The organism is Alloprevotella tannerae ATCC 51259, from assembly GCF_000159995.1.
Taxonomy (GTDB): domain Bacteria; phylum Bacteroidota; class Bacteroidia; order Bacteroidales; family Bacteroidaceae; genus Alloprevotella; species Alloprevotella tannerae.
Map to the genome: position 1 here is coordinate 326,305 of NZ_GG700643.1, position 115,343 is coordinate 441,647.

General features: G+C 45.6%; 96 protein-coding genes, 1 other RNA gene and 1 pseudogene (2 of these 98 only partly in view). 51 read left to right on the plus strand and 47 right to left on the minus strand.

The annotated features are described in order from the left end of the window. The 6 genes in view from GCWU000325_RS07380 to GCWU000325_RS07405 are tightly spaced (at most 17 nt apart) and all read right to left on the minus strand, a layout consistent with a single transcriptional unit that may run on beyond the window. Positions 1-1,233: the 5' portion of an ABC transporter permease gene (locus GCWU000325_RS07380; protein WP_006255724.1), read on the minus strand. It extends 12 nt beyond the left edge of the window; 1,233 of the gene's 1,245 nt are visible here — the first part of the coding sequence; it begins with the start codon at positions 1,231-1,233; the stop codon falls past the left edge of the window. A gap of 9 nt (positions 1,234-1,242) precedes the next feature. Next, positions 1,243-2,502, minus strand: a complete 1,260-nt coding sequence (locus GCWU000325_RS07385; protein WP_006255725.1) for an ABC transporter permease — start codon at positions 2,500-2,502, stop codon at positions 1,243-1,245. Between the two features lie 17 nt (positions 2,503-2,519). Beyond that, a complete protein-coding gene (locus GCWU000325_RS07390; RefSeq protein ID WP_006255726.1) occupies positions 2,520-3,224 on the minus strand; it encodes an ABC transporter ATP-binding protein in 705 nt (234 codons plus the stop codon). A gap of 3 nt (positions 3,225-3,227) precedes the next feature. Beyond that, positions 3,228-3,590 carry a GntR family transcriptional regulator gene (locus GCWU000325_RS07395; protein WP_006255727.1) on the minus strand — a complete coding sequence of 121 codons (363 nt, stop codon included), beginning with the start codon at positions 3,588-3,590 and terminating at the stop codon, positions 3,228-3,230. 13 nt (positions 3,591-3,603) lie between these two features. After that, entirely contained in the window at positions 3,604-4,410 is an 807-nt protein-coding gene (locus GCWU000325_RS07400) for a hypothetical protein (protein ID WP_006255728.1), read from the minus strand. Further along, on the minus strand, positions 4,407-5,240 hold the full coding sequence (locus tag GCWU000325_RS07405) for an ABC transporter ATP-binding protein (protein ID WP_006255729.1): 834 nt from the start codon (positions 5,238-5,240) through the stop codon (positions 4,407-4,409). The genes GCWU000325_RS07400 and GCWU000325_RS07405 overlap by 4 nt, the downstream gene beginning before the upstream one ends. Positions 5,241-5,802: 562 nt before the next feature. On the opposite strand from GCWU000325_RS07405, the gene GCWU000325_RS07415 reads away from it, so the two are divergent. Further along, positions 5,803-6,420 carry a DNA alkylation repair protein gene (locus GCWU000325_RS07415; protein WP_040599495.1) on the plus strand — a complete coding sequence of 206 codons (618 nt, stop codon included), beginning with the start codon at positions 5,803-5,805 and terminating at the stop codon, positions 6,418-6,420. A 108-nt stretch (positions 6,421-6,528) separates the two neighbouring features. Here GCWU000325_RS07415 and GCWU000325_RS07420 read toward each other — a convergent pair whose 3' ends face one another. Beyond that, entirely contained in the window at positions 6,529-7,671 is a 1,143-nt protein-coding gene (locus GCWU000325_RS07420) for a porin (protein WP_006255732.1), read from the minus strand. A 196-nt stretch (positions 7,672-7,867) separates the two neighbouring features. On the opposite strand from GCWU000325_RS07420, the gene GCWU000325_RS07425 reads away from it, so the two are divergent. Both GCWU000325_RS07425 and GCWU000325_RS07430 read left to right on the plus strand, forming a co-directional pair. Then, positions 7,868-8,884, plus strand: coding sequence for a PCMD domain-containing protein (locus GCWU000325_RS07425; RefSeq protein WP_244832886.1), 1,017 nt, complete (start codon positions 7,868-7,870; stop codon positions 8,882-8,884). Positions 8,885-8,899: 15 nt separating this feature from the next. After that, positions 8,900-9,799, plus strand: coding sequence for a patatin-like phospholipase family protein (locus GCWU000325_RS07430; RefSeq protein WP_006255734.1), 900 nt, complete (start codon positions 8,900-8,902; stop codon positions 9,797-9,799). Between the two features lie 72 nt (positions 9,800-9,871). Here the strand turns inward: GCWU000325_RS07430 and dnaG are convergent, their stop codons facing one another. Then, on the minus strand, positions 9,872-11,806 hold the full coding sequence (dnaG, locus tag GCWU000325_RS07435; protein ID WP_006255735.1) for a DNA primase: 1,935 nt from the start codon (positions 11,804-11,806) through the stop codon (positions 9,872-9,874). Between the two features lie 516 nt (positions 11,807-12,322). On the opposite strand from dnaG, the gene GCWU000325_RS07440 reads away from it, so the two are divergent. The 3 genes from GCWU000325_RS07440 to GCWU000325_RS07450 all read left to right on the plus strand — a co-directional run bounded on the left by GCWU000325_RS07440 (position 12,323) and on the right by GCWU000325_RS07450 (position 16,223). Then, on the plus strand, positions 12,323-13,243 hold the full coding sequence (locus GCWU000325_RS07440; RefSeq protein WP_006255738.1) for a glucosaminidase domain-containing protein: 921 nt from the start codon (positions 12,323-12,325) through the stop codon (positions 13,241-13,243). Between the two features lie 219 nt (positions 13,244-13,462). Next, positions 13,463-14,548, plus strand: coding sequence for a hypothetical protein (locus GCWU000325_RS07445; RefSeq protein WP_006255739.1), 1,086 nt, complete (start codon positions 13,463-13,465; stop codon positions 14,546-14,548). Between the two features lie 85 nt (positions 14,549-14,633). After that, a complete protein-coding gene (locus GCWU000325_RS07450) occupies positions 14,634-16,223 on the plus strand; it encodes an OmpP1/FadL family transporter (RefSeq protein ID WP_050756628.1) in 1,590 nt (529 codons plus the stop codon). 77 nt (positions 16,224-16,300) lie between these two features. Here GCWU000325_RS07450 and prmA read toward each other — a convergent pair whose 3' ends face one another. The 5 genes from prmA to porE form a co-directional block, all read right to left on the minus strand. Beyond that, positions 16,301-17,158: a 50S ribosomal protein L11 methyltransferase gene (gene prmA / locus GCWU000325_RS07455; protein WP_006255741.1), complete on the minus strand. Its 858-nt coding sequence runs from the start codon at positions 17,156-17,158 to the stop codon at positions 16,301-16,303. Positions 17,159-17,209: 51 nt separating this feature from the next. Further along, on the minus strand, positions 17,210-18,559 hold the full coding sequence (locus tag GCWU000325_RS07460; protein WP_006255742.1) for a methyltransferase RsmF C-terminal domain-like protein: 1,350 nt from the start codon (positions 18,557-18,559) through the stop codon (positions 17,210-17,212). 58 nt (positions 18,560-18,617) lie between these two features. Further along, entirely contained in the window at positions 18,618-19,433 is an 816-nt protein-coding gene (locus tag GCWU000325_RS07465) for a DUF5715 family protein (RefSeq protein WP_006255743.1), read from the minus strand. 704 nt (positions 19,434-20,137) lie between these two features. Further along, positions 20,138-21,043, minus strand: a complete 906-nt coding sequence (locus tag GCWU000325_RS07470) for a TraB/GumN family protein (protein WP_006255745.1) — start codon at positions 21,041-21,043, stop codon at positions 20,138-20,140. Between the two features lie 31 nt (positions 21,044-21,074). Next, positions 21,075-23,150 carry a PorE family type IX secretion system protein gene (gene porE / locus GCWU000325_RS07475; RefSeq protein ID WP_006255746.1) on the minus strand — a complete coding sequence of 692 codons (2,076 nt, stop codon included), beginning with the start codon at positions 23,148-23,150 and terminating at the stop codon, positions 21,075-21,077. A gap of 126 nt (positions 23,151-23,276) precedes the next feature. On the opposite strand from porE, the gene GCWU000325_RS07480 reads away from it, so the two are divergent. The 9 genes from GCWU000325_RS07480 to GCWU000325_RS07520 all read left to right on the plus strand — a co-directional run bounded on the left by GCWU000325_RS07480 (position 23,277) and on the right by GCWU000325_RS07520 (position 31,556). Further along, a complete protein-coding gene (locus GCWU000325_RS07480; protein ID WP_006255747.1) occupies positions 23,277-23,828 on the plus strand; it encodes a DUF5063 domain-containing protein in 552 nt (183 codons plus the stop codon). After that, positions 23,825-24,430 carry a 3'-5' exonuclease gene (locus GCWU000325_RS07485; protein WP_006255748.1) on the plus strand — a complete coding sequence of 202 codons (606 nt, stop codon included), beginning with the start codon at positions 23,825-23,827 and terminating at the stop codon, positions 24,428-24,430. The genes GCWU000325_RS07480 and GCWU000325_RS07485 overlap by 4 nt, the downstream gene beginning before the upstream one ends. Before the next feature lie 14 nt (positions 24,431-24,444). Then, positions 24,445-25,629 (plus strand): class I SAM-dependent rRNA methyltransferase, encoded by a 1,185-nt coding sequence (locus GCWU000325_RS07490; protein WP_006255749.1) that lies wholly within the window; start codon positions 24,445-24,447, stop codon positions 25,627-25,629. A 137-nt stretch (positions 25,630-25,766) separates the two neighbouring features. Continuing rightward, on the plus strand, positions 25,767-26,582 hold the full coding sequence (locus tag GCWU000325_RS07495; RefSeq protein WP_006255750.1) for a DUF4348 domain-containing protein: 816 nt from the start codon (positions 25,767-25,769) through the stop codon (positions 26,580-26,582). Positions 26,583-26,593: 11 nt separating this feature from the next. After that, the gene (gene murB / locus GCWU000325_RS07500) at positions 26,594-27,616 is read left to right on the plus strand and encodes a UDP-N-acetylmuramate dehydrogenase (RefSeq protein WP_006255751.1); all 1,023 of its coding nucleotides are present in this window, start codon (positions 26,594-26,596) and stop codon (positions 27,614-27,616) included. A gap of 52 nt (positions 27,617-27,668) precedes the next feature. Continuing rightward, positions 27,669-28,433 (plus strand): MBL fold metallo-hydrolase, encoded by a 765-nt coding sequence (locus GCWU000325_RS07505; RefSeq protein WP_040599500.1) that lies wholly within the window; start codon positions 27,669-27,671, stop codon positions 28,431-28,433. A gap of 500 nt (positions 28,434-28,933) precedes the next feature. Continuing rightward, complete coding sequence (locus tag GCWU000325_RS07510; RefSeq protein WP_006255754.1) at positions 28,934-29,122, plus strand: hypothetical protein; 189 nt, start codon at positions 28,934-28,936, stop codon at positions 29,120-29,122. A gap of 40 nt (positions 29,123-29,162) precedes the next feature. Then, the gene (locus GCWU000325_RS07515; RefSeq protein ID WP_006255755.1) at positions 29,163-30,860 is read left to right on the plus strand and encodes a hypothetical protein; all 1,698 of its coding nucleotides are present in this window, start codon (positions 29,163-29,165) and stop codon (positions 30,858-30,860) included. A gap of 270 nt (positions 30,861-31,130) precedes the next feature. After that, positions 31,131-31,556, plus strand: a complete 426-nt coding sequence (locus GCWU000325_RS07520; RefSeq protein WP_006255756.1) for an HU family DNA-binding protein — start codon at positions 31,131-31,133, stop codon at positions 31,554-31,556. Positions 31,557-31,918: 362 nt separating this feature from the next. Here GCWU000325_RS07520 and GCWU000325_RS07525 read toward each other — a convergent pair whose 3' ends face one another. Together GCWU000325_RS07525 and uvrB are read right to left on the minus strand one after the other, a co-directional pair. Further along, positions 31,919-32,875, minus strand: a complete 957-nt coding sequence (locus GCWU000325_RS07525; RefSeq protein WP_006255759.1) for a hypothetical protein — start codon at positions 32,873-32,875, stop codon at positions 31,919-31,921. After that, positions 32,865-34,898 (minus strand): excinuclease ABC subunit UvrB, encoded by a 2,034-nt coding sequence (gene uvrB, locus GCWU000325_RS07530; protein ID WP_006255760.1) that lies wholly within the window; start codon positions 34,896-34,898, stop codon positions 32,865-32,867. Before uvrB ends, GCWU000325_RS07525 begins: the two co-directional genes overlap by 11 nt. Positions 34,899-34,967: 69 nt before the next feature. On the opposite strand from uvrB, the gene GCWU000325_RS07535 reads away from it, so the two are divergent. The 4 genes and pseudogenes from GCWU000325_RS07535 (at position 34,968) to GCWU000325_RS12410 (ending at position 38,984) form a co-directional block, all read left to right on the plus strand. Further along, positions 34,968-36,146, plus strand: a complete 1,179-nt coding sequence (locus GCWU000325_RS07535; protein ID WP_040599501.1) for an iron-containing alcohol dehydrogenase — start codon at positions 34,968-34,970, stop codon at positions 36,144-36,146. Positions 36,147-36,296: 150 nt separating this feature from the next. Then, complete coding sequence (locus tag GCWU000325_RS07540; protein ID WP_083788011.1) at positions 36,297-36,983, plus strand: glutathione peroxidase; 687 nt, start codon at positions 36,297-36,299, stop codon at positions 36,981-36,983. 760 nt (positions 36,984-37,743) lie between these two features. Beyond that, a pseudogene (locus GCWU000325_RS07545) lies at positions 37,744-38,831 on the plus strand (IS5 family transposase). Between the two features lie 24 nt (positions 38,832-38,855). Next, positions 38,856-38,984, plus strand: a complete 129-nt coding sequence (locus tag GCWU000325_RS12410) for a DNA methylase (RefSeq protein ID WP_083787998.1) — start codon at positions 38,856-38,858, stop codon at positions 38,982-38,984. 191 nt (positions 38,985-39,175) lie between these two features. Here GCWU000325_RS12410 and purL read toward each other — a convergent pair whose 3' ends face one another. Then, entirely contained in the window at positions 39,176-42,880 is a 3,705-nt protein-coding gene (gene purL / locus GCWU000325_RS07550; RefSeq protein WP_006255767.1) for a phosphoribosylformylglycinamidine synthase, read from the minus strand. A 174-nt stretch (positions 42,881-43,054) separates the two neighbouring features. Between purL and rnpB the strand changes: the two genes are divergently transcribed. Further along, an RNA gene (gene rnpB / locus GCWU000325_RS11060) (RNase P RNA component class A) lies at positions 43,055-43,423 on the plus strand. Positions 43,424-43,640: 217 nt separating this feature from the next. Here rnpB and GCWU000325_RS07555 read toward each other — a convergent pair. From GCWU000325_RS07555 to GCWU000325_RS07620, 15 genes are all read right to left on the minus strand, one after another. Then, positions 43,641-43,895, minus strand: a complete 255-nt coding sequence (locus GCWU000325_RS07555; RefSeq protein WP_006255768.1) for a type B 50S ribosomal protein L31 — start codon at positions 43,893-43,895, stop codon at positions 43,641-43,643. A 449-nt stretch (positions 43,896-44,344) separates the two neighbouring features. After that, positions 44,345-44,521 (minus strand): hypothetical protein, encoded by a 177-nt coding sequence (locus GCWU000325_RS12190; RefSeq protein ID WP_169303830.1) that lies wholly within the window; start codon positions 44,519-44,521, stop codon positions 44,345-44,347. A 20-nt stretch (positions 44,522-44,541) separates the two neighbouring features. Continuing rightward, positions 44,542-45,666, minus strand: coding sequence for a hypothetical protein (locus GCWU000325_RS07560; protein WP_006255770.1), 1,125 nt, complete (start codon positions 45,664-45,666; stop codon positions 44,542-44,544). Between the two features lie 115 nt (positions 45,667-45,781). Next, positions 45,782-46,888: a radical SAM family heme chaperone HemW gene (hemW, locus tag GCWU000325_RS07565; RefSeq protein WP_006255771.1), complete on the minus strand. Its 1,107-nt coding sequence runs from the start codon at positions 46,886-46,888 to the stop codon at positions 45,782-45,784. A gap of 54 nt (positions 46,889-46,942) precedes the next feature. After that, positions 46,943-48,748, minus strand: coding sequence for a S41 family peptidase (locus GCWU000325_RS07570; protein ID WP_006255772.1), 1,806 nt, complete (start codon positions 48,746-48,748; stop codon positions 46,943-46,945). Beyond that, positions 48,735-49,172, minus strand: a complete 438-nt coding sequence (locus GCWU000325_RS07575) for a deoxycytidylate deaminase (protein ID WP_006255773.1) — start codon at positions 49,170-49,172, stop codon at positions 48,735-48,737. Before GCWU000325_RS07575 ends, GCWU000325_RS07570 begins: the two co-directional genes overlap by 14 nt. A gap of 6 nt (positions 49,173-49,178) precedes the next feature. Further along, a complete protein-coding gene (locus GCWU000325_RS07580) occupies positions 49,179-51,200 on the minus strand; it encodes a M3 family metallopeptidase (RefSeq protein WP_006255774.1) in 2,022 nt (673 codons plus the stop codon). Positions 51,201-51,870: 670 nt separating this feature from the next. Further along, positions 51,871-53,016, minus strand: coding sequence for a DUF4421 domain-containing protein (locus GCWU000325_RS07585; RefSeq protein WP_006255776.1), 1,146 nt, complete (start codon positions 53,014-53,016; stop codon positions 51,871-51,873). Positions 53,017-53,022: 6 nt separating this feature from the next. Continuing rightward, positions 53,023-54,006: a Gfo/Idh/MocA family protein gene (locus GCWU000325_RS07590; RefSeq protein ID WP_006255777.1), complete on the minus strand. Its 984-nt coding sequence runs from the start codon at positions 54,004-54,006 to the stop codon at positions 53,023-53,025. Between the two features lie 171 nt (positions 54,007-54,177). After that, entirely contained in the window at positions 54,178-54,750 is a 573-nt protein-coding gene (locus GCWU000325_RS07595; protein ID WP_006255778.1) for a uracil-DNA glycosylase family protein, read from the minus strand. Next, a complete protein-coding gene (locus GCWU000325_RS07600) occupies positions 54,747-55,277 on the minus strand; it encodes a C40 family peptidase (RefSeq protein ID WP_006255779.1) in 531 nt (176 codons plus the stop codon). The genes GCWU000325_RS07595 and GCWU000325_RS07600 overlap by 4 nt, the downstream gene beginning before the upstream one ends. After that, a complete protein-coding gene (gene trxB, locus GCWU000325_RS07605) occupies positions 55,277-56,215 on the minus strand; it encodes a thioredoxin-disulfide reductase (RefSeq protein WP_006255780.1) in 939 nt (312 codons plus the stop codon). Before trxB ends, GCWU000325_RS07600 begins: the two co-directional genes overlap by 1 nt. A gap of 5 nt (positions 56,216-56,220) precedes the next feature. Beyond that, positions 56,221-56,847, minus strand: a complete 627-nt coding sequence (locus GCWU000325_RS07610; protein WP_006255781.1) for a LolA-like putative outer membrane lipoprotein chaperone — start codon at positions 56,845-56,847, stop codon at positions 56,221-56,223. A 31-nt stretch (positions 56,848-56,878) separates the two neighbouring features. After that, positions 56,879-59,347 (minus strand): FtsK/SpoIIIE family DNA translocase, encoded by a 2,469-nt coding sequence (locus GCWU000325_RS07615; protein WP_006255782.1) that lies wholly within the window; start codon positions 59,345-59,347, stop codon positions 56,879-56,881. Continuing rightward, the gene (locus GCWU000325_RS07620; RefSeq protein WP_006255783.1) at positions 59,334-60,623 is read right to left on the minus strand and encodes a M64 family metallopeptidase; all 1,290 of its coding nucleotides are present in this window, start codon (positions 60,621-60,623) and stop codon (positions 59,334-59,336) included. Before GCWU000325_RS07620 ends, GCWU000325_RS07615 begins: the two co-directional genes overlap by 14 nt. Before the next feature lie 118 nt (positions 60,624-60,741). Between GCWU000325_RS07620 and GCWU000325_RS07625 the strand changes: the two genes are divergently transcribed. The 3 genes from GCWU000325_RS07625 (at position 60,742) to GCWU000325_RS07635 (ending at position 63,986) form a co-directional block, all read left to right on the plus strand. Then, on the plus strand, positions 60,742-61,983 hold the full coding sequence (locus tag GCWU000325_RS07625) for a YhjD/YihY/BrkB family envelope integrity protein (RefSeq protein ID WP_006255784.1): 1,242 nt from the start codon (positions 60,742-60,744) through the stop codon (positions 61,981-61,983). 9 nt (positions 61,984-61,992) lie between these two features. Continuing rightward, positions 61,993-62,847, plus strand: a complete 855-nt coding sequence (locus GCWU000325_RS07630) for a hypothetical protein (RefSeq protein ID WP_006255785.1) — start codon at positions 61,993-61,995, stop codon at positions 62,845-62,847. A 710-nt stretch (positions 62,848-63,557) separates the two neighbouring features. Further along, on the plus strand, positions 63,558-63,986 hold the full coding sequence (locus GCWU000325_RS07635) for a Fur family transcriptional regulator (RefSeq protein ID WP_006255788.1): 429 nt from the start codon (positions 63,558-63,560) through the stop codon (positions 63,984-63,986). Positions 63,987-64,160: 174 nt separating this feature from the next. Here GCWU000325_RS07635 and GCWU000325_RS07640 read toward each other — a convergent pair whose 3' ends face one another. The 7 genes from GCWU000325_RS07640 to GCWU000325_RS07670 form a co-directional block, all read right to left on the minus strand. Beyond that, complete coding sequence (locus GCWU000325_RS07640) at positions 64,161-65,096, minus strand: ribose-phosphate pyrophosphokinase (protein ID WP_006255789.1); 936 nt, start codon at positions 65,094-65,096, stop codon at positions 64,161-64,163. Positions 65,097-65,115: 19 nt separating this feature from the next. After that, entirely contained in the window at positions 65,116-65,721 is a 606-nt protein-coding gene (locus GCWU000325_RS07645) for a thiamine phosphate synthase (RefSeq protein WP_006255790.1), read from the minus strand. 159 nt (positions 65,722-65,880) lie between these two features. Beyond that, positions 65,881-66,984, minus strand: coding sequence for an Mrp/NBP35 family ATP-binding protein (locus tag GCWU000325_RS07650; RefSeq protein WP_006255791.1), 1,104 nt, complete (start codon positions 66,982-66,984; stop codon positions 65,881-65,883). A gap of 22 nt (positions 66,985-67,006) precedes the next feature. Then, positions 67,007-67,816 (minus strand): tRNA (guanosine(46)-N7)-methyltransferase TrmB, encoded by an 810-nt coding sequence (trmB, locus tag GCWU000325_RS07655; protein WP_006255792.1) that lies wholly within the window; start codon positions 67,814-67,816, stop codon positions 67,007-67,009. Then, positions 67,803-68,003 carry an exodeoxyribonuclease VII small subunit gene (gene xseB, locus GCWU000325_RS07660; RefSeq protein ID WP_006255793.1) on the minus strand — a complete coding sequence of 67 codons (201 nt, stop codon included), beginning with the start codon at positions 68,001-68,003 and terminating at the stop codon, positions 67,803-67,805. Before xseB ends, trmB begins: the two co-directional genes overlap by 14 nt. Next, the gene (xseA, locus tag GCWU000325_RS07665) at positions 68,000-69,304 is read right to left on the minus strand and encodes an exodeoxyribonuclease VII large subunit (protein ID WP_006255794.1); all 1,305 of its coding nucleotides are present in this window, start codon (positions 69,302-69,304) and stop codon (positions 68,000-68,002) included. Before xseA ends, xseB begins: the two co-directional genes overlap by 4 nt. Positions 69,305-69,341: 37 nt before the next feature. Next, complete coding sequence (locus tag GCWU000325_RS07670) at positions 69,342-70,745, minus strand: S8 family serine peptidase (protein ID WP_006255795.1); 1,404 nt, start codon at positions 70,743-70,745, stop codon at positions 69,342-69,344. 1,000 nt (positions 70,746-71,745) lie between these two features. Here GCWU000325_RS07670 and GCWU000325_RS07675 point away from each other — a divergent pair. After that, positions 71,746-74,397 (plus strand): 4-alpha-glucanotransferase, encoded by a 2,652-nt coding sequence (locus GCWU000325_RS07675; protein WP_040599505.1) that lies wholly within the window; start codon positions 71,746-71,748, stop codon positions 74,395-74,397. 39 nt (positions 74,398-74,436) lie between these two features. On the opposite strand, the gene GCWU000325_RS07680 is transcribed toward GCWU000325_RS07675, so the two are convergent. The 4 genes from GCWU000325_RS07680 to GCWU000325_RS07695 all read right to left on the minus strand — a co-directional run bounded on the left by GCWU000325_RS07680 (position 74,437) and on the right by GCWU000325_RS07695 (position 78,650). Continuing rightward, positions 74,437-75,060 carry a trimeric intracellular cation channel family protein gene (locus GCWU000325_RS07680; RefSeq protein WP_006255799.1) on the minus strand — a complete coding sequence of 208 codons (624 nt, stop codon included), beginning with the start codon at positions 75,058-75,060 and terminating at the stop codon, positions 74,437-74,439. Position 75,061: 1 nt separating this feature from the next. Then, positions 75,062-76,012, minus strand: a complete 951-nt coding sequence (locus tag GCWU000325_RS07685) for a D-2-hydroxyacid dehydrogenase (protein ID WP_006255800.1) — start codon at positions 76,010-76,012, stop codon at positions 75,062-75,064. Between the two features lie 42 nt (positions 76,013-76,054). Continuing rightward, positions 76,055-77,290, minus strand: coding sequence for a type IX secretion system plug protein (locus GCWU000325_RS07690; protein WP_006255801.1), 1,236 nt, complete (start codon positions 77,288-77,290; stop codon positions 76,055-76,057). 73 nt (positions 77,291-77,363) lie between these two features. Next, a complete protein-coding gene (locus tag GCWU000325_RS07695; protein ID WP_040599507.1) occupies positions 77,364-78,650 on the minus strand; it encodes an alpha-L-fucosidase in 1,287 nt (428 codons plus the stop codon). Between the two features lie 745 nt (positions 78,651-79,395). Here GCWU000325_RS07695 and GCWU000325_RS07700 point away from each other — a divergent pair. Beyond that, a complete protein-coding gene (locus GCWU000325_RS07700; protein WP_040599512.1) occupies positions 79,396-80,631 on the plus strand; it encodes a site-specific integrase in 1,236 nt (411 codons plus the stop codon). A 12-nt stretch (positions 80,632-80,643) separates the two neighbouring features. Next, positions 80,644-81,006 carry a hypothetical protein gene (locus GCWU000325_RS07705; protein ID WP_004348477.1) on the plus strand — a complete coding sequence of 121 codons (363 nt, stop codon included), beginning with the start codon at positions 80,644-80,646 and terminating at the stop codon, positions 81,004-81,006. A gap of 80 nt (positions 81,007-81,086) precedes the next feature. On the opposite strand, the gene GCWU000325_RS07710 is transcribed toward GCWU000325_RS07705, so the two are convergent. Together GCWU000325_RS07710 and GCWU000325_RS07715 are read right to left on the minus strand one after the other, a co-directional pair. Then, positions 81,087-81,392: a helix-turn-helix domain-containing protein gene (locus tag GCWU000325_RS07710; RefSeq protein ID WP_004310576.1), complete on the minus strand. Its 306-nt coding sequence runs from the start codon at positions 81,390-81,392 to the stop codon at positions 81,087-81,089. A gap of 31 nt (positions 81,393-81,423) precedes the next feature. After that, positions 81,424-81,723 carry a helix-turn-helix domain-containing protein gene (locus GCWU000325_RS07715; RefSeq protein ID WP_006255804.1) on the minus strand — a complete coding sequence of 100 codons (300 nt, stop codon included), beginning with the start codon at positions 81,721-81,723 and terminating at the stop codon, positions 81,424-81,426. A gap of 202 nt (positions 81,724-81,925) precedes the next feature. On the opposite strand from GCWU000325_RS07715, the gene GCWU000325_RS07720 reads away from it, so the two are divergent. From GCWU000325_RS07720 to GCWU000325_RS11575, 12 genes are all read left to right on the plus strand, one after another. After that, positions 81,926-82,282 carry a helix-turn-helix domain-containing protein gene (locus tag GCWU000325_RS07720; RefSeq protein WP_040599516.1) on the plus strand — a complete coding sequence of 119 codons (357 nt, stop codon included), beginning with the start codon at positions 81,926-81,928 and terminating at the stop codon, positions 82,280-82,282. A gap of 3 nt (positions 82,283-82,285) precedes the next feature. Continuing rightward, positions 82,286-82,636 carry a helix-turn-helix domain-containing protein gene (locus GCWU000325_RS07725; protein ID WP_004291454.1) on the plus strand — a complete coding sequence of 117 codons (351 nt, stop codon included), beginning with the start codon at positions 82,286-82,288 and terminating at the stop codon, positions 82,634-82,636. 20 nt (positions 82,637-82,656) lie between these two features. Next, complete coding sequence (locus GCWU000325_RS07730; protein ID WP_006255806.1) at positions 82,657-84,219, plus strand: DUF3945 domain-containing protein; 1,563 nt, start codon at positions 82,657-82,659, stop codon at positions 84,217-84,219. A gap of 60 nt (positions 84,220-84,279) precedes the next feature. After that, positions 84,280-86,370, plus strand: coding sequence for a type IA DNA topoisomerase (locus tag GCWU000325_RS07735; RefSeq protein WP_006255807.1), 2,091 nt, complete (start codon positions 84,280-84,282; stop codon positions 86,368-86,370). Positions 86,371-86,534: 164 nt separating this feature from the next. Beyond that, entirely contained in the window at positions 86,535-86,987 is a 453-nt protein-coding gene (locus GCWU000325_RS07740; RefSeq protein WP_005796950.1) for a DUF1896 domain-containing protein, read from the plus strand. Continuing rightward, on the plus strand, positions 86,977-92,817 hold the full coding sequence (locus GCWU000325_RS07745; RefSeq protein WP_006255808.1) for an N-6 DNA methylase: 5,841 nt from the start codon (positions 86,977-86,979) through the stop codon (positions 92,815-92,817). The genes GCWU000325_RS07740 and GCWU000325_RS07745 overlap by 11 nt, the downstream gene beginning before the upstream one ends. A gap of 656 nt (positions 92,818-93,473) precedes the next feature. Continuing rightward, the gene (gene tet(Q), locus GCWU000325_RS07750) at positions 93,474-95,399 is read left to right on the plus strand and encodes a tetracycline resistance ribosomal protection protein Tet(Q) (protein ID WP_006255810.1); all 1,926 of its coding nucleotides are present in this window, start codon (positions 93,474-93,476) and stop codon (positions 95,397-95,399) included. Beyond that, positions 95,399-97,717, plus strand: coding sequence for a hybrid sensor histidine kinase/response regulator (locus tag GCWU000325_RS07755; RefSeq protein WP_006255811.1), 2,319 nt, complete (start codon positions 95,399-95,401; stop codon positions 97,715-97,717). The genes tet(Q) and GCWU000325_RS07755 overlap by 1 nt, the downstream gene beginning before the upstream one ends. Beyond that, positions 97,710-99,032 carry a sigma-54-dependent transcriptional regulator gene (locus GCWU000325_RS07760; protein ID WP_006255812.1) on the plus strand — a complete coding sequence of 441 codons (1,323 nt, stop codon included), beginning with the start codon at positions 97,710-97,712 and terminating at the stop codon, positions 99,030-99,032. Before GCWU000325_RS07755 ends, GCWU000325_RS07760 begins: the two co-directional genes overlap by 8 nt. A 282-nt stretch (positions 99,033-99,314) precedes the next feature. Next, positions 99,315-99,737, plus strand: a complete 423-nt coding sequence (locus GCWU000325_RS07765; protein ID WP_006255814.1) for a dihydrofolate reductase family protein — start codon at positions 99,315-99,317, stop codon at positions 99,735-99,737. Positions 99,738-99,976: 239 nt separating this feature from the next. Then, positions 99,977-100,582, plus strand: a complete 606-nt coding sequence (locus GCWU000325_RS07770; RefSeq protein WP_040599728.1) for an RteC domain-containing protein — start codon at positions 99,977-99,979, stop codon at positions 100,580-100,582. 76 nt (positions 100,583-100,658) lie between these two features. Next, positions 100,659-101,804, plus strand: a complete 1,146-nt coding sequence (locus GCWU000325_RS11575) for a GNAT family N-acetyltransferase (protein ID WP_006255818.1) — start codon at positions 100,659-100,661, stop codon at positions 101,802-101,804. Between the two features lie 51 nt (positions 101,805-101,855). Here GCWU000325_RS11575 and mobC read toward each other — a convergent pair whose 3' ends face one another. From mobC to mobA, 3 genes are read right to left on the minus strand one after another with little or no spacing between them, the layout of a single operon-like run. After that, positions 101,856-103,862, minus strand: a complete 2,007-nt coding sequence (gene mobC, locus GCWU000325_RS07780) for a conjugal transfer protein MobC (RefSeq protein WP_006255819.1) — start codon at positions 103,860-103,862, stop codon at positions 101,856-101,858. A 30-nt stretch (positions 103,863-103,892) separates the two neighbouring features. Beyond that, a complete protein-coding gene (mobB, locus tag GCWU000325_RS07785; protein ID WP_006255822.1) occupies positions 103,893-105,140 on the minus strand; it encodes a conjugal transfer protein MobB in 1,248 nt (415 codons plus the stop codon). Beyond that, a complete protein-coding gene (gene mobA / locus GCWU000325_RS07790; protein ID WP_004312006.1) occupies positions 105,119-105,547 on the minus strand; it encodes a conjugal transfer protein MobA in 429 nt (142 codons plus the stop codon). Before mobA ends, mobB begins: the two co-directional genes overlap by 22 nt. A gap of 421 nt (positions 105,548-105,968) precedes the next feature. On the opposite strand from mobA, the gene GCWU000325_RS07795 reads away from it, so the two are divergent. From GCWU000325_RS07795 to traM, 13 genes are all read left to right on the plus strand, one after another. Beyond that, positions 105,969-107,018, plus strand: coding sequence for a ParA family protein (locus GCWU000325_RS07795; RefSeq protein WP_083788001.1), 1,050 nt, complete (start codon positions 105,969-105,971; stop codon positions 107,016-107,018). A 2-nt stretch (positions 107,019-107,020) separates the two neighbouring features. Then, the gene (locus tag GCWU000325_RS07800) at positions 107,021-107,461 is read left to right on the plus strand and encodes a DUF3408 domain-containing protein (RefSeq protein WP_004371718.1); all 441 of its coding nucleotides are present in this window, start codon (positions 107,021-107,023) and stop codon (positions 107,459-107,461) included. A 2-nt stretch (positions 107,462-107,463) separates the two neighbouring features. Continuing rightward, positions 107,464-107,817: a DUF3408 domain-containing protein gene (locus tag GCWU000325_RS07805; RefSeq protein WP_004371719.1), complete on the plus strand. Its 354-nt coding sequence runs from the start codon at positions 107,464-107,466 to the stop codon at positions 107,815-107,817. Between the two features lie 16 nt (positions 107,818-107,833). Continuing rightward, positions 107,834-108,562 carry a hypothetical protein gene (locus GCWU000325_RS07810; protein WP_006255825.1) on the plus strand — a complete coding sequence of 243 codons (729 nt, stop codon included), beginning with the start codon at positions 107,834-107,836 and terminating at the stop codon, positions 108,560-108,562. A gap of 200 nt (positions 108,563-108,762) precedes the next feature. Next, positions 108,763-109,080: a DUF4134 domain-containing protein gene (locus tag GCWU000325_RS07815; RefSeq protein ID WP_004371721.1), complete on the plus strand. Its 318-nt coding sequence runs from the start codon at positions 108,763-108,765 to the stop codon at positions 109,078-109,080. Positions 109,081-109,091: 11 nt separating this feature from the next. Further along, complete coding sequence (locus tag GCWU000325_RS07820) at positions 109,092-109,424, plus strand: DUF4133 domain-containing protein (protein ID WP_006255827.1); 333 nt, start codon at positions 109,092-109,094, stop codon at positions 109,422-109,424. After that, the gene (locus tag GCWU000325_RS07825) at positions 109,421-111,925 is read left to right on the plus strand and encodes a TraG family conjugative transposon ATPase (RefSeq protein ID WP_006255829.1); all 2,505 of its coding nucleotides are present in this window, start codon (positions 109,421-109,423) and stop codon (positions 111,923-111,925) included. The genes GCWU000325_RS07820 and GCWU000325_RS07825 overlap by 4 nt, the downstream gene beginning before the upstream one ends. A gap of 38 nt (positions 111,926-111,963) precedes the next feature. Next, the gene (locus GCWU000325_RS07830; protein ID WP_006255830.1) at positions 111,964-112,344 is read left to right on the plus strand and encodes a DUF3876 domain-containing protein; all 381 of its coding nucleotides are present in this window, start codon (positions 111,964-111,966) and stop codon (positions 112,342-112,344) included. Positions 112,345-112,367: 23 nt separating this feature from the next. Then, positions 112,368-112,997 carry a DUF4141 domain-containing protein gene (locus tag GCWU000325_RS07835; protein WP_002560978.1) on the plus strand — a complete coding sequence of 210 codons (630 nt, stop codon included), beginning with the start codon at positions 112,368-112,370 and terminating at the stop codon, positions 112,995-112,997. Between the two features lie 4 nt (positions 112,998-113,001). After that, positions 113,002-114,006, plus strand: coding sequence for a conjugative transposon protein TraJ (gene traJ, locus GCWU000325_RS07840; RefSeq protein ID WP_005796925.1), 1,005 nt, complete (start codon positions 113,002-113,004; stop codon positions 114,004-114,006). A 31-nt stretch (positions 114,007-114,037) separates the two neighbouring features. Then, positions 114,038-114,661, plus strand: coding sequence for a conjugative transposon protein TraK (gene traK, locus GCWU000325_RS07845; protein ID WP_005796923.1), 624 nt, complete (start codon positions 114,038-114,040; stop codon positions 114,659-114,661). A 39-nt stretch (positions 114,662-114,700) separates the two neighbouring features. Continuing rightward, positions 114,701-114,988 (plus strand): TraL conjugative transposon family protein, encoded by a 288-nt coding sequence (locus tag GCWU000325_RS07850; protein ID WP_040599732.1) that lies wholly within the window; start codon positions 114,701-114,703, stop codon positions 114,986-114,988. Further along, on the plus strand, positions 114,969-115,343 hold the 5' portion of the coding sequence (traM, locus tag GCWU000325_RS07855) for a conjugative transposon protein TraM (protein WP_006255834.1). 972 nt of this gene lie beyond the right edge of the window; the window shows 375 of its 1,347 coding nt (coding positions 1-375); it begins with the start codon at positions 114,969-114,971; the stop codon falls past the right edge of the window. The genes GCWU000325_RS07850 and traM overlap by 20 nt, the downstream gene beginning before the upstream one ends.

Consider the following 115,343-nt stretch of genomic DNA (forward strand, 5'->3'; position numbering starts at 1 on the left):
GATTGCATCTATGGGCTTTATGGATAAAGCTCGCAATGAAGGGGCCATTCCGGCTAATCCTCCTAAGATGGCGAGTGCTAAAGAAGCAACGAGAGCAAGCGTAAAAGATATTTGGAAATTAATGTCTAAACCGGTTCTGCTGACAATCATTTCTACTCCATTTAATAATAGGACGGCGAAGAAAATTCCACTGATTCCTGCTAAAATAGTCAAGATTATACTTTCCGCCATAATTTGTCTTACTATGTCAGAGGGCTTTGCACCGATCGCTCTCCTTATTCCGATTTCTATCGTCCTTTCTCTTATGGTTACCATCATTATATTGCTAACACCAATGGCGCCGGATATTAAAGTGCCAATACCAATCATCCACACCAAGAAGCTCATTCCATCAAATAAGCTTTCGACCATTTGAAACATCAATTCTATATTGAATAAGAATACGGCCTGTTTATCGTTGGGAGCAATCAAGTGGGCTTCCTTAATTATATCGCCTACCTCATCTTGAGTTTCAGCAACAGTATAACCTTTCTTAACCGTGAATGTTAAGAAGCTAATATTATCCCCCAAGTGATAGATTTCTTGCATTGTTGTAAAAGGAATGAACGCTGTTTCTGACGTATTTCCTCCTCCGCCAACATTGGTATTTGACTTAGAGACCCCAACAATACGATAGTAGATGCTATCTAATTTTATATAACGTCCGCATGGGTTTTCAATATCAGGGAACAATTCTTCCTTAATTCTTTTTCCGATAACGCAAACTTTCCGCTTTTGGATGATATCTGTCTCATTGATAAATCGTCCGTAGCCTATTTTGGGGTTCTCAATGTTGATGTAGTCCGATCTGACGCCTCGCATTGTGCCATTAGCTTTCTTACTATCGTATTGAAAAGTCTTTGACCACTGCTGTATAATTGGGGTTACAGTCTCTAAACGCGATACTTTTTTCTTAAGCCGTTCGACATCGTTGATATCCAATTGCCAAGTGCGTTGACTTTGCATGCCTTTATAGGCTATAGTTGTTTCGCCTGGAAAAACGTAGCAGGAATTTTGCGCAGCGCCTTCAAAGGTTCTACTCATTAAGCGCTGAAATCCTTGACCGCCTCCCATCAAAAATATCAACATAAAGATACCCCAGAAGATGCCGAATGCTGTTAGGAAGCTTCGTGCTTTATTTCTTGAAAGACTTTCATAAGTCTCTGACCATCTATCTAAATCAAAGAGTCGCATAAGGGTAGGTTATTCATTTGCACGAAGTGCTTCAATGGGTTTTACTTTAACGGCTTTAGATGCAGGCACAAAGCCGGCGATCAGTCCGGAAATAATTAGTACAGACAGTGCTTGAAATGCAATTTGTAAATCAATGGTTGGATTCATAAAAGTATAAATCGGTTGATCTCCAACCATCATCGTCACCTTTCCCAAAGAGTAATTGAGATATTCAGTCCCGATTACGCCAAGCACCAAGCCGCAATAGCCGAAAAATCCGGTAATAATCACACTCTCGATGAGCACACTACGCAAGATGGGCCAAGGTTTAGCGCCAAGAGCTTTTCGTATACCAAATTCGTGCGTGCGTTCTTTGATAGTAATGAGCATAATGTTGCTGATGCCAACTATGCCCGAGAGCAAGGTAAGACTACCAATCACCCACATAGCTACGCGCAGATAATGGGCAGCTTGGTCTCTTTCTCTTGCTCCGTTTGCTGGGTTATCTATCCATACGGCACTCTCGTCTTTGGGACTAAAATTGTGGGGTACGGAGAACACACTATAAAGATCTTTACGAAAGACTGAGTCAGCCTCTTCCGTATCTGTGCCATTCGTGCGTAAGATTAATTCCTCAATATTCTGGCCTTTACGATACAAAAGTTGCATGCTCGTATAGGGAATATCGCCTTCAAAACCACCCATAATGCCTTTGTTGGAGACAATACCTACAACATGATACACGATGCTATCAATACGCAGCGGTTTATTGAGCGCATTGATTGCCGTAGTAAAAAACTCTTCAGCTGATCGTTCACTAATGACGATCACCTTGCGCTGGTTGTCCAAGTCTGATTGGCTCAAATAGCGTCCATACAATACCTTGATTTTGTCAATTTCAATATTGTCGGGATAGCAACCATTTAGTGTGCCGCTAAGCATCTTGTTGCCGTAAGAGGCTTTCACGCCCGACTGTTGATTCTTAGCCGTTACGCTATGAACACGCTCGGGGAAAGCTCTGTTTATCAGTTGTGGATCGCGACTATCAAATTTGATCTCGCGACCTTTTTCTAACCCATTATACGGCTCAGAAGTTACACCCGGCCATACTTTGATGGCATCTAAAGCAACTGAACCCATATTGGCATCGAAGGCATTTATCAAACCGTTGCCCGCACCCAATAATATAATGAGTAGGAAAATACCCACCGAAACGCTTAATCCCGTTAGGGAAGTGCGCATTTTGTTTATACTGAGATGTACAAAAATCTCTCGTAAATCGTCAATCATAAGGCAAACCTGTTGCTTTATTTCATATAAGGTTGATCTTGTAGAGCCTTGTTCTCTTCTATCTCACCAATCAGTCCGTCTTTGATGTGGATGATCTTATGCGTGCGATAGGCCACGCCGCTTTCGTGCGTAACGACGATGATCGTCATTCCGTCCTGTTCATTTAAGTCACGCAGTAGCGTCATTACTTCCTCGCTGGTTTTGCTATCCAACGCCCCGGTTGGCTCATCCGCCAGAATAATTTGCGGCTGTGTGATTAAGGCACGCGCTATGGCAACTCGCTGCTTTTGTCCTCCACTCAGTTCGTTGGGGAAATGATGCGCCCAGTCTTTTAAACCCAATTTTTCCAAATAAGTTAGCGCCAGCATATTTCTTTTTTTGCGACTTACGCCTTGATAATAGAGTGGTAGGGCTACATTTTCGAGCGCATTCTTATAGGAAATCAAGTTGAAAGACTGGAAGATAAAGCCGATCTTCTTGTTTCTAAATTCTGCCGCACGAGCTTCTTTCAAATTCTTTACCAATGTTCCATCCAGCCAATACTCTCCCTCGTCATAGGAGTCGAGAATGCCGAGGATATTGAGCAGCGTACTCTTGCCGGAGCCGCTTGCGCCCATAATGGAGACAAACTCTCCTTTTTTGATGTCCAAGGTGATACCTTTCAAGACGTGGAGCGGCGCCCCGGCATTGTATGTCTTATGTATATTTTCTAAGTGAATCATAACTTAATCTAAAGAAAGAGATGAGAAAGCTTCTTTTAAGTCGTCGAAAGTAAGGTTTAGCGCTTTCATCTGTCGGGCTAAGTCCGGCAAATATTCTTCTCTAAACTCTTTTCGCCTCAATTCTAAAATGAGTGCAGGCGCATTTTGGGCAACAAAGTAGCCTAATCCGCGCTTATTATAAATGTATCCGTTTTGTGCCAACCAATCATAGGCTTTTACAGTCGTATTTACGTTGACCTCTACTATCGCACTGTATTCCCTGACGCTCGGCACGCGCCCATCCACGCCATATTTGCCGGCCAGAATTTCGTCTGTCAGGCGTCGGGCTATTTGCTGGTAAATGGGCAATCCTGATTTAAAAATCATAGTCTGCAGGTTTTTACTTTTTTAATCTAAGATGGCAAAAGTTGCGGTAGCTAAATGTATAGAGTAGGGCTATGATGATGAGCTGTAATACGTTTAAGAAAACAAGGCTGCCTATAGTTCGATCATCATAACCTATAAATGGAACAGCAGAATTTGCGTCCATCATCTGTCTAATTACTAAGCCGACTATTACGAACAGTGAAAAATGACATGACAATGCAATGGGAGTGGCCCATTTCCTAACACTGTTTGCTACAAACAAACTGATAGCATGTAAAACCCAAAGTTGGAGAAGTGAAGATACGAACGACAATATTTCTATAGCGTCACCATTTAGAATGTAGTTAAAGAAATTGTCCACAGAATGAGGAAAAAGAACGCGGAATGGAGGAATATTCCAACCAAAGAGCGCAAGTAGACCCGCGCGCAACTCATCTGCCAATATGATCAATATAAAGCTGACGATAGGAAGTAAGAATGCGTAGATGAGATATTTGGAAATAAACTTTTCTAAGTTGGATGCCGGTACGAGCAATTCCCTAATTCTGACTTGCTTTCGTCTTAGATCTTCGTTCATTTTTGAAGGAGCCAAGCAAACAAGGCCTAAAAAAGCGAAGAGGAAGTACATTCCAATCATAGCTTTGACTTCGTATAGCGAAGGAGAATTGTTGGATGCTTTAATCGTAAAATAAGATGCCAGCAGTGTAAATACTAGTGTTATAACGAAAACGATTAGCATGTGCCGGACCAACTTCGACCGGTGCTGATAGAGGTGGCGTTTGGTATAGCGTAGCCAGCGCTTTGTGTTGAAGTTGTTCATAATTTTCCCGCTATAAGTTGTGGATTTGACGTAACAGCATTGAAGAACAATTCTACGTTGACTTGGGTTTCTTCTGCCGTATCATTAGATAGCATCACAGCATTTCCGCCTATTGTAGGTTGTACAAAAAGCGCATCATCGACGGGCTCGTCTGATGGCCGATGGGTAAAGCAAAAATGATTTTGGATAGTTGAAATATCCGTGTTAACAACGATTTTATGGCGGTCTACGACGATAATTGCGTCCAGCAAAATATCAATATCTCTGATCTGATGTGTAGAAATGATGACCGTCTGACTCTCGTCTAAGTGTTGCGTAATGACTTTTCGAAACTGACTTTTTGAAGGGATATCGAGACCATTGGTCGGCTCATCCATTAAGATGTGTTTGGTGCGCGTGGCCAATGCAAAACTCAAGTAAAACTTCTTCTGTTGCCCCATCGAGAGTTGGTCCAGCCGCCTGTCTGTATCCATTTCAAAGGCCGTAAGGCAAGATTCAAGTATGTCCCGACTGAAATTGGGATAAAATGGAGCGTTTAATGCGATGTAACTTTCCGCCTTTATAGCAGGCAATGCTATTTCTTCGGGTACGAGAAACAGATTCTGCAGAAACGTCGTTGTACGTTTAGACGGCAACTCCTCATCTATGCTCAGGCTGCCTTTATTGGGTTTCAACAGGCCTGCAATCAGATATAGTAATGTGCTTTTTCCGCAGCCGTTCTTACCCAATAGTCCGTAAATCTTACCGGAAACTGCTTGCAGAGAGAGATCTTCCAGTAAGCATTCTCTTTGTTTCCTATACTTGAAGTCAAGATGTGTGATGTCTATCATAGAGAAGTTTTTATGTAATAGTGTAGTAGAACACCGCAAAAGTAAGGATTCGCTTGTTTTCCTCAAAATAAAAAGAGCAAAAACTTTATCTTCTTCTCTTCATTTTTTAGATTTTGCCTTAAGACAACTTGATGATAGTTTCCCTCTCTCTACTTTCAGGTCTCCTAATCCGGCCGATACTGTGGGTGAGTTCGCTTCTTTTTAAGCAAGGTTTAATGGCGCATCAGCATGATGAGATTGTCGTAAATAAAGTCTGAAAAATCGCAGCAAAGCGCGTGGAGCTTAACAGCAAAGTCTTTCCCGTGGCTTTTTTCATCGTGATGAAAAAGATGTACGCTCGTGAAGGTATGTTTGTGTTATCACGAGCGTAAGATCGTACGCTCGTGAGGGTACTTTCATAAAGCTTAAGTCGCGTATAGCTTTCTTTGATGCTGTGGTAATAAAACTGTAGGGAAAGGATGAAAAAATATAATTTGGAAAGGTTGTAAAAGGCAATTAGCGCGTACTATCTCTGTGATTGCCGAATCTATTTTATAATTTTGCCGCTATTAAAAAACTCGTTATGGATACAAATGAAGAGTTGCGACAGATAAAAAAGGCGCTTCGCACGATGATGAATGGACCTGTGAGTGCTTTGATGCGTCGCAATGGCTTACAATATAAGGTCAATTTTGGCGTAGAACTTCCCCGCTTGGAAGATTTTGCCAAGGAGTTGCCGCATACGTACAATTTGGCGGCAACTTTATGGAAAGAGGATATTCGCGAATGTAGACTTCTGGCGTGCATGTTAATGCCTTTTGAGGTGTTTTCACGCGACTTGGCCGATATTTGGTTGGAGCAAGTGCGTTTTGCAGAAGAGGCAGATGCGCTGGCTATGTACCTTTTAAGTCATCTTCCCTATGCTTCAGAATTGGCTTTCGAATGCATCGCAGGCGAAAATCGGATGAGGCGATACATAGGTTACCAACTTTTGGGCCGTTTGTTCTTACAAAGGTGTAAGCCTTCGTTTCGTGATAGTCAGGAATTCTTAGATCAGGTTGCGTCGGATTTGACTTCAACAGATCAGCGCGTGAGCTTGGCGGCTTATAAAGCCTTAATGCGCTATATGGATTTGGGGTTGGTGGAAGAGCGAATGGGAAATCGCATCTTGAATAAGGCTATGCCGGTAGAAAACGAATAGCAAGTTGTAGCCGGATTTAATCTGAAATGAATAATGGTGGGTACCTCCGCTTGGAGAGCCCACCATTATTATAGCTATTATAAAGTGCTTATCTGTCTGCCGTGGTTGTTAAAATTTGGCAGTCACTTGGAAATCGATCGTATTGTAGTAGTGATCTTTCGCCATTCGGTTGTTGGTGAAATTGTAGTTGAGTTGGAAAATAAAATTCTTTGTGAAGCAATAATTGGCAGAAAGCCCATAGTTGGCCACTAAGGAGTTCCAATGTTTGTTGTGGCGATAACAATCCCAGCGCCCAAACAGTTTGAAGTTCTTAAAGAGAGGTGCACCGACAGCAGCGTACCATGCATCAGCGCGATCGGGAGCTGTAGCATCCGTAACAACACCGCCGACAGACGACATATACTCAGAGCGCACAACCCACTCATCTTCATAATCAACACCTACGCCCCAACGATTGCGCAGCGCATACTTTAGGTCACCGGCTCCTTTGTAAGATTCATTTGTATACTTACCATTCCACCCAAAACCGCCGATTCTCAAGTTTTTGATCGGACTCACCCAGATGCCCCCAATGAGATCTTTGTGGTGATCGCGTTCTGCACGGTTGATACCTTGCCCATTGAAGATGCCCACTTGATAATGGAGCCATCTATGTCCGTCGGCCGCAGGGAAAAAATCGCCCTGCAACTGAATACCTAAGTCGCGACCGGAGGTTCCTTCGTCACCGATGCGGTCACTAATGGAGGCTAACTTGTTTGTAGCTTGAGAAAAAGCGCCAAAACCCATTACCAAGGGGCTCATAGGATTCTCAAAACCGAAGCTACGCTTGAATTCACCAATCTTAATACGGGCTTCAGCGAAGCGCTGCCACTCTATAAAGGCATCTAAAACACGAGGTCCTTTATAGGTGCCGGGCTTTCCTTGCAATTCGATTTGAAGTTTGTAAGCAAAATCTTTGAAGATGCTACCGCTGGCATAGAGGCGGACGAAGCGGAGGCTGAAAGCGCTGTTGGAGTTTAAGTAGCGCTGATCCGTAAGGTCGTATTTGGTCATAATATATCCGCCGAACTTCACCTTAAAATCAACTTTTTCCGCCAAATCTTTGACTTCGGCGAGGGTGTTGCGAGACGTTTGGGAAGCAATTTCTTTCTTGCTCGTGGAGTCTGTGGGCTGATGATCAGAAAGGTTAGTTGCTAAAGCGGCGTTACCCATAAAAAGTAGCCCTACTATTAAAGCGTAAAATTTCTTCATAGATGATTTGGTTTATTATTAAGAGATTTCTCGACAAAAGTACGGAAAGTTGTGCGAAACACTCCTCATCTGCGTCTCTTTTCTTACATATTTATCCACCAATCTAAAGTATTTTTCGTGTATAAAAACGTATTTAAGTTTTGAGTTTTGGGCTGTTTCGGCTAATTTTGCAGAGATAAATTTAAAACTTTAAGAGATGCAATTGATCAGACTTTTACTCTTGCTCGTATTTAGTTGTGGCTGGTTGACAACAGATGCACTTCCGTTGCGTCCGGATTTAATGTCACCAATTTCTGATGGCTTGCAGCAGTCGGGTAATCGGGTAGAATATATCAATTTTGGAAAGTTGGATCAGTGGGTCACGCGCAACATAAAAGAAAGCGGTATTATTGGTGGTAAAACTAAAGTTATCTACGCTATAGGTCCGACGCAGACGATAAATGGCAATGTTGCATACCTCGGATTAGGAGGTTCGCCGTGGGCTACTTCAAATGTATACGCTCACGTAGCAGGTATTCATAAAGCAAATCTTTCGGTTTGGAAACAACAACGCCCCGGACAAGGCTATTGCGCCAAACTTTATACGCACTTAGAGGAATGTAAGGTGTTGGGGATTGTAAATATTAAAGTTTTGGCCGCAGGTTCTATCTTCTTAGGCCAAATGATGGAGCCTATTTCCGGAGTATCCAACCCGATGTCTAAGCTTAATTGTGGCGTACGTTTTAATAAAAAGCCCTCAGCTATTCGTTTCGATTACGCTGTTAAACTTTCAGGACAGCCCAATCGTATTAAGCAAACCGGATTTGGGGGTGCAAAAACTATAGCTGGTAAAGACGTAGCCGATTGTATCGTTTATTTGCAAAAAAGATGGGAAGATGCAAAGGGGAATGTCTATGCAAAGAGAATCGGAACAATGGTAACGCGCTTTTCACACAATACCGGATGGGTTAATAATGCAGATTTTACGATCCATTATGGCGACATCACGCATCAACCTTTTTATCAAAGTTATATGGGCTTGACTTCGGGCGATGGCCGTCGGTATGCAAAGAACAGCAAAGGAAAGATGGTTCCCATACAAGAAGTCGGATGGGGCAGCGCAACGGATGTGCCGACGCATTTGATTGTACAATTTGACTCCAGTAGCGGCGGCGCATTCATCGGATCAGTCGGCAATACGCTTTGGATTGACAATATTCGCTTAGTTTACTAATTAGGGCGATAAAAGATGGAGCCAGTTGCGAAGAAGCCAACAATAGCTTTAGTGCTTTCCTCCGGTGGTGCAAGAGGATACGCCCACATTGGCGCAATAGAAGAACTACAGTCTCGTGGATACCATATTTCTTCTATTGCAGGCTGTTCTATGGGCGCATTAGTTGGAGGACTCTATGCTTTAGGTAAGTTAGACGTCTTTCATCGCTGGTTGTTGGGGCTCAATATGAAGAAAATCTTTGGTCTAACCGACTTCTCCGTCTCTTTAAGTCATTGGATTAAGGGAGAAAAGATTATCAATGCTTTAGCAGAGTTTGCTCCGGATTGTAAAATCGAAGATTTGGCGCTCCCATATTGCGCAATCGCGACAGACTTAAAGGCTCAGCGCGAAGTAGTATTTGATAAGGGTAGTTTATATGCCGCTATTCGCGCTTCTATTGCAATGCCTACCTATTTTAGTCCACTCCGGACGAAATCAATGCTCTTGGTTGATGGCGGTATTTCAAACCCGCTTCCTTTAAATCGCGTAAAAAGAACGCCCGGAGACTTATTGGTCGCGATCAATGCCAGTGCGCCTTTCGACGAGTCTTATGAACGGCGGAGAAAGAAGGCTCTCAATCAAAAGAGTGCGCAGAACGGATTACTGAATCTTCGAGAGTCGTTAGGTTTTGGTGCATCTAATGATGCAGAACATTCAGATCGCTCCAATTACGTCTCTTTGATTGCTGATTCAATTCATACTTTGATACAGCAACATTCGAGTTTACAGATGAAATTAACTCCTCCCGACGTCCTTGTTTCCATTCCGATGAATCGCTTTGTCGGGTTTTCTTATGATAAGCCACGAAAGATTATTCATTATGGTAGGAGGTTGATGAAAAAGGCTTTGGACGACTATGAGGCTAAAGCGAAATAAAATATACGCGGCTCGAATCAGTTCGAGCCGCGTATATTTTGTGTGTATGAACGCCAAGAATCGCGCCGCCAATTAAAAAGGTTGAATCACGATACCTCCAACGGCGTTTCCCAACGATTTTAGAATCTCGGCGTATATCTTGTGTTGCTCCATCAAACTTCTGCAATTCTCATAATCCTTCGCTTGCATTAGCTTTGTCATTTCCTCTTCTATTTTCTTCAATTCGTTTTTGAAGAATCTGTATTTGTATTCCAATAAGATGTGCACTACGGTTTCTTGCAAGCCTTTCTCATGCTCGATTTCTGCTTTCGTAAGTTTTTCCGATGCAGTGGTGAGTTGCATAGCCAAAGCATTGATGTCAGCATCCGGATGATTGATAAAATAGTCGCGCGCTACGAAGTCTTTCTGCTCAACCTCCTTTTGCGCCTCGTCAATAATCTTTTGGTGCAAAGGGTTTTGGAGTTTGATATTATCAGCTGCCAAATCTTCGGCAATAAACGTTATAATGCTTTTTTCTTTAGTCTCTCCGTGCTTGTTAGCGAAGCGCAATTTTTGTTCGCCAACGCAAATAATTTCGCGTATCAAGGCACGTTCCTGTTCTTCGCCGGCTTTTAGCGTCAGCGTATTTATACTTTCTGCAATGCTTGTTGTCTTTTGAGGGTTCCCGGCGTTGTTTTGCGGTCGATCAGCCCCCTTTATGCGCTCCTCTTTCCTGAATTTAGCGGCCTCACTCAAGATCAGCTGCTCGTCAATGTCCATCAATTTAGCACACTCTCGCGCATAAGTTTGCCGAGTTATCCCATTGGGTACGATTGCTATCGAACGAATAATGTCGCTGACCGATTCTGATCTCTTTATCGGGTCATCGGCAGTTTCTTTGATAAGCATAGCGGCCTTAAAGCGTATAAAATCAACCGCCTCAGCTTGCAGATAAGCTCTAAAAGTTTCGGCAGAATGCTTCCGCGCAAAGCTATCAGGGTCTTCACCATTTGGAAGTGTAAGCACTTTGATGTTTAATCCCTCTTTTAGCAATAGATCAATGCCTCGCAAACTTGCATGAATCCCCGCCGCATCGCCATCATATAATACGACAATGTTGGACGTGAAGCGATGAAGCAAACGAATCTGCCCCTCAGTGAGCGATGTGCCACTCGAAGCTACGACATTTTCTATGCCGCTTTGGTGCATAGCGATCACGTCCATATAGCCTTCGACCAAGTAGCACGCATCTTCTTTGACGATGGCCTTCTTTGCAAAATACAAGCCATAGAGTTCGCGGCTCTTGTCGTAGATAACAGACTCGGGCGAATTGATATATTTCCCGACATTCTTATTCTGCTGCATGATGCGCCCGCCAAAGCCGATAACCCTTCCTGATACGGAATGGATAGGGAAGATGATTCTATCGTGATATCTGTCGCGTAGTTGATGATTGTCGGTCTCAAAGCACAAACCGGTTTGTACAAGCAGATCTTTGCTGTAACCTTTATTGAGGGCCGTTTGCGCTAAAGCATCTCTGCTTGGAGAACTATAGCCTAAATGAAACTTTTTGATGATATCATCTCGCAATCCACGTTGTCGAAGATAGGATAGACCGATGGTTTGTCCGTCTTTACTCTCGTGTAAGAGGTTAGAAAAATAGCTGCAAGCCCACTCGTTGAGGACCAGCATGCTTTCTCGCATCGAAATGCTCTTTTGCTCCTCTGCGCTAAGCTCTTTTTCTTTAACCTCTATGCCATATTTTTTAGCTAAAGTCTTGATTGCTTCAGGATAAGTTAGCTGTTCGATCTCCATAAGGAAGTGAACCGCGTTTCCTCCTTTTCCGCAACCGAAACATTTACATAACTGTTTGGTCGGGGAAACTACAAAACTCGGCGTCTTCTCATTATGAAAAGGGCATAAACCTTTTAAATTGACGCCTGCTTTACGCAGTGTAACGTAATCTTTGACTACATCTACGATGTCGGCAGCGTCCATCACGCGCTGAATGGTTTGTCTATCAATCATAGCCTTGCAAAGATACGTAATTTATTGCGGTTTAATCCGGAACTTGCCGGTGAATAGGAGAGGGCGGTTGTCGCTTTTGAGTTGTTATGGCCTCATTGCGAACAATTTTATCTGGAAAAGTTTGTGATGAAAACAGATTTTGATCGGTGGAAAATCTCGCTTTTTCTTTAGCAATGCCGGATGTGTTTTCGTTTGCTGGTGCCAAACTATCGTTTGCCGGCGGAAAACTATGGTTTGCTGGGACCAAACTATGGTTTGGTGGGAGCAAACCAAAATTAGTGCAGGTTGCCTGTTTCAAATCAGATACTGCCGTGTTTATGAAGCGACTTCTCAGCTTATAATTTCCCCTTTTCCGCTTTGTATGATAAGAATAATGCGCATAATTATCAAAGGAAATTGCTGAAATCGTGGGGATTGTGTATCTTTGCCACGAAGGCAGTTGCCATATCTTTATATATAATGTGATGCTTTTGCCTACTTTATTTGGAAAAGAATCAGTAGAAGAAAAAGAAAAGAATGAAACGCTTGGTGTTAAGTTTGATTGTCGCGACTTTGTTTGGTATTACGTCTGCACAACGTACGATTTACGAACAGTATATTGATAAATATAAGCACGCAGCCGTAGAGCAGATGCATAAATATGGGATACCTGCCAGTATCACATTGGCGCAAGGATTGCTAGAAAGCGGGGCCGGCACAAGCATGTTGGCCGTTAGTGGCAATAATCATTTTGGTATTAAGGCTGGAAATACGTGGACGGGACCTTATTTATTGAAGGACGATGATCTGCCTCAAGAGCGCTTCCGTAAATATAACTCTGCAAGTGAGTCGTATGAGGACCATTCGCTCTTCTTAACCACACGTCCGAGATATGCTTCTTTGTTTAAGTTGCCGCCTACTGATTACCGCTCTTGGGCCTATGGACTTAAAAAAGCAGGCTATGCGACAAATCCAAGATATGCAGAGAGTTTGATTGGCTTGATCGAGACCTACAACTTGCAGCAGTATGACAAAAAGCATGAGAAAAAAGGCCTGTTGCAAGATTTTAAAGACTTCCTGCATAAGATTGTACCCGTAGACGTGACCCAAACGGGTCTGCCGATAAAGCGATGCAATGAAAACTATTATTTAGTGGCGCGCTCGGGCGACTCATACGCGTCGATTGCACAGGCAATCGGGATTAAAGAAAAAAAGTTGCGGAAGTATAATGAGGTTGATTCAGATATGCCGCTGTCAGTTGGCGATATTGTTTTCTTGGAAAAGAAGAAAACTCACGTTTATTCTCAATTAAGAGGCAAATATCATACAATTGCTGCCGGCGAATCGATGCACAGCATAGCGCAATCGTATGGCGTAAAATTAAGTGCGCTATATAAGGCGAATAATCTGCCTTCCGGCTATCTCCCACGCGTAGGTGAGCGCTTGCTGCTGGATTAACGTAGGTCGAAAATATGTGTGGCGTAGCGTTCTTTTGAGAAAAAATGCCTTAGGAAACATAATTTTTTGATAAGATTTCCGTTATATGGCTAACGAAGTTCGTAACTTCTGCGCGTTGGAATCGTCAGTTAATAAAGCGATGAGCAATTAAAAGCAATCAAGACTCATCCTGTGTGAGAAATAATAAAATAGATTGGTAAATATATAAGATAAAGCATTATGAAAAAGTCTCTTTTCCTGATAAGCATGTTTGCTATTGGCCTCTTAAGTGGCTATGCGCAAGATGATGTTTACTTTGTTCCTAAAAAAGGGAGCAAGGTCGTAGAAGATCAAGAGGAGCTTAGCTCTTCTTATCGCCAACTTCCTGCACAATCTTCTGAACAAGATGGATGGTATTCGAACCGTCGCGTAAATCGCGATGTGGATGCTTATAACCGTCGCAAAGCAAATACAAATGATTCTTCGAGTTTGAAGCAACAACGTCGTTACGAGGACGAAGAAGATAATGGGTATTATACCGAACGCTTGATTCGCTTCCACGCTCCCGGTGGCGTAATCGTTACTAGTCCTTATTATTGGGATTATTGCGACTATTATGTAGACCCGTTCTATTATTATGATCCATGGTATTGGAGAACGAATTGGTATATTTGGGGACGTCCTTGGGGATGGAGTAGCTGGTATACTTGGAGTCCTTGGCCTAGTTGGTACGGATATTATGGTCCTTGGTATGGATATTACAATTCTTGGTATGGTTACTATAATCCTTGGTATGATTGGGGATGGAACCGAGGCTGGAACAACTGGGGCTACCGCGAGAGTTATCGAGGCTCTTGGGGAGGAAGAGGCTCTAATGTGAATAATTCAGCTGCGAATACGAATGGTAGATCTTATGCCGGCAACTTTGGACGCTCTGGCTCGAATGGGCGCCAAACCGGTTGGTCTAATCGCACATTCCAAGGCGCAGATACATATAATAATGGTGGCCGAAGCTTCTCTGGTTCTATACGTTGGAACAATACGAACAATAGGACTTTACCAAATCGCTCTTTCAATGGCGATAATGGCTCGAGATCCAATCAAGGACAATCTGTAGATGGACGCCGTTTCGGTAATGGCTCTTCTACACGCGTTACACCAACAGGTCCGGCACGCACATTTGAAAGTCAGCCTTCCAACACAAGAACTTTCCAAGGCGGAAGCAATCGTAGTTTTGGCGGAGGCGGAACAGTTTCGAGCGGAAGTAATCGCAGCTTTGGTGGAGGCGGTACCGGCGGAGGCCGTAGCTTTGGTGGTCGTCGTTAATATAATGAGTTCAAACATCTGATTGTGTTCGGCTCAGTGTGAAAAGACGGAGCCGAGTGCTAATTTTGAAATTTACATATTCAGTATGAAACGCAAGTATTTTCTATACGCATTTGCTCTCACTGTCTTGCCTCTGCAAGCACAGGATATCTATAAGGTGGAACAGTTTTCCGGAGAAGATCTCAACGGAACAGCGCGCTTTGTCGGTATGGGTGGAGCTATGAATGCACTTGGTGCAGACTTATCAGCGATAGGTACAAACCCGGCGTCTATCGGTTTGTTTCGACGTAACGATGTCTCTTTGTCAGGTAGCGTGACTACGCAACCTAATGCGCTTAGCCTATACAATATTGATAAATCTCGCGCGAGTTTTGACCAATTGGGCTTTGTTTATTCTACACGCATTGGTGGTTCTTCTATAAAGTATCTTAACTTTGGATTCAATTATCAAAAGCGCCGTAACTTCAAGAGCTTTATTGGCCTTGATGGCGTAGATTTAGGTGGCCTCTCTCAATCTATGGAGATGGCTAACTTAGGCTCAATTTATGGTAAAGCAAAAGGCGATTTAGCTAAACGGCAAACTTATGTCTCCCCAATAGCGGAAGTTGGCTATTTAGGCTATCTTATAGATCCGGATGCTAGTGGCAATCTTAAGCCGGTAAATGCTACGAAGGCCTATTATCAAAGAGCGCAGCACGGAGGCATTCAACAGTACGATTTTAATGTATCAATGAATTATAAGGATCAAATTTTCGCGGGCTTGACCTTTGGCTTCTACAATGTAAATATGAACTCATATACCTTGTATTCTGAAGACATTTTAGATCCTGGAGGTTCTGGCCAGACGCAACCTTATAAAATGTCTAATGAGCAAGCACTTACTGGAAATGGATTTGATGTAAAGGCCGGCGTAATCTTCCGTCCGGTGGAGAATGACCCATTTAGAATAGGATTTTCTGTTTCTACGCCTATATGGTTCAGTCTTACCGGCAACAATCTCTTGCTGACGCATTCTCCATTTACTAAGCCAACGGAAAAAGATCCAGGTTATGCAACGGATGATTTTGATTATAACATTCGCACCCCTTGGAAATTCAATATCAGTCTTGGTACAACCGTTGGCAATTTCTTGGCTTTGGATGCAGAATACGAGTATAAAGACTATAGTGGCTCAAGCATTAGTTATCCAGATTACAATTCTCTCGATCCTTGGACTGGTATTTCAAACAATTATCAAGATAAGGCGTTAAAAGGAGAGATTAATCGTTACCTTAAAGGCGTGAGCACGTTCCGTCTTGGTGCGGAGGCGCGTTTTGCACCAGGCTGGTTTGCACGCTTAGGTTATAACTATGTGTCCTCTCCGTTTAGCAAAGATGCCTTTTTGAACCTTTTCCCGAATGCGGGAACTTCTTATGGCGACAGCGAATCTATTTTGTATCAAACGGGAACTGATTATGTGAATCTTGGGGATATCAATCGCTTTACTTGTGGCTTAGGATGGCATGGCAAGTCCTTCTATGTAGATCTTGCCTACCAATATCAAGCACAAAAGGGTGACCTTTATTTCTTCCAAGTGCCTGTAAATAGTACAGAGTATAGAACAAATGCATTAAAACCTCAAAAGATTGACCTGAACCGTCACAATGTTTTGCTGACATTTGGCTTCAAATTCTGATCATATATAGTATAAATAAAGCGCTCTACTTCTTCAGCAAGTAGCGCGCTTTATTTATGGCACAAATCAGGGTTTTGCTATTCGATGCGTTGAAATACAGCGCAACACCAAAGCCTTTCATCCGTGGCCGTTATAAGTTTAAGACCAAGACTTTCCGCTTTTTCTTTTATTCGTGGCAAATCATCTAAGTAAAAGCCGCTTGTCAGGAAATATCCGCTAGGATTTAGTCGTTCAATATAGTCCGGCATATCATTTAGAATCACATTCAAGTGAATATTTGCCAAGATAACGTCAAATGGGCCTTTATCTTTCAATCCCGCAGCATCACCGAGTAAAACCTCGATATTGTTAATATGATTCAGAGCCAAGTTTTCCATAGCGTTATTCACGCACCATTCATCAATATCTATTGCCATGCAATTGTCAGCTCCCTTCATGGCTGCAAGAATAGCCAACAGACCGGTGCCGCATCCCATATCTAAAACCTTTTTACCCTTTAGATCCAACGACAAGATTGCTTTAAGCATCTGCGAAGTCGTCTCATGATGTCCCGTTCCAAAGGACATTTTCGGGTTAATAATGATGTTAAATTTCGCTTGTGGGATATTCTGATGAAAAGAAGCCGCCACGACACACTGATCACCAATGACCAATGGTTCAAAGTAATTCTTTTCCCACACCTCGTTCCAATCTTTATCCTCGGCTTCTTGATATGTATAGCTTATATCAACGTCAGGTAGTGGAAAGTCTGCTATACAGTTCTTTAAGTCCGTTTCCCTAAAGTCTTTAACGGGAATATATCCCCTCATTTGTTCATCCGGTGCAGTCGACTTTAAGAAAGAATCAAAGCCAATCTCACCCAGTAAATCGATCAATACATCTTCAAAGTCCGAACTCTGAGGTGTTAGCTTAAAAGAAAACTCTAAATATCTCATAATGTTGTTGTTTAGAAGGGTAGTGTACGGAAAACCAGTGACGAATCCTTATTAGCATTGCTTACGTATGCGCCATTCCGATGGATAGAGGTTGTTCGCTCTGCTTCCGAGATTGTTGAGGAATCCTAAGTTTCTATCTTCATAGGTAGCAAGCAAATATCCTCGCTCTGTTGTGTCCAAATTCAATGCTTCGTGTCGTAGATAGGCAATGGCTTGCTCATAGTTTAATACCACTTTCGGGAAGATTTCGGGCGATACTATTGTAGACAGCGCCAAGTCTGGTTGCGGTATGAGCTTTTTGCCCTTTATTTCTGCTATGTTGATACCGGCTCTGATCGTTTTAATCTGCTTTTTGATTTGCCAAGCTATAGAAAGAAAATCCTCTTTCACACCTTGCACCATATTGTTGTCTGAAAGCAAGAAGGCTAAAGGTTCTTTAGCATCCACCCAAGCAGACAATTGGCGCGCAAGCTGCTGACTGACAAGTTCCGGACGCCCTTTTGACTTCTTTTCCGGCGCAGTTGCCGATGTCTTTCTCAATAATGCGAAGAAGATTCCTTCTCCTCGTGTGCAATGCGGGAAGAAATGATAGACGTGAAGGCTGTCTTTCGTGAGCGAACCTCTGATTTTCCACTCCTCTTTTATGGGAATTGGCAAGGTTTCAGCCCCTAATTCGCGGCATATGCGCTCAATATTGTCTTCGTTTTCCGCACGATTAAACGTGCAAGTACTATATACGAGGAAACCACCTTCGCGCAAGGCGGGCCAAACGTCCGAAATGATTTCAAATTGTCTTTGTGCACAGAAATCTACATTCTCTTTGCTCCACTCATCAATGGCTCCCGGATCTTTTCTGAACATACCTTCGCCGGAGCAGGGCACATCTGCCGCAATGACGTCGAAGCATCCGGGCAAGTGTGAAAAGGATTTGGGATAATCCTCCGTGACAATTACGTCCGGATGTCCCCATTTAGCCAGGTTTTCTGCCAAGATCATTGCACGGCGATGTATCGGCTCGTTCGCCACTAAGAGCGTCTGTTCCGGAAGTTCGGCTCTCCATAGCGTACTTTTTCCTCCGGGGGCAGCGCATAAGTCTAAGACACGACGAGGCTCCTCCGGAAGCGCCTTAATAACTTGAGACAGAAACATTGATGACGCTTCCTGCACATAATAAGCGCCGGCGTGGAAGAGTGGGTCTAAGGTAAAAGACGGCCGCTCACTCAAATAATAGCCGGTCTCGCACCAAGGCACGCTTTCTCCGCTAATAGCCGTGGCTTTGTTTGGATTTACACGAATACTTGTGGGCGCTTCCTCACTTAAAGCTTTGATTAATGCCTCAGTCTCTTCAAGCCCTAACAAGGACTTTGTTTGAGATATAAAGGCTTCCGGTAAATGAATCATATTCGGAGAGAGAGAAGGGCGGAATGAACGTGTGTTTACGAGTTATGATTAACTGTAATCAGCGAGCCGTGATATGGAAACACGATTGATGGGATTCATATTTGACATAGCAAGTGCCCATTTTTCGCTGGTCATCTAAGACTTCTGCTAAAATCGATTTCAACGTGACGCCCCATTCTGTCGGGATAGGCCGACCTTGTGGGTCGTAGACGCGCTCATATTTGTTGTAGCCAATATCAAATGTGGTGCCGTATTGATGACAACTGTTGTCGCTGGCGTTATGGTTAAAGCGGCGCAACCTTTCGACGTCTTCACGAGTGCGCAACACTGATGTTACAACCAGCCGGTGAAAGCCTACGCCCTTAGTAGCACAAGAATCTACAAAAGCACGTGCTATTTCGTTAAGCAAAACTGCCGCTCTCGGCACGAGATAAGGAATACTTTGCTGCAGTCTGTTCACATGATAAAACGGGTTGTCCCCAATATAAACCAATTCCTTCTTACGTTTCATCGCCTCCTCTCGATTTAGCGCAATCGAAGAAAGCCCATTACGCTGCGCTGTGGCCAGTTGCACATCATTTAAGTCGGGAAAAGAAGTTTGAAAGTTGGGTACACTAACCACCTTGTGCTTAATGGCTTGGCCTGATGCATCCACTAAGTTGAGAGGCGGGCGCGCTTTGAGCAGCAGAGAGTCTACATGCTTACTTTGCAGGGCTATAGAATCATTGGCGCTGATCTTATTGTCTGTACCGCCCAGCTGATTGAGGATACTCTTGAGCGTAATATCCGGAAATACACATTTGATTACAAACAAGATTCCGACGATTGTAGCAAAGGTCAATAGGAAATGTTTGCGTTTATATTTGTGTTTCATTCGACTTTGTTGAAGAAAACTTGTTGTTTATGAGCCAACAAAGATACTGAAAAAGCGGAAATGCGGCTTTCTTGTTTCGGATAGATTTTTGTCCATTTATGTTTTGTTCGCTTTGAAGTAGGAAGGCACAAATGAAGTATAATCTTCAACACACTCTGTCGGCATAGACGGGCAGTAGGTAGCAGTGCTTCTTTCTTCTGGCTATATCAGGCTTTATTGTTGTTGATTTTTAGTTGCTTAAAATCTTTTATTCGCGTATTGATATTCCCGCTTTTTGCTTTCCAAAACGCAAAATGATGAGTTCTTCTCGTGAAAGGAAGCTTGTACGCTCACGATGGTACCAATGTACGCTCGTGAAGGGACGTTCGTACGCTCACGATGGTACGAGGAAAAGTTTGTGCTTGATCAATCAAAATGTAGATCTTAGAGCGTAGATGTTAGCTTTGAAATGTTTTTGCTGAATGGCAGTCAAATAGTCTTGCCTGTGTCTTATAATAAGTTCGTCTAAAAATAGCTCAAATTGAGAGCTGCCGGATTCTCTTTGTAATGTTTTGAGGTAACTTGCGATGGGAGTTCAACGAATACTAAGACGCCTGATAGTAAACGTCCATTCGCATCAAGATAGATCAGCTGCGAATGGACGTTTGTGATGTAATTATGTTTGCAACAATACGACGCAGTATTTTTGATATTGGCTTTCAGGGTCAATTTTTTACGGCCTCTACTGTATAGCCCTTGTCTTGTAATAGCTTTAGTAAGCCATTATCGCCCACTAAGTGGCCGGCACCGACAGCAAACAGCGTGGATTTTGCTTGCATGATCGTCGGTATTTTTTCTATCCAAGCTCTATTCCTATTGTCAATCAAATCTGCTCTCTCCTCAGGTGTCATATCGCAAGCGTTATGTAGCTTTTTGTCGATGACAGCCTTTAGCCCGTTCAAGTCTTGTGCGGAATAGGCTCTTGCCATCTCGTCAGACATCTCTTCATAAAAGTCGGTATTGTCCACGAGGCACATCAATTGCGTGATTTGTCGTGGTAGTGGTGTTTTCTTAAAGAGTAAGTCCATCTGAAACTCTACTGTTTCTAATCCGTCAACTGACTTTCCCTGCTCTTTGGCTACTTTTTGGAAATATTCATCAAAGCTTTCTTGAGGATTAAATCCAGGATGCTTTGTAGTATATAAGACAACGGTAAACTGTGTGGTAAGCATAGCGGGCGTAAGTCTGCCCAACTGTTGCTTTACCATAGGATTGCTTAAATCAACGCCAATGTAAGTCGTTAAAAAAGCATTGAGGCGTTTGGTCTGATCAGCTGTTAGGACTTGATCAATTGTTTTCCCATCGGGCAAGAAAGCTGCAGCTTGCATCTTGCTCATACCTTCCGGGGTTCTCATCAAACTTGCATCTACTTCGCCACAGACCTGGTCGACTGCATTTATTGCCTGATGAATACCTGCTATGCTGTCAACGAACGTAACCGGTGCTAAGTGGAACGTACCAACGACATAAGAAGACTGCTTCAAACCGTTGCCCGAAATTTTGTATAAGAGCTGCGCATAAGAGCAGATGGAAAAGCTAATAAAGATAGCTATTGAAATAAATTTTTTCATAATCGGTCGATGAAAATGTTTATGTAAGAAGTTAATATAATATTCCGGCAGGTTCAGAATCAGATGTTTGCTCTTCTTCTCGCTTCTCTTGTGGCTTTAACAGCGAAGGGTTGAAATTGCCTTTCTCATCAAACAAGCCGTAAGTGGTTCTTAATACGCGAAATTCTGTGCGGCGGTTGAGTGCATTGCATATTTCCTGCTCCTTAGGTGGGAGTTTCATAATATATGCCGTAGTTAGCGTGTCGCCTTCTTTGAGGAAAGTATACGTTTCGGCCAACTTCTTAGAAACGATTTTAGGATTTTTCTTCCCATAACCTTTAGGCGTCAGGCGCGCAGCAGGAATGCCTTGTGAAATTAAATAATGTACGACATTTTCAGCTCGTTGTTGAGAGAGTCGATCATTGTAGGCGTCGGTACCGCGATAGTCGCAGTTGGAGGAAAGTTCGATCGTGATGTGCGGATTATCTTTCAACAAGGCTGCTAATCGGTCAAGCGCAACCTTGCTGCTGTCTGTAATCGCTGCTTTATCAAACTGATAGAAGACGTTTCTAACAAGTACGGGGATATTCATATTGGGCAAAGGAAACTGAAGCACGTATTGATGCTCCGTAGTAGAGGAGTCAGGCACTAAAGTGTTGGCTATGTTCAGATAACCATTGCACGTAGCTAAGAAAAGATACTTCGTATTTGCCTTTACCGGCGTTTCAAAGGATCCATTGGATAGGACACTGAGTTTTTTGTTTGTACCATCGTCGCCGATCATATAGACTACAGCCGCGGGAAGTTCGTAGCCATCTTGCTCATATACCCATCCCTTGACGCTCAATAGATAGTCGGGATAAGAAAACTCGTAAATCTTATCCCAACCTCGGCCTCCGGTGGCACGCGAAGAAGAGAAAAATCCCCGATTGCGTGCTCCCTCAAATGTAATGCCAAAATCATTGCCAGGAGAATTCATAGGTGCGGGTAAATGAATGACATTCCAGGAATGGTGAATGCTGTCTTCCGTAGCACGATAAAGATCTAAACCTCCAAAATTGGGTGATTGCCCATCAGAAGCAAAATATAATTCGCCATTAGGTCGGAAGGCAGGAAAGCATTCGTTGCCGGCGGTGTTGATAGATGGGCCCAAATTTTCGACCGGACCGGTTCCGTGCGAATTAAAGCTTGCTCTCCAAATATCCAAACCGCCATATCCTCCGGGCATATCTGATGCAAAATAAATGAAATCTTCGTTGGGAGAAATTGCAGGATGGGCGTAGGAGGATAGCGTGTCAGACGTAAGTTTTAGTTGTGTAGGCTTTGACCACGCAGCATCAGAACGTGTTGACTCCCAAATCTCAGCTAAACGCGGATATTGCGGATCTTCGCGACAGACGGTAAGATACATCTTCGTGCCGGATGGATTAAATGCACAAGCGCCTTCATCAAAATTCGTATTAACGCCACCTTCGAGCGGTTCGGGCAGCTTCCATTTTCCTTTTTCATCTTTTTTGGAAAAGTAAATGTCGCCGGGCTTCAACGCCGTTACGCCTGAGAGGTCTGCACCTTTAACTTGGCGTCGCGTCGTGGTGAAATAAAGTATTGAAGCATCCTTTCCAAAGAGCGCCGGACAATAGTCTGTGCGGCCAGAATTGAAGATGTTGGAAATTTTTACCGTGTAAGCAGAAGCTGTATTGTAGTTGTTTGCTGCATCCTCCGTAGTTGCGAGTTTATTTGCGGCAATGGAGTCGTTAGGGAAAAGTTGTTGATAGGTATTATAATAGGATTGGGCCGCTTTATAATCGCCATTGGTCTTGGCAATATCTCCCAAAAGCAGCCAAAGTGTGGAGTCGGTCGTTCCATATCTTTCTGCGTTTTTCAATGCGCCTAATGCTCTTGCCGTATTACCATAGCGTAAATAACACTTACCCATTTGTAGGGATAGTTGTGCCCGTCGTTCTTTGTCTTTGGGCAACAATCGTTGATAGGCATTTTTGTAAAGTCCCGCCGCTTCTGCGTATTCGCCGATGGCAAGTGCGTTGTCGCCCCGCTTAATGATATGTTCGACAGGCGTACAACCTACTAACAGAAGGCTTGAAAGCAATAGGTAAAGATAAAATCGCATATCTATAGACACGTATTCTTGGCCTTTTTATTGTATAGACAATAAGAAAATAAGTAACTTTGCATATCGAAAGAATAAAACGGATCGAAGATAGAGTCGTACTCAGAATAAACGAAGCTCAAGCCAATGACAGTACAAAATAATATAGAAGAAAACGAACCCCAACTCACTCAATCTGTGTTGGAATTGCTAACTGTTGCAACTGAATTTTGCCGTCAGGTGGAGCGTGAGGATCAAACAACTGCGCAAGATTTAATTAACGTAATGCTGATCTTGCTGCCTATGGTTTATTTGAAGACCTCTCTGGTGAATGATGCAGAACCGGTTGATGGCTTTAATGAGAATAAAGTTACAGAAGGAGATTACAACCTCGTTAGAAATAGAATAGCAGCAATTTTGGGAGATCAAGATTCGTATTTAGACGTCTTTGTGCAGGAGTTTAAGTATTCTGATCGCCCCATACTTTGTACTGTTAGCGAAGATTTGGCAGATATGTATCAAGCTCTGCGTGAATTTGTAGAATGTTATAGATGGGGTAACGAAGAAGTTAGGCAGGTAGCTCTCGCAGATTTGAAAGAGAATTTCAAACTCTATTGGGGGCAGAAGCTTCTTAATGCTTTGCGAGCCATACATGATATAAAGTATGGCGATAAAGCGTTTGATGAGGAAAGTGAATGAGAAGATTATTTGTACAGACAGAGAAAGACTTCGTTACGAATCTACCACGTTTCGTCTTTAATGGAGATGTTAAAGTAATACAAAGGATAGAGGATGTAACGCAGGCAGTAGAGCAACTTTCTTCTTCAGAAATCTTAGGGATAGATACGGAAACTCGCCCTTCTTTTCGCAAAGGAACGATACATAAGGTCGCATTATTACAAGTGGCTAATGAGGACTTGTGCTGTTTATTTCAGTTGAGTTGTTTTGGATTTGCGCCGGATTTAATTCATTTATTGTCAAACAAAGCAATAAAAAAGGTCGGGCTATCTCTCAAAGACGACTTCTTTATGCTTAGTAAAAGGCATAAATTTGATCCACAAAATTGTGTTGACTTGCAAGACTACGTAAAAGAGATGGGTATCAAAGATATGAGTCTGCAAAAGCTCTTTGCGAATGTATTCCATCAAAGAATCTCAAAGTCTGCACAGCTTTCAAATTGGGAGGCTCCTATCTACACACAATCACAAAAACTTTACGCAGCTACTGATGCTTACGCCTGTCTGAAACTATATAAAGAATTGAAACGCCTGAAAGAGACAAACGACTATTTATTACAATAAACCCGAGATAAGAAATGCCTTACAAAACAATAGTTTTAAAAAGAGGAAAAGCAGACAGTTTAAGAAGATTCCATCCATGGGTCTTTTCCGGAGCCATTCAAACTCTTCCCGATGATTTAAGAGAAGGAGAGATTGTTAGGGTAGAAGATGCCTCCTCTCAATTTTTAGCTGTAGGACATTACCAAATAGGTAGCATTGCCATTCGCATATTGAGCTTTGAGGATGTTGTTGTTGATGATGCGTTTTGGGATGAGCGTCTTTCCGAAGCTTTAATGCTTCGACGTGCTTTGAACTTGTTAAGAGCAGACAATAATATCTTTCGTTTAGTTCACGGAGAAGGAGACCGTTTGTCCGGATTAATTGTCGACATATATGGAGAAACGGCTGTTATGCAGGCGCATTCTGTTGGTATGCATTATGCTCGTCATCAAATTGCCCAATCCCTGCAACGTATATTAGGCAAAAGCGTGATGCAAGTTTATTACAAAAGTGAGACAACACTTCCTTACAAGGCAAATTTAGAAGAACTTGATGGCCCTTTGTTGGGGAATGTGTCAAATAATAATGTCGCTGTTGAAAACGATTTGCGTTTTCATATTGACTGGCTACGCGGGCAGAAGACAGGGTTCTTTATTGATCAACGAGAGAACCGACTATTGCTGCAACGCTACTCAAATAAGCGTCACGTATTAAATATGTTCTGTTATACGGGAGGCTTTTCCGTTTACGCCCTTCGAGGTGGTGCTCAGGAAGTTGTAAGTGTAGACAGCAGTGCTAAAGCTATTGATTTGACCAATGCAAATGTCGCACTCAATTATCCAAATTGTGATCATCACAAAGCTTATGCAGAAGACGCATTCAAGTTTTTAGATAAAGCTGATGATGCTTATGACCTCATCGTGTTGGATCCACCTGCCTTTGCGAAGCATAAAGAAGCCGTAAGAAATGCTTTGAAGGGTTATACTCGCTTGAATCTGCAAGCTATGCGCAAGATTAAGCGCGGCGGAATTCTTTTTACGTTCAGTTGTTCCCAAGCTATCAGTAAGGATCAGTTCCGTTTAGCTGTTTTTACAGCAGCTGCGCAGAGCGGACGTTATGTTCGTATTCTGCACCAACTGCATCAGCCTGCCGATCATCCGGTTAATATTTACCATCCTGAAGGAGAATACCTAAAAGGGTTGGTTTTAGAGATCATTTAAACACACATCATTAAGCCCATTTCTCCTTTATTGAAGACTATCGTAGAATAAGAATTGCTGCACTTGCATTTTTTAGAGTAGAAATGGCTTGAAATACGTCAATTGGTATAACTTTGTCGCATAGAATTCAAATAACGATGAAACAAACACTTGTCTCTTTGATCTTCATCTTGCTTTTAGCAGCTTGTAAGGGTAATAAAGTGGAAAATACAACGGCAGCTGTCTCGCAACAAGCGCAGGTAGCTGATTCCGATTCCTTACAGACGGAAAACGAACCGCCGGTTGCTGCAGATGGCTTCTTTGATGACTTCTTTTTCAACTTTCAAACTAATCAGGCTTTCCAGTCAAAGCGCACGACCTTCCCATTGCCTGTGCAAGAAGGAGCAACGACTCAACAACTTGAAAAGAAAGATTGGAAATTCAATTCCTTCTATTCTAAGCGAGAGATATATACTATCTTGTTTGATAAAAAGTCTGAGATCAAGACGGCTAAAGATACAGCATTGAAGGCCGTTGTAGTTGAGATGATCAATTTGAAAACGGAAAAAGTAGCTCAATATTTCTTTGAAAAGATACGCAAACAATGGATGCTGACGTCTTTAAGGCACCAAAGTTTACAAGAGAATATGAACAAAGACTTCTATCTGTTCTATCGAGATTTTGCGCAAAAGCCAAACTTCCGTCTGACCCACGTGGCCAACCCTTTTAGTTTGGTTGTTATAGATCCGGATACTTACAAACCTCTGCGCGGTGTTGCTGATGCCGGGCAATGGCCTGATTATTGTCCCGACTTACCTAAATACGAGATGACCAACATTATTTATGGTCAACGTTATAAAGATCCTCGCCATCGAGTTTTAATCGTGAGCAGTATAAACGGTGCGATGAACAGCGTGATTTCATTTGAGAAGACAAAGACTTCTTGGCAGGCTGTGAAGTTAGAGAATAATTGATCATTTCGCCAATGAAAGTTTTTCCAGACTATGATTTGAGGGCAAACAATACCTTTGGTGTGCCTGCGCGGTGTGCTTGCTTTCGAGAATATGCTTCTGAAGCAGAACTATGTGAAATAATAGCCTCACTTTCAAAGGCTTCGCCTCGTCCGTTGTTGCATATAGGAGGAGGAAGTAATTTGCTTTTCACAGGCGATTTCGCCGGCGACATATTGCATTCAGCTATCAAAGGGCGAACGTTAGTTGCTGAAGATGAAATGTCTGTTTTCATACGCGTTGGTGCTGCAGAATGCTGGGACGACATCGTAGCTTGGAGTTTGCAGGCAGGCTATTATGGTTTGGAGAACCTGTCGTTGATTCCAGGAGAAGTCGGTGCGTCTGCCGTACAAAACATTGGCGCTTATGGAAGTGAGGTCTATGATTTTATAAGTGAAGTCCGGGCCGTAGACTTACAGACCGGCCAGTCGCGAACGTTTAAAGCGCAAGAGTGTAAGCCTTCTTATCGGTCTACAATGTTTAAGTCCGAGTGGAAGGATAAGTACGCCATAACTTATGTTACTTATCATTTGCACAAGACGTTTAAACCTAATCTTTCTTATGCCGCAGTTAAAAACGAGTTAGCTGCGCGCAATGTTGATACGGACCAATTGACGGCAGCTTTACTGCGGGAAATCATTATCGAAATTCGTAGTGCAAAGTTGCCTGATCCGCAAAAAATAGGCAATGCCGGTTCGTTTTTTATGAATCCTGTCGTAACGCAGGCCCACTTTGAGCGTTTGCGAGCTGTCTATCCCTCTATACCACATTATTTATTGCCTAATGGCGTAAAAATCCCTGCAGCTTGGTTGATCGAAACTGCGGGATGGAAGGGGAAAGCTTTAGGGCAGGCGGGCGTTTATGCCCAACAAGCCCTGATTTTGGTCAACTTAGGCCATGCAAAGGGGCAAGACATTAAACATTTAGCTGAAGCTATACAGCAATCGGTCAAGGAAAAGTTTGATATTTCACTTAAGCCTGAAGTTCTTTTTATCTAAACAGAGCAGGTGTATTTCGTTTATAGTGGGTGTAATAAAGAAGCCGTAAGAAATGAATTTGACTTTTTTAGGAACCGGAACAAGTTGCGGTGTGCCGGCTTTAGGTTGCACCTGCAAGGTTTGCCAATCGACAGACTCGAGAGATAAGCGCTTACGCACTTCCGCATTATTAGAGAGCGAGGGTGGGACGCGGATTTTAATTGACTGCGGCCCCGATTTTCGCGCTCAAATGTTAAATCGTCCATTTAAGCCTTTGGATGCCGTACTACTGACGCACCTGCACTATGATCACGTTGGCGGCCTTGATGATCTGCGCCCATTCAGCTTTCGGTCTTCATTGCCGATTTACGCGAACCAAGTTACGGCGCGATCGATTTATGATCATATGCCTTACTGCTTCCAATCGCATGCGCAGTCAATAGTTCCACGTTTCAAACTTAAGGAAGTGTCCGCTTACCAGCCGTTTGCCGTCAGAGAATTAGTGATTTTGCCTCTCCTCGTAATGCACGGAAAAATGCCGATATTAGGTTTCCGCATAGGCAGCTTTGCTTATATCACGGATATGAGCTACCTTCCGGATGAGAGTTTCCAACTATTGCAAGGTGTAGAAACGTTTGTTGTCAATGCCCTACAAATAAAGAATACGCATCCTACGCATCAGAATATTCCGCAAGCACTTCAGCTAATTGCAAAGCTAAGTCCGCGCCAAACTTACTTAATCCATATGAGTCATAATGCTGGATTTCATGCAGACAGCAGCAACTTCTTGCCACCTAATGTCGCGTTTGCATATGATGGCTTAGAAATAAAATGTTAGCGAAGCATAAGCCCTTTTGGGGCTTGTTTTTCTCTGATATTTAAGCCTGTAAGATTTCCATACGTCATCTTTTTCTCGCTTGATGTTTGCCGGTTTCAATAAAAGGTCTTAACTTTGCCTCCGATTACGCCGCTTGGCGGGTGAGCGTGAAGATGATGACAAAAACAAATATAAACATATTCAATAAGGTGCTGCGGAGCAATGTGGATTCCTCTGCACTTTTTAAGGGTTTATATTTGGCCGGTTCGGAGATTTTGCTAACACACACACACACACACACACACACACACACACACACACACACACACACACACACACACACACAAGGCACCTGGCGTAACTTCATACTTATTAAACCTTTTTTACGCGCGCGCGAAGCGTGCCGTAAACCTCTGCAAACAAAGGGCTCTCGCGAGTTCCCTTTGTTCGCTTTTTCATACCCTTTTACCTCATCGGATAAAAGGGAAACAAGCACGATTTAATTCAATTAAATAAAGCATATGAAACAGAAAGAAAACAAGAAACGCACTTACGTGACGCCGCAGGCGGAGCTTATCGGTCTCGACCATAGCTCTCCACTGCTGCAGTTCTCCGGCGGACACAACGACGCAGGCAACGACAACGATCCCCTGCACGCCCCGCACTTCGACGACTTCCCCGACGAAGAGGAGGACGAAGAAAGCCTGTAGAAAGGCAGAACAACCCATAACAAACGAAAACAAGAAAACAATGAAAAGAAAGATGAAGACAAACTTTTTACCCCTGTTGTCCCTCACCGCTCTGCTCTTCACAGCCTGTGCCACCGACAATGTCGATCCGGGCAAGCAGAAGCAGGGGGAGGATTTCGACACCACAGGAATGACCGCTTTTTCCGTAAACAACGAGGCACCGCCCATAGATCCCACAACCCCCACAACCCGTACCACCGGCGAATATACCGGAACGGGTGTCAGGTTCTATTGGAACAAAGATGATCGTGGTTTTATCTTGGGGGTAGTAGAGGGGATCAATCCCGCTACACATGAGAATCTTGTCTATTTTCCCGATAAGAACGATATATCAACACAGCTTGAAGCCTCGGGAAAAGACCGCACGCCCAGAGCCACGTTTTGGTATAATCACAAATTTACCGCTCCCCAATATCCTATGCGCTATATTGGAACAGGCGGAGAATACCCTTATGGTTACAATGTCAGAATAACGAACAAGCAAAAGCAGACCAAGCCCAACGATGCCGCAGAGATTGCCCAATACGGTGACTGCGCTACGGCCACGGCGTACCGGCAAGATGACGGACATTACACTTTCATGCTTGATCATAAAGCCTCTTACATCACCTTCCTGCCCTATACCCTGCAGAAAGGCGTAGCCCGGGCCAAGATTGAACAAATCAAGGTGACGGCCGACAAGGCGGTTTGCGGAAAGTTCAACTTCGACGACAACGGCATCGATCTTGATTCCCGTCCTGCCACCACCAACGACAACGACCACATAGAACTGACCTTGGACAATTTCCCCATCCCGCTGACAAATCCCGACGCCAATGCCAATGCCGCCATTATGGTCATCGCGCCGGGCACGTACAGCAAATTCACCGTGGAATACACCCTTTACGAAGAAGACCTGCTTTCCAACCCCACTATCTATACCCGGGGTACCATCACCAAGGAGTATCACAACGTAACTTTCACCGCCGGCAAGAACAAGGTTATCAGTCAAAACCTGGCAGTACCCGAATATCCGGCCGACAGCCATTATATGTGGGATGCCCTCGAAGGGCAACACTATTGGAAGGGTTACGAATGGAATAGTTCTATCCCTGAACAGTCTCCTTCCTTCCAAGGAAACCGCACTCATTATCCCAAGGACAACACCGACCCCCGTTGGTATCGAGAGACTCCGGAAAACCCTGTGTCCTTTGCCGACATAGAGGCTAAGCGCAGTTGCAAGGATTGCCCCAATGTCAACGAACTTTGCTGGTACGTAACAAAAGGCGATGCCTACTGGGACAACTCTCTTTGGGTTTGTATGGATCATCTCTATAAAGGAGGCCACTGGATAAAGAAGCGTAGCGTCATTGCCCGTGAGAATGGCATATCCATAGCCGATATGAAGAATGCCTCCCCCGATGGTATAGATCATAGAAAAATGTACATTAGCAGCTTAGTGAGTACGATTCATTCGGATCATTTTGCCCGCAAGCCCGCCAATATCGACAACTATTTCTATCTTCCCGATCTTGGCTGGTGCAGTCTAGGAGCTCCAGATATGGGACAGGCCGGCCACTATTGGTCGAGTACACCTGTTATGGATGCCGGTCGTTCCGGTAATCAAATATACTGGCTACATCTTTATGGTACCGGCATAGATGTATGGAGAGGCTACTCAAACGCCGGATATTCAATAATGTGGCCGACAGACCGATAAGAATCAGCACCCTACGTTCCCCGGGATACAATAGCACCCTCGCCAATCAGGGAGTCCTTATAGGAGTACAAGAGGGGTCCTTATAGGAGTGCGAGAGGAGTCCTTATAGGAGTACGAGAGGAGTCCTTATAGGAGTACGAGAGGAGTCCTTATAGGAGTACGAGAGGAGTCCTTATAGGAGTACAAGAGGATACACAAAACAATGGTATTAACGGGGTGCCGCTCCAAGGCGAACGGTACCCTTTTTCATAACTTAAAACAATAAACAATATGCTGGTATTCAAAGTGATTGAAAGCATCATGCGCATAGGTCCGCGCAAGGGACAGAAGTCCTACAGCGCCGTGCCGAAGGCTCCGCTGAAGTTCTCCTCGAAATGGCTCGTGGAGCGCATCGTCAGGGAAACGTCATTGAGCGAGGGCGACGTGAGGAACGTCATCATCACGCTGCGCAACATCGTCATAGAGATTGTCACCCTCGGCGGCTCGCTCGACTTGGGCGACATCTTCTCGCTGCGCACGGCCATCCCCTCGAAGATGGAAGCGAAGGAGGTCGATGTCTGCGCCGAATCATTGAAGCGTCCGCGCATCATCGTGACGTGGAAAGAGCCCGTTCGCCAGGCCTTGAAGAAGATCGAGGTGGAGGTCGACAACCCGAAGCGGAAGAAGGCAAAGGAGAAACAGCCTCACAAGCCTTGACGTTTCCGGCCTCCGGCCGTCTCCGTGCTCACAAAAAATTCATGCTCTTTCGGAATGAAAGTGCAGCATAAAGCATCGGGGCGAAGAGATACGCATCTCTTCGCCCCGATATTTTTGTCGGGAAAGGTCAGATGAAGTCGGTCTCGGTTTGAGGCTGTCGCCATTCGATAGTGCCGGTGGCGTCGTTTACGATTCATACGACGTGAACAAAAAGAACAAACTATGGCAGCGCTGACAGTCTGCCGCTGCCGGACGACAACGGCCTTCGACAGCATGAAGCGAGAGGGGGCGAAAGCAAAGAGTGGGGCAGAGAGGCGTGGGAAAAGCCGCGGGTTCGGCCCGATCGGCGGGTAGAGAACGCGCTAATGGATCGTTCGGCCTTTTTCTTTCTCATAGAGTTGCCACGAATTATAAATGTTGTGCCAAACAGCATAGGTGGCGCCGGCCAAAGACGTGACCGGATTGAGGAAGGCAAAGCTGATCCACATTTCAAAAGCCGTGTTTTTCTGTCCCAAAGACTGACCCGCTCCTATCTTGCAATTGTATTTGCGTCCGATTTTATGACCCAATGAAAACTGGATGAGGCAGCATAGCGCGGAAACGCAGGATACGCTGATAAAATTGAAGACTGTGATGTCGCTGTGTACGATATACTTCGTGGCAAGTGTGATAGAGATACACAACGAGGCGGCCCAAAGGTAAAAAGCCAGGTCTTTCGTGCGCGTAACGCTTCGGTGGAGTCCGGGTAAATACTTCCGGGTGATGACAGCGCTGAAGAAAGGTAGGATCAGCATCGGGAATACCTGCGCCAGAATGCGACAGAACGAAGAGAAAAAGGTCGTATCTTCTTGTGGATAAATCAGGGGCAGGCCGAGCGGCAGACATAGCGCGACAGAGAGGTTGATGAGTATGCAGTAAGTCGTAAGTCCGGCTACGTCGCCGCCCAGTTTTTGCGTGATAACCGGTGCTGCCGTAGCCGTAGGCGTAATAAAGCAGAGCAAGACCGACTCCCACAAGAGCTTTTCCGGAAGTTGCGGGAAAAGACAGAGCAGCAGGATAACAGCGCCGTAAACAAGCATCTGAATGAGAAAGAGCCACAAATGCCAGACCTTGAATTTGATCTCTCGCAGATCGATCTTGCAGAATGCAATGAAGAGCATTGAAAAGATGAGGCAAGGCTGCGTAGTAGAAAGGGCGATGTAGGCAAATTTATGCGTGCTGTCTAAGAAGGGGATATTGATATAAATAAAATAACCGAGGACGCCCGTGAGCATTGCTATTAAGAGCGTCCACGATTTCAGCGTTTGTTTAATGTTCATTTTGATGTTCCTTTTCTATTGCCAATAATTCGTCGCGCAATTGTGCTGCCAAGACGAAATCCAAATGCTCTGCGGCGGCTTTCATTTGCTTCTCCAAGCGTGCGTGGCGCTCCTCGTATGTTTCTTTTTTCCCATATACGGCTTGATCTTCTGCAGCTTTGGGCGTGGATGTTTGTCGTAGGTCGTAAGTTGTCGTGCTCTTCTCGCTTTGCCGTGCTTCGGATAGCTCTGTCAGTTGGTTGGTCTTAATTTTCTTCTTGATTTGGCGGGGTTTCAAGTGGTGTTGCTCGTTGTAAGCTATCTGCTTCGCACGTCGTCGATTGGTTTCGTCGATCGTCTGTTGCATAGACGTGGTAATACGATTGGCATACATAATCACCCGCCCGTTGACATTTCGTGCAGCTCGACCGGCCGTCTGCGTCATGCTTCGCGTGCTTCTCAAAAAACCTTCTTTGTCGGCATCTAAAATAGCAACTAAGGCTACTTCCGGTAAGTCCAAACCTTCGCGTAAGAGGTTCACGCCGACTAAAACATCATATGTTCCTTTACGGAGATCTTCCATAATGCGCACGCGCTCTAAGGTATCTATGTCGCTATGGATATAAGCTGTCTTAATCCCATTCTTTAGTAGATAGTCGGTGAGTTCTTCTGACATCTTTTTTGTTAGCGTGGTTACCAAAACGCGCTCTTCTCGTTCAATGCATTGCCGGATTTCCTCCATTAAATCATCGATGGGGTAGTCGTTTGGGCGTACCTCGATCGGAGGGTCGAGTAAGCCGGTGGGACGAATGATTTGCTCAACGATGACTCCTTCGCTCTCTTGTAATTCATAGTCGTCAGGCGTAGCACTTATGTAGATAACCTGTTTGGCCATTTGATGAAATTCGTCGAAAGTAAGCGGTCGGTTATCTAATGCAGCCGGTAGGCGAAAACCATAATTGACTAAGTTGACCTTACGATGACGATCACCTCCCCACATTGCGCGAATCTGAGGCACAGTAACGTGACTCTCGTCGATTACTATTAAGAAATCTTCCGGGAAAAAGTCTAAAAGGCAGTAAGGCCTTGTGCCGGGCGATCGCCCATCAAAGTAGCGGCTGTAATTTTCGATGCCGCTGCAATGCCCCAGCTCTCTAATCATTTCTATATCGTATGAAACGCGCTCACTCAGTCGCTTGGCTTCAAGCATCTTGCCCTCTTCTTCAAATTTTTGCACTTGTTCTACTAAATCATCTTGAATAGAGCGGATGGCAAGCTCTTGTGTTTCTTTAGAAGTCAAGAATAAATTGGCCGGATAAACCTTGTATTCCTCAAACGTCGCGGTCCGATAACCCGAAAGTGCGTCAATCTCTTCTATTGTATCGACATCGTCGCCCCAAAACGTAACACGGATGATCTCTTCCGTATAGGCCAGATAAATATCTACCGTATCGCCGTTCACACGAAAGTTACCGGATTTCGGCGCTACGTCATTGCGGGTATAAAGACTGGCTATAAGCTTTTGCAAAAGTTGGGTTACGCCTATAGAAGATCCGACTTTGAGGTCTATAACATTTTCATAGAACGCCGCCGGATTGCCCATACCGTAAATACAACTGACCGAACTGACCACAATCACGTCCTTTCTGCCTGATAGGAGCGCCGAAGTTGCCGCTAATCGCAGGCGGTCGATTTCTTCGTTGATGGCCATGTCCTTTTCTATATAAAGGTCCGACGAGGGAATGTAAGCTTCCGGTTGATAATAGTCGTAGTAAGAAACGTAATACTCTACGGCGTTTTCCGGAAAGAAATCTTTGAACTCCGTATACAATTGAGCGGCCAATGTTTTATTGTGGCTCAAGACAAGTGTTGGCTTGTTCAAGTTCTTAATCACATTGGCTATTGTGAAAGTCTTGCCGGAGCCGGTTACTCCTAAAAGCACCTGCGCCGGAGTTCCGGCTTTTGCTCCTGTGGTTAAGGCTTCGATAGCCTCAGGTTGATCGCCGGTGGGCTGATATTCTGAGTGTAATTTAAAAGCAGACATTCTTTTCAATAGAAATGCAAAGATAGAGAATTTTATCCCTACCTTTGCCTAACGCTTAAACAAATGCTTATGAATAATTTTGAGTTTTACAGTCCTACGGACTTCGTTTTTGGGAAAAATACAGAAGAGCAAACGGGCCTGCTTGTGAAACGCTTTGGCGGAAAGCGCTTGCTCGTCGTCTATGGGCAAGGTCATGCAGTTAAGAGTGGCTTGATGGATCGCGTAGAAAAAGCTTTGAAAGAGGCCGAACTTTACTACGTCTTATTGGGAGGCATTCAACCTAATCCTACTGACGAGGAAGTTTATAAAGGTATTGATTTAGGCCGGCAGCATAATGTGGATATGATCTTAGCCGTTGGTGGTGGTTCGGCCATAGATGCAGCTAAGGCAATGGCGGCCGGGATTCCGGACAATGGAGATTTCTGGGATTTCTATGAAGGTACGCGCACTGTGGAGTCGGCTTTGCCGGTCGGTGTCGTGCTTACTATTCCCGCGGCAGGAAGTGAGGGATCAGGAAACTCTGTTATTACGCAAGTTGCTTCCAATAAAAAGATCAGTCTACGCACTCCGCGAGCATTGCGTCCGAAGTTTTCAATCTTAAATCCGGAGTTGACCTATTCTTTACCGCCTTACCAAACATCAGCGGGCGCTGTAGATATGATGGCACACATTATGGAGCGCTATTTTACCAATACGGAGCACACGGAGCTGACAGATAGATTGTCGGAGTCTATATTGAAGACGATTATAGAAGTTACACCGCAAGTTTTGGACAGACCTGAAGATTATGATGCCCGAGCCACACTCATGTGGTGCGGAACTCTGGCTCACACGGGTCTTTGTGGGACGGGCAATGTGGAAGATTGGTCTTCGCACGCTTTAGAACACGAGTTGTCTGCTTTTTATGGCGTCACTCACGGTGCTGGTTTGGCTGTGATTTTCCCTGCTTGGCTTACGTTTATGGTGGAGCACAATCCAAAGAAGGTTATAAAATGGGCGCATTGTGTGTGGGATGTAAATCCTTCAGGCAATGACAAGGAAGATGCACTCGAAGGTATAAGCCGCTTCAAGAAGTTCTTGCATCGGATTGGTATGCCTACGACCATTAAGGAACTGGGTATAGACAATTATGATATAGATATGCTTAACGAACATCTACATGTGATTAAAGGAGAAAAGGTTGGCAACTATGTCCCTTTAGATCATAAGATGTCTAAAGAAATTTATGAAATAGCTCAGCACGAATAGAGGATAGAATAGGCCGATAACAAACGGATGAAAGTTAGCTTTTACTCTCCTCGTATTTGTCTTTGTAAGGCTATTGTAAGTAACTACTCAAAAGGTCTGCGTTTCTCTTGGAATGCGGGCCTACTATTCTAAAAGAACAATATGAAAATTATGAAACGAATTCTATTTTGTTTGGTGTTTCTTTTGAGCGGATTGACGCTTTGCGCACAGGAAATATACGAATTTACAGTGACCAATGCCGATGGTAAGTCAGTGGCGCTGTCCAACTATCGCGGCAAAGTTTTGCTCATAGTTAATACGGCTACGCGTTGTGGTTTCACTCCACAATACAAAGAGTTAGAAGCGCTCTATGAGCAATATGCGGAACAAGGACTGGAAATTCTAGATTTTCCTTGCAATCAATTCGGGCAACAGGCGCCTGGTACAACCGCAGAGATTCGACAATTTTGTTCGACCAACTTTGATGTGCGTTTTCCGCAGTTTGATAAAATCGATGTAAATGGGCCTACAGCTGCTCCGCTCTTTACTTACTTGAAGGAGCAAAAGGGGTTTGCCGGATTCGACTTGAAAGAAAAAGCCGGCCAAGTGCTTGATAGGGTGTTGCGCAAACAAGACGCCGACTATGACAAGAAATCGGACATCAAATGGAACTTTACAAAGTTTCTTATATCGCGTGACGGACACGTATTACGTCGCTATGAGCCAACAGAGGCCATTAGCAACATAGAAAAGGACATACAGCAACAACTAGCATCCTCTTCAATGGAGCAAAAGCCAGTTGGCAGACCGAGTAACAAAGAGAAAAAACCTCGTGCTACTTCTCGCGCTAAGAAATGATACGGCATTTGATCTCGAAAACTAAAAGTTTGAGACCAAGAAAGCCAATTATTTATTAAATAGTAATAGTTTTTTAAGGCTGATTCTCTTAGTAAAACGCCACTGCATTAAGAATGTTGTGGCGTTCTTTCTTTGGAGGAAGATGTGGGGCTTTATGTGTTGTATATGAAGATATTAAATAACAGCTATTTGTCTTCTTATATGATCCGAATCGTAGGATATGGTATTGCTGTTTCCCATGTAGAGGAGGTGTTTTTCAAGTTTGAGGTTCGCTAAGTTTTGGAATGGAAAGCGACTGTTTGGAGGAGGTTTGAAAGGGTGCTTATGGAGGCGGATTATTTCTATAAATAAAATATTTCTTGCGCATAAAGCAGAGAAGCCCTTCCTAAGATTACGATTGTAGCATCAACTATTATCCCTTCCTTTCGTGAAGAAAAGCGCGTACCATCGTGATGGTACGACATTTTTTTCGTGAGCGTAAACTCGTACTATCACGATGGTACATCATCACTACTTGTTCAGCGTGCTTTTAAAGCTGACGTTGAGTGCCATTTATATGACTCTAGTTGCCCACAAATGCGTTATGTGAACGAGCAAGTAAGTTGTGATGAAATATAATCTTCCTGAAAGCAGTATAATTAGCGATACGTAAATAGAGACCTTTGCACAGCGATTGGTGTGTATTTTGTTTGTTAATTCATTGTATAATAGGAAGTTATTTCGTATATTTGAGCATTAAAAACAGCATAATACTCCTCCCATGGCATACCAATCCAAGAATACCGATGAGCATGTAACATTTGCAGACGCACTCCTTTCAAAGCGTTATCGCAAAGCACAAAACGACTTCCTCAATCAGGTTGACACGCTTATCGATTGGCGTCCGATCAGGACGCTGATCAACAAGAAATACACGAAGCGACAAAATGCCATCGGCGCACCGGCTTATGACGTGATTCTCTTATTCAAGATGTTGCTTTTGGAGACATGGTACAACCTCAGTGATTGTGCTTTGGAGGAGCGCATCAATGATTCGATCACCTTTTCCCGATTCCTGGGGCTGAAGATGGAAGAGGTATCTCCCGACCACAGCACCATCAGTCGATTTCGTTCGGCACTGACAGAGTTGGGTCTCATGGACAAACTGTTGGCGCAGTTTAACAAACAACTTTCGCGCCATCATATTTCGGTTAAGGGAAGGGGTGGCTTGTCGATGCAAGCCTTGTGGAGACGCCACATAAACCCAACGGAAGCATTACGATTGAAGTTGCAGACGACAGAGAAGACAATCGGAGCGAGGAGGAAAAAGAGGCAGAGGAGGATTATCAAAAACAGGTTGTCCGTCAACGTAAAGGGACGGATGAAGAAGCCCGTTGGGTTTACAAACAAAAGCGTTATCACTACGGATACAAAAAGCATTGTCTGACCAATGTTCAAGGCATTGTTCAAAAGGTGATAACGACTGCAGCGAACCGCAGTGACACGAAGGAGTTTATTCCGCTATTGCAGGGTGCAAACATACCTCAAGGCACAGCCGTCTTGGCGGACAAAGGATATGCTTGCGGGGAAAATCGTTCCTACCTGCAAACCCATCACCTTCAAGACGGCATTATGCACAAGGCACAACGCAACAGGGCATTGACCGAGGAAGAGAAGCAACGAAACAAAGCAATCAGTCCGATACGGAGCACCATCGAACGCACCTTTGGCAGTATTCGCCGGTGGTTTCATGGCGGACGATGTCGATACCGGGGACTTGCCAAGACCCATACTCAAAACATTCTTGAAAGCATCGCCTTTAATTTATACAGAACCCCGGGGATAATTATGTCCTCATTTGTAGGATAAGGCATAACCACCCTTGAGGAGCTCGTGCAAGCAGCTCCTCAAAGGGGGATTTACAACTACTTTCACTCCTTACTGCCACCCCTTTCACTCGCTCCTTTTATGCCAAGAACTCCTCTTTACTACACCTCCTTATTTTGCAAAGGTCTCAAATAGTCTATTCGGAGTATAAGTGAAAAGCTATCGTGTATAGGAGTGAAAAACTAAGACTAATTGGAATCGCATATAATATTGTGCTAAAGAAAACCGGTCGCTGTATGATCGTTTGTATACAAAAATCATTCTCTACCGGAATAATATCCTTGTAGAGAATGATTTGAATATGTGTTTGTGTGTCTTCTTGCCTTTTATTTTTGATGTGCTGCCACCCAATTGCGTGCATTGACAAAAGCTTGCAACCAAGGCGTGGCATCGTCATTGAGTTTGTCGGCCGGATAATAAGCATTTTGCCACGTGAAGATAGAGCGCTCCAAGTGGGGCATCATAGCTAAGTGGCGGCCATCGGCACTGCAAAGTCCGGCAACAGAATAGTCTGAGCCATTGGGCGTACCCGGGTAGGCGTCGTAAGTATATTTCAATACAATATTATACGCTTCTTCAGCCAGCGGCAGGGAGAATTTTCCCTCTCCGTGAGCTACCCAAATGCCCAATTGAGTTCCGCTCATATTACCCAATAAAACACTGTTGTTTTCTGGAATAGAAACGCCTAAAAATGCACTTTCAAACTTATGAGAATCGTTGTGCAGCATCTTTCCGTTTGCCGTATGCTCGGGGTTGATAAGATTGAGTTCCATCATTAATTGACAACCATTACATACACCCAAACTTAAGGTATCTTTTCTCGCATAAAAGCGATCCAAAGCCGCTTTGGCCTGCGGGTTATATAAGAATGCGCCGGCCCAACCCTTAGCACTGCCCAACACGTCTGAGTTGGAGAAGCCACCGCAGAAGACAATAAAGTTAATGTCGTCAAGCGTTTCGCGACCGCTAATCAGATCGGTCATCATCACATCCTTGACATCAAAGCCCGCTAAGTAGAGCGCATATGCCATTTCTCGCTCTCCGTTAGTACCTTTTTCGCGAATGATGGCTGCCCGCAAGCCGCTGGGCTCTCGGCGATCAGGATTTATATCTAAAGATTTAAACGTTCCGTCAAACTTAAGTGTAGACAGATCAAACTGCAAGGGCTGTTGGCGATAGTTTTCAAAACGTAATTTTGCGCAACCGTTCTTACTTTGTTTGCAATCTAAGAGATAAGACGTCTCATACCAAACATCACGCAAATAATCTATGCCCAATTGATAAGTGGCATTGCCTTGTTTGAGCAGGATATGGCGCTCCTCAGTCGGTACGCCGATAAGCGCATAGCCGATTCCTTCTTCATCAAGCAGCTCTTGGAAGGCTTCTTCATTTTCATTGGCCACTTGAACGACGATGCCGGGATTTTCAGCAAAGAGGATTTTGATTAAATCTCCTCCGACAAAGGCGTCGAGGTTGATTTCCAAACCTCCGTTAACGTTAGCAAAGCACATTTCGAGTAAAGTCGTGATCAGACCACCCGCAGATATATCGTGGCCGGCAAGTAATAAGTTTTGTTTCACAAGACGCTGTACGGCATTGAAGGCATCGCGGAAATAGTCAGGATTTTTTACCACCGGTACATCAGAACCTACCTTCTTCTGCGTCTGAGCGAAGGCGGAGCCGCCTAAACGTAAGTCGTCAAAGGAGAAATCTATATGATAAAGTTTTGAAGCACTGACATCTTTGAGATTGGGCGTTACTACCTGTCTTATGTTATCAACCTCTCCACCGGCAGAAACAATGACCGTTCCCGGAGAGATGATCTTTTCGCCATCAGGATATTGCTGAGAGAGTGAAAGACTATCTTTTCCTGTCGGGACATTGATATTTAAGTCGCAACAGAAGTCGCTTAGTGCTTCAACAGCTTGATAAAGGCGCGCGTCTTCGCCCTTTTGTGAGCGACAAGGCCACATCCAGTTGGCTGATAATGAAACACTATCCAGCCCTTCGCTTAAGGGAGCCCACACGATATTGGTCAAAGCTTCTGCAACAGAAAGAACACTACCGGCTTGAGGAGAAGCTAAACCGGCCTGAGGTGCGTGGCCGATGGCCGTAGCTATACCATATTTGCCGCGATAATCTAAGGCTACGACGCCGCAGTCAGCCAAAGGAAGTTGCAATTCTCCTACGCATTGCTGGCGTGCAATCTTTCCGGTCACAGAGCGGTCTACTTTATTGGTCAACCAATCCTTACAAGCCACAGCTTCTAATCGTAAAACTTGCGTTAAGTACTCTTCTAATTGGCTATTTTGATAAACGACATTCTCGTATTTGCGCTCAACCGTTTCATCTTGCATAATTGTCTTGGGCGAATGGCCAAACATTTGAGCAACATCCAAATCAAACGGTCGAACACCGTCTGCTTGTTGGAAAGCAAAGTGAGCATCTCCGGTTGTTTCGCCTACGACATACATCGGAGCGCGTTCGCGATCGGCAATCTTTTGAACGTGTGCGAGATGCTCCTCTTGGATAAGTAGGCCCATGCGTTCTTGGCTCTCATTTGTTATGATTTCCTTAGCGCTGAGCGTAGGGTCGCCGATGGGGAGCTTGTCCATCTCGATCAATCCTCCACATTCCTCGACGAGTTCTGATAAACAGTTGACGTGACCTGCCGATCCATGATCATGAATTGAAACTACGGGGTTAACTTCCTCTTCGCACAATGCGCGAACCAAGTTGTTGGCGCGCTTTTGCATTTCCGGATTGGCGCGCTGAACAGCATTCAACTCGATACCGCTGCTATATCTGCCCGTATCAACGGAAGATACAGAGCCGCCGCCCAAACCTATGCGGTAATTGTCGCCACCTACGACGACGATTTTGTTCCCTTTTGCAGGCTCACCCTTTAAGCAGTCGCGCTTTGTGCCGTATCCGACACCGCCGGCAAGCATAATAACTTTATCATAGCCGTATTTCTCTCCGTTTTCCTGGTGTTCGAAAGTGAGAACAGAGCCGCAGATCAGTGGTTGCCCGAATTTGTTGCCAAAGTCGCTTGCTCCATTAGAGGCTTTAATCAGAATTTGCTCAGGTGTTTGATAGAGCCACTTGCGCACAGGCAAAATATCTTCCCAAGGATGTCCGCCATCTAAACGCGGATAAGCTGTCATGTAGACCGCAGTTCCAGCAATGGGCCACGAGCCTGTACCTCCGGCCATACGATCTCTGATTTCGCCGCCCGTTCCTGTTGCTGCGCCATTAAAAGGCTCTACAGTCGTCGGGAAATTATGTGTCTCAGCTTTAAGAGAAATTACACTCTTTATATCCTTAATGATAAAGTAGTCGCTGGTTGAATGGTCTTGCGGAGCGAATTGCTCTATCGTGGGACCTTCAGAGAAGGCTACATTGTCTTTGTAGGCAGAAACAATTTTGTGGGGATGCTCATTGGTCGTCTTTTTTATCATAGCAAATAAGCTGGAGGGCATCTCTTTTCCATCAATGATAAAGGTTCCTCCAAAGATCTTGTGACGACAATGCTCTGAATTGATTTGTGCAAAACCGAATATTTCGGAATCTGTCAGGCGTCTGCCTTGTTGCTCTTCTACATTATGAAGGTAGGTAATTTCTGCAGCAGATAAAGCCAGTCCTTCTTCTTCATTGTAGCGTTCAATATCTTCTATAAATTGGATAGGAGTTGGTTCTCTTTTTGTTATAAATACGTTTTGGTCAAGGTTATGATAGAGGTGCTGGAGCATTGGGTCATATTCAGCCGTCTCATCCTCAACAAGGAAGAACTCTTCTATACGAGTAATTCCCTGTATATTCATATTTTGAGTGATTTCAACGGCATTGGTACTCCAGGGGGTAATCATTTCCGGACGTGGCCCAATAAACCAGCCTTCGATTGTTTGTTCATGTTTAAGTTTAGCATCACCAAAGAGCCAACAAAGCGCTTCAAGGTTCTCAGGACTCAATGTTTCGGTAGTTTCTACAACGATATAGTTATAGGCTGTATTGGAAAAGAAGAGGATCATATAGTAGAGATTGATTTATGAGGCAAAATTAGTGCTTGGCAAAAGAAAGACCAAATTTATCGAAATACTTTTCTTTTGAAATACTCCCTAAGCCTATGCATGTGGTTAAGAAAGAAGAAAAGCCTATTCATCTTTGGGCTTCTATTACTTCTGTCGTACCTTTGCAGCGAGAAAGCAGTCGGATGGTCCGTCGCGTACATCTTATAATGTAGGAGGAAAGTCCGGGCAGCATAGGGCAAATCGCTTCTTAATGGGAAGTTGTCTGTGAAGGCAAATTCGTGTAGAAGAAAATAACCGCCTTGTATTTAATTAGTATAAGGTAAGGGTGAGAAGGTGAGGTAAGAGCTTACCGGTTGTGGGGTGACTCACAAGCCGTACACATCGATTGCTGAAAGTTCATGTAAACTGGCGTTAGAGGGCGGCCCGTCCGAGTGTAGCGCGTCAGAGGGTAGAACGATACAATTTATTGGTGACAATAAATGCGGATAAATGACGGACACACAAACTTGTGTACAGAACCCGGCTTATAGTTCGGCTGCTTTCTTTTTTTCGCAACCTTTTAAAAGCAAAGCTTCCGTCTTCAGATGATTTATTTCCAATTATTTTAGCCTAAATGATTTATGTATAGTTCTGCGGAGTTTGTGTTGATGCAGATGACTTAAGAATAATCTGAATCTCTTCCAATTTTATGTATACAATGAAGCCGAGACTCTTTAAAAGAACCTCGGCTTTGTTGTATGCTTAAAAGAATCGATTATAATTACTTCTTACGAGAATTACCGTAACGATTCATAAACTTATCTACGCGACCTGCAGTATCGACGAGCTTCGTCTTGCCTGTATAGAACGGATGAGAAGAGCTGGAAATTTCCAATTTAATCAAAGGATAAGTTTCGCCTTCAAATTCGATTGTTTCATTGGTTTTGCAAGTAGAGCGAGAGAGAAAAACATCGCCGTTGCTCATATCCTTGAATACAACGGGACGATAGTTATCAGGATGGGTACCTTTTTTCATTGCTGCGATTCTTTTATTATTTCTTTTACTAATTGTCTAAACATAAGCGGTTGCAAAATTACTAAGTATTTCCCGCACAAACAAATATTTAAGCTGGAAATCTTGCTATAATTCATCTCAATCCTTTACTCAAGCGTGATCTGTTATGCGGTTTATGAGCATATAGAAGCGTATACATGAATTCATTGATGTTTGTTGGTGAGCTAAAACAAAACCACTAAATGTGATTGTTTTTCGTGAATTTATTGTTGAAACTCACCGAATCATAAGTATATAATCCTTTTTGAGTGGCTTTGTTCAAAGAAATTAGAATTGTGAGTGAATTTTCTTTTAACCTAAACAGATGCAAAAACGAGAGCCAGGTGCTATAGATCCTAGAATATAAAAGCATTCTTAAATCGAGCGGAGGCATATAACTTCTTGCTGAGGTCTTGTATAAAAAATAATTGTTATTCTATGGTGTCTTTATCAGTATCAGAATCGTTTAATTCTATGGATAATTGATGATGACTACCTTCATTCTCGTGGATCTTTAGCGGGGATGAGGCGATGAATTGGGTTGACAATTCAAGATTTATACATTCGATGCGAAGGGGTTGGTATTGCTTTTGCTTTTGGGATGACATATGGGTTGGGTATTCCTAGGTTATCGGAGAATGTATTTTTTTCCATTGATGATTTGAAGTCCTAGCTGTACATTATTCCTCTTCCTCCCTTGCAGGTCGTAAATTGAATTATTCTTCTCACGTTTGAGTTGTTGTTGGCATCTGGTTGTAATCTGAGAGAGTGGAAAACTTTTAATTCTTTTTGCGAGTTCTTCGTGAAGTGATAAATATGCTTTGTAGGCTTGAGATTCGAAAGGCTTTCCGTTGGGACTGCCATAGTAGAAACCAACGGAACCTGGTGTTTGAAGCTCATCTAATGAAAGCATATAATATCTATGTTCACTTTCTTCTTTAATCATAGCAGTTATGGTATCTCCCTTTAAAAGATTCTCAGGGTAGATTTCGCAGGTCTGTATGGGTTCCTCTAGGATGTAACTACCTTTATTTCCTTCCAAAATAAGTCCGGTCTCAGGGGGAAGTATATCACCTTCATTATATGTCTGATTGAAATACAATTGGTCATCTTTTTCTTGGATGGTATGTGCGATTAGTCCTGTTGGTAGCACTAAAGGCTTATTAAAATACAAAGTAGAGTAGCCTACGTCGCTGATAGTTTGTGTAAACGATGTAGGTGTGCCAGCAATGATTTTTATATCGTCTAACAAAAATATGTTCTTACCAGATCCTTTATTTGTGAATGCAAAACGAGTATCTTTTGTCATATCTGGTATGTACAGTTGGTAATAATAGAAATGTCCAGCTTGTTTGAATTCTACTTCTATCAAGCTATCCTTACCGGTTCTCATTATTTCAATCTGTAGTTTTTTCAATGGCTTGTTGCTCCATCTGCCAGCTCTGAGAGATAAGATGCAGGGGCCCTTATAATTCAAGCCTTTTGTGATTATGCATGCTGAAGGATATGTTATGCTCCCAAGCCTTAGGCATTTGTTGCCTTGATATAAATTTTCATGAGACTCCCATTTTGCGGAATCTAATTCTGCTGTTTTCTTTGTTCCTCCTTTTCCCCAAGATTCGCCGTTACCTCCAGATCCATTACACGTGCTGAAGTCTTCATAGAAGATAACTTGCTGTGCTGATAGATGTAGATAACAGAGCAGCGAAAGAAGTAAAGGGAGAGAAATCTTTTTTGTAAATTGTAGGTTCATCGGGTCTTTATTTGTTTTATGGGCTTAAGAATTAAGTAGAGTTCTTTATTTCATCGGCAAAAATACAAAATTCATATAATTAATTGGCGATGATCTTAATGATAAATTCATCGCTTCATCCTTTCATTAGAGAGGATATTATGTAATCAGAGATAAAAATGCCGTGTTTAGAAACGTGTAAGTTTTCTCTTAAAAAGTGTAAGTATCCTTGTTTGATGAAAGGGGAGGCTACAGAAAGTAAATAGTTCCTATCTTGTGGCTTTAATTCGTTCAAGGAAAGTCCTTCTTTAGTTCTGAGGCGTAAAAGCAACATCTCGTTGAAGTGCTCATCTTCATTTAACTGTTCAAAATCGAAAAGTGGTTGTCCTGGGTGTTGTAGATAGTAGTTTAGGTCACCTTTATTCCACCTACGCGTGTGTCCTTTATAAGAGTGGGCGCCTGGTCCAACCCCTAAATAAGGGAGTCCTAACCAATAGTTGTGATTATGTTGAGAGTGGTATGTAGGATATGCAAAATTAGAGATCTCGTAGTGTTGCATGCCGGCTTGTTCCGTTTGAAGCATGAGCATTTCGTACATAGCTCTAGTTATATCTTCTTTGACCTCTTTGATTATTTGCTTTTGTTGAAGTTGAAACAGTGGGGTTCCTTCTTCAATTGTTAACGCATAAGAAGAAAGATGCTTAATTGGAAGTTGGAGAGCTCGACGAATATCTGTTGCCCAATCAGATAATGTTTGGTTGGGTAATCCATAGATAAGATCCAAACTAACATTCTCGATAATTGTAGAGATTGTCTCTACAGCTTTGGCTGCTTCTTTTGCGGTATGTCGTCGACGTAGAAAGTGAAGACGGGCATCATCGAAAGTTTGTACGCCCAAACTAATGCGATTTATACCAAGCGACTTGAGTTGCTTGACATAGTTTTCGTTAATATCGTCCGGATTTGCCTCAAAAGTAATCTCTGCTGATGGCGAGATGTGTAGTAAGCTCTGTATTGCTGTTATTATGTGTGAGACTTCAGCTATAGACAATTGCGATGGTGTACCCCCTCCAAAATAAATTGTTTGAAAAGTGTCGTCCCATCGTCCAGCACGTGCCTTTATTTCGTCAATGAGTGCCTTAGTATATCGCTCCCTTTGCTCTGTTGTTTGGGTCGTAGAATAGAAGTCACAATAAATGCAACGTGAAGCACAAAACGGAACGTGCACATACAGACCTGCCATTATATAAATGAGTAGAGCAACTTGTTAAGTTGCATTCCTGTGTGTAAGAAACTATTAAACGAAATAGAGAAATATCTTTTTCTGTTGTTTGTCGAAGTTTTCGCCCGCAACGCCATACAATCCATCGTTTTGAAAGCATACAAAGGGCGAAAAGAAGTATGCTTTTGCCAATTGAGCATTTGCTCCATATTGCAATGAATATGACGGAGAAATAGCAGCTGTCGTATTATTCGTTTGCGATGTCGATACTTTTGGGAAAGCATTACCAGACTCAATTATTGCAATTGCGGTTTTAACTCCCGTATCAAAGCTATTTGCGTATTCTATTGAGGCTTGAACACCTAGTTGGTTGTCCAAAATTCTTGTGATGATATAGCGTTTAATCAATGAGGCAGACTCCTTAATCAGATTATTGCGTCGGCGAAGTCCATTTTGAGCTGAGAAAGTCGCAAAGTTGTTGACTAAATCTTGTTTGTGTAAATAGTTCACGACCTCACCTTCAGTCTTATACTTGCTTAGCGCCTCGTGATGAGTCGTTGTAAACACATAGGCATATTGAAACATCAATCCATTCAAATAAGCTTCCTTAAAATAAGATGTCATTCCGATTGTGTCAAGCGGAATGAATTTGTCTGGAATGATGCCGCCACCTCCATATACAATACGGCCTAAGCGCGTTTTGTACTTTTCTCCATTTGCTCTGATGCTGTCTGCGTTGTAATATTCCCCATGTTTTGCACGCAAAAGCAAGTCTTCTTGATAATCTAGTTCATCCCCAGGCTTATATGGTTTTTGTACGCAGCGACCGGAGGGCGTATAATAACGTGCAATAGTTAGACGAAGCATACTATTATCTCTGAATTCAATGGCTTCTTGTACCAATCCTTTGCCGAAGGTGCGCCTTCCTACAACCGTTCCCCGGTCGTTATCTTGTATCGCCCCACTTAATATTTCGCTGGCTGAAGCTGTATTTTCATCAACCAAGAGGACAAGTGGGATGTTTTGATATGTTCCTCGACCATCACTTACATAGTCGTGTCGAGGAGATTTTCGTCCTTCGGTGTAGACAATCAGCCTACCTTTTGGTAAGAACTCATTGGCAATTTTTACAGCTGCATCCAAATAACCTCCGAGGTTTCCGCGAAGATCGATAACCAAGCCTTTAAAGTCTGATTGATTTAATCTAGCAAGAGCAGCTAAGAATTCCGGATAAGTTGTGCTGCTGAAAGAGGTAATACGAATGTATCCGATTGAAGGCGTAGCCATATAAACGGCATCTATACTTTTAACCGGAACATCTCCACGCGTGATTGTTGTATTGAAAATCCGTTTTTCTCCCACGCGCTTGATACTTAAAGTTACTTTGGAGCCTTTTGGGCCTTTCAAGCGTTTTAATACTTCATCGTTTGTAACGACTTCGCCGACGAAAGGTTTGCCATCGACCGCCGTAATGCAGTCTCCGGCTTGAAGACCCTTGCTTTCTGAAGGTCCGCCTTTTACAATTTGAATAATTCTAACTGTATCCTTGTAGATTGTAAATTGAACACCAATGCCGGAGAAACTACCATTAAGCCCCTGCATACTGGCTTCTACATCTTTTGCGCTGACATAAGTAGAGTGAGGGTCAAGCTGTGCTAAGATTCCGGGCATAGATTTTTCTACTAAGTCCGGAATATTAACGGAATCAACGTATTGGTCGTCTACGAGATGAAGCAAATCGTTGATCTTATTGCTGGAAGTATTGATAATGTTCAAGCGGTTGCCAGCAAAATGGGAAGCAAAAAAACTTCCAAGCAAAATACCTACTACTACACCTATGGATACGAGTAGCGGGATGAAGCGACGTTTATTCTTGCTCATTTAATGGTAAATATTGAACGTCAATATGCGCTCTTTTTAAGAGTTCTACTCCGTCAGTCAATCTATATTTCTTGCCGTATATAACGCGTTTTATGCCGGCTTGTATAATAAGTTTGCTACATTCTATGCAAGGTGCGTCCGTCACGTAAAGCGTTGCGCCGTCAGAGTTATTACCCGAGCGAGCTATCTTTGTAATAGCATTCGCTTCAGCGTGAAGCACGTAAGGCTTTGTTATGTTTAGCTCATCTTCACACTGATTTTCAAAGCCGGAAGGTGTGCCATTGTAGCCATCACTGATAATCATTTTATCCTTAACGATCAATGCGCCGACTTGCCGACGTTTACAATAGGAGTTTTCCGACCATATACGTGCCATACGGAGGTAGCGATTGTCGAGTAATTGTTGTTTCTCTTCTGTCGTCATTGTGTTTTAAGCGTTAGGCGTAGGCAAACCGTTGCGAATCAACAATGCATTGATGCTTGGAGCCTTTCCTCGGAAAGCTGTATAAAGTTTTAATGGATGTACAGTTCCTCCTTTTTCCAAAATATTAGTGCGGAAGCGTCGGGCCGTTTCTCTATTAAAAATTCCGGTCTCTTGGAAAAGCGAGAAAGCATCCGCATCCAACACTTCTGCCCACTTATAGCTATAATAGCCTGCCGCATAACCGCCTGACATGATATGGCCAAACTGTACACTCATACAAGTTTCCGGTTCTTGTGGCATCAACTGTGCGGGCGCCCAAGCTTTCTGTTCAAAAGCGCGAACGTCTTCTGTGAAAGGTTCGGTTTGTGTATAATAGGCCATGTCCAAAAGTCCGAAACTAACCTGTCGCATACAAGCATAAGCAACGTTAAAATTCCTGCTTTTGCGAATCTTTGCTAATAGCTCGTCGGGGATAGGTTCGCCCGTTTTGTAATGTTTTGCAAACGTAGACAAGAACTCTTTCTCGACGGCATAATTTTCCATAAACTGCGATGGGAGCTCTACGAAATCCCAATATACGCTCGTTCCGCTAAGTGCCGCATAGCGCGTCTTTGCAAAGATACCGTGCAGCGCATGTCCGAATTCGTGCAGGAAAGTCTCCACTTCTCCCAAGGTCAATAAGGCCGGTTTTTCTGCCGTCGGCTTAGTCAGATTCATTACGATCGCCACAAATGGTCGCCCTTCGCGCTCTGATTCTTCCTTATAGTTGGTCATCCACGCTCCGCTTTGCTTCCCTTTTCTCGGATGGAAGTCGCAATATAGCACAGCTAAGAAGTCGCTGTTCTCATCTATCACTTCGAAGGCCTCTACGTCTGGATGATAAACCGGAATGTCCGGGTTTTGCTTGAAAGTGATGCCATAAAGCCGCTCAGCCAAACCGAAGATACCTTTTTTTACTTGCGAAAGTTCGAAATAAGGGCGGAGCATTTCTGCGTCCAAGTCAAATTCTTTTTTCTTTAGTTTCTGACTATAATAAGCAAAATCCCAAGGTTTTAACTCCTCATCTGATAAGGCGCTGATGGCTTTCATTTCTTTTTCTGCCGGTGCTTTATAGTGCTTGATCAAGTCGTTTAATAATTGATACACATGCTCCGGTTTTTCTGCCATTCTGTTCTTTAGCGCGAAATCAGCATAACTTGCGTAGCCTAATAGTTGGGCTACTTCTCGACGCAGATTGACAATGCGTTTTACGATCTCGAAGTTGTTATGTGCATTGTCGTGTGTACACTGCGTATTGTAGGCCATATACAGTTGCTTTCTCAATTCGCGGTCATCCGCATAAGTCATAAACGGTATGTAACTCGGAGCTTTCAGGGTGATGATCCAACCATCGGTCTGCTGCTCTTTAGCCGTTTGAGCCGCTTGTTCAATTTGCGATTCAGGCAAGCCCTTTAATTGCTCCTCTTTAGTTAAATGCAAGGTAAATGCATTTGTCTCTTTCAGATGATTTTGGGAGAATTGCACCGTCAACTGCGATAGCTCGGTCGAAAGCTTACGCAGTTGCTCCTTTCCGGCTTCATCCAATGTCGCACCCGAGCGTTCAAAGCCCTCAAAAGTCTTCTCCAGTAGCATCTGCTCCTCTTCATTTAAAGTGGGCTTTGCATCATATACTGCTTTAATACGCTTAAATAACCCCTCATTCAGCGTAATGGCCGTTTCATGTTGGGTTAAAATGGGTGCATATTTTTGCACTAAGGCATCAAGCTCGTCATTCGTTTCTGCTGATGACAAGTTGAAAAGTACGCTTGTTGCCTTTCCCAACAGCGTGCCTGTAGTATCGAGCGCGGCAATCGTATTTGCAAAATCAGGTTGCTCTTTGTTGCTTACAATTGCTGCTATTTCTTCATCTTCTTCCTTAATTCCTTTGTCGATCGCCTCTTCAATGTCTTGCAAAGTGATGCGGTCAAAAGGTATAGTTTCGTGTGGTGTCTGATAAGCACCAAAGAATGGATTTTCTCTTTGTATCATATTATCTGCAAAGTTACTTTACCGCAGAGAAATATACAAAAGTAAGGCACATATTTTTTCTGTCATCTTTCACTGTTTGCGAATGCCATATTTTCGTATGTAGAAAAGGATCTCTACCTCTTTATCTTAAGAATCTAAATACTGTTTGTGGATCAATAAGATAAATGCGTTTAATAAATCGTTTTGTAGGTGCTTTCTGAAAATCAGCATTTTTATGCGATACGCCTTTTATGCTTGATTTAACTTTGGAGTTGCATCTATGAAAAGGTATAGATTGGAAACGTTTCTCTTGATCGCTTCTTCTATTATCACGAGAGGATGAACGTACCATCGTGAGAGTATGAATGTGCGCACGTGATGAAACACTCGTTCGCTCGTGATGGTACGACTCAAAATTAAGTTGCGGTTGGGAATTTATGAGGTTTTGTCGCGTAAAAATAAGCGATGCAATGAAGAAAATAAGCAGCAAACCGAAGATGTTTTGCGGGTAGCATTTATTGTCCTGTCGTTGTGTTTACGATTTGGAAATTAAATGTATAATACGGCCGGGTGAGATGTCAAGTCTGGCAATATTAAGAAGGATAAGGGGAGATAAGAATATGGCTTCTTGAGATCAGCAAGTCTCAGATGGATAAGCGCTGATGATTGCTAAGAAAGACTTAGCGCAGAACTATTTGCCGAAATAAAAACCCGCGTAGGTATTGATGAAATTGACAGAATTGATGGCCGTAAAACCTTTACGCCGATAGTCGTACAGCTGGCTAATATAGGAGATTCCGACGAATCCTCGTCCTGTATTCCAAACAAGGCCTACGCGACCTACGAATCCGAGATTCAGATTTGCGGCCTGCGCATCCGGTTTTGTACCTGCGACCTTTCTTCCTCTTTCAAGACTCAGGCCGATAGTGGGCGTAAAGGAACCGGCCAACAGACAATTGCGTGCAAAAGTCCAATTGTAGGCGTAGCCGGCACTTATACTGTAATTGCTATATGTGCGGTTGGCTATTTTTAGCTGTTCGAAGAGGGGTGTTTGCTGCGTAAGCGTTGGGGGGAGCTTAGTATAATCGAATTCCAACTTTTGATGATCATAGCGAAAGCCAAAGAGTAGTGTGCCTGCACTTTTGCGCTGGATTGTACTTTGATTATAGGCGGCCGGATAAGAGAACTTCTTGTGATTGAAAATGCAATAGAGGTTGAAGCTGATCAAATACATTTGCAATCCATCGAAGTTTTTGTTGTGAAAAGTTCCGGGAGAGACGCCTTGAAAGCCTACCGTGCGTTGCAATTGGAAGTCGCCCTTATTTTTTAAATAAACGAAATCTCCTCCAACTAAATTACTATATAAACTAAGGCTGAACTCTGTATTTTTTCCTGCTTTTTGTATGCGGCCAATATCAATAGTGTAGCCTAAGAAAAGCCAACGCCAACCCAGAAAAGGACCAATCTTGAAAGACGGACGAGGGAAGAAAGTGAGTGATTGTCGCTCTTTGTTCTTCTCCGTCGCACTGAATGATACAAAATGTAAAAAGTTGGTGTTCTGCATCATTGCCGTCCAAGTGTAGTCGTTAGGTTGTATATAAGTAGTGTCAATCGTATTCAGTTGGGTGATGATTTGCTTGAGTCGTTGACCAAAGTTTTTTTTCTCTACGTGTATGGTCGTATCTGCGACAACAGTCGTTTGCTGCTCTTGAGTCGTTTGAGCCGCGCATAAAAAGGGAAGGCTCAAACTGAAAAGCAGGTAGATTGTTTTTTTGCAGGGATGGGGGATACTGAAGCGCAGCCGTCCAAGCATAGAGAAAAGAGAGGCGATCGACATATACGGTTAAGTTTTACCTAAAATCCGATCCATTACCCAATTGACCGGAGTGGCCGAGATACTATCGCAATTGCATACATTTTCTCCGCGTAGGTGGTCTACGATTGATTGAATCAGCGGTAACTGAACGTGGCGTGGATTTGCTTCATTAAATTCTTGTCGGCCTTGACTGTTTTGTAAGATGATGGGTTCGTATGTAAAGACAGAAAACTTAAGTTTTCCTTTGTCGCCGGTAATTTCAATGCTGTCTTCTCTTGCGGATTCGTGGGCGACAAAACACCAGCTGCCGGAACCCGGAAGCCCTCCATTAAATTGGAAACAAGCGCTAAGCGTATCTTCGGGCTGATAATAGCCACCACGATTGGACGTGTAACCCGTAGCCTCAATAATGGGACCAAACATTTCTTGAATTAAATCAATCTGGTGTGGCGCTAAATCATAAAAATAGCCGCCTCCTGCAATATTGGCTTGTACTCGCCAAGGCTGATCTTTACGTGAATGATCTAAATCGCTGGGGGGAACTGCAAATCTGATTTGTACGTTCATCACGCGGCCTATTGAGCCGGAGTTGATCAGTTGTTTGACGCGCTGAAAATAGGGTAAGTAGCGCCGATAATAGGCTACAAAGCAGGGAATACCAGTTTTCTCGACGATCCTATTGACACGACAACAATCTTCATAATTGGAGGCTAAAGGTTTTTCGACATAGACGGGTTTTCCAGCCTTTAAAGCCATAATAGCGTAGGTGGCGTGGGTGGAAGGTGGGGTAGCAATGTAGACAGCATTGACATCCGGATCGTCTATCAGGATTTGCGGATCATTATACCATTTCTTTATGCCATGATTTTGGGCATAAGCGCTTGCTTTAGCAAGATTGCGGCTCATAATGGCCACAACTTCTGAATGGGAAGCTTCTGTAAATGCCGGGCCACTCTTCTTTTCTGTGGCTTCTCCACAACCAATAAAACCCCATTTTACCTCATCTATCATGTGTCGCCTTATTTAGATGAGCAAAGTTAGTATTGTTAGTTTTTGTATCCAAAATAAAGGTGAAGAAATCAATACTTTCCGGTGCTTTTTGTCGTATTAAAATCCGCTGATAATCTCTTTTATTGATGCGAAATAAAGGTCTGGGTTTAGAAAAATAAAATGCTTCGAGAGTTATAATAGGCCTAAGTCTTCAAACATTACCTTGTATTTTTCTGCTTTCTTTTCTAATTTGAGGGGATAAGCACGACTACTACTGGGCATACGGTATAAGCGAAGCTCTTTGCCTGCGTATTGAAACGTTTCATAAGTGCCGACCACAGGCTCTTTGATGTTAAATGCTTGTAGCAGCGTATCTGTAGCTTTTTGTCCGGTTGTAACGACGGCTTTTAGTTGTGGAAGTTGATCGAATAATGTAGGCAGATCTGTCGGAGTAATGACTTCTAAAAATTTGTCTGAAGCATTATCTTTTAATCGTCTGACTTTAATAGCTGTGTCAAATAAAGCAATGCCTTTTGCTTTTAAGAAGGGGATCAACAAATCTAACTTAAATGTCTTATGTTCTTTATCAACAAAGGCGTCTTTGTCGCCTTTAAAAAGCAACCCATATATACGCCACATATCATTGATGTAATTGGGGTAGAAGAAGTGCATTGACCATCTCTTAGTTTGAGGTGGGAAACTACCTAACATCAATAGTTTGGCATTTGCAGGAAGAAAAGGGGAAAGAGGGTGTTGTTCTATCATTTTATTGTGCCTCCGGCAATCCAATGTTTTCGCCAATAATCCTTGTTGAGATCATCTATTACTACGCCTTTGCTGCTACTTGCGTGAATGAACTTTGATCCTTTCAAAAAAATTCCGACGTGATCAATACGAGAAGGATCATAGGAAGAGGAGAAAAAGACGAGATCTCCTTGTTTGAGCGCTTCTGGGCTACGGGGATGTCCTAAATCTTTTTCGAATTGTTCTTTGCTGATTCTATGTAGTTGCACACCATATACATTATTATATATAGCACACGTAAGGCCGGAGCAATCTACACCAAGTTTGGAGGAACCGCCAAAAGTGTAGGGCGTACCAAGCCAAGAGGCTGCTTCTATAAATAATCGGTGATCGTCTGTGCGCTCAATTTCAAAACCTATACGATCTGCAGTGCGTACTAAGGTTTTAAAATCGTAATTTAATGATTTATGAGAAGAGCAAGAGAAAAGTAGGAATAGGATAGAAAATCCTAAACCTAAGTGTACTTTTCTCTTGCTATAGAGGCTCATTACAAGTTGTTTTCTGCTAAATATCGATTAGCTTCAAGGGCTGCTTTACAACCACTACCTGCTGCAGTGATGGCTTGTCGGTAATGAGGGTCGGCAATATCTCCGGCTGCATAGACGCCTGGTACGCCTGTTCTAGGTGTTTGACCCTCTGTGATAATATAGCCATTTTCGTCTGTTTTTACCCAAGGCTTGAAGAGGTCGCTATTCGGTTTGTGTCCGATAGCTAAGAAAAATCCATCAATTGGAAGGTCGTATTGCTTTTCATCAGCTTCTCCACGGCGATATACTAAATGTGCTCCGGAAACTCCGTCTTCTCCAAACAGGCCAATCGCGTTTGTCTCAAAAAGTATCTCAATCTTGGGATTTTCCATTACACGATCTTGCATAGCTTTGCTGGCACGTAAGAATGGTTTGCGGACAATTAAATATACTTTCTCTGCAAGGCTGGATAGGTAGGTTGCCTCTTCACAAGCAGTGTCGCCTCCGCCAACAACAGCAACAATTTTCTTACGATAGAAGAAACCATCGCAGGTAGCACAAGCACTAACTCCTGTTCCTTTGTATTTTTCCTCATCGGCAAGACCTAAATATTTAGCTGTAGCACCAGTAGCGATGATCAATGTATGACAAAGAACTTGGCTTCCATCGTCAAACGTTACTTCATAGGGTCTTTTTTCTAAATTGACTTTAGTTGCCGCATGTGCGCGAATTTCCGTGCCAAAACGCTCTGCTTGGCGACGCAAATCATCTAAGAGTTGATTGGCATCTACTCCTTCCGGATAGCCGGGAAAGTTTTCAATTTCTGTTGTGGTGGTTAATTGCCCTCCAGGTTGCATTCCTTCATAAAGAATTGGGGAGAGACCGGCTCTTCCTGCATAGAGGCCGGCAGTGTAACCTGCTGGGCCTGAGCCTAAGATTAAACAACGTACTGTTTCCATAATTTCTATCTTAAATCAATAATTTCGATGTTAGGGAAGTCTTTTGGGTTAAAACGAAATGCAGAATTGCTCACTTGCTGATTAGGCTTGAACTCTGTTATTGCAAATCGAATCCAATTTCCTTGTTTATTTTTAATGCGAATGTTGAGCGGGGTATAGTTGGCATCAACTATCACTAGTAACCTCTGAATCTGATTACCTTTGTTTTGCGCTTGTAAAGCAACTTCTTTGCAAGGTTTTCCTGCATACTTTGTATCCTTAATACTTGTATTGTAGCCCTTCTTGTATAAACTAGTGAATGTATATGGATTCATCATTGCTGCTTCTGAGGCAGACGGAGTAGATACGTTGACTTCGTTATTTCCTGCAACTAAACTCCATTCTGTTTTACCGTCATACCATACGGAAACTTCCCGAGAGGTTAGTTTGAACTTATTTCCTTTAAGCAGTATTGTACCATTCGTGTTGCCATTGGGTTTTAATCCGTTGTAGAATGTCGTAGTAAAGCTAACTTTGAGGCTTCCACTATTTGCAATCTTGGCCGCCGTTTTATCCAATACATCTTTTGCACTTTGTGAAAAAAGTGAGGAAAAACATATAACGGTAATAAAGAGAGAGATTGTTCTTTTCATATTATGTTTGTTTGTCTGTTATTAGGGCTGTTTAATGTCGAATGTCATTTAATAGGGTTTCTAAATTCGTGTCGTCTGTCACTAGCACCTCGCGAGGCTTTGCCCCTCTTGAAGGCCCAACTATACCAAAGTGTTCAAGTTGATCCATCAAACGGCCTGCTCGATTAAAGCCAATGGAGAATTTGCGTTGGATCAAGGACGTTGAGCCTTGTTGGTGAATTACTATAAGGCGAGCTGCATCTTCAAACATCGGATCAAGACTGTTTTTATCTATTTGTCCGATGGCATTGCCGACTTCTTCCTCGGATTCAACTTCTGGCAGTTCAAAAGCCGTAGGGTATGCTTGCTGTTTGCAAATAAAATCGTTGATGCGTTCAACCTCGGGCGTATCAACAAATGCACATTGAACGCGGACAGGTTCATTTCCATGTAAGAAAAGCATATCTCCTCGCCCGATTAGTTGATTGGCGCCAGTTCGATCAAGAATTGTTCTACTATCAATGACAGACATGACTTTAAAGGCCATACGTGCAGGGAAGTTGGCCTTGATTGTACCTGTAATGATGTTTGTTGTTGGACGTTGGGTCGCTATAACCATATGCATTCCTACGGCACGGGCTAATTGGGCAATACGGGCAATAGGCAATTCTACCTCTTTTCCTGCAGTCATGATTAAGTCGCCAAACTCATCTATTATCACAACGATGTAAGGCATAAATTCATGCCCTTCCTTTGGATTCAGTTTCCTTGCTTTGAACTTGGCGTTATACTCCTTTATGTTCCTTACGTGGGCTAATCTCAGAAGATCATAACGATGGTCCATGACTTGGCAAAGACTTTTGAGCGTTTGGACAACTTTTGTTACATCTGTTATAATTGGCTCTACTACTGTTGGTATTTTTGCTAAGAAATGACGTTCAATAGGGGTATAAACACTAAATTCCACTTTTTTGGGATCAACCATCACTAACTTCAACTCTGCTGGATGCTTTTTATAGAGTAAAGATGTGATGATAGCATTTAAACCCACTGACTTTCCTTGTCCGGTCGCACCTGCAACTAACAAGTGAGGCATTTTGGCTAAATCTACCATAAATACTTCGTTTGTGATCGTCTTTCCTAAGGCTATAGGTAAATCAGCTTTTGTTTCTTGGAAACGCTTTGAGTTAAGTATACTCTCCATCGAAACAATTTTAGCTGTTTTGTTTGGTACTTCTATACCAATCGTTCCTTTTCCTGGTATGGGTGCAATGATACGTATGCCGAGGGCTGATAAGCTCAAGGCAATATCGTCTTCCAGATTTCGAATCTTATTGATTCGCACTCCGGGAGCTGGCGTTACTTCATACAAGGTGATTGTTGGCCCTATGGTTGCGGTTATCGCAGAAATGTCTACGCCAAAACTCTTTAGGACATTGATAATTCTATTTTTGTTCCCCTGTTGTTCATCCATATCTATCTTGGGCCCATTATCTGAGTAGACTTTTAGTAGATCCAATGTGGGAAATTTATAATTTTCAAGATCTTTTCGTGGGTCAAATGGCTCTTGTTGTAAAACTTCTTCTACCGTTTTTTGTGTAGCTTTTTCTTCTTCTTGTTTATCTACAATGACGAGGTCTGTTTCTCTGGATGAGGCTTTTGATAGATTTACGTCATCTTTAGTTTGATTTGCAGTTATGATAGGTATTTCTTCTGTAAGATTAATGACGGTGCCTGTTTCTGAGTCTTGGGGTGCTACCTCCTCTTCTTCATCTTCAAATTCGTCTATTTCTGTTTTATTTGCAGTGTACGGTTTAGCTCCGTCATTTAATTCATTTTCTACATTGTCTGAGTCTGTATTTTCCGGAACAGTTTCTGATGCTACTTTATTTAATAGATGTTTAGGGTGCATTAGGTTGCGAAATACAACAATAGTTTCATCAGTTAGATAAACTAAATAAAGAAGACCTAATGCAACCATCAGGATAATGGCTCCAGTGAGTCCAATAACATCACATAGGTAATTGTTTATATAAATCCCATGTCCTCCTCCCCAATCAAAAGGAAACATCTGTATCCATTTTTGAGGAAAGAAATTTGCTTGTGATATGCTTAAGACGATAGACCCCCAAACCATGAGTATAACACAATTGAGGAACCATTTCCAAAGTCTTATTTTGTATGTGCGCATGAGTTTCATGCTCAGTCCCAATAAAAATATTGGTATGAAGAAAGAGCACAAGCCGAAACAATTCTGAAGGAAATAATAAGCCGTGTAGCCGCCGAGACGCCCACCGTAATTGGCCGCCTTAAAGGTCTCTTGTGCTTCTATGTGAGCTTGATCTCTATAGCCGTTTACTAAATAAGACGAGAAAGAGAGCAATAGAAATAAAGCGACAATGAGAATAACAACGCCAAAGATGAAGCGAAGCGTATCTCCACGCAACATATCGCTCCATCCGCCTTCTGGCCTTATAACTTGCCGAAATGATTTCTTTTTAGCTCGCTTAGTTTTTACCATTACGTTGTTCTTGTGTATAATAATCAATGAGTCTGCGAAGTGCACGTTGACAGACTGGACAGAAGGCTTTACATTCGTTCGTCTTCATTCTGCAATCTTGAAAAGCGCGATAAACGCCTTTAGATTGATAGCCACCGCCTTCATATACGCCGATTTGATCCAACTTTTTAAGGTTAGGTGGGGTAGGAATCTTCGTTTTTGTAGGAAGCATATCTTCCCACTTCGTCGCAAAGTTGTTTAACGTCGTGAGGTTTTGCTCCCAAGGTTCAGCATCCGGATAATAATAGTTCGTATATTGATCATCATAATAGTATTCGTCAGATAAACCGCCAAAACTATGTCCAAACTCGTGTACGATGACCGGTTTAAACAACTTGTGTTTGGCTGTTGTTAAGGTATAAGAATTATATATACCACCTCCTCCATAATTGTCAGTGTTGGCTAAGATAATAAAATGCTCATATGGTATGCCAATAAGACTATTGTGGAGATTCTTAAGGTCGAGCGTAGTTAAATATCTATCTGAATAGAAGGTGTCAAAATGGCTCTTGAGCGCTGTATTCTTCCATTCTCCTTTTCCCGGAATACTTACGCCTGACTCGAGCGAAGGAAGTGCTACGGCAACAACGTTAAATCTATCCTTCATAGATTTAAATGGCTCGTGCAAGAACAATTGCTCTGTAGCAATCTCTGCGTGATGGTAAAAGCTGTCGGCCTCTTCTGCGCGATAACCTTCTGCCAGAATTGCTATGTCGATGCATTTTTCTGGAGCGCCGCTCTTCAAAATATATTTGTGAGGTGGAATCTGAGCCGGATTAATCTTGCGAATCAGAATATCTTTTGGATTAATTTCGTGAGTGTACTGTGCTAAAAGTTTGTTGTGGTTGCCATAAAGCTCGATCGACACAAGTGCAGAATCCGTAGGCATTGGGAGAAGGAATACGTTTTCAAAAGCTTTACGTGTGCGCGTAGCCTCTTCCGTATTCAACCATTCTTGAAAGAGCGTTGAGAACGAATTGCAGTAAAGTAAGCGTTTTGTGTGCGCATCTCTCAAATAAATTTTTCCATTTCCTTGTAAGGCAAGCGTGTCAAGATTTACATGTCGGCCGTACCAACCATCAAATGTATTTAGTTCGCTTACAGCTATTTCACGCTGCTGTACATCACCCGAGAATATATAATCAATGCGTAACGTTTGGTTCAGGTTCAGTTGTTGTGCGTGAATGCTTGCCATAATCAGCAAAAGCAATCCGGCTAAGGCGAAGATCCTTTTCATATGTACATCTTATATTTTATCGTACAAAAATAGGAAAAAGTCTGTGAAGGGCCAAGATAGAGCCTCAAAGCAAATAAAAAATTGTACCTTCGCCGCGCAATGACACAAATCATATCTGATGAACCGTAACGTCTTTTTTGCGTGGTGGTGTCGCTTTATTCGATATCGCGTTGTCCGATTATATTTAAATGCAGGTATAACTTTTTATCGCGAAGGTCAGTTGGCTGCTGCGCGTGCTTTGACTTTTTCGTTGCTTTTTGCTGTTGTTCCTATCTTAGCCATTGCTTTTGCCATTGCTAAGGGCTTTGGACTTGACAATATGTTGGAGCAACAGATACGGACAGCCTTTGCTACGCAACCCGAAGTGACTACCTTTTTGCTGAATTTTGTTCATAATTACCTGATGCGAACGCAAGGTGGCATCTTTTTGGGCTTAGGTATCTTCCTTTTACTTTGGACGCTGTTTTCCTTGGCCGGAGAAATTGAGGGAACTTTCAATAAAATATGGAAGGTAAAGCAAGATCGAACGATTTATAGGAAGGTTACAGAATATACATCGCTATTCTTCCTCTTACCTGTTTTGCTGATTTCGAGTTCAGGCTTCTCTATTTTTCTTACATCTTTCGTAGAAAAACTGCCCGACATCTTTTTCTTACACAATTCTCTCTTGAAATGCCTGCAACTTGTTCCATATCTTATTATGGTGTGCTTTTGTACCGGACTTTATTTCTTTATTCCCAATACGAAAGTTAAGTGGAAAAGCGCATTTTTTGCTGGCTTGCCGGTCGGGTTGGCGCTTCAGGCTTTGCAGTATGTCTACATTCATTCGCAGTTGTACTTATCTGGTTATAACGCTATTTATGGCTCGTTTGCCGCCCTTCCGATGTTGATGATCTGGCTTCAATTTAGCTGGTATATCGTCTTGTTTGGAGCTACGCTAAGCTATTTACATCAAAACCGTGAGGCGCTTGATGTTCCGCTGATGCAAAGTGCCTGTCGGAAAGATCGAGATGAACTTTGTTTGCAGTTGTTATGTGTTGTTTATAAAGCTTTTGAGCGCGGTGAAGCACCAATCAGCGTTGATCGGATAGCTGAAGATTTAAAGTTGAATCCTTCACTGCTCAAAGAAGCTTTGGAGCTGATGCAGTCGTTGCCTTTTTTGCTGTATTTAGATCAAGAAAGGTATGCACCGGCACGTGATCCACGCCAGCTCACAATAGGTGAGGTGATTAAAGCGCTTGACCGAGATGGGCGGGCATTGCATTTTAAGCAACTCAACCAAGCCTTCAGCGCTTATCGTATAAAGATTTTTGAGCGAGAAGCGGCTAAATGTTTGGTAGTAGACTATTTATCTTTATAGCCTCTGATTATGAATTTACTGATAGCTGATAGTGGGAGCACGAAAACTGATTGGAGTTTGCTGCAAGACGGTGATGTGACTAAGCGTGTTGTTAGTCAGGGGATCAACCCTTTTATGGTTCCGGCTGATGAAATATCTCGCATCGTGATGCAGGAGTTAATACCGCACTTAAGTCAACCTATTGATGCGATTCGTTTTTATGGTGCCGGTTGTCGTGGGAAACAACGGCTTGTTGTAAAACGTGTGCTTCAGCAAGTGCTTAATACGGAAGATGTAAATGTGGAATCTGATTTGCAAGGCGCTGCTATTGCACTCTGTCGTGAAGAAAAAGGTATAGCTTGCATCTTAGGTACCGGTTCTAATAGTTGCCTTTTTGATGGACAAACTATTGTAGAAAATGTAGCACCTCTAGGGTTTATTTTGGGAGATGAAGGAAGTGGGGCTGTATTGGGGCGTCGTTTTCTGAGCGACTTACTTAAAAATCAATTATCAACGCAGGTACGTTCTTGCTTTGAGGCGCAATATAGTTTGTCTGTTGAAGATATTGTGCAGCGTGTCTATAAGCAACCTTTTCCCAATCGGTTTATGGCAGGTTTCGCCATATTCTTAGGGAAATATAAACATCTCGAGGAGATACAAGCATTGGTAAAATCTGAATTTGAGCACTTTTTCCGTAGAAACGTTGCACAATACAATCATCCGGATTTGGCTGTACACTTTGTAGGTAGTATTGCTTTTTATTTTAGAGTAGAACTACAGACTGTAGCAGTAGATTTAGGTTATAGAATTGGCCGAATTTTGAAGAGCCCTATTGCCGGATTAGAGCAGTTTTATGCTGAAAGTAAAGAGATAAATTTGACTTAATAGCGAATAATGATTCTTTTGGGTAAGCCTACGACAAGATGAAATATAAGCGAGGTGGAATTTCATCTTATAAGTGTCTAATATACTTTGTGTGTACATTCTTTTCTAAAGACGTTTTTCTTCTTTCTTGATCGTTTGCTCCCGGCAAACCATCGTTTGCTCCCAGCATACCATCGTTTGCTCCCAGCAAACAATAAGTCTTTTGGAAAAATGATCTGATTATGTTGTTTTTATCTCTTGAAAAAGAGATTATTGTGCTTTTTTTGTTAGATAATCTCAGACCAAATATAAATAAGGTGTCTTGTCAAGTGGAATTTGTATCAACCCTTGTTTGTTGTCTGTGTCATGTTGGGGGATGCTAATTTTGGAAGTCTATACGTCATCTACATATATTGGAGAAAGGTGGGCTTGGGCTTTGCTGTTCATATTTATGAAAGCGCACGTATTATTGTATATTCACTCTCAAAAACAGAGACATAGGAAGATAAGGAGCTAAAATATTGTCGTTGTGTTTTGTGGTGCGATGTTAGGCCATTCTTTGTTGTGAGTTTTGCTGTAGTATCGAGATCTTGTCTATTTTTACGCCTATAGTAGATAGCTTCAATATCTTCTTTTTTTTGACCATAAAAAGCAAAAGGAGCTTGGGTTATTGTAATAATATATTGTATCTTCGCTCGTAGATTTAGATGACAAAAAATTAGACGCTGGATATGAAGAGGCGAACAGCAATTAATTGCTTAAAGAAAAGTGGAGTAAAACCCAGTTTGCAGCGCATTGCGATATTGGATTATCTTTTATCGCATGCTACTCATCCTGCGGTGGATGAAATCTACGAAACGTTAGTAAAAGATATTCCAACACTTTCTCGAACGACTGTGTATAACACGCTTCATCTCTTTGCCGAGAATGGGTTGGCTACGCAAATGGCTTTAGATGAGCAACGTGTGAGATTTGATGGCAATGTCTCTCCACATGCGCATTTCCATTGTCGTTGTTGTCAGAAAATTTTTGATTTACCGCTTCCTTCCGGAATGCCAATGGAAGGAGAAGCTTTGTCTGAAGATCTTAAAGTAGAGCAAGTCGAAGTCAATTATCGAGGCATTTGTGCCGAATGTCAGAAGAAACAAGAATTAAACTGACGCTAATCTATAAATAGAAGAATTTAAGCAGCTTATGTCGCTGAAAAGCAATACTTTCAATCTGTTACTAGATATAATTTAAGGTCTCTGATGGGCAGTATGCCAACCAGAGACCTTGTATTTTACAATTGCTCGAACTAATGCTTAACGTAAGTGTTCAGTTGCGCGCGATTGTTAGATAAGATATTGAGAACTGATGCTCTCATTGTCCATTACGCGGCGAATAGTTTCAGCAAACATTTTAGAGACAGAGATCTGCTTCACCTTTTTGCAATTGCCATGATAAGGAATACTATCTGTAAAGAGCATTTCTTCAATGGGTGATGCCTCGATTCGCTCATCTGCCGGATTAGACATAATGCAGTGGGAAGCTATTGCGCGGACACTGCGTGCACCATTCTCTATCATCAGCGAAGCAGCCTTGGTGATTGTGCCTGCAGTATCAACCATATCGTCGATTAAGATTATGTCCATATCTTTTACTTCGCCGATAATCTGCATATCACCAACAACGTTGGCACGCTTGCGCGTCTTATTGCAAAGCACCATAGGACAATCGAGATATTTTGCATAAGCACTTGCACGCTTAGAGCCACCAACGTCCGGAGAAGCAATGCATAGATTTTTCAAATTGAGTGATTGGATGTAGGGAAGTACGACTGTTGATGCATATAAGTGATCTACCGGTACATCAAAGAATCCCTGCTCTTGGTCGGCGTGAAGATCCATTGTGATCAGTCGGTCAATACCGGCTGCGCTGAGCATATCGGCAATGAGTTTTGCGCCGATAGAAACGCGTGGCTTATCCTTTCGGTCCTGTCTCGCCCAGCCGAAATAGGGAATTACAGCATTGATACTCTTTGCTGAAGCACGCTTCGCCGCATCGATCATTAGAAGCAGCTCCATCAAGTTGTCTGAATTTGGGAAAGTAGACTGAACGAGAAATACATCGCGCCCGCGTATTGATTCTTCAAAGCTAACGACAAATTCTCCATCAGCAAAATAGGTAATATCAAGGTTACCTAATGGGCAGTCCAAGTCTTTGCAGATTTTTTCTGCTAAGTAGCGCGTCTTGGTGCCGGAAAAGACCAAAAAAGATTCTTTATTCATTGTGGTTAAGTAAGGGGTGTTAATCAATTATTTTTTTCAACTTTCGAAAATGGTTTATCAGATCTTTGTAATCTTGGTTGGAAAAGATGTTGAACCGATTCCAGATTTCGCCATAAAGCACTGCGCCGCCAAAACCTCTTTCTTTTAACTGTAAGAGATTGTCAATTGTGACACCGCCTGCGGCATATACTTTTTTATCGATCAACTTACCCATCGTAGTAAGCTCTTTTTCTGGATCAATGCTGCTTGCTTCTTGATTGTCGTCTGGTGATAGGGAGAGAAAGACGTAATCCATCTGCTTTTTTCGCTGTTGTAATTCTTCCTTGTTACGACAAGTGCAGCTGATTTGGCCGCGATAGTTGTCGGGGGCAGCAGTGTTGCGTTGGTTCAGATGGATTCCTTTTAAGCCAAACTCTTGTTTAAGATAAAAATGATCGTGAGTAATTATGCGCTTTCGATATCGTTCTGGCAATAGTGATAATAAGCGTTCTGAATAGACTGGTTCGCTATTCGGCTTTCTCATATGAAGCAACTCCAAACCTTCATCAAAGAGCGTCGATAGTATCGCGTGTTCTTCAACAAAGAAATATGGCGTAGTTAAAAGGACAAGTTTAAATGCTCCCATACTTATTATATATGAATAGCGAGGCGATTCGCCTTGTACATCCACACTGCAAAGATACAAAGTATAAGCAGAAAAAGCCAATTTGTGGGCCGCTCTTTTCGTGAAATTCTTATAGTATGTATGTTGATATTGAACGTGTACTTCTAAATGTATTTCTACTTAATGTTTTGAGACCTCAACAATCGTTGTCGGAGGGAGCAATTCGTTGCGTTTCTTTATGGCCTTTACTACTTCTTGGGCTAAATGACGAAAGGCTTCGCTTATGATTTCGCCTTTCTTGAGTGAAACAGGTTCTCCTTCGTCGCCGCTTTCGCTGATGCTTTGTACGATTGGGATTTGGCCTAACAAGGGTACATGCATCTCTGTAGCTAAATTAGCTACGCCCTCTTTACCAAACAAGTAGTAACGGTTCTCTGGGAGTTCTTTAGGCGTAAACCAAGCCATGTTCTCAACAAGTCCTAAGATTGGGACATTAACTTTCTCGTTTTTATACATATCAATGCCTTTTCTAGCATCGGCTAGCGCTACTTGTTGTGGAGTTGAAACGATTACTGCGCCCGTAACGGAAAGTGTTTGCAGTAAAGTCAGATGAATATCTCCCGTTCCCGGCGGAGTGTCAAGAATAAAATAGTCAAGATCGCCCCAATCTGTATCGGCTATTAATTGTTTGAGTGAATTAGAGGCCATACCTCCTCGCCATAATGTGGCTGTGTTGGGGTTAACAAAGAATCCTATTGAAAGTACTTTGACGCCATATTTTTCTGCCGGAATAATCAGTTGCCGCCCATCTTTGTTTTCTGCGAAGATTTGGACTTGCTCTAAGTGGAGCATTTTAGGAATTGATGGGCCGAAGATATCGGCATCAAGCAATCCAACTTTGTAGCCTAATGCAGCAAGACTTACAGCAAGATTAACGGACACAGTACTTTTTCCTACTCCTCCTTTTCCGCTACTGACAGCAATGATATTTTTTACGTCAGGTAGCAGCTTGCCTACTTCCGGACGTGCTTTTTGTAGTGTTTTGACGCTAATAGCAACATTGATATCCTTATCTACAAAAGTATGAATGGTTGATTCAGCCGCCTTCACCACTGATTTAATGAAAGGGTCGGTAGGCTTTTCAAAGAGTAGCGAAAAACTTACGTTCATACCATCAATGCGCATATCATCTTCAAGCATTTCTGCTTCGATCAAGTTCTTTCCCGTTCCGGGATAACGCACTTGCTTAAGTGCATCTATAATGAGTTGAGGGTAGATAGTCATAGTTGATTAAATATTATGTTTGTTATTTTGATGTTTCTAAAGAAGAGCGCTTTGTACGCTTGAAACTCCGATAATCGTCTAAAGGAATTTCTATTTCAGTTTCTATTAATGTTCCTGCTTTAGGCAGTTTGAAGCTTAAATACTTTATGTTGATGCCTCTCGCTATCCACTGTTGTTCGTAATAGGTTTTTATGGATAATATCTTGTCGTCCTTCTTCAAGCAATCGCTATGATAAAGGTCGTTAGTATCTGCTTCGATTGGTAAATGGTTCTCTTCAAGCAGTGTTTTTGTATACGTATAGAGGAAATTGCTATCCGTTTTTACGTGAATTAGTCCGTTGTCGAGGAGCATCCTACGATAGCGGTTCAGAAAGAATGTGGATGTCAAGCGCTTAGTCTTGCTTTTCATTTGCGGGTCACTGAATGTAAGCCAAATTTCTGCTGCTTCGTCAGAAGCGAAGAAGCTATCTATTACTTCTATGTTTGTACGCAGAAAGGCAACATTTGTAAGCTCGCTTTCTAATGCTTCTTTAGCACCTGTCCACATTCGTGATCCTTTGATGTCAACGCCAATAAAATTTTTGTTTGGAAAAGCTTTGGCAAGGCCAATCGTATATTCCCCACGCCCACAGCCCAATTCTAGTACAATGGGATTGTTGTTTTTGAAATAATGTTGATGCCATTCTCCGGCTTTAAGTTGTTGAGTGGCATTTTTTAGTAGCGGGTATGTGTCGGCTGTTTGTTCCTGCGCCCTAACCTGACTAGCTGTCATTTGGAAAACGTTGGCAAACGTTTCCATATCTGCAAATTTTGAGAGTTTATTCTTCCCCATCTTGTAGTATGATTTGAACGTCCTTTTCTGTTTGTTGCAAACGTTTCTTGCAGTATTTAAGTAAATCTTGCGCTTCTTTGAGGTGTGCGCTAAGCTGATCAAGTTCTAACTTGCCGTTATCAAGTGCGTCGACAATTGTTTGCAGACGGTCGATGGCTTGCTCGTAGCTCAGTGTGATCTTCTTCATTTCTTTTTTACTTTTACAATGCTCGTGAAGCTTCCGCTGTTCAGTTGCGTTTCTACGATGTCACCCTCTTGTAGCTTTGAGGCGCGTTTTACAATGACACCATTTTTCCTTGTGATACTGAAGCCCAATTTTAAGATCCTATCGGGGCGCGCATACTCAATTTGCTTCTCATATAAAAGCATCCGGTCTTTTTCTCTTCTTAAAAAGTCTTGTGTCGCGCTTGCTAAGCGTTCTTTTATTGTGGACAAGTGTGCACTGTGGGCTTCCTGCTGCTTGTTGATCAGAATATGCAAACGGCTTTGTAGGCTATATAAACGATGATGTTCTCGTGTGGAAAAGCCAGTTGTGAAGGCCAATACCTTTTGGCTTAAACGAGTCAACTCTTCCTTCTTCCAACTTAAAGCTTGTGTTGCATAGCGTTTGAGTGCCGTGGAGAAATCCGCTAAAAGCGCCAATTCTTGTTGCTGCAAATCAATCAAGTAAGCAGCTACGGCTGTCGGCGTTTTGAAATGCTTAAAAGCAATCAAGTCAAGAATTGTCTCGTCTCTTTCGTGCCCAATACCTACTAAGATCGGTAAGGGAAATTGGGCCACATTTGCAGCCAGATCGTAAGTTTCGAAGCCGCCGAGGTCGCTTGTTGCTCCACCTCCTCGTATGATGATTACAGCATCCCATTGATCTTGTTCTGCAGCAATCCTTTCTAAGGCTGCAATGATGCTACTTTCGACTTTCTCGCCTTGCATAAAGGCCGGAAACAGCTGCGTCTTGAATGGGTAACCGCTTTGTTCCAACTGGTGAATGAAATCCCCATATCCTGCTGCTGTTTGTGCAGAGATTATTGCAAATCGCATCGCGGGGCGTGGCAAAGATAATTCGCGATTCAAATCTGCAACTCCGTCAGCTTGTAAACGAGCCAAGATTTCATTTCTTCGTCGCACGACATCACCAATTGTATAAGATGGCTCAATGTCTGTAATGTTGAGTGAGTAGCCATAGAGTTCATGAAATTCAATCTCTACAGCAATCAACACAGACAAGCCTGCTTGTAATGCTCTTCCGGTTACTTTGTAGAAGTGGGCTTGTAGGAGTTGATTTCGATTACTCCAGATGTGTGCATTAGCCTTTGCCGTTAACCTTGCTCCATTTTGATCGCGTTCAATGAGCTCTAAATAACAATGTCCATTGGCTGCCGTGCGACATTCGTTGATTTCGGCCACAATCCAATAAGACGATTCCAGTGTTAGTGCAATAGTCTCTTTGATTAAGCCGTTTAACTCGGACAGCAGCAGGTGCTCCATCATTTTTGCAATGCAATATGCAAGAGGGCTTCTTGTCTATTTATTGCCCTAAGATTTGATGAGCTTTCCATAAGTCTGGTATGCCATAACCAAACACCTCGTTAGGCGTTGCATAGTTGTTTCCGGCACGTTGCACGGCCTTTATAATCTCTATTGGCGTCTTGTCGCGATGCGCCTGCCACAAACAAGTAACGGCACCGCATAAGATCGGCGTAGAAAAAGACGTACCATTTGCTTTGCCTATCAGTCCGTTCGGCTGATAAACCGTTGATGCCTGTCCCATAGCCATTACATCCGGCTTAATACGTCTGTCTGCCGTATAACCAAGAGAAGAGAATAACGTGTTAACGCTATCTGCCCTTACGGCACCTACGGTCAATATATCTTTAGCATCGCCTGGGAAGCCAATTTTCTTCCAAGTATTGTCACCTTCATTGCCTGCACTATTGAGGAATAACATTCCTCGGCTCGCCGCAACTGATGCCGCAATACTATTGATTGAAGTCTTGCCATCCAAGTCTGCATAAGTCGGATTCATTTCCGGATAATCGAATCGATAATAGCCTAAAGATGCGGTAACAACGTCGCATCCCAAACTGTCTGCATATTCTAAAGCAGAGCAGAAGTTGTCTTCTTCAACCAATTGCTCTGTGTCTGAATCCTCACTTTGTAGTAAATAGAATGAAGCCTCAGGGCAAGTGCCTACAAAAGAATAAGGCGTATGGGCAGCGATGCAGGAAAGCACCATCATGCCGTGCGACTCTTCTTCAAAAACGCTGCGTTTAGAATCTACAAAGTTTTTAGTTCCTAATACCTTAACTCCTTTTAATCCCTTTATTGTGTCAGCATTCAAGAATCCACCATCAATGACGGCAATAGTCATACCTTGACCGCGATAGCCGGCCTCGTGAAGCCGTTGCGCATTGAGCATTTCTGCCTGTGCTTGACCTTGTCCGTAGAAAGACGATAAGGTATCTTGGCGATACGTTAGTCCTTTAAACCGCTCCTTAGGATTAGTTTTTTTAGGCTCATTGGTGCCGATCCAAACTTTTCTAATGCTTTTGACGAAAGGTAAAGCTTTTAAGGCAACCACTTTCATCGTGTCGTCAGTCTCAACAACCAGTGAATTAGTCCATTTACTCTGATTGTATATTTTCAAACCTTCTTGTTTGATCTTTTTCAGATAAGAAGGGGGAAGAGGCAAATCGATTTCATCAACAGCAATTCCATAGCGGTTACGCCTTTCTAAGGCCTTGGCAGAAAGAAAGGCTTGAGGCTTTTTAATTGAAAAGCTATTGTTGTCCTTGTCGGTCAGGCAAACGCGATAGCGATATAAGGCCGTTGGTACAGACTGCTTGTTGTTCTTCTTTTTAGATTGTGCGCCGACATTTGTAGTAGCAGAAAAAAATGCGGTTAATAGAAGAGTAGGGATAAATAGCTTCATATTTGAAATTTTGATAGCAAAGTTAGTCAAAATCGTGGTATATATACCTCTTTTATACACTATTTTTCAGAGAAGAGAGCTTACAGCTTGCTTGGCGCGATTTGTTATAGGCTTTTTCAGAGTCGAAATACTGATGTTTAAAACTTAAAATCAACTTGTAATAGTTTGTGGTAAACCATTGATATACATATGAAAATGTGGCGTGATTTTAATTTCGTGAAGGACGATTTGCAGAGAGTTAGGCAAGTTCGTACAATAATTCAGCAGTCCTTAGTTTCTGAATACTTCAACAAATTTCATTACAAGTTTAAAGTGCTTTTCCTGTACTAGAGCTTATTATATTCTTCTACTATCGTGACGGGAGGTTCATACCATCGTGAGAGGACGCTCGTTTTATCGTGAGAGGAAATTTCTACTTTCGTGATAGTACGAATGCAACTTTGAATTTTAATGTCTGACTATAAGATTAAGTTCATAAAAAAAGCGTCTGTGGACTTTCCTTTTCATTAGCCACTAAGAGCAGATACAATCCAATGCCTTACTATAAAAGCTTTTCTTAGGTTGTGTAAAGAACCAAATGGGGTAGGAGAGGCTAAGGAAAACCCGTGTGGCGAAGTTCGCATTCGAAATGAAAGACAACCGGAACAATAATACGTTGATTCCGAATATAAACAGAAGGTGTAAAACAGGTAGAGAACAGAACACAAAAAGAGCTGTACCGATGATGTGATGAAACTCCGAGCTAAAATAAGATTTGAGCGCCTCTTAGATCTTTGTAATCCGACCCCGTCGAAACGTATCGGCACGCCATCGAAAAAAGTGGCATTCTCGGTTTTCAGTTAATTATTGATGAGATTCCCAATCTAACCGGTACAGCCTTTATGTATTGCAAATATATACAGTTTCTTTGAAGAAGCCAAATTTTTACGTGTTTTTTTTAGAGAATGAGCGCATTATATGACTGTTTAACCTAATTTTGTGCATTCAATAAAAAATGACGATGTCAAAACTGCGGTTTCAGATAGAATATCATACAAAATGGGGGGAGTGTTTACAAGTAGAACTGCAAACTTCTAACGGTGAAAGGGGGCATATTGCACTTACGACGAAAGACGGACTGCAATGGTGTGGTGACTTTATACCGGCTCCTAACACGACTTTCATTCGCTATGTATACTGTGTATATGCTGGTGGGAAAATTATAAGAAAAGAGCTACGCACGCCTAGATTACTTCAATTTCATACTGAAGATCGGACTAAAAAAAGTGCGGATACAGCTTGCGTAAACTTACAAAGAGACATATTGCTTTCTGATTGTTGGACGGACGAATCTATAGCTGCTGTATATAATTCGAAGGCTTTTCGACAATGTATATATCGAGAACCTGCCATAATTGAATCTGATCATAATTCCACCTCTCCTTATAAATTGCGCTTAGAGGCTTTGCCGGCACCGGAGGGTTTTCGCTGGGGCGTTTTGGGGAGTTCGGGGACCTTGGGGCAATGGCGGACTGATCAAACTCGAATATTCCGTCGCGTAGCTTCCTATACGTGGGAGGTTGATTTGGATAAAACGGATCTGGACGGAAAGACTGCCTATAAAATAGTGCTAGTCAATGAGAACAATACAAGCCAAATTCATTGGGAAAAAGGAGAAGATCGGTATATTCCTAATACGCAAGGAGTTGATATTGCAACTATAGTATGGGTTAATGCGAGTGCTCCTCGATTCGATCTACCTCGGTGGCGTGGTGCCGGTATAGTGTTGCCAGTTTTTTCCCTACGTAGCCGGACGAGTTTTGGAGTTGGAGACTTTGGAGATTTGAGAAAGTTGATTGATTGGGCGCATCTCTGCGGTCTGAAAGCGGTACAAATTCTTCCAATAAACGATACTACGCGTACCGGAACTTGGGCTGACTCTTATCCTTACAACGCGATCTCTGTCTTTGCCTTGCATCCGATCTATATGGACTTGAATGAGTGGGGCGATTTGCCACTCTTTCAAAAATATAGAGAACAAGGAGAAGAATTAAACGCGTTGCCGCAGTTGGATTATGAACGGACTTATGCCCTTAAAACGACTTTCCTTCATGAGTTATTTGCTTTGAAAGGAAAGGAAATCTGTACTTCCGAAGCCTATTCAGACTTTGTACGTAAAAATAGAAGTTGGTTGGATCCTTATGTCTCATTTTGTCATAAACGAGATAAATATGGTACGGCTGATTTTAGGATGTGGCCACAGGTAAAAGCGGCGACAGAAATAGAATACGACTATTATACCTTCGTACAGTTTTTACTTTTCCGCCAATTGTCAGCCGTACATAAATATGCAACGGAAAAAGGCATTCTTCTAAAGGGAGATATTCCTATCGGCGTAAGTAGAGATAGTGCGACAGCTTGGCATGCGCCGCACTTGTTCCATTTTGAGGGCTCGGCCGGCGCACCTCCGGACGCCTTTGCTGTAGATGGGCAAAACTGGGGCTTTCCTACGTATAACTGGGATGCGATGGCGCAAGATAATTATGCGTGGTGGCGTGAAAGATTGAAGTATATGGGGCAATTTTTTGATGCTTATCGCATCGATCATGTGTTGGGCTTCTTTAGAATTTGGGAAATTCCTGTCAGTCAAACCTATGGTACTTTAGGTTATTTTCGTCCGGCTTTGCCTCTTTCAATGGCAGAAATTGCAGCTTATGGGTTTAACTTACCTGTTTGTCAATATGTATCGCCGAGAATAACGGAGTTGGATATGGCCGAATTGCGTAAAATGGTGCGTTGGGAAGAACTTTCTTCTTTTGTAGACAAGGCAGGAGGATATTATGTTCTGAAGTCGCAAGTGACTACTCAGAAGGAAGTATTGAAACTTGAATTACCAGAAGTACTAAAGAAGATTTTGTTGGACATTATCGCTGATGTGTTGTTTATTGAAGACCCGGAAAAGAAAGGTTTCTACCATCCTCGAATAGCAGCACAAAAGACGAGGGCTTTTGCACAATTGCCTACGGACCAGCAACAAGCCTTTAATCGTTTACATGATGACTTCTTTTATAACCGGCACAATCATTTTTGGGCGGAAAAAGCAGCGAAGAAACTTGCGGTAGTAACGCAATATGATGAAAATGAAACTATGTTGCCTTGTGCTGAGGACTTGGGAATGGTGCCCGCTGGCGTGAAAGAGGTTTTGAATGATTTGCATATTCTTTCATTGGAGATAGAAAGTATGCCTAAAACTTTTGGACAACAATTTGCCGACTTGAAGTGTAATCCTTATTGCTCTGTTGCAACGATTGCTACGCACGACATGCCTCCCTTTAGACTTTGGTGGCAGCAAGATGCAGAACGCAGACAGGATTATTGGACTAAGATACTGAAACGTGAGGGTAAAGCGCCTGAAAGCGCTGACTATGAAACCTGCGAGGCTGTTGTTCGTAATTTTTTAGCAGCTCCTTCTATGCTGTGTTTAATTGCTTTTCAGGACTTTTTAGGTATGTCGAATTTGCGAAATCCTATTCCGGAAGCTGAACAAATCAATGACCCGGCTAATTCGCACCATTATTGGCGCTATAGAATGCATCTTAATATTGAGGAACTCGTCTTGGCATCAGATTTTAATGAGAAATTGCGGGCGCTTATCAAGTGCGCCGGCCGTTAGTCTTCAAGAATAAATAGAGAAGATCAAGCATCGTTTGGCTTATGCTTGATCTTCTCCTTTTAAAATAGGAAGACGTAGACGTAAACGAATAGATAGTACACGAATCAAAACTACTGTAACGCCACATAGTGGGTAAGAGATTTCTTCTGAAAGGCCCATGAATGTGCCCAACCAATAAATAATACCTCCTCCTATGCAGGCCATAGCATAAACTTCTTTCCGAAAAATTAATGGTTCCTCGTTAATAAAGACATCTCTAAATACACCGCCGCCGGCACCGGTTATCGTACCTAAAACAATAGCTGTCCAAATTGGGAAACCGGCTTGTAGGGTCTTTTGAATGCCGGTAACAGTAAAAAGAGCCAAACCTATGGTATCAAATAAAAACCAGGTGTTGTTTTGTCTTACGAGTAATTTGCGAAAAAGTATGACCCAAACTAAAGCTATCGCAGAGCAAATTAGATAGGAATAGCTTTCCATCCAAAAAGGCGTGCGACTTAGCATTAAATCACGTAATGTCCCACCACCAATAGCTGTTGTCAGTCCGACAACATAAGCCCCAAACAAATCAAATCGTTTGGCGGAAGCTAAACGGATACCTGAAATAGCAAATGCTATCGTGCCAATAAAGTCACAAATTTGAACGATAGTAATATCAAACATATCAATTCACAAGGCGCTTTGGCTTTCCGTCAAGGAACGATTTGATGTTGTCTATTAATAGGTCTATGATGCGTTGTCGAGCTTCAGTTGTAGCCCAAGCTATGTGCGGCGTAACGTGGGCATTTGGAGCGGAGAGCAGCGGATTGTCCGCCCTCGGTGGTTCTTGCGAGAGCACATCACAACAATAAGCTCCTAGTTGTCCGTCTTTAAGTGCGTCGGCAATGTCTTGTTCATTGACTAAGCGGCCTCTTGCTGTGTTGAGAAGGATTAAACCTCTTTTCGATTGAGATAGCAATTCTTTGTTTATGAATTGGCTGTTTTTTGATGTTAATGGGCAATTCAAACTCACGATGTCGCAAGTTCTAAAGGCCTCTTGCAAAGAAATTGCTGTTACGTCTTGTAATTCATTTTGCGGTTTGGAGGTAACTGCAAATAGTTTTACGCCAAATGGGCGTAACAAATCAGCAAGTCTTTTCCCAATATTGCCATAGCCAACAATGCAAACTTTTTTATCCGTCAACTCTATTTGTGCATGTTCTCGATTACAAAAATCTTTGCTCTTAGTCCAAAAGCCTTCACGATTGATTTTTGCGTAATGAGCTACCTGATTAGTAACATTAAGTAAATGTGCTACGGCCATCTGAGCCACTGCTGCATTACCATATCCGGCTGCGTTGGATACGGGTATGTTGCGAGTGCGAGCGGCTTCTACATCTATCGTATCATAACCTGCGGAGGCTACACAGATAAACTTCAATTTAGGAAGCTGATCTAAATGATGAGCGGTCAGTTCCGGCTTGTTGAGAATTAATATTTCCGCATCTTTGGCGCGTTCAATGACGTCTGCAGGTGCCGTCCGGTCATAAACGGTGAAGTTGCCGAATTGTCGAAAAGGTTCCCAGCTAAGATCGCCTGGGTTAGTTGTATAACCATCTAAGAAAACGATATTCATTATTTACAATGTTGTTAAGTGAAAATGGATACCAATAGTGGCTTATCGAATAGTCTTGAATCTATATTGATTCGTACCAACGAGTTGCCAATAGCGATCTCCTGTTCTTTTATAATAAACTAATGTCGTGTAAGCGTTGTCCGTTTGGAAAAAATTACCTTCAATAGGTCCCGTTTGTCCTTTTGTCGTATTGTTGGGGACCATTAAATACTGATAACTATAGTAGCCGGTCTTCAACAAGACGGCGCATTCATATAGTTGTGTTGAAGCATTATACGTTAATTCATAATCGGGTAAGAATTGATCATAAGTCCAGTCGCCTTGTAGATATATTTGAGCATCCTCTATTGCAGGAATAGCTAAGGAGAAATGAGTAAGAATATATTCCGACTCTGTTTCTGCAGCGGTGTTATCATCATTCCTGATGACAGACTTACCATTCGTATCCTGAACGTATAAATAGTTTTTGTTAGGATAGTCCGTAAAGAGCGTCGCGTGGTAAAACGGAGCAAAATATTGCATCTTTTCAATGCCCATTCCCGGATAGCGTGAAGAGAGCATCTCAAAAGCTCTATATTCATTACCGGCAGGGAAAATTAAGTCGCGAGCGTGATCCCAAATCAGCTGTTGTCCGTTAATATAAGAAGGCTTTGGACAAAGAACAGCATTGTCCCATCGCCCATTTTGTAGCACAAAAGTTTTAATTTCTTCCGTAGCATCACGGACGATTAAGCTATTTAGGTTCACTTTCAGCCCAACTTGCTGATGAGAAGCATTCCAATCAATATCGGTATTGGTTGAAACGGAAGTGCCTATATTTACTTGTGGAGTAACGATGGCAAAATATACGCGAGCTACCTCTTGATGCTCCCCAGCTCCATCGTTCGCATAAATAGAAAGGGCATAATTGCCGGCAATTAAAGGTTGGATATGCTTATTCGGAAATGAGAAAGAATAGTGCGTATAGTTGACTACGGTATTTCTACTTTCCCTATAATTTTCTATGAGGATATAATCTGCGTCACTATTTACGAAATCATTTTCCATAAGATCAGGTTCCGGCTTAAAGGCATAGTCTAAATGCTGAATACGATACTCATACCGCTTATAATTGTGCGACATTTCATCGAAAGAGATTGTCAGTTGTTCGTCGCTGCCCAGTGAAAGGATGGGGAGACCCGGTCCTGTCTCGCCACCGACTATGCGTAGCGTCTTGATCTGCGAATCAAAGATCATATTGCGCTGTGCACGTACCGGGATGATGCTATAAACGATCATAAACACCCAGCAACAAGCAAGAACTATTCGATAGTGAGTATTCATTATTGTATAAGTCGAGCTGAGAGATGGCCTATTCTACGACGATGATGTAGTCAGTAAGATCTAATGTTTGTGGTAGAGTGATGACAACTTCTTTTCCGCTTTGTTTGAATTTCAATTTTTCTTTCGTTGCGAAACTTGTGACGCGTTTGATCTTATGTTGATAAGAGAACTGCAATTGTTTTAGCTCATTACTTAAGACATGCAGATAGCATTTGTTGCCCTTGCGCGTTGATACGACTTGATCTCCCACAGCAACTTCCCCTCTGGTCGTACCATAAATCGTTTCTCCGTTTTCCGACAACCATTTTCCGATCTCCTCTAATCTATTAAGGGCAACAGCCGGTAAGGATCCGTCGGGTTGAGGGCCTATATTTAGAAGCAGATTCGCCCCCTTTCCACTGGTGCGCACAAGGAGTTGGATCAATTCACGTGCAGTTTTGTAATTTTGATCTTTCACTTTATACCCCCACATCCCATTCATTGTCTGGCAAGTTTCGAGTGGGAGTCGACTAATGTCTTGTCCTGAAAGTCCGGCCTTGTTCTCGCCGGGCACGTCGCGTTCAAAAATCTGAATATCCTCTCCCTCAAATGGATGCTGATGATGATTATTACCAATCAAACAAGCCGGCTGAAGGCGATGGATCAAGGCATATTGCTCCGGAAGTTCCCAATTAAAAGGAATGGAATCTTGATCATGATCCCACCAACCATCAAACCAAATGGCGTTAATCTTTCCATAGTTTGAGAGCAACTCTGTTAATTGCTTGTTCATAAAGCCATAATAGGCCGGCCAATTTGCTTTGCCTGCAGTACGTCCCGTGCCTCGTCCCGTTCGTCCGATGGGGTAATCATCACGCGTCCAATCCAAGTGAGAATAATAGAGATGAATGCCAATCTGTTGCCGATGACATTCGTCGGCGAGTTGTTTGACGATATCTTTGCCATAAGGTGTGTGCATGATGTTATAGTCGCTTTGTTTCGTATCCCACATTGAAAAGCCTTCATGGTGTCTTGTCGTAAACGTAATGTAACGTGCGCCGCTTTTCTTAATAGCTGTGATCCATTGGTGTGCATTAAAATTGTGCGGATAAAAGGCTTGGGCTACTTTAGCGTATTCGTGACAGTTGATGTTCTCATTTGTCATATACCATTCTCCTTGTCCGAACATACTATATAGTCCCCAGTGGAGAAAAATGCCGAATTTAGCGTCAGCAAAATCCTTTCTGGCTTTCATATTTTCCGGAGAAGGAACATACGATTGCGCAAAAGCAAAGCAACAACAAAGCCAAACAAATGCGGTAATTGTTTTTTTCATTTCATCATACGTGAAGATTCTGAGGGCGAAGTTAGTTGAAATCTCAAGAAGTACAAAATGATTTTAACCAAGAAGCGATTTTTGAAGCTTTATATCGGTGATAGCGTAGAACGAAGGCAATCATAACAATTTTAAGGACTGCATTCTACATAAACATTGGCACATCTTTATTGAAAAAGTCTCACTGCAATGCTACAATCGCTTATGTGTTATTCCTTTTATACAGATCCATAAGTTGTAGTCAAAAGCTAGACTATGGAAATATGCATCTATTGTTGTGTATGGCCCGTTTACGGATAATTCACTTAGGATAATTATGCGGAATATCTTATTAAACAGGAGTTTATCTCTTGTTGATAAGCTTGCCTGTTTGTATTTCTATGTTGCCAGCTTTAGGACTTTATTGTTTGTGTGCACAAAGTTACTACAAAAAAGTGAAATGCGGAAAGATATAGTGATAGAATTGAGTTACAAGGGTTTTGGTTGAAGTGGCGATAATTCGTGAAGCCATTACAATCCCTGCCGAAGCCAAATCCTGACGCCGCAACGTTACTTGTTCGTAACCATGCCCGAAAATGCGACAAACGGGTACGGATGGCGAAACAAGACACTAAGGAATAGTGAGTTACCTACAACTCACGCGAAAAATTTGGTTACGGAAAAAGATTGCGCTGTTCCTCCCCGTTTTGCGTACCGACACCGAACTCTTCACCAACTAATTTTGAAACCAAAAAAATTAAGGACGATGAAGAGTACATTTTCAGTCATCTACTACCTCAAGCGTCAAGTAGTGAAAAAGGACGGGACAGTTCCCGTCATGGGACGCATCACGGTGGACGGCAGCCAGACGCAGTTCAGCTGCAAACTGACTGTCGATCCGAAGCTGTGGGACACCAAAAGTGGACGTGTCACGGGCAGAAGCACGGCGGCACTCGAAACGAACCGTATGCTTGACAAGATGCGGGTACGCATCAACAGGCACTATCAGGAAATCATGGAGCGTGACAACTTCGTCACGGCGGAGAAGGTGAAGAACGCCTTTCTCGGACTGGAACACCGCTACCACACGCTGATGCAGGTGTACCGTCGTCACAATGAGGACTATGAGAAACAGGTGGAAGCAGGCATGAAAGCAAAAGGTACACTGGAAAAGTACCGTATCGTTTACAAGCACCTGCAAGAGTTCCTCGACATCCGCTACCATGTGAAGGACATCGCACTGAAAGAGCTTACCCCCGCTTTCATCTCCGACTTCGAGATGTTCCTGCGCACGGACAAACACTGCTGCACCAATACCGTGTGGCTGTACGTCTGCCCGCTACGGACGATGGTGTTCATCGCCATCAACAACGAGTGGCTGACACGCGACCCGTTCCGCGAGTATGAAATCAAGAAGGAGGAAACAACACGCAGTTTTCTGACCAAAGAGGAAATACGCCTGCTGATGGACGGGAAACTGAAAAACGCCAAACAGGAACTGTACCGTGACCTCTACCTGTTCTGCGCTTTCACCGGGTTGTCGTTCTCGGATATGCGCAACCTCACGGAAGAGAATATCCGCACCTACTTCGACGAACACGAGTGGATAAACATCAACCGCCAGAAAACGGGCGTGGTGTCCAACATCCGCCTGCTTGACATCGCCAACCGCATAATCGGCAAATACCGTGGGCTGTGCGAGAACGGCAAGATATTCCCCGTCCCGCATTATAACACGTGCCTTGCCGGTATCCGTGCCGTCGCCAAGCGTTGCGGCATCACCAAGCATATCACGTGGCATCAGAGCCGCCACACGGCAGCCACGACGGTATTTCTCTCTAATGGCGTACCTATCGAAACCGTCAGCTCCATGCTCGGACACAAGAGCATAAAGACGACGCAGATTTACGCGAAGATAACCAAAGAAAAACTCAATCAGGACATGAAGAACCTTGCCGCAAGGTTGAACAGTGTTGAGGAATTTGCAGGTTGCACCATCTAAAAAAGAGAAGCCATGAAACGTGACATAATCATCATAGAGGACAAGGCGGTCAGCGTAACCGGTAACGACGTGTGGATGACCGCCACAGAAATCGCCGGACTGTTCCATACGACCGTCCCGGCAGTGAACGCCGCCATCAAAGCCATCCGCAAGTCGGACGTGCTTAACGACTACGAGGTGTGCCGCTACATGCAACTTGAAAACGGACTGTACGCAGATGTGTACGCGCTTGAAATCATCATCCCCGTCGCCTTCCGGCTGAACACCTACAACACCCACCTGTTCCGCACATGGCTGGTGGGAAAAGCTCTCGCCAAAGAGAAACGGCAGGCATACGTGATGTTCATACAGAACGGAAAAGCCGGGTACTGCTGATTGCGCATACCACATAAGACAAGGAAACGGGCAGCACCACAAAAAGTGTCGCCCGTTTCCTTTTTTCTTGCCAACCGCGCTCACTCCAGCGGCTTGCGGTAATTTGCTTCCAGCACTTCACGCAGCCCCGTTTCCGGGTAAAGCACCTTCCCTCCCAAAAGTATGAAGGGCAACACGCGGTTGTTGCGGTATTCCTGCAAGGTGCGTCGGCTTACGCGGAGCAGTTCCGCCACCTCGCCGTCCGTCAGGTAACGTTCCCCGTCCAGCGGAGGACGGTAACTTTCCAGAAAGGCGGACAGCCATTTCGAGCCTTTGCGCATATCCTGCACCACAGAGGCTATCGGCTCGTCTTCCATCGTAAAAACATCGTTGTTCTCGTTCATCATAACTTCGGATTCAGTGGGTGAATAAATCAAATCATCTGCCGTGCGGATAGAGCGTGCCGACAAGCGGTATCAGCCGCTTCACCTCCTCCGGCTTGTAATAGAACCTGCGGTTTATCTGCGAGTAGCCGATAAGCCGCCTGTCGCGCAGCGTCTGCAACGTGCGCGGGCTGATTCTCAACTGCCCGCAGACCTCCTCGCCCGTGAGCCATCTTTCCATGCGCCCCGTGTCGCTTTTGCGCCTCAGGGCGGCGACCTTCTCCGAGAGTGCGCCGAATGCCGCCATCATCATCTCGAAAGTCTTTTTCTCGATAGATACTATTTCCATATTCATGCAATTATCGGTTTGCCCGCAAAGGTAACGGTACGGTCCCGAATACGTGCCGTTTTCCGCTGAAAGGCTGCCTGTTGCGCCGTTTGACCGGGTTACGGAGCCATCTTCCGTAAAAATCTTACGTGAGTCACGTAGTGAGTTGTTAAAGCCCCTTTTGTTTATTGCCGAATTTTGCCGCAGAAACAAAAATAAAGGACTGAATATGAAAGTGATAACGATGGAAAGTTCCGCCTTCCGGTCATTGACGGAACAGATAGCGGAGATTGCGGCACACGTCCGTGCCGCCTCCGGCGACAAGAAAGCGGCATCGTCCGACAGGTTGCTCACCACACGCGAGGCGGCGCACCTGCTTAACGTGAGTACCCGCACCCTCCAGCGTATGCGCAGCGAGCAACGCATCGGCTATGTCGTGCTTCGCGGTAAATGCCGCTACCGGCAGTCGGAAATAGACCGCCTGCTTGAAGCGTGTGCCGTCAACGAGGACGCGGCGACACCGCAGGAATTGAAACGCAACCACACGCTGCGCACGGGCGGCAAACCAAAAGGAAGGAGGACATAGGTCATGGAACTGCTCACACGAAACAACTTCGAGGGCTGGATGCAGAAGCTGATGGAACGGCTCGACCGTCAGGACGAACTGCTGCTGGCGATGAAGGCAGAGGGGAAACAGCCTACTATCACGGAAAGCATCCGCCTTTTCGACAATCAGGATTTGTGCATGCTGCTCCAGATAAGCAAGCGCACACTGCAACGCTACCGCAGCGTCGGCGCATTGCCCTACAAGACACTGGGCAAGAAAACCTATTACAGCGAGGAGGACGTGCTGACATTCCTTTCCAACCATATCAAGGACTTCAAAAAGGAAGATATAGCCTTCTACAAGGCTCGTATCCATAATTTCTTTCATAAATAACCCATTAAAACATTTTTCAGATGGCAAAGAAAAAAGACGAAAAGGACGTGCTGGTGGTCCGTGACGAGAAGACGGGCGAGATCAGCGTGGTAGCCGGGCTGAACGCGGACGGCACACCCAAGCGCACCCCTGCGAAAGCAGAGAACGCACAGAGTTTCCTGCAATTCGACCGACACGGCGACGTGCTGGACAACTTCTTCAAGAACTTCTTCCGGCAGTGCAAGGAACCCAGCCGCTTCGGTTTTTACCGCATCGCGGCAGACCAAACCGAAAATCTCTTGGAGGTGATGAAGCAACTGCTGAAAGACCCCGAAGCGAACAAGGAGCTACTCGCCCCTCACAAGGTGGACACTTCCGACTATGAGAAGAAGGTGCAGGAGGAACAGGCAACCGAAAAACAAGAACCTCAAAAACAGGAAAGCATGGAACAGCAGAAAGAACAGCAACAGGACAATTCTGAACAGGCGCAGGGCAAGCGTGGCTACCAGCCCATCGACGAGGGTAAAATCAACTGGCAGGAACTGGAGGACAGATGGGGCGTGAAGCGCGACGACCTTGAAAAGTCCGGCGACCTTACGAAGATGCTCCACTACGGCAAGTCCGACTTGGTGAAGGTCAAGCCCACCTTCGGCGGTGAATCATTCGAGCTGGACGCCCGCCTTTCCTTCAAGAAGGACGGCGAGGGGAATGTAAGCCTCGTGCCGCACTTCATCCGCAAGGAGCAGAAACTGGATGAATACAAGGAACACAAATTCTCCGACGACGACCGGAAGAACCTGCGCGAAATGGGCAACCTCGGCAGGGTCGTGGACATCGTGGACAGGGAAACGGGCGAAATCATCCCCTCCTACATCAGCATCGACCGCAAGACGAATGAAATCACGGACATCCCGGCAAACAGGGTACGCATCCCGGAGCGCATCGGCAAGACGGAAATCACCAAACAGGAGCAGGATATGCTCCGCGCCGGACTGCCCGTGCGCGACAAGCTCATCGAGCGCAACGACGGCAGGAAGTTCGTCACCACTCTGCAAGTGAACGTGGAGCAGCGCGGCGTGGAGTTCGTGCCGGGAACCGGAAGGTCGCCCCGTACCGTACAGACGCAGGAAACCAAAGGCGACACGTCGAAAAGTCAGGCGCAAGGCGGGGAAAATGCCACACAGACCAAGAAGGAGCAACGCCGCAACACGTGGACGAACGAGGACGGCAGCATCCGCCCCATCAGCAAATGGAGCGACGTGAACTTCACCAAACAGCAGAAAGCCGACTATGTGGCGGGCAAAGCCGTGAAACTGGAGAACGTGACCGACAAGCAGGGCTTCCATGCCACGATGTATATCAAGTTCAACCCGGAGAAGGGTCGCCCGTACCGCTACGAAACAAATCCCGACATCGGGCAGCAGGTCGCCCCGTCCAACGAGAGCCGCACGCAGGTGGCGGTGAACAACGAGGGCAAGACCAACGAGGCGACAAAGAACCTGAAAGAGCCTTTGCAGAAAGGTCAGACCACTCCGAAGGACGCCCGCCAGCAACAGCAGCAGGACAAGCCGCAGAAGAAAACGGGCAAGGGCATGAAAGTATAGACCGATGTCCGCCACTGAATCCAAAATAAAATCCAAAGTATCAACAAAAAAGAAGAAGACATGAAGATAATCATTGCAGAAAAGCCCTCCGTGGCACGTGAAATCGCCCGCATCGTGGGCGCGACAAAGAGAGAGGAAGGATATTTCGAGGGAGGCGGCTATGCCGTGACATGGGCATTCGGACACCTTGTCCAGCTCGCCATGCCCGATGGCTACGGCGTGCGCGGTTTCGTCCGTGACAACCTCCCGATTATCCCCGACACCTTCACGCTCGTCCCCCGTCAGGTCAGGACGGAGAAAGGCTACAAGCCCGATAGCGGCGTGGTGTCGCAGATAAAAACAATCAAAAGGCTGTTCGGCACCAGCGACCAAATCATCGTGGCAACCGATGCCGGACGCGAGGGTGAACTTATCTTCCGCTACCTCTACCACTACACGGGCAGTACCACTCCTTTCGTGCGCCTGTGGATAAGCTCGCTCACCGACAAGGCTATCCGCGAGGGATTGCGCAACCTCGAAGACGGCGGCAAGTATGACAACCTATACCTCGCCGCCAAAGCGCGAAGCGAATCCGACTGGCTCGTGGGCATCAACGGCACGCAGGCTCTCTCCATCGCCGCCGGACACGGCACATACTCCGTGGGGCGGGTGCAGACACCAACGTTGGCTATGGTATGTGAACGCTACTGGGAGAACCGCCGCTTCACGCCCGAAGCCTTCTGGCAACTCCATATCGCAACGGACGGTTGCGACGGCAAGGTCGTGAAATTCTCATCCTCTGAAAAATGGAAGTCGAAAGAACCGGCAACGGAGCTATATAATAAGGTAAAGGCGGCAGGCTTCGCAACGGTAACGAAAGCCGAGCGCAAGGAGAAAACGGAGGATACCCCGTTGCTGTACGACCTGACCACGCTCCAGAAAGAAGCCAACGCCAAGCACGGCTTCACGGCGGAGCAGACGCTTGAAATCGCACAGAAGCTCTACGAGAAGAAGCTGATAACCTATCCGAGAACGGGTAGCCGCTACATCCCCGAAGACGTGTTTGCCGAAATTCCCAAACTGCTCGCTTTCATCGGCACACAGCACGAATGGAAAGACAAGGTGCGGGCAAAAGCCATCCCGACACGCCGCAGCGTAGACGGCGGCAAGGTGACAGACCACCATGCCCTACTCGTCACGGGTGAGAAACCGCTCTTCCTCTCCAAAGAGGACAATACCATCTATCAGATGATTGCCGGGCGCATGGTCGAGGCATTCTCTGAAAAATGCGTCAAGGACGTGACCGCTGTCATGGCGGAATGTGCCGGAGTGGAGTTTACCGTGAAAGGCAGCGTCATCAGGCAAGCCGGATGGCGTGCTGTCTATGGCGAGGAAAACAAGGAGGAAACCACCATTCCCGGCTGGCAGGAAGGCGACACGCTGACACTGAAAGCCTCTTCCATCACAGAAGGGAAGACCAAGCCCAAGCCGCTACATACCGAAGCCACCCTGCTCTCGGCAATGGAAACGGCGGGCAAGGAAATCGAGGATGACGCACTGCGGCAGGCGATGAAGGACTGCGGCATCGGTACTCCCGCCACACGCGCCTCCATCATCGAAACGCTCTTCAAGCGCGGTTACATGGAACGCTGCAAGAAATTGCTTGTCCCCACCGAAAAGGGGCTTGCACTCAATTCCGTGGTGAAGACGATGCGCATCGCCGATGTCGCCATGACAGGCGAATGGGAGAAGGAACTGGCACGCATCGAGCGTGGGGAGCTGTCCGCCGATACCTTCCGCAAAAAGATAGAGGCGTACACGCGGGAGATTACCTCCGAACTGCTCTCATGCGACAAACTCTTCGGCAGCCGCGATTCCGGTTGCGCGTGTCCCAAGTGCGGCACGGGCAGGATGCGGTTCTACGGCAAGGTGGTACGCTGCGACAACACGGAGTGCGGGCTTCCCGTGTTCCGGCTGAAAGCGGGACGCACCCTGTCCGACGATGAAATCAAAGACCTGCTCACCGAAGGGCATACCCAGCTGCTCAAAGGCTTCAAGAGCAAACAGGGCAAGAGCTTCGATGCCGTCGTCGCCTTTGACGGGGAATATAACACGACGTTCGTGTTCCCGGAGGCTAAAAAGGGCAAGAAATTTTCAGGACGGAAGAAATAGTATTAACTTTGCCACTTGTTCAGAGTAATGAATTGTTCTTCGATACCGGATTACACTCATACTTTGGATTTAGTGGCGGCACTCGGAGGGATACCGAGTGCCTTTTTCTTCCTTTTTTCCAACCGATTATCCCGTTAAATATCAATCCACTAAACTCCAAAGTAATGAACAACAAGAAGAACAACGAAGGGCAGTCCGACTTTTCCTATTACGGTCTGTACCTGATGGACTACCTCCGCACGAACAAGTTTGAACAGGCTACCGACACCGCTTTCATACGGGAACGCGCCGATCGTGCCGCCGAAACGTATGAAAAGGCGCGGATTGAAGGCTATCCCACCGACGGTGCGCAGGAACTGGCGATGGAAACACTGCTGCGCGGGTTGCACTATTCCCGGTACGCCATGCTCCACGAAGTCGTGGAGAACGAGTTTGCCGACGAAGTGCCGGAAGAGAAACAAGAAGCCTTTATCCATAAACTCCTGCCGCTTGTCGGCAACGTGTTCTCCGTCTATGACCTTTCGGACGACAACTTCGCCCTGTCTTCCGATTACGACCTGCTCTATACGGAGCTGACGGGGGCAACCGTCCTTTACATCGGGGAATATGGCGTTTAACCGCAAACAGAAACTACGGGACAACATCGAGGCGATACGGACGGCATTCATCCTTGACAGGGAACAGAGAGCGGCGACAACCGAAGAGCGTGCCATACTTCAAAGGTACTGCGGTTTCGGCGGTCTGAAATGTATCCTGAACCCTGCCAAGGAACTGACGGATGCCGTCCGGTGGGCGAAATCCGACCTCGAACTGTTCGCCCCGACGGTGGAGCTGCACAGGCTCATCCGTGAGAACAGCAAGGACGAAACGGAATACAAGCGGTTTGTGGATTCGCTGAAAGCATCCGTGCTGACCGCTTTCTACACCCCAAAAGAGATAACTGACACCCTCGCGGACATGCTGGCGGATTACAGCGTCCGCCCCGCCCGTATGCTCGAACCGTCGGCAGGTGTAGGCGTGTTCGTGGATTCCGTGCTGCGGCACAGCCCCGATGCGGATGTGATGGCTTTCGAGAAGGATCTGCTCACGGGGACAATCCTACGGCATCTTTATCCCGACAAGAAAACGCGCACCTGCGGTTTTGAGAAAATCGAAAAACCGTTCAACAATTATTTCGACTTGGCGGTGTCCAACATCCCGTTCGGAGACATCGCCGTGTTCGACGCGGAGTTTGAAAAGAGTGGGTCCTTCGGCAGACGATCGGCACAGAAAGCCATCCACAACTATTTTTTCCTCAAAGGGCTGGATGCCGTGCGTGACGGCGGTATCGTGGCGTTCATCACTTCGCAAGGGGTATTGAACAGCACCAAGACCTCCGTGCGTAACGAGCTGTTCAGTCAGGCTGATCTGGTATCCGCGATACGCCTGCCCAACAACCTGTTCACGGACAACGCGGGCACGGAGGTGGGCAGTGACCTGATTGTCCTGCAAAAGAACCTCAGCAAGAAGGAAATGTCGCAGGACGAGCGGCTGATGACCGTGATACAGACGGACACGAAAACCGACCTGACCGACAACGCCTATTTCATCCACCACCCGGAACGCATCGTGCATACGACGGCGAAACTTGACACAGACCCCTACGGGAAGCCCGCTATGATCTATCTGCACGAGGGCAAGACCGCAGGCATAGCCGGGGACTTGCGCCGTATGCTTGACGAGGATTTCCATTACAGGCTCGCCATGCGCCTGTATTCGGGAACAATCCGGCAGGCGGGAACGGAAGAAAAAATTGCCGTTCAAAATGAAGTAAAGCGTCCTGCCATAAAATTGGAAACGGCACCTCCGGCACAAGCGGTGGAAACTCCGACGGAGAAACAGCAACCCGCAGAGGAAAAGCCGGAGATAGAGCTGCGTCCGCGATATTCCGCCGGAGTGCAGCTCACGTTGCTCGACCTCTGGGGCATGACGGAAGAGGTCAGCCAACAACCGAAAACCGCCAAAAAGAAAAAGGCGGCGAAAAAGGAAAGCCCTGCAAGACGCGTTACGCCCAAGTCGCAGGTGCAGACCACACAGAATGTTACGGCTGTGCCGACGGCTACCACCCCTAAGACCATCACGGAAAACAAGGAGGCGAAAGCGGAAAACACCGCCAAGCCTGCCGACCCGGACGACATCTATGCCACGCTGGACTGGGATACCAATCCTCCCATCAACGGCTTCTATGAGATGATGATGGGTTTGACACCGGAGCGCAGGAAGGAACTTCGGGAGCTGGCAAGGCAGCATAACGAGAAACAAGTGGCGGCGGAAAAGACGGAAGTGAATGCTGTGCCGGAAACTTCCCGTGAGCAGCCACGACAGGAGGAAACACAGCCGGAGGCAGTCACCGCACCTGCCGTTACAGATACCCCATCGGAAGCGGTGGTAACTTCCCTTTTCCCCGACATCGAAGCGGAAAAGCCGAAGGAGGAAATCGTGGATCTTTCTCCGCGTGCCTACCACCGCACGCCGGAGATGCACCTGCGCGAAGGGTCGTTAGTGACAGATTGGGGACGTCATAACATCGGCTATCTGAAGGACATCACCCCATACGGGGCGACATTCCAGCCGCTTGACCTGAAAGGATACCAGAAGGAAAAGGCGTTGCTGTATGTGTCGCTGCGTGACGCCTACGAGCGGCTGTACCGCTATGAATCGAACCTGCACGAAGCAAATGTCCAGTGGCGTGAGCATCTGAACACCTGTTACGATGAATTCGTCATGCGTTACGGTAACCTCAACGCCAAGCAGAACGTGAAACTGGTGATGATGGACGCGGGTGGGCGTGATATCCTTTCGCTGGAACGGGCGGAGAACGGGAAGTTTGTCAAGGCGGACATCTTCGAGCGTCCCGTTTCCTTCTCGGTGGAGAACCATGCCAACGTCGGCTCTCCCGAAGAAGCCCTGTCCGCGTCGCTCAACAAATATGGCACGGTTAATCTCGACTATATGCGGGAGATAACCGACAGCACGGCGGAGGAGTTGCTCACAGCCCTGCAAGGACGCATCTACTACAATCCGCTCGTGACCGGTTACGAAATCAAAGACCGTTTCATCGCCGGAAATGTCATAGAGAAAGCGGAACGCATAGAGGCATGGATGGGTGACAATCCCGAAAATGAGCGTATGCCGGAGGTGAAGCAGGCGTTGGAGGCTCTGAAAGATGCCGAGCCGCAGCGCATCGCCTTCGAGGATCTGGACTTCAATTTCGGGGAACGCTGGATTCCGACGGGTGTCTATGCCGCCTACATGAGCCGGCTGTTCGACACGGAGGTGAAAATCGCTTACTCCGCAAGCATGGACGAGTTCTCAGTGGCTTGCGGCTACCGCACCATGAAAATCACGGACGAGTTTCTGGTGAAGGGGTATTACCGGAACTATGACGGTATGCACCTTCTGAAACACGCCCTGCACAACACCTGCCCCGACATGATGAAGTCCATCGGCAAGGACGAGCATGGCAACGACATCAAGGTGCGCGACAGCGAGGGAATACAGCTCGCCAACGCCAAGATTGACGAGATACGAAACGGCTTCTCCGAATGGCTCGAAGAGCAGTCGCCACAGTTCAAGGAGCGGCTGACGACGATGTATAACCGCAAGTTCAACTGTTTCGTGCGCCCGAAGTATGACGGCTCGCACCAGACTTTCCCCGACCTCAATCTGAAAGGCTTGGCAAGCCGGGGCATCAGGAGCGTCTATCCCTCGCAGATGGATTGTGTCTGGATGCTGAAACAGAACGGCGGCGGGATCTGTGACCACGAGGTGGGAACCGGCAAGACGCTGATAATGTGCATCGCTGCACATGAGATGAAGCGTCTGAATCTGGCGCACAAGCCGATGATTATCGGGCTGAAAGCCAATGTCGCGGAGATTGCCGCCACCTATCAGGCGGCATATCCCAACGCACGTATTCTGTACGCTTCGGAAAAGGACTTTTCGACCGCCAACCGCGTGCGTTTCTTCAACAATATCAAGAACAACGACTACGATTGTGTCATCATGTCGCACGACCAGTTCGGCAAGATACCGCAGTCGCCGGAGTTGCAGCAGCGCATCCTGCAAGCGGAGCTTGACACGGTGGAGGAAAACCTCGAAGTGCTGCGCCGGCAGGGAAAGAACGTGTCGCGGGCGATGCTGAAAGGATTGGAGAAGCGCAAGCACAACCTTGAAGCGAAGCTGGAGAAGGTGGAACACGCCATAAAGTCACGCACGGACGACGTGGTGGATTTCAAGCAGATGGGCATCGACCACATCTTCATAGATGAGAGCCACCAGTTCAAAAATCTGACTTTCAATACACGACACGACCGTGTGGCGGGGCTGGGAAACAGCGAGGGAAGCCAGAAGGCGTTGAACATGCTCTTTGCCATACGCACCATACAGGAGCGCACGGGCAAAGATTTGGGAGCTACGTTCCTCTCCGGCACGACCATCAGCAACTCGCTGACTGAATTGTATCTGCTGTTCAAGTACCTGCGCCCGAAGGAGCTGGAACGGCAGGATATCCGGTGTTTCGACGCTTGGGCGGCGATATTCGCCAAGAAGACGACGGATTTTGAGTTCAACGTGACGAACAACGTGGTGCAGAAGGAGCGTTTCCGATACTTCATCAAAGTGCCGGAGCTTGCCGCCTTCTATAATGAGATTACGGACTACCGAACGGCGGAGGATGTGGGCGTTGACCGCCCCACCAAGAACGAGATACTGCACCACATACCGCCAACGCCGGAACAGGAGGACTTCATACAGAAACTGATGCAGTTCGCAAAGACTGGCGATGCCACCCTGTTAGGCAGGCTGCCGCTTTCGGAAACGGAGGAAAAGGCGAAGATGCTTATCGCCACGGACTATGCCCGCAAGATGGCACTCGATATGCGTATGATAGACCCGAATTATGAAGACCACCCCGACAACAAGGCGAGTCACTGTGCCAAGATGATCGCGGAGTATTACCAAAAATACGACGCGCAGAAGGGAACGCAGTTCGTATTTTCGGATTTGGGTACATACCAGCCGGGCGACGGGTGGAACGTCTATTCGGAAATCAAGCGCAAGCTAACGGAGGATTACGGCATACCGCCAAGCGAGGTGCGTTTCATTCAGGAGTGCAAGACCGACAAGGCGCGGAAGGCGGTGATAGACGCCATGAATGCCGGGACGGTGCGTGTGCTGTTCGGCTCCACCTCCATGCTCGGCACGGGTGTGAATGCGCAGAAAAGGTGTGTGGCAATTCATCATCTCGATACGCCGTGGCGACCGTCCGATCTGCAACAGCGTGACGGCCGCGGAGTTAGAGCCGGAAACGAAATTGCCAAGCATTTCGCCGGGAACAACGTGGACGTAATCATCTACGCGGTAGAGAAGTCACTGGACAGCTACAAGTTCAACCTCCTGCATTGCAAGCAGACTTTCATCAGCCAGCTCAAAAGCGGAGCTATGGGGGCGCGTACCATCGATGAGGGGGCAATGGACGAGAAATCGGGCATGAACTTCTCAGAGTACATGGCGTTGCTCTCCGGTAACACCGACCTTTTGGACAAGGCGAAACTTGAAAAGCGCATCGCATCGCTCGAAGGGGAACGCAAGTCGTTCAACAAGGGCAGGCGTGATTCGGAGTTCAAGTTAGAGTCGAAGACGGGCGAATTGCGCAACAACACGGCTTTCATAAATGCCATGACGGAGGACTGGAACCGCTTTCTTTCGGTGGCGCAGACCGACAGGGAGGGCAACCGCCTTAATATAATAAAGGTGGACGGTGTGAATTCCGCCGATGAGAAGGTTATCGGAAAGCGTTTGCAGGAGATAGCGAAAAACGCCACTACGGGCGGGCTTTACACACAGGTCGGAGAACTTTACGGTTTTCCGATAAAGGTGGTGAGCGAGAGGATACTCAAAGAGGGATTGGAGTTTACCGACAACCGCTTCGTGGTAGAGGGGAACTACAAGTACACCTATAACAACGGACATCTGGCAATGGCTGACCCGTTGGCCGCCGCCCGCAATTTCCTCAACGCTTTGGAGCGCATCCCCTCCATCATCGACCAGTACAAGACTAAGAATGAAGTGCTGGAACGTGAGATACCGCAGTTGCAGGAGATAGCGGGCAAGGTGTGGAAGAAGGAGGAAGAACTGAAACAGTTGAAGTCCGAACTTGCCGCACTTGACCGCAAGATACAGCTGGAACTTGCGCCGCCAACGCCCGAAATCGCCGAAAATGAGAACGAGGGGCAGCAGGTCAAGTCCAAAGCGGAAGACGCGCAGAACAGGCAGGCGCAGTATCCCGAAGATACATCGCCGCAGATACGCAGTCCTGTGGATAGTATCGTTGACAACCATGTCATAATCGGGCATACGGGGCTGTATGCCAAGGAGGAAACCCGGTCCAAAGGATTGAAAATATAACCTTAGGAATTTTATCTGAAGTATTAATAAGGGCTATCCCAAAAGGTCTAAAAGTAAATTTTATCCTTTCTGCAAGTATCTGTAGGATGGCAACTGCATTTTTTTCTTTTTGGGCAGCCCTTATTAAAATTTATTCTTATTTTAGGTTATATACATTCATGTCCATTTATGTAAAAAATCCTGCTGACCTTGTTTATGTCTTGTCAGTCACCATTTGCAAAGCCATATTTGACCCTCAAAGAGGCTGAATTTGATAAGCAACTTGCTACATACTCATAATAAGGAGCTAAATAGAACACGAATGGGAAATACTCAAATGCCAAACTAAAGAAGATATTGGCCAAAATAAACGCTATACCGAGAGAGAAACTTGATTTTTCAACTTCCTAAAACGGTGTTGTTCAAACATTTCTACTTATTTGTACTTACCAGTTGAACCTACGCTTCCCTAATAAAATGTCTATGGTAAAGAGTTAAAAAATCCTCCCACTTTTGTTAGATATATTTTTTTGTGTAATTTTGTAATCGTTATGCGGCAGTAATAATATACATATTAATACGAGTTAGTAATCCTGTAGTTCTCACATGCTACGAGGAGGTATTAAAAGGTGCGTTTCGACAATGCATCTATTGTAGTATATTATTGCTTAATCCAAATGAATATTATAAATTTAGGAATTCTTGCTCACATTGATGCAGGAAAAACTTCCGTAACCGAGAATCTGCTGTTTGCCAGTGGAGCAACGGAAAAGTGCGGCCGTGTGGATAATGGCGACACCATAACGGACTCTATGGATATAGAGAAACGTAGAGGAATTACTGTCCGGGCTTCTACGACATCTATTATCTGGAATGGTGTGAAATGCAATATCATTGACACTCCGGGACACATGGATTTTATTGCGGAAGTGGAGCGGACATTCAAAATGCTTGATGGAGCAGTCCTCATCTTATCCGCAAAGGAAGGCATACAAGCGCAAACAAAGTTGCTGTTCAATACTTTACAAAAGCTGCAAATCCCGACAATTATATTTATCAATAAGATTGACCGTGCCGGTGTGAATTTAGAGCGTTTGTATCTGGATATAAAAACAAATCTGTCGCAAGATGTCCTGTTTATGCAAACTGTTGTCGATGGATCGGTTTATCTGGTTTGCTCCCAAACATATATAAAGGAAGAATACAAAGAATTTGTATGCAACCATGACGACGATATATTAGAACGATATTTGGCGGATAGCGAAATTTCACCGGCTGATTATTGGAATACGATAATCGCTCTTGTGGCAAAAGCCAAAGTCTATCCGGTGCTACATGGATCAGCAATGTTCAATATCGGTATCAATGAGTTGTTAGACGCCATCTCTTCTTTTATACTTCCTCCGGCATCAGTCTCAAACAGACTGTCAGCTTATCTCTATAAGATAGAGCATGACCCCAAAGGACATAAAAGAAGTTTTCTAAAAATAATTGACGGAAGTCTGAGACTTCGAGACGTTGTAAGAATCAATGATTCGGAAAAATTCATCAAGATTAAAAATCTAAAAACTATTTATCAGGGCAGAGAGATAAATGTTGATGAAGTGGGTGCCAATGATATCGCGATTGTAGAAGATATGGAAGATTTTCGAATCGGAGATTATTTAGGTGCTAAACCTTGTTTGATTCAAGGGTTATCTCGTCAGCATCCCGCTCTCAAATCCTCCGTCCGGCCAGACAGGCCCGAAGAGAGAAGCAAGGTGATATCCGCTCTGAATACATTGTGGATTGAAGACCCGTCTTTGTCCTTTTCCATAAACTCATATAGTGATGAATTGGAAATCTCGTTATATGGTTTGACACAAAAGGAAATCATACAGACATTGCTGGAAGAACGATTTTCCGTCAAGGTCCATTTTGATGAGATCAAGACTATCTACAAAGAACGACCTGTAAAAAAGGTGAATAAGATTATTCAGATCGAAGTGCCGCCCAACCCTTATTGGGCCACAATAGGGCTGACTATTGAACCCTTACCGTTAGGGACAGGGTTGCAAATCGAAAGTGACATCTCCTATGGTTATCTGAACCATTCTTTTCAAAATGCCGTTTTTGAAGGGATTCGTATGTCTTGCCAATCTGGTTTACATGGATGGGAAGTGACTGATCTGAAAGTAACTTTTACTCAAGCCGAGTATTATAGCCCGGTAAGTACACCTGCTGATTTCAGACAGCTGACCCCTTATGTCTTCAGGCTGGCCTTGCAACAGTCAGGTGTGGACATTCTCGAACCGATGCTCTATTTTGAGTTGCAGATACCCCAAGTAGCGAGTTCCAAAGCTATTACAGATTTGCAAAAAATGATGTCTGAGATTGAAGACATCATTTGTAATAATGAGTGGTGTCATATTAAAGGGAAGGTTCCATTAAATACAAGTAAAGACTATGCCTCAGAAGTAAGTTCATACACTAAGGGCTTAGGCGTTTTTATGGTTAAGCCATGTGGGTATCAAATAACAAAAGGCGATTATTCTGATAATATCCGCATGAACGAAAAAGATAAACTTTTATTCATGTTCCAAAAATCAATGTCATCAAAATAATGGAGCGGTCAGGAAATTTCTATAAGGCAATACGGTTGGGATATATACTTATCTCCATTCTTATCGGATGTATGGCATATAATAGCCTCTATGAATGGCAGGAGATAGAAGCATTAGAACTTGGCAATAAAAAAATAGACGAGCTCCGAAAAGAAATAAACAATATCAATATTCAAATGATAAAATTTTCTCTATTGGGTGAAACAATACTGGAATGGAACGATAAAGATATCGAGCATTACCATGCACGGCGTATGGCAATGGACAGTATGCTCTGCCGTTTCAAGGCCACCTATCCAGCAGAGCGCATCGATAGTGTGCGCAGTCTTTTAGAGGATAAGGAACGACAGATGTTCCAGATAGTCCGGTTAATGGATGAACAACAATCTATTAACAAGAAGATAGCCAATCAAATTCCGGTTATTGTGCAGAAAAGTGTGCAGGAACAGTCCAAAAAGCCAAAACGAAAAGGTTTCTTGGGCATCTTTGGCAAAAAAGAGGGAACGAAGCCAACGACAACAACGACTACGCTCCGTTCATCCAATAGAAACATGGTCAACGAACAGAAAGCGCAGAGCCGTCGATTGTCAGAACAAGCCGATAGTCTTGCTGCCCGTAATGCAGAACTTAACAGACAACTGCAAGGATTGATTTGCCAAATCGAAAAGAAGGTACAATCTGATTTACAAAATAGAGAAAGCGAGATAACAGCCATGCGTAAAAAATCATTTATGCAGATAGGCGGCTTGATGGGATTTGTTCTTTTGCTGTTGGTCATTTCCTATATCATCATACACCGTGATGCAAAGAACATTAAACGATACAAACGCAAGACAACGGATTTGATCGAGCAATTGGAACAGTCCGTGCAACAAAATGAGGTACTCATAACCTCCCGAAAGAAAGCGGTACATACTATTACCCATGAGTTGCGTACACCACTGACGGCAATAACCGGCTATACCGAACTTTTGCGGAAAGAATGCAATAGCGGTAATAATGGGCAATATATCCAAAATATACTGCAATCCTCCGACCGTATGCGGGATATGCTCAACACTTTGCTTGACTTCTTCCGCCTGGACAACGGCAAGGAACAGCCCCGTCTGTCACCCTGCCGGATTTCTGCAATCACGCACACACTTGAAACGGAGTTCATGCCCGTTGCCATGAACAAAGGGCTGTACTTGATTGTGAAGAACGAAAACGATGCTGTTGTCTTGACCGACAGAGAGCGAATAATACAAATCGGGAATAACCTGCTGTCAAACGCAGTCAAGTTCACAGAAGAAGGCGGTGTTTCTTTGATTACTGAATATGATAATGGAGTTCTGACACTGGTCGTTGAAGATACAGGTACAGGCATGACAGAAGAGGAACAGAAACAAGCGTTCGGTGCGTTTGAACGTCTATCAAATGCCGCCGCAAAGGAGGGTTTCGGGCTTGGGCTTGCCATAATGCGTAATATTGTGTCGATGCTTGGCGGAACAATCCGTTTGGACAGCAAGAAAGGGAAAGGCAGTCGTTTCACAGTTGAAATTTCTATGCAGGAAGCTGAAGAACAGCTTGGATATACAAGCAATACACCTGTTTATCATAACAATAAATTCCATGATGTTGTCGCCATTGACAATGATGAGGTATTACTTCTGATGCTGAAAGAGATGTACTCCCAAGAAGGAATACACTGCGACACTTGCACCGATGCTGCGGAACTGATGGAAATGATACGCCAGAAAGAATACAGCCTGTTGCTGACAGACTTGAATATGCCCGGTATAAACGGTTTCGAATTACTGGAACTGTTGCGTTCGTCCAACGTGGGCAATTCACCAACAATCCCGGTGGTTGTGGCAACCGCTTCGGGCAGTTGTAACAAAGGGGAACTATTGGCAAAAGGCTTTGCCGGATGCCTGTTCAAGCCGTTCTCCATATCGGAGTTGATGGAGGTTTCCGACAGGTGTGCCATAAAAGAAACACCGGACGGGAAACCGGATTTTTCAGCCTTGTTGTCCTACGGCAATGAAGCCGTTATGCTGGAAAAGTTGATGACGGAAACTGAAAAAGAAATGCAGGCGGTACGGGATGCAGCAAAAGAAAAAGACCTGCAAAAGCTGGATTCCCTGACACACCACCTGCGCAGCTCGTGGGAGGTGCTACGTGCCGACCAACCGCTAAATGTACTTTACAGATTGCTTCATGGCGATGTACTCCCGGATGGTGAAGCGTTAAGCCATGCTGTGACTGCCGTGCTGGATAAGGGAGCGGAAATAATCCGGTTGGCAGAAGAGGAAAGGAGAAAATACGAAGATGGATAAGACAACAATAATTGTGGTAGAAGACAATATCGTGTACTGCGAGTTTGTCTGCAACATGCTGGCGCGGGAGGGTTACCGCACCGTGAAGGCTTACCACCTCTCAACCGCGAAGAAACATCTACAACAGGCGACAGATAATGACATCGTGGTTGCCGACCTGCACCTGCCTGACGGTAACGGCATTGACCTTTTGCGCTGGATGCGAAAGGAGGGAAAGATGCAGCCCTTCATCATTATGACCGACTACGCCGAAGTTAATACCGCCGTGGAAAGCATGAAACTCGGCTCGATAGACTATATTCCCAAACAGCTTGTGGAGGATAAACTTGTCCCCCTGATCCGTTCCATACTGAAAGAACGTCAGGCAGGACAACGCCGTATGCCTGTATTCGCCCGTGAAGGTTCCGCTTTTCAGAAAATCATGCACCGGATAAGGCTGGTAGCCGCCACCGACATGAGCGTGATGATATTTGGTGAGAACGGCACGGGCAAGGAGCATATTGCCCACCTGTTGCATGACAAGAGCAAACGTGCAGGCAAGCCATTTGTGGCGGTGGACTGCGGTTCACTCTCCAAAGAGCTTGCACCGTCGGCTTTCTTCGGACACGTCAAAGGTGCATTTACAGGTGCGGACAATGCCAAGAAAGGATATTTCCATGAGGCGGAAAGCGGCACGTTATTTCTGGACGAGGTAGGAAACCTCGCGTTGGAAACCCAACAGATGTTGCTCCGCGCCATACAGGAGAGGCGGTATCGCCCGGTCGGAGACAAGGCAGACCAGAATTTCAATGTCCGCATCATCGCTGCTACCAATGAAGATTTGGAAGTAGCGGTGAATGAAAAGCGTTTTCGGCAGGATCTTCTGTACCGCCTGCACGACTTCGGGATAACCGTTCCTCCGTTGCGTGACTGTCAGGAAGACATCATGCCGCTGGCAGAGTTCTTCCGTGATATGGCAAACAGAGAGCTGGAGTGTAGCGTGAGCGGGTTCAGTTCCGAAGCACGTAAAGCGTTGCTGACACACGCATGGCCGGGCAACGTGCGGGAACTTCGGCAGAAAGTTATGGGTGCTGTATTGCAGGCGCAGGAAGGTGTTGTCATGAAAGAGCATCTGGAACTTGCCGTGACGAAACCGACCTCTACTGTCAACTTCGCCCTGCGCAATGACGCGGAGGATAAGGAGCGGATATTGCGTGCGTTGAAACAGGCAAACGGCAACCGGAGTGTCGCCGCCGAACTGCTCGGAATAGGCAGGACAACACTATACAGCAAACTTGAAGAGTATGGACTTAAATATAAATTCAAGCAATCATAGCCCGTAATTCACTGAATTTGGCTATCTTTGCATAACATTTGAGAAAAAACGGCGATTTGCAGGAGCTTTTCGCCGCCGACATATAGAATAAGACCGCAAGGAGTTTCAGGCGTAAATCTGGTAAATTGAAACTGAAAGAAGCTAATTGCGTGATGCTTATGCTATGCCTACGCATAGCGTGCATTCACGCGTTTCTTTCAGGGGCTTTACCAGAGCCTACGCTTGAAGTAGTGTGGATTGCACGCTACTTTTTTTGTCCTTGCCTAACGAAAGGTAACGATTATGGGTAAAGTTCAGATTCTCGCCGTACTGACGATGGACGGATGTCTTTCTTCAGAGTTATATGATAAAGCACATCAGGATTTGTGCCTTGACCGTTGCGGTCTTGATGAAATCAGGGAGAAAGCCCTTTACCATGTCACACCGGACTATTCCATTTCAATGCTGCACGAATGGAGAAAAGACGGCACAAACATCCGTTACCTCGCGGAAGCCACATCGGACACGGCAGACTATATAAATGGACTGCTGCGTATGCACGCTGTGGATGAAATCATACTGTACACCGTTCCTTTCATTTCCGGAAGCGGACGACATTTTTTTAAGTCGGCTCTGCCGGAGCAACACTGGACGCTTTCCTCTTTGAAAAGCTATCCCAACGGTGTATGTCGCATTATCTACATCCTTGATAAAAAAGCAAGATAGCCAAAATGTGCGGCAAGCATACATTTCTGTTTCCGGAAACAGAATAAATGTTCTGATTACGAACAATTTAATCCCGTATAAATTCATTCTTTTGGAAAAATATTGAATTTTATACCACTGAAATTCAGCATCTTGAAAAAGCCGATGCCGGATTTTTTTGTTTTCTGACACGTATTTTGCCAATTATATTCATGTGCGCACGCAGAAAACAAAGTGTAATTTTCAAAATTAACAGAACAATGAACTATTTCTTGCTGGCGGAGACCGACTTTTTCCGCCTGATAAACGAAGCCGGTGACTGCAATATGGAAACGGCATACACGGCTTTCGCCACCCAAGTGATCGAACTGTGCAATGGCGGCATGGACGTGAACCTTACCGTCATCGCGCTTGCCTACATCGAAATCGAGTTGCAGCACCATCCCGTGCGCAATCTGTCAGAAGAAAGAAGAGAGATTGCCGCCTACGTCAGCAAGGCTCTGTCTTTCGTAAGAAAGATGCAGAAATTCCTTGCCACGCCCCAAGTGCCACCACTAATATCCGCCAATAACGCAACAGAAACCACCGCCAGTCTTCTTCAATGGACGGGCAACGCCATCGACCTCGTGGAACTTATCTACGGCATCGATGAGATGGGCTGCATCAACAACGGCAACATGCCGCTTAAACAGCTTGCCCCGCTTCTTTACAAGATATTCGGTGTTGATTCTAAGGACTGCTACCGTTTCTATACCGACATCAAACGCCGGAAGAACGAAAGCCGCACCTACTTTCTTGACAGGATGCAGGAGAAACTGAACGAGAGAATGCTGCGTGATGAAGAGCTGGAACGAATGAGAAAATAATTTTCTTGCAAGCCGGTCGTTATTCATTGAGATAATCTGCCGAAATTTGCAACCTAAACAGAAGTGGCGTAATAAAATGGCGAAAAAGAAGAAACAACAGGGGCATTACTGCCGGATTTGCGGTGAGTACAAAGCCAACGAGCAATTCGGCGGCAAAGGACACGCACAGCATATCTGCAAGGAATGCCAGTCGCTGCCCGAATATGTTAAGGCGGACATGGTACGCTGCAACGAGGTGGAACGTGCCGCTTTCAAATACCCCATGACCCGTCAGGACTGGGAACTGCTGGAAAAATATGCCAAGAAGTACAAGGACATGGAATCCGGGCGGTTCGCGCAGGATATGCTGGACATGAAACGGGGCAACGATGTACCGGATGAAAATATGAAAGAGGAAGCTCCGTTTGACGGGACTTGCGAAGATGAAACCGTGCCGTTCGCCGAACTGGAAGATGACATCCGTTATCAGTTGGAAGAGCTGCTGGCGGATAACATCAACGAGTTCATGGTACACAAAAATTATATTCCCGAAGGCAAGGAGCTGGAGAACATTAACGAATGGGTAATGAAAGAAGCCCGTGACACCTTTTTCATAAATGTCATTCCCGATGCCGCTTATGACAGTCTGGTGGAAGAAACGATAGGCAGGCTTGTGAAGGAATGGGAAGAGGACGGTTTTGAGATAAAGACCTATTCCGCATCGCTGGTCGTCATGGAAACGGAACGGCTGCTTATCCGCAGGATAACCCGGAAGGATCTGGACGCGCTACTTGCTATAATGGGAAAGCCGGAAGTCATGTACGCTTGGGAACACGGTTTTACCAAAAAGGATGTGCGCAAATGGATAAACAGGCAACTCACCCGATACCATAAGGACGGGTTCGGATATTTTGCCGTCATACTGAAAGAAAGCGGCACGTTGATAGGACAAGCCGGTCTGGTGAAAAGTACCATAAACGGGAACGAGGCTGTCGAGCTTGGATATATACTCGATAACGCATACTGGCATCACGGTTACGGTACGGAAGCCGCCCATGCATGTCTGGAATACGCCTTCGGAGAGCTGGCACTGAAAACCGTCTGTTGCAGCATCCGACCGGAAAACGTGGCATCCATTCGAGTGACTGAAAAGTTGGGAATGACCCCGTGCGGCAAGCATACCGTCATATACAACGAAAAAGAAATGCCGCATCTTATATATGAATTGAAAACAGGAAATTGAAAAAAAATCCGTAACCCACATAGCTGTTGAGTTACGGATTTTTTCATTTGGCTACTTCTGCTGCAACAGATGTTTCAGGTTATCGTCGCCCGCGATGCGCTCCAATTCATCCTGCACAATCTGCTTCACCTCTTCCTTGATGCGCCGGTAGTTCGCCTGTACCGTTTCCTTCATTCGGTCGTTGCCGTCCTCGTCCGTGAAATCGGTAATGACGGGAATTTTCTTGTAGGCACTTTCTTCCCGTTTCACCTTTTCGGCATCCACCACAATCTCACAGTGAAAAATCTTCTGCTCGATACGCTCGTTGAAGTTGTCGGACACCGAACCGACAAACATGCCCTGCGTCAGACCGGAAATCTTGCTTGGTGGGATGAGCGCGTCCATCTGCGTATTTATGGAGGTGGAAACATCCTGCCGGTTGATGGAAATGGACTGCCGCTTCTGCAACACCTTACCGAACCGTTCCGATAGTGTCTTTGCCGTTTCACCTACCACCTGCCCGGAGAAGATATTACCGACAGTGTTCATCACGACTTTGGCTTCCTTATCGCCATAGTCGCGTACTAACTGGCTGAAATCCTGAAAGCCCAGGCACACGGCAACCTTGTTGCTTCGGGCGGTAGCTATAAGATTGTCCAACCCTTTGAAATATATCGTGGGTAGCTCGTCTATGATGACCGACGACTTCAGCATCCCCTTCTTATTGATGAGCTTCACGATGCGGGAGTTATACAATCCGAGAGCCGCCCCGTAGATGTTCTGACGGTCGGGATTGTTGCCCACGCATAGGATTTTCGGCTCTTCGGGATTATTGATGTCCAGCGTAAACTCGCTGTCCGACATCACCCAGTAGAGCTGCGGTGAAATCATCCTCGAAAGTGGGATTTTCGCCGACGCTATTTGCCCCATGAGCTGCTCTGCAGCCCCTCCGAGCCACGCATCCATGAACGGGGAAAGGTAGTTCTCCAGCTCCGGATAAGAGGTCAGTATCGGAAATATATCCTCGTAACGGCGGTTCAGAAACTCGATGGCATGGGGAAACGTGCAATACTTTCCGTTCTGATAGATTTTGAGATACCAGATAATGCTGGCAAACAGAATGATAGGTGACTCCACGAAGAAGTCGCCCTGCTTTTGCACCCACGTTTTATTGAGGTTGAGCATTATTGTATAGGCACTTTCGTAAGCGTCTGTAATATCCTCCATGAAATCCGGGTGAATGGGATTGCAACGGTGTGAGCGTCGCGGGTCGTCGAAGTTGATTACATAGAATTTCGGCTTCACCTTGTAGCCCTCCGGATTATTCATCAGATGGTTATATGCGATGGTCGAAAGGTCGGGGTACTTGAAATCGTAGATGTATTGACTAAATCCCTTTTCAATCTGTTGCTTGATAAAATTGTTTACAACGGCGTATGACTTGCCGCTGCCCGGCGTACCCAACACGATGGACGCACGGAAGGGATTAACTACATTGATCCAACCGTTGTTCCAGCGTTTCCTGTAATAGAAACGTGTGGGCAGATTGACCGAATACTCGCTTTCTATAAGCCTTGTTTCCTGCATGAAACTCTCGTTCTCGTTGTTGAAAACATCATCCATCAGATTGTGTTTCAACAGGCGGCTCATCCACAGACCACCCATCAGCAGGCAGACATAGCCCGTGCCGATGGTAAGGACATACAGCCCCGTCACCGCTTCAACCGGCAGCGGCAGAGCCAACAACCACCAGTTCAGAAAGAACAGCACGAACCCGGCGGAGAGTGCCGTCCAGATTCTTCCCCAAGTGATTTTCTCACCCTTGACCCCTTTCGTGCCCAGACAGGACAAGGCAAGCAAAAGGACGGAAAACAGTTTCGTGTACAGTATGGAATGGAACAGCCCCGCCGTGCGGTCGAAGTTCAGAAGGATTTTGTTCACCACACCGATGTTCACGCCCCACAGCCGGATGGCTTCGTAGCAGAACCAGTACACGTTCATGACCACTAAAATGATACTCACGGCACGCAGAAAATCCATGATTTTCGCCAATGCCCTCAAATCGTCTTCTTGTGACATAGATTAAAATTTTAATTGTTGATACTCCGATTACATACCCAAGCCCTTGCTCTTTTTCTTCTTTTTGCGCTTCATCGCCCGGATGAAAGCCTCTTCCTCGGCATCGGTCGTCGGACCTTCGGGAGTGAGCAAGCCCATACCGCCCGACACGTCTTCACGGTCGTATGCGGTCTGCCCGTGTACCTTGTCCGCAACATCCACCGGGATGGAAAGCGGTATAGGCGGTTGTCCGGCGTATGGCAGTGTGAAGTGTTCCTGCAAGGCATTCGCCGAAAGTTCCTTACCCATGCGCGAGCCGTTCAGCACGCATCCCGTGCGGTGGTCGATGAAGGTAGCCCCGTAGATGCGCCCTTCCTCCGTGTAGCGCAACACGGTGTCTATGCCTTTCTCTTTGAGTTGGGAAACAAACCGGTCCGTGTCATAAGTGCCTTGCAGCACGGAAAGGACGGTGCGTTTCGTCATGTCTGCCAGTTTCCTATCCTTGATTTCCGATTTGGAACGGACAAACTTCTTCTGTACGGCTTCATAGCCTGCGGACTTCCCGAAAAGCGAGGATTTGAACGGGTTGCCCACCTTGTTACCCTTGTCGTCCGTGACGGAATAGACCAGCCCGTGATACTCCCGTCCGCGCACGTTTCCCCTCGCTTCCTCCACCGTCATATTATATAAGGAAAGGAGCGCACGGTATTCGCCCATCGTCTGGAAGCGGTACTGCCCGTTCAGAGCCTTCACGGTGTTGCCCACCTGCTTTTTCACATCGCCAGCCGATGCGTCCACCTTGCGCAACGGGTTATCCAATCTCTGATTTTTTCGTTCTGCCGGATGCAATCCATACTTCTGTTCCAGTTCCCTGCGAATACGGTCGCTGCGGCGGTAGAGAAAATCCCGGTTGAGTCTTTTCCCGTTCTCGTCCACGTTGACCGTCACGATGTGCAGGTGGTGGCGGTCGATGTCCTCGTGCTTGAATACAAGATAAGGCTGGTTTCCGAAACCGAGTTTTTCCAGATACTCGCGGGCGATATTCTGCAACTCAATATCGGTCAGCACATCCTCCGGGTGCGGGTTGAGCGAGATATGCACCACCGGCTTCTCGACCTTCATCTGCGGTGGCAGGAAGGTGTGGAAACCCTCCATCGCCTTGTTGATGTCCACCGTTCCCGAACCGTCATTGTAGATGCGGTTGGTGGTGAGAAGCCGCCCCTGCGCCTCGTTAATCTTCTCCCCGTTGTAGGCAATCGCGCCGTACAACGAGTCTCCTACACTGATTTTTGCGACCATTTTGCTTCCATTTCTCTCGACAATTCCACAATCTGACGGCTCAGTTTCACGAGTTCGACGGTGTGTTGCTCCAGCTTGTAGAGCAACGCCATCGCCTTTTTCTCGGAAAAATGCAGCCTCAATTCCTTCACGACTTGGTTGTAATTCGTCCCCACGGCGCGGAACTGCGCATGAAAATCCGATAGCTTGGTGTAGTAGTCCACCAGCGTCTTGTCCACCTTCAGCACCTTGAACGGTTGCCCGAAGAAGTGCGCTTTGAGGAAAACCGACCGTGCATAGACACCCGATTTTCCGAACATGGCGAGGAAACGGTTGTGTTCCTCCTCGTTGAAACGGACGGTGTAGCGGTACACCGCCGGATCGAGTTTGGGATTTCTCCCTGCTTTGCTTTTCCTTTTCTCTTTCATATCACTTTGGATTTAGCGGATTGACGGCATAAGCCGCCGCTTCTGTTCACGGCACCGCAGTTCTGAAAGGCTTTCCGACTTCGGAGGGAAAGCCCGTCCCCTGCAAGGGCAAGTGCTTTTCGTGGCTGCTCAAAATATTTTGAGCGGCTGAAAAGACATCTTGCTATGTTCAGGTGAACATAAAAATCCGTCAGGGGACGGATTGGGAAAATACCTTTCAGGACTCCGGGCCGCGCGCCATCGGCGAACCCTGCCGTCCGGGTGCAAAGTTACGCTCTTAAAGCGGTAACGAACAGATACTTGACCCGGCCAATGGCTGCCAACCGGCGCAACATGCCGCCACTTGCCCAAGAAGTGATACAAGTTCAAAAATATACTTGTTTATTTGCAGCATGATTCAAGAAACTAACGGTTTGAAGATATGAGGAAAGGAATATTCAAATACCCGGACAACCGCTTCGGCGGACACTTGCCGAAACGGATACCCGAACCGTCGGAAACCCGGTTGTCCGACAATTCGGTGACGCATGGATTCAATGACTTCATGACGCAGTGTCGTCATTCATCACTTGTCCGCCGCACCGCTTCACCGCAGAACCGGATACGCGGTGACCCGCCCGTGTGCCTGTTCACGGAAACGGATAATGCGGTAATTCAATCCGCATGTAAACAGAAAACAAAATCATCAACAATTAAACTGAATAGAACCATGAGTAAGGAAATCTTCGTTGCATTCGCAACACAGAAAGGTGGCATCGGCAAATCCACCGTCACGGCACTCGCCGCCAGCTACCTGCACAACGTGAAAGGCTACAATGTCGCCGTCGTGGACTGCGACGACCCGCAGCACAGCATCCACGGCCTGCGCGAACATGAGACGGCACTCATCGGCAGGAGCATCTACTTCAAGGCTCTCGCGTGCGACCATTTCCGCAAGATAAAGAAGAACGCCTATCCGGTCATCAAGAGCAACGCGGTGAACGCCCTCGACGATGCGGAAAGGATGATCGCCGCCGAGGTCGTGAAGCCCGACGTGGTTTTCTTCGACATGCCGGGGACACTCCGGAGCAACGGCGTGATAAAGACGCTATCGCAGATGGACTACATCTTCACGCCCCTGAGTGCCGACCGCTTTGTCGTGGAAAGTACCCTGAAATTCGTCACGATGTTCCGCGACAGGCTGATGACAACCGGGCAAGCGAAAACAAAGGGGCTGCATCTGTTCTGGACGATGGTGGACGGCAGGGAGAGGAACGACCTGTACGGCATCTACGAGGAAGTGATAGCCGAAATGGGCTTCCCGGTGCTTTCCACCCGCCTGCCCGACAGCAAGAAGTTCCGCCGCGACCTTTCGGAAGAGCGCAAGAGCGTTTTCCGCTCCACCATCTTCCCGATGGACACGGCACTGCTGAAAGGGAGCGGCATCCGTGAGTTTTCCGAAGAGATAAGCGACATCATCAGACCGCAGTGAGCATGGGCAGCAGGAAAGTAAACACGGAAGGCATCGACGAGGAACTGCTGTTGGCATCTATCGGGCGGCGCACACAGGACGGGACACTACGCCCGGCGCAGGAAGACCCCGCAGCCGTACCGACCGGAGAGGACACCGCCGCACCGGAGCCGCCACCGGCTCAACCCGTGACACGGGAGAGAGCGCAGAGGGAAGGCGGCCGCCGGAAAAGGCAGGACGAGGACTATAACGAGCTGTTCCTGCGCCGCAATGAGATAAAGACCCGCCAGTGTGTCTATATCAGCCGCGACGTACACGGCAAGATCCTCAAAATCGTGAACGACATCGCCGGAGGGGAAATCTCTGTGGGCGGCTATGTGGATACCGTGCTGCGCCAGCATCTGGAACAGCACAAGGAGAGAATCAACGAACTGTACAAGAAACAACGTGAAGATCTGATTTGAAAATGGAAAAAGAAATGACACCGAATGAAAAAAGACCGCAGCAGGACTGCGGAGGCATGCTTGCCCAAGTGCAGGCGAGCGTGGAAATACTGTCGCCCGTCCCGGTGAGCGGCAAATGCTGCGAGAAGGACTATGAACGTCTATTCATCCGCGACCCGGAAGTAAAGGCGCGGGAGGGCAAGATGGCGTATGTGCGTCCGGAGTACCACGAGCGTATCATGCGCATCACCCGTGTAATCGGGCATGATAGGCTTACACTGTCCGCCTACATCGACCATGTGCTGACGCACCACTTCAACCAGTGCGAGGACGCTATAAAGAGCCTTTACGCCCGGAATTACAATTCAGTATTCTAACTAAAACCGGAAGTATATGAATGAAACAATCAGCATGACAGACATTCTGCTGGCGGTATCGGTCGGCTGCAACCTATGGTTCCTGTTCCTGCTCCTTTACGAGCGCATCATGGACATGCGGCTTGTCCGCTTCTTCAAGGGCATCGCCGGATTATGGCGGTCGTTGGACAGGAATGGGCCAAAGAGCGTAGCGGCACATGAGGAAGTTTCCACGGCAAAGGGGGACATCATCGGCAAGAGCCGTTTCAAAATGGCATCCACCCGGACAATCGCTGCCATACCGGCGCAAGAAGCCGCCACTTTGGAAAAAGGCATTGAGCTGTCGGAGGAAGAGGCTACTTTTGACGACGGAAACACGGAAACCGCGTCCCGCCCGGCGCAAGTCCCGGAGGAAAAGCTCGATGAGACCTTCACGAGCATGCCGCCGGAGGAACTGGGATACGGGGAGGACGAACCGGATGAAGACGCTTCGGACACGCCACGGGCTTCGGGCAGCAGCTTTGACGAGATTGACGATGCCTGCAAGACCGCCAAGAACCCGGACGCGACACAGGCGGAACGTGAAAAGGCGGCGAAGGTGTTCACCGACATGGAAGGCACGGAGCTGTACGAGAAAATGATGGAAGGCTCTTCGGAGATAGGCATCCGCATCAAGGGGCTTATCGAGATCCGGCTGAAGAAACCCGAAAAGGAGTTCATCGTGCCGGACAACATCGAGGATTTCGACATCCGAAACTATGTATGACAACTGAAAAAGGAATGGACATGAAATAGTGACATCAACCCACGCGGCAAGGAAACGCAAGGCGTATCCCGTCCGCAACGGACACGCCCACGTCCGTGGAAACAAACGGGCATCCACTAAAACCAAAGTAAAGTAACAGAGTACCAACCGCCCGACAAAGGACTATCCACCCTTTCGACGGCAAAAAACAAGGACAATTCATGAACAAGAACATCTTGAAAAACAGAAAAGCAATCCTATCCGCGGCACTTTTCATCGCCGCAACCGCCTCCGCTTTCGCGCAAGGAAACGGCATCGCGGGCATCAACGAAGCCACCTCTATGGTGAGTTCGTATTTCGACCCCGGAACTAAACTGATATACGCCATCGGCGCGGTCGTCGGGCTTATCGGGGGCGTGAAAGTGTACGGAAAATTCTCATCGGGTGACCCCGACACCTCAAAAACAGCAGCAAGCTGGTTCGGCGCGTGTATCTTCCTGATTGTAGCCGCCACCATCCTGCGCTCATTCTTCCTTTAATGTAATAATGTATGGCTGAATACCCGGTAAACAAGGGTATCGGCCGTCCGGTAGAGTTCAAGGGCTTGAAGGCACAGTACCTCTTCATCTTCTGCGGAGGTCTGCTGGCTCTCTTCGTCCTGTTCGTCATCCTCTACATGGTCGGTATCGACCAGTGGATATGTATCGGCTTCGGCGCGGCATCGTCCTCCCTCCTTGTGTGGCAGACCTTCGCGCTGAACGCCCGGTACGGCGAACACGGGCTGATGAAATTGGGAGCGTCACGGAGCCATCCCCGATACCTTATCAACCGGCGGCGGATAACCCGTCTGTTCAAACGACAACGAAAGGAAGAAAGACAATGAGGAATACATCAAAAATGACAACACTGGAAAACAAGTTTCCCCTGCTTGCGGTGGAGCATGGCTGCATCATCTCAAAGGACGCCGACATCACGGTGGCTTTTGAGGTGGAGCTGCCGGAGCTTTACACCGTGACGGGCGCGGAGTACGAGGCAATACACAGCTGCTGGTGCAAGGCGATCAAGGTGCTGCCGGACTACTCCGTCGTTCACAAGCAGGACTGGTTTATCAAGGAACGCTACAAGCCGGAGCTTCAGAAGGACGACATGAGTTTCCTCTCACGGAGCTTCGAGCGTCACTTCAACGAGCGTCCGTACCTGAAACACACCTGCTACCTCTACCTGACCAAGACGACGAAGGAGCGTAGCCGGATGCAGAGCAACTTCAGCACGCTGTGCCGAGGGCACATCATCCCGAAAGAGCTGGACAGGGAAACCACGACCAAGTTCATGGAAGCCTGCGAACAGTTCGAGCGTATCATGAACGACAGCGGGCTTGTCAGGTTGCGCCGCCTCTCCACCGACGAGATTGTGGGGACGGAGGGTAAGGCGGGGCTGGTAGAACGCTACTTCTCGCTCATGCCGGAAGGTGACATCACCTTGCAGGACATCGAACTTTCGGCAAGGGAGATGCGCATCGGCGACAACCGCCTGTGTCTGCACACCCTCTCCGACGCGGAAGACCTGCCGGGCAAGGTGGCTACCGACACCCGTTACGAGAAGCTCTCCACCGACCGGAGCGACTGCCGCCTCTCCTTCGCCTCCCCGGTGGGGCTGCTGCTCTCCTGCAACCATATCTACAACCAGTATGTGCTGATAAATAACAGCGAGGAAGCCTTGCAGAAGTTCGAGAAGTCCGCCCGTAACATGCAGTCGCTCTCACGCTATTCAAGGAGCAACAGCATCAACCGCGAGTGGATAGACCAATACCTGAACGAAGCCCGGTCCTACGGGCTGACCTCGGTACGGGCGCACTTCAACGTCATGGCGTGGAGCGACGACGCGGAGGAACTGAAGCACATAAGGAACGACGTGGGCAGCCAGCTGGCAAGCATGGAGTGCGTGCCGCGCCACAACACCATCGACTGCCCTACACTCTACTGGGCGGCGATACCCGGCAATGCGGCGGACTTCCCGGCGGAAGAGAGTTTCCACACTTTCATCGAACAGGCGGTGTGCCTGTTCACGGAGGAAACTAACTACCGCAGCTCGCTCTCGCCCTTCGGCATCAAGATGGTGGACAGGCTCACAGGGAAACCGCTGCACCTCGACATCAGCGACCTTCCGATGAAGCGGGGTATCACCACGAACCGCAACAAGTTCGTGCTGGGTCCTTCGGGCAGCGGCAAGTCGTTCTTCATGAACCACCTCGTGCGCCAATATTATGAGCAAGGCGCACATGTGGTATTGGTGGACACGGGAAACTCCTATCAGGGCTTGTGCGGCATGATCCGGCGCAAGACAGGCGGAGTGGACGGCGTGTATTTCACCTACACGGAAGAGAAGCCCATATCATTCAACCCGTTCTACACCGATGATTACATCTTCGATGTGGAGAAGAAGGACAGCATCAAGACCCTGCTTCTTACGCTCTGGAAATCGGAGGACGACAAGGTGACGAAGACGGAGAGCGGCGAACTGGGCAGTGCCGTGAGTGCCTACATCGAGCGTATCCAATCCGACCGTAGCATCGTGCCGTCGTTCAACACTTTCTACGAGTATATGCGCGACGACTACCGCACGGAACTGGCGCAGCGCGACATCAAGGTGGAGAAGTCCGACTTCAACATCGACAACATGCTCACCACCATGCGGCAGTATTACCGGGGCGGACGTTACGACTTCCTGCTCAACTCCACGGAGAACATCGATCTGCTCGGCAAGCGGTTCATCGTCTTCGAGATTGACAGTATAAAAGAGAACCGCGAACTGTTCCCCGTCGTGACTATCATCATCATGGAAGCCTTCATCAACAAGATGCGGCGGCTGAAAGGGGTGCGGAAACAGCTTATCGTGGAGGAGGCTTGGAAGGCCCTCTCTTCGGCAAACATGGCTGAATACCTACGTTATATGTACAAGACGGTCAGAAAATATTACGGCGAGGCAATCGTGGTGACGCAGGAGGTGGACGACATCATCAGTTCTCCGGTGGTCAAGGAGAGCATCATCAACAACTCCGACTGCAAGATACTTCTCGACCAGCGCAAGTACATGAACAAGTTCGACCAGATACAGGCGTTGCTCGGACTGACGGAAAAGGAGAAGGGACAGATACTCTCCATCAACATGGCGAACAACCCTTCACGGCTCTACAAGGAGGTGTGGATAGGCTTGGGAGGCACACAGTCGGCGGTCTATGCCACCGAGGTCAGTGCAGAAGAGTATCTGGCGTACACCACCGAGGAAACGGAGAAAGTGGAGGTTTACTGTCTGGCGGATAAGTTGGGCGGCGACATCGAAGCCGCCATCCGGCAGCTTGCCGAAAGGCGGAGGAACAAGGAATAACTAAAACAGAATGTATCAACAAAAAAAGGAAAACGCGTATGAATTTACCAACAGTGAAAATGCTGCAAGCCAGCAAGTGCCTTATCGGATTGGCGGTCATGATGCTGCAATCCTGCAATGTGGCCGACAACCGCCGTGATATGTTGTGCGGGAACTGGGAGAGCGTGGAGGGGAAACCGGACATGCTTATCTACAAGGAAGGAGAAGCCTACAAGGTGACGGTGTTCCGCCGCAGCGGTCTGCGCCGCAAGCTGAAACCGGAAACCTATCTCTTGCAGGAGGAGAACGGCAACCTGTTCATGAACACCGGCTTCCGCATCGACGTGTCCTACAACGAGGCCACGGACGTGCTGACCTTCTCGCCGGGCGGCGACTATGTGCGGGTGAAACCGCAGCCGGGACACCCGACAGAAGAATAACAACCGCTAAAATCCAAAGTAACATGAGAACAAGAATAACAATGATTATCTGCCTGTGCCTGCTTTTCGCAGGCAGGGCAAGCGCACAGTGGGTCGTAAGCGATCCGGGCAATCTGGCGCAGGGTATCATCAATGCCTCCAAAAACATCATCCATACCTCCAAGACTGCCACGAACATGGTGAGCAACTTTCAGGAAACGGTGAAAATCTATCAGCAGGGCAAAAAGTATTACGATGCCCTCAAATCGGTGAATAATCTCGTCAAGGACGCCCGCAAGGTGCAGCAGACTATCCTGATGGTAGGCGACATCACCGACATTTATGTAAACAGTTTCCAAAGGATGCTCCGTGATGGAAATTTCAGACCAGAAGAGCTGTCGGCAATCGCTTTCGGTTACACGAAACTGCTGGAAGAGAGCAACGAAGTGTTGACGGAACTGAAGAATGTGGTGAACATCACCACGCTCTCCATGACCGACAAGGAGCGCATGGACGTGGTGGAACGCTGCTACTCCAAAATGAAGCGTTACCGCAACCTTGTGAGCTATTACACCAACAAGAACATCTCCGTGAGTTATCTGCGTGCGAAGAAAAAGAACGACCTCGACCGCATCATGGGGCTGTACGGGAACATGAACGAAAGATACTGGTAAGCCTATGGAGTTCGATAACCTTCATCAGATTTTACGCTCACTTTATGAGCAGATGATGCCGCTATGTGGGGACATGGCGGGTGTGGCGAAAGGCATCGCCGGGCTGGGTGCGCTGTTCTACGTCGCCTACCGGGTATGGCAGTCGCTGGCGAGAGCCGAACCGATAGACGTATTCCCGATGCTCCGTCCTTTTGCCATCGGTTTGTGCATCATGTTCTTCCCGACTGTGGTGCTGGGCACGATAAACAGCATCCTCTCACCCGTCGTACAGGGCACGGCAAAGATGCTGGAGGCGGAAACGCTGGACATGAACCGATACCGGGAGCAGAAGGACAAGCTGGAATACGAGGCGATGGTACGCAACCCCGAAACTGCCTACCTCGTGTCCAACGAGGAATTTGACAAGCAACTGGAGGAACTCGGCTGGTCGCCCTCCGACATGGTGACGATGGCGGGAATGTATATCGACCGGGGAATGTACAACATGAAGAAGAGCATCCGCGACTTCTTCCGCGAGATACTCGAACTGCTGTTCCAAGCCGCCGCCCTCGTGATAGACACCGTCCGCACCTTCTTTCTCGTGGTGCTGGCGATTCTCGGTCCGATAGCCTTCGCCCTGTCGGTATGGGACGGTTTCCAAAACACGCTCACGCAGTGGATATGCCGCTATATACAGGTCTATCTGTGGCTACCGGTATCGGACATGTTCAGCACCATACTGGCGAAGATACAGGTTCTGATGCTGCAAAACGACATCGAGCGGATGCAGGCAGACCCGAACTTCTCGCTGGATTCGAGCGACGGGGTGTATATCGTATTCCTCTGCATCGGCATCATCGGCTACTTTACCATTCCCACCGTTGCCGGCTGGATTATCCAAGCCGGAGGCATGGGCGGTTACGGTCGCAACGTGAACCAGATGGCGGGACGAGCCGGAAGCATGGCGGGCAGCGTGGCGGGTGCAGCCGCAGGAAACGCAGTCGGACGTGTCGGCAAATTGCTGAAATAATCAATGTGCAATCATAAATTGGAAAATATAAATGGAATTCAAATCACTTAGAAACATCGAATCGTCGTTCAGGCAGATACGCCTGTTCGGTATCGTCTTCCTCTCGCTGTGCGCCGTGGTGACGGTGTGGAGCGTGTGGAACTCCTACCGTTTCGCAGAGAAGCAACGGGAGAAAATCTATGTGCTGGACAACGGCAAGTCGCTGATGCTGGCTCTCTCTCAGGATTTATCGCAGAACCGCCCGGCGGAAGCACGGGAGCATGTGCGCCGCTTCCACGAGCTTTTCTTCACGCTGTCACCTGAAAAAAGCGCGATTGAACACAACGTAAAACGTGCCTTGCTGCTGGCAGACAAGAGCGTGTACCACTATTATTCGGACTTCGCCGAGAAGGGGTACTACAACCGCATTATCGCCGGAAACATCAACCAAGTGTTGAAGGTGGACAGCGTGGTGTGTGACTTCAACGCCTATCCCTACCGAGCCGTGACCTACTCCACGCAGAAAATCATCCGGCAAAGCAATGTCACCGAGCGCAGTCTCGTGACCACCTGCCGCCTGCTGAACGCATCACGGTCGGACGACAACCCCAATGGCTTCACCATCGAGGGCTTCACCATCATCGAGAACAAGGATTTACAGACAATCAAACGGTAACGGATTATGAAACGGAAAGTAAAAAGTATCAGAAAAACAATGTGGGGCGCATACTGGAAGCTCCACGACAAACGGAAACGGCTGGTGGCAAGGCTCAAAGGGTATCTGGACAGTTTGCCGCCGGAAACACGCCGCCGCATCGTGCTGGGGATGCTCGCCGCCTTCGCGGTGCTTGCCCTCTATACCTTCGGCAGAGCCGTCTATGACATCGGCAGAAACGACGGCTCACGCATGGAAACGGGACACGCCGGACGGGTGGAACTGCCGACCCCGGTGGAAACAGACAATCACTTAACACCTTATTCATATGGAACAGACGAAGAATGAACCGACGAAAGAGAACAAAGCCGCTCCCGACACGGGAAAGCCGAAAAAGGAGCGCGAACCGCTGACCGAGGCGCAGCGGCTGAAACGGCAGAAGATGATAGTCCTGCCCGCTATGGTGCTGGTCTTCATCGGGGCGATGTGGCTGATATTCGCCCCGTCCTCCGGCAAGGAGCAACAGCCGGGAACAGACGGATACAACACCGAGATGCCCGACGCGGACAAGGCGAACCGGCAGATTATCGGTGACAAGTTGAAAGCCTACGAGCATGGGGAGATGGAGGAGCGTCTGGAGAGCCGCAACCGTGCCATCGGGCAGCTGGGCGACATGTTCGACCGCGAGATAGCTGGAATGGAG

What these genes read in the sequence shown, in the direction of transcription:
- mobC (WP_006255819.1), bottom strand. Translation starts at nt 103,862, where the DNA reads ATGTCACAAGAAGACGATTTGAGGGCATTGGCGAAAATCATGGATTTT.
- GCWU000325_RS07490 (WP_006255749.1), top strand. Translation starts at nt 24,445, where the DNA reads ATGCCTTACAAAACAATAGTTTTAAAAAGAGGAAAAGCAGACAGTTTA.
- uvrB (WP_006255760.1), bottom strand. Translation starts at nt 34,898, where the DNA reads ATGTCTGCTTTTAAATTACACTCAGAATATCAGCCCACCGGCGATCAA.
- GCWU000325_RS07430 (WP_006255734.1), top strand. Translation starts at nt 8,900, where the DNA reads ATGGAGCCAGTTGCGAAGAAGCCAACAATAGCTTTAGTGCTTTCCTCC.
- GCWU000325_RS07715 (WP_006255804.1), bottom strand. Translation starts at nt 81,723, where the DNA reads ATGAATATGGAAATAGTATCTATCGAGAAAAAGACTTTCGAGATGATG.
- GCWU000325_RS07480 (WP_006255747.1), top strand. Translation starts at nt 23,277, where the DNA reads ATGACAGTACAAAATAATATAGAAGAAAACGAACCCCAACTCACTCAA.
- GCWU000325_RS07460 (WP_006255742.1), bottom strand. Translation starts at nt 18,559, where the DNA reads ATGATTCATTTACCGGAAGCCTTTATATCTCAAACAAAGTCCTTGTTA.
- GCWU000325_RS07425 (WP_244832886.1), top strand. Translation starts at nt 7,868, where the DNA reads ATGCAATTGATCAGACTTTTACTCTTGCTCGTATTTAGTTGTGGCTGG.
- GCWU000325_RS07615 (WP_006255782.1), bottom strand. Translation starts at nt 59,347, where the DNA reads ATGGTAAAAACTAAGCGAGCTAAAAAGAAATCATTTCGGCAAGTTATA.
- GCWU000325_RS07415 (WP_040599495.1), top strand. Translation starts at nt 5,803, where the DNA reads ATGGATACAAATGAAGAGTTGCGACAGATAAAAAAGGCGCTTCGCACG.
- GCWU000325_RS07650 (WP_006255791.1), bottom strand. Translation starts at nt 66,984, where the DNA reads ATGACTATCTACCCTCAACTCATTATAGATGCACTTAAGCAAGTGCGT.
- GCWU000325_RS11575 (WP_006255818.1), top strand. Translation starts at nt 100,659, where the DNA reads ATGGCGAAAAAGAAGAAACAACAGGGGCATTACTGCCGGATTTGCGGT.
- GCWU000325_RS07505 (WP_040599500.1), top strand. Translation starts at nt 27,669, where the DNA reads ATGAATTTGACTTTTTTAGGAACCGGAACAAGTTGCGGTGTGCCGGCT.
- GCWU000325_RS07735 (WP_006255807.1), top strand. Translation starts at nt 84,280, where the DNA reads ATGAAGATAATCATTGCAGAAAAGCCCTCCGTGGCACGTGAAATCGCC.
- GCWU000325_RS07570 (WP_006255772.1), bottom strand. Translation starts at nt 48,748, where the DNA reads ATGAGCAAGAATAAACGTCGCTTCATCCCGCTACTCGTATCCATAGGT.
- GCWU000325_RS07755 (WP_006255811.1), top strand. Translation starts at nt 95,399, where the DNA reads ATGGAGCGGTCAGGAAATTTCTATAAGGCAATACGGTTGGGATATATA.
- porE (WP_006255746.1), bottom strand. Translation starts at nt 23,150, where the DNA reads ATGCGATTTTATCTTTACCTATTGCTTTCAAGCCTTCTGTTAGTAGGT.
- xseB (WP_006255793.1), bottom strand. Translation starts at nt 68,003, where the DNA reads ATGAAGAAGATCACACTGAGCTACGAGCAAGCCATCGACCGTCTGCAA.
- GCWU000325_RS07765 (WP_006255814.1), top strand. Translation starts at nt 99,315, where the DNA reads ATGGGTAAAGTTCAGATTCTCGCCGTACTGACGATGGACGGATGTCTT.
- GCWU000325_RS07610 (WP_006255781.1), bottom strand. Translation starts at nt 56,847, where the DNA reads ATGAAAAGAACAATCTCTCTCTTTATTACCGTTATATGTTTTTCCTCA.
- GCWU000325_RS07640 (WP_006255789.1), bottom strand. Translation starts at nt 65,096, where the DNA reads ATGAATAAAGAATCTTTTTTGGTCTTTTCCGGCACCAAGACGCGCTAC.
- GCWU000325_RS07680 (WP_006255799.1), bottom strand. Translation starts at nt 75,060, where the DNA reads ATGTTTGATATTACTATCGTTCAAATTTGTGACTTTATTGGCACGATA.
- GCWU000325_RS07470 (WP_006255745.1), bottom strand. Translation starts at nt 21,043, where the DNA reads ATGAAAAAATTTATTTCAATAGCTATCTTTATTAGCTTTTCCATCTGC.
- GCWU000325_RS07685 (WP_006255800.1), bottom strand. Translation starts at nt 76,012, where the DNA reads ATGAATATCGTTTTCTTAGATGGTTATACAACTAACCCAGGCGATCTT.
- trxB (WP_006255780.1), bottom strand. Translation starts at nt 56,215, where the DNA reads ATGGAAACAGTACGTTGTTTAATCTTAGGCTCAGGCCCAGCAGGTTAC.
- GCWU000325_RS07725 (WP_004291454.1), top strand. Translation starts at nt 82,286, where the DNA reads ATGGAACTGCTCACACGAAACAACTTCGAGGGCTGGATGCAGAAGCTG.
- GCWU000325_RS07555 (WP_006255768.1), bottom strand. Translation starts at nt 43,895, where the DNA reads ATGAAAAAAGGTACCCATCCTGATAACTATCGTCCCGTTGTATTCAAG.
- traK (WP_005796923.1), top strand. Translation starts at nt 114,038, where the DNA reads ATGGAATTCAAATCACTTAGAAACATCGAATCGTCGTTCAGGCAGATA.
- GCWU000325_RS07440 (WP_006255738.1), top strand. Translation starts at nt 12,323, where the DNA reads ATGAAACGCTTGGTGTTAAGTTTGATTGTCGCGACTTTGTTTGGTATT.
- GCWU000325_RS07580 (WP_006255774.1), bottom strand. Translation starts at nt 51,200, where the DNA reads ATGATACAAAGAGAAAATCCATTCTTTGGTGCTTATCAGACACCACAC.
- GCWU000325_RS07495 (WP_006255750.1), top strand. Translation starts at nt 25,767, where the DNA reads ATGAAACAAACACTTGTCTCTTTGATCTTCATCTTGCTTTTAGCAGCT.
- GCWU000325_RS07740 (WP_005796950.1), top strand. Translation starts at nt 86,535, where the DNA reads ATGAACAACAAGAAGAACAACGAAGGGCAGTCCGACTTTTCCTATTAC.
- GCWU000325_RS07520 (WP_006255756.1), top strand. Translation starts at nt 31,131, where the DNA reads ATGCTGGTATTCAAAGTGATTGAAAGCATCATGCGCATAGGTCCGCGC.
- trmB (WP_006255792.1), bottom strand. Translation starts at nt 67,816, where the DNA reads ATGGGGAAGAATAAACTCTCAAAATTTGCAGATATGGAAACGTTTGCC.
- mobA (WP_004312006.1), bottom strand. Translation starts at nt 105,547, where the DNA reads ATGAAAGAGAAAAGGAAAAGCAAAGCAGGGAGAAATCCCAAACTCGAT.
- GCWU000325_RS07820 (WP_006255827.1), top strand. Translation starts at nt 109,092, where the DNA reads ATGGCTGAATACCCGGTAAACAAGGGTATCGGCCGTCCGGTAGAGTTC.
- GCWU000325_RS07795 (WP_083788001.1), top strand. Translation starts at nt 105,969, where the DNA reads ATGAGGAAAGGAATATTCAAATACCCGGACAACCGCTTCGGCGGACAC.
- prmA (WP_006255741.1), bottom strand. Translation starts at nt 17,158, where the DNA reads ATGAGATATTTAGAGTTTTCTTTTAAGCTAACACCTCAGAGTTCGGAC.
- GCWU000325_RS07445 (WP_006255739.1), top strand. Translation starts at nt 13,463, where the DNA reads ATGAAAAAGTCTCTTTTCCTGATAAGCATGTTTGCTATTGGCCTCTTA.
- GCWU000325_RS07835 (WP_002560978.1), top strand. Translation starts at nt 112,368, where the DNA reads ATGAGAACAAGAATAACAATGATTATCTGCCTGTGCCTGCTTTTCGCA.
- GCWU000325_RS07510 (WP_006255754.1), top strand. Translation starts at nt 28,934, where the DNA reads ATGAAACAGAAAGAAAACAAGAAACGCACTTACGTGACGCCGCAGGCG.
- hemW (WP_006255771.1), bottom strand. Translation starts at nt 46,888, where the DNA reads ATGGCAGGTCTGTATGTGCACGTTCCGTTTTGTGCTTCACGTTGCATT.
- GCWU000325_RS07830 (WP_006255830.1), top strand. Translation starts at nt 111,964, where the DNA reads ATGAATTTACCAACAGTGAAAATGCTGCAAGCCAGCAAGTGCCTTATC.
- GCWU000325_RS07535 (WP_040599501.1), top strand. Translation starts at nt 34,968, where the DNA reads ATGAATAATTTTGAGTTTTACAGTCCTACGGACTTCGTTTTTGGGAAA.
- GCWU000325_RS07450 (WP_050756628.1), top strand. Translation starts at nt 14,634, where the DNA reads ATGAAACGCAAGTATTTTCTATACGCATTTGCTCTCACTGTCTTGCCT.
- GCWU000325_RS07630 (WP_006255785.1), top strand. Translation starts at nt 61,993, where the DNA reads ATGAATTTACTGATAGCTGATAGTGGGAGCACGAAAACTGATTGGAGT.
- GCWU000325_RS12190 (WP_169303830.1), bottom strand. Translation starts at nt 44,521, where the DNA reads ATGTCATCCCAAAAGCAAAAGCAATACCAACCCCTTCGCATCGAATGT.
- GCWU000325_RS07745 (WP_006255808.1), top strand. Translation starts at nt 86,977, where the DNA reads ATGGCGTTTAACCGCAAACAGAAACTACGGGACAACATCGAGGCGATA.
- GCWU000325_RS07385 (WP_006255725.1), bottom strand. Translation starts at nt 2,502, where the DNA reads ATGATTGACGATTTACGAGAGATTTTTGTACATCTCAGTATAAACAAA.
- GCWU000325_RS07805 (WP_004371719.1), top strand. Translation starts at nt 107,464, where the DNA reads ATGGAAAAAGAAATGACACCGAATGAAAAAAGACCGCAGCAGGACTGC.
- GCWU000325_RS07690 (WP_006255801.1), bottom strand. Translation starts at nt 77,290, where the DNA reads ATGATCGTTTATAGCATCATCCCGGTACGTGCACAGCGCAATATGATC.
- GCWU000325_RS07540 (WP_083788011.1), top strand. Translation starts at nt 36,297, where the DNA reads ATGAAACGAATTCTATTTTGTTTGGTGTTTCTTTTGAGCGGATTGACG.
- GCWU000325_RS07645 (WP_006255790.1), bottom strand. Translation starts at nt 65,721, where the DNA reads ATGGGAGCATTTAAACTTGTCCTTTTAACTACGCCATATTTCTTTGTT.
- GCWU000325_RS07850 (WP_040599732.1), top strand. Translation starts at nt 114,701, where the DNA reads ATGTGGGGCGCATACTGGAAGCTCCACGACAAACGGAAACGGCTGGTG.
- GCWU000325_RS07815 (WP_004371721.1), top strand. Translation starts at nt 108,763, where the DNA reads ATGAACAAGAACATCTTGAAAAACAGAAAAGCAATCCTATCCGCGGCA.
- GCWU000325_RS07390 (WP_006255726.1), bottom strand. Translation starts at nt 3,224, where the DNA reads ATGATTCACTTAGAAAATATACATAAGACATACAATGCCGGGGCGCCG.
- GCWU000325_RS07515 (WP_006255755.1), top strand. Translation starts at nt 29,163, where the DNA reads ATGAAAAGAAAGATGAAGACAAACTTTTTACCCCTGTTGTCCCTCACC.
- GCWU000325_RS07560 (WP_006255770.1), bottom strand. Translation starts at nt 45,666, where the DNA reads ATGAACCTACAATTTACAAAAAAGATTTCTCTCCCTTTACTTCTTTCG.
- GCWU000325_RS07705 (WP_004348477.1), top strand. Translation starts at nt 80,644, where the DNA reads ATGAAACGTGACATAATCATCATAGAGGACAAGGCGGTCAGCGTAACC.
- GCWU000325_RS07600 (WP_006255779.1), bottom strand. Translation starts at nt 55,277, where the DNA reads ATGAGCCTCTATAGCAAGAGAAAAGTACACTTAGGTTTAGGATTTTCT.
- GCWU000325_RS07760 (WP_006255812.1), top strand. Translation starts at nt 97,710, where the DNA reads ATGGATAAGACAACAATAATTGTGGTAGAAGACAATATCGTGTACTGC.
- GCWU000325_RS07485 (WP_006255748.1), top strand. Translation starts at nt 23,825, where the DNA reads ATGAGAAGATTATTTGTACAGACAGAGAAAGACTTCGTTACGAATCTA.
- GCWU000325_RS07620 (WP_006255783.1), bottom strand. Translation starts at nt 60,623, where the DNA reads ATGAAAAGGATCTTCGCCTTAGCCGGATTGCTTTTGCTGATTATGGCA.
- GCWU000325_RS07825 (WP_006255829.1), top strand. Translation starts at nt 109,421, where the DNA reads ATGAGGAATACATCAAAAATGACAACACTGGAAAACAAGTTTCCCCTG.
- GCWU000325_RS07400 (WP_006255728.1), bottom strand. Translation starts at nt 4,410, where the DNA reads ATGAACAACTTCAACACAAAGCGCTGGCTACGCTATACCAAACGCCAC.
- GCWU000325_RS07465 (WP_006255743.1), bottom strand. Translation starts at nt 19,433, where the DNA reads ATGAAACACAAATATAAACGCAAACATTTCCTATTGACCTTTGCTACA.
- xseA (WP_006255794.1), bottom strand. Translation starts at nt 69,304, where the DNA reads ATGATGGAGCACCTGCTGCTGTCCGAGTTAAACGGCTTAATCAAAGAG.
- GCWU000325_RS07595 (WP_006255778.1), bottom strand. Translation starts at nt 54,750, where the DNA reads ATGATAGAACAACACCCTCTTTCCCCTTTTCTTCCTGCAAATGCCAAA.
- GCWU000325_RS07730 (WP_006255806.1), top strand. Translation starts at nt 82,657, where the DNA reads ATGGCAAAGAAAAAAGACGAAAAGGACGTGCTGGTGGTCCGTGACGAG.
- GCWU000325_RS07405 (WP_006255729.1), bottom strand. Translation starts at nt 5,240, where the DNA reads ATGATAGACATCACACATCTTGACTTCAAGTATAGGAAACAAAGAGAA.
- GCWU000325_RS07625 (WP_006255784.1), top strand. Translation starts at nt 60,742, where the DNA reads ATGAACCGTAACGTCTTTTTTGCGTGGTGGTGTCGCTTTATTCGATAT.
- murB (WP_006255751.1), top strand. Translation starts at nt 26,594, where the DNA reads ATGAAAGTTTTTCCAGACTATGATTTGAGGGCAAACAATACCTTTGGT.
- GCWU000325_RS07800 (WP_004371718.1), top strand. Translation starts at nt 107,021, where the DNA reads ATGGGCAGCAGGAAAGTAAACACGGAAGGCATCGACGAGGAACTGCTG.
- mobB (WP_006255822.1), bottom strand. Translation starts at nt 105,140, where the DNA reads ATGGTCGCAAAAATCAGTGTAGGAGACTCGTTGTACGGCGCGATTGCC.
- GCWU000325_RS07420 (WP_006255732.1), bottom strand. Translation starts at nt 7,671, where the DNA reads ATGAAGAAATTTTACGCTTTAATAGTAGGGCTACTTTTTATGGGTAAC.
- GCWU000325_RS07695 (WP_040599507.1), bottom strand. Translation starts at nt 78,650, where the DNA reads ATGAAAAAAACAATTACCGCATTTGTTTGGCTTTGTTGTTGCTTTGCT.
- GCWU000325_RS07670 (WP_006255795.1), bottom strand. Translation starts at nt 70,745, where the DNA reads ATGAAGCTATTTATCCCTACTCTTCTATTAACCGCATTTTTTTCTGCT.
- purL (WP_006255767.1), bottom strand. Translation starts at nt 42,880, where the DNA reads ATGATCCTCTTCTTTTCCAATACAGCCTATAACTATATCGTTGTAGAA.
- GCWU000325_RS07675 (WP_040599505.1), top strand. Translation starts at nt 71,746, where the DNA reads ATGTCAAAACTGCGGTTTCAGATAGAATATCATACAAAATGGGGGGAG.
- GCWU000325_RS07810 (WP_006255825.1), top strand. Translation starts at nt 107,834, where the DNA reads ATGAATGAAACAATCAGCATGACAGACATTCTGCTGGCGGTATCGGTC.
- dnaG (WP_006255735.1), bottom strand. Translation starts at nt 11,806, where the DNA reads ATGATTGATAGACAAACCATTCAGCGCGTGATGGACGCTGCCGACATC.
- GCWU000325_RS07395 (WP_006255727.1), bottom strand. Translation starts at nt 3,590, where the DNA reads ATGATTTTTAAATCAGGATTGCCCATTTACCAGCAAATAGCCCGACGC.
- GCWU000325_RS07525 (WP_006255759.1), bottom strand. Translation starts at nt 32,875, where the DNA reads ATGAACATTAAACAAACGCTGAAATCGTGGACGCTCTTAATAGCAATG.
- GCWU000325_RS07585 (WP_006255776.1), bottom strand. Translation starts at nt 53,016, where the DNA reads ATGTCGATCGCCTCTCTTTTCTCTATGCTTGGACGGCTGCGCTTCAGT.
- traJ (WP_005796925.1), top strand. Translation starts at nt 113,002, where the DNA reads ATGGAGTTCGATAACCTTCATCAGATTTTACGCTCACTTTATGAGCAG.
- GCWU000325_RS07575 (WP_006255773.1), bottom strand. Translation starts at nt 49,172, where the DNA reads ATGACGACAGAAGAGAAACAACAATTACTCGACAATCGCTACCTCCGT.
- GCWU000325_RS07635 (WP_006255788.1), top strand. Translation starts at nt 63,558, where the DNA reads ATGAAGAGGCGAACAGCAATTAATTGCTTAAAGAAAAGTGGAGTAAAA.
- GCWU000325_RS07700 (WP_040599512.1), top strand. Translation starts at nt 79,396, where the DNA reads ATGAAGAGTACATTTTCAGTCATCTACTACCTCAAGCGTCAAGTAGTG.
- GCWU000325_RS07720 (WP_040599516.1), top strand. Translation starts at nt 81,926, where the DNA reads ATGAAAGTGATAACGATGGAAAGTTCCGCCTTCCGGTCATTGACGGAA.
- GCWU000325_RS07590 (WP_006255777.1), bottom strand. Translation starts at nt 54,006, where the DNA reads ATGATAGATGAGGTAAAATGGGGTTTTATTGGTTGTGGAGAAGCCACA.
- GCWU000325_RS07770 (WP_040599728.1), top strand. Translation starts at nt 99,977, where the DNA reads ATGAACTATTTCTTGCTGGCGGAGACCGACTTTTTCCGCCTGATAAAC.
- GCWU000325_RS07710 (WP_004310576.1), bottom strand. Translation starts at nt 81,392, where the DNA reads ATGATGAACGAGAACAACGATGTTTTTACGATGGAAGACGAGCCGATA.